Below are 109,408 nucleotides of genomic sequence, written 5' to 3'. Positions count from 1 at the left end.
TGCCCGCGCCCGCGGCTGGAGCCTGCGCGAGCGCGCCGCGCTGTTGGCGCGCGCCGCACGCTGGCGCCTGGCGGGCTTTCAGTGCGCGCCGGGCGCCAGCGTGGCGGATCTGTGCGCGGGCCTGCCGCAGCGGCTGGTGGATGAGTTCATCGCGCCGCTGTGCGTGTCGGCGCTGAACACGCCCGTGGACCAGTCCTGCGGCCAGGTGTTTTTGCGCGTACTGCACGACGGCCTGTTTGCCGGGCGCGGCGGCTCCCACCTGCTGCTGCCGCGCATCAGCATGGGCGCGCTGTTCCCCGAGCCCGCCGCGCGCTGGCTGCAAGAGCGCGGCCACGCCGTGCACACCGGCCGGCGTGTGCAATCGCTGGAGCAAGACGCCCACGGCTGGCGCGTGGACGGCATTGCGTTCGACGCCGTGCTGCTGGCCACCAGCAGCACCGAGGCCGCCCGCCTGGTGGCCGATGCCGCAGCCCCCGCCACCCAGCGCCCCGCACTGCAGGCCTGGGCTGACGGTGCGCAGGTGCTGCGCTTTGGCGCCATCGCCACGGTGTATGCCGAACTGCCGGGAGCGCCGGGCCCGCTGCTGCCCCGCCCCATGCTGGCGCTGCGCACGCGGGCCGGCCGGCCGGCGCAGTTCGTGTTTGACCGCGCGCGGCTGGACGGCAACGCGGGACTGCTGGCGTTTGTGGTCAGCGCCTTCGAGGGCGAGCGCGCCGCGCTGGAACGTGACGTGCTGGCCCAGGCCGCTGAAGATTTAGCCCTGCCCGGCCTGCGCGTGGTGAAAACGGTGGTGGAAAAGCGCGCCACCTTTGCCTGCACGCCCGCCCTGGCACGCCCGCCGCGCATGATCGCCCCCGGCCTGCAGGCCTGCGGCGACTATGTGGCCGGACCCTACCCGGCCACGCTGGAGGGAGCAGTTCTGCAGGGTGCGGCGGCCGTGCATGATTTGGGTCAAATCAGGCCCTAGCGCTTATAGATCAAGCGCTGGAAGCTACTCTTTCAATAGCATTTCAGCTGGCCGCGGCGGCGATTCGCGCGCCAGCACGTCGGCCAGGGTCAGCACCTCCAGCCCCGCGTGGGCCCACAGTCGCTCCAGCGGCGGCGTGCGGGCCAGCAACAGGCGCTGCACCAGCGGCTCCATGTGCGTGGTGGCGGGGTCGGCCAGCAGCAGGTAGCGCGCGTCGGCCCCGTCGGTGGGGTTGGCCAGGTCGGCGGTTTCATCTACCCGCGCCACCCAGCCCAGCGCCGCCAGGGTCTGCAGCACGGCCCCGGCCTGCAGCACATCCACGCGCAGCTGCTGCGCCAGTTGCAGCGCGCTCAGGCCGTGGGGTGGCTGCGGGCGGGCGCGGTGCAGCTGCTGCAGCACCTCGATGGCCAGCGTGAAAACCCAGCCCTGTCCGCCCGCGCCCCGTGCCACGCCGGTCAGCAGGCTGGGCAGGTAGGCCGCCACCACCGCGCCCAGCAGCACGATGACCCAGGCCACATAGACCCACAGCAGCAAAATGGGCAGCGTGGCAAACGTGCCGTACAGCACCGAGTACGTGGGCACCGAGGCCAGATACAGCGCCAGCGCCTTCTTGGCCAGCTCCATGCCCACGGCGACAAACAGGCCGCCCGCCCAGGCGTGGCGCCAGTGCACCGGGGTGTTGGGCACGTAGCGGTACAGCGCCGCCATGCCGACGGCCAGCACAAAGAACTCGATGGCATCGAACAGCAGGCGCGCGCCGCCCGGCAGCGCGCTGCCAAGGCCGCGCGACGCCGCGCTGGCCGCCGAGGTGGTCAGCGCCAGGCTGGCCGCCAGCACCAGCGGCCCCAGCGTCAGCACCGCCCAGTAGATCAGCACGCGCTGGCCCAGCGGGCGCAGCCGCGGCACGCGCCAGATGTTGTTGAGCGTGCGGTCGATGGTGAGGATCAGCGCCAGCGCCGTCACCAGCAGACTGGAGAAACCAACCACCCCCAGCCCGCGCGCCTTGTCGGCAAACTGCGTGAGGTAGCCCAGCACCGGGCGCGAGATGCTGTCGGGCACCAGGCTGTCGATCAGCCAGCGCTGCAGCACCAGTTGCATCTCGGCAAAGATGGGAAACACGGTGAACATGGCCAGCGCCACCACCGCAAACGGCACCAGCGCCAGCAGCGTGGTGAAGGTGAGGCTGCCGGCTGTCAGACCCAGGCGTTCCTCGCGAAAACGCGCGCGCAGGGTGTGCGCAGTGGTGCGCCAGGGAAAGCGCGAGAGCTGAACCAGCCAACTTTCCAGTCGCTGCGCGAGGCTTGGGGGCAAGGGCAGGGGCATGGCCGATATGATGCCAGCCCCATGCAAACCGAAACCACCCCGCCCGCCGCGACGGCGGCAACCGCCATCGCCCCCGACGTGGCTGCCACGCGCTGGCTGGCCGTGGGCAGTCTGCTGGGGCTGATTGCGCTGTGCCTGGCATGGGAGCTGTGGCTGGCGCCGCTGCGCCCAGGCGGCTCGTGGCTGGCGCTCAAGGCGCTGCCGCTGGCCGTGCCGCTGGCGGGGCTGCTCAAGCGGCGCATGTACACCTATCGCTGGGTCAGCCTGATGGTGTGGCTGTACTTCACCGAAGGCGTGGTGCGCGCCTGGAGCGATGCCCCCCCCGGCAACTGGCTGGCGGGCGCCGAGATCGCGCTGTGCCTGCTGCTGTTCACCGCCTGCGCGCTGCATGTGCGGCTGCGCCTGCGTGGTGCCAGGGCCGCGCGCGCCGCCGTATCCGCCTGAAAGACTAAGCCCATGACCGACTTGCTCGACACTCTGCGCCAGATCGTCGGCGCCGCCCATGTGCTTGCCGATGGCGACCTTGCCGCCTACGAGCAGGATTGGCGCAAGCGCGCGCGCGGCAAGGCCCTGGCCGTGGTGCGGCCCGGCTCCACGCCCGAGGTGGCCGCGGTGGTGCGCGCCTGCGCCGCGGCGGGCACCGCGATCGTGCCGCAGGGCGGCAACACCAGCCTGTCGGTGGGCAGCACGCCCGACGCCAGCGGCACCCAGATCGTGCTGAGCCTGACACGGATGAACGCCGTGCGCGGCATCGACCCCGGCAACCTGACCATGACCGTGGAGGCCGGCTGCATCCTGCAGAACGTGCAGGAGACAGCGGACAAGGCCGGCCTGCTGTTTGCGCTGTCGCTCGCGGCCGAGGGCAGCTGCACCATCGGCGGCAACCTGGGCACCAACGCCGGCGGCACGCAGGTGGTGCGCTACGGCAACACGCGCGAGCTGTGCCTGGGCCTGGAGGTGGTCACCGCACAGGGCGAGGTGTGGGACGGCCTGAGCGGCCTGCGCAAGGACAACACCGGCTATGACCTGCGCGACCTGTACATCGGCAGCGAAGGCACGCTGGGCGTGATCACGGCGGCCACGCTGAAGCTGTTTCCGCGTCCGGCCGCGCAGCTCACGGCATGGGCGGCCGTGCCGTCGATGGCCGCTGCGGTGCGCCTGCTGGGCCTGTCGCACCAGTTTCTGGGCGCGGGGCTGACGGGCTTTGAGGTGATGGGCCGCTTTGCGCTGCAGCTCGTCAACAGGCACATGCCGCAGCTGCGCGTGCCCTTCATCGACCGGCAAGAATTGCCCTGGTGCGTGCTGCTGGAAAACAGCGACAGCGAATCCGAGAACCACGCCCGCGCGCGATTCGAGGCGCTGCTGGAGGCCGCGCTTGAAGACGGCTGCGTGCAGGACGCCGTGGTGGCCGAAAGCCTGTCGCAAGCGCACGCGCTGTGGCACATCCGCGAGAGCATTCCGCTGGCGCAGGCCGAGGAAGGCCTGAACATCAAGCACGACATATCGGTGCCGATCTCGCGCATCCCTGACTTTGTGGACCATGCCGATGCCTTGCTGCAGCGCGAAATCCCCGGGGTGCGACTGGTCAACTTCGGCCACCTGGGCGACGGCAACCTGCACTACAACGTGCAGGCGCCCGCCGGTGGCGACGCGCGCGAGTTCCTGCGCACGCAGGAGGCCCGCGTCAACACGCTGGTCTATGACGCGGTGGCGCGGTTTGGCGGTTCGTTTTCGGCCGAGCATGGCGTGGGCCAGCTCAAGACGGACAAGCTGGCGCAGTACAAGTCGCCCGTGGCCCTGGGGCTGATGCGCGCCATCAAGCGGGCATTGGACCCGCAGGGCATCATGAACCCGGGCAGCATCTTTCAAAAACAATAGCTGCCAGCGCTTGACTGATAAGCGCTGGAGCCACTTTCAATACAAACAATGACCACACGCCCCATCCGCAGCCAATACGAAGACCTGATGCGCCATGTGTTCGAGCACGGCGCGGCCAAAGGCGACCGCACCGGCACCGGCACGCGCAGCGTGTTCGGCCACCAGATGCGCTTTGACCTGGCCGAGGGCTTTCCGCTGGTGACCACCAAAAAAGTGCACCTGAAGTCCATCATCCTCGAGCTGCTGTGGTTTTTGCGCGGCGACAGCAATGTGCGCTGGCTGCAAGAGCGCGGCTGCACCATCTGGGACGAATGGGCGCGCGATGACGGCAGCCTGGGCCCGGTGTACGGCGTGCAGTGGCGCAGCTGGCCCCAACCGGACGGTGGCCACATCGACCAGATCAGCCAGGTGATCGACACCCTCAAGACCAACCCCGACAGCCGCCGCATCATCGTGAGCGCCTGGAACGTGGCCGATCTGGACAAAATGGCGCTGATGCCCTGCCACGCGTTCTTTCAGTTCTACGTGGCGCCGCCGCAGGCGCCGGGCCAGCGCGGCAAGCTGAGCTGCCAGCTGTACCAGCGCAGCGCCGACATCTTTTTGGGCGTGCCCTTCAACATTGCCAGCTACGCGCTGCTGACCCACATGGTGGCCCAGCAGTGCGACCTGGAGGTGGGCGACTTCATCTGGACCGGCGGCGACTGCCACATCTACAGCAACCACTTTGAGCAGGTACGCACGCAACTGGCGCGCCAACCCAACGCCTATCCCACCCTGCGCATCAAGCGCCGGCCGGATTCGATCTTCGAGTACGAGTACGAGGATTTCGAGGTCCTCGACTACCAGTGCCACCCGGCCATCAAGGCGCCCGTGGCGGTGTGAGCACTACTATCAATTAAATAGCTTCCAGCGCTTTTATCGCAAGGGCTGGAGCCACTTTTCAATAGAACATATCGTGGAAATCGCCCTCATCTACGCACGCGCCGCCAACGGCGTGATCGGCAAGGACGGCGCCATGCCCTGGCACCTGCCCGAGGATCTGGCGCACTTCAAGCAGCTGACGCAGGGCCATCCGGTGATCATGGGCCGCAAGACCTGGGACTCGCTGCCCCCACGCTTTAGGCCGCTGCCGGGGCGCGCCAACATCGTTGTGACGCGGCAAAAAGGCTGGAGCGATCGCGGCGCCCAGCCCGCTCACAGCCTGCATGATGCGCTACAGATAGCAGAGCAATCTGGCGCCCCGGCGGCCTGGATCATCGGCGGCGCGCAAATCTACGCCCAGGCACTGCCCCTTGCCACTCGCGTGGAGGTGACCGAGATCGCCCGCAACTACGAGGGCGACGCCCACGCGCCCGCGCTGGGGCCCGAGTGGACGGCGACCGCGCGCAGCAGCCATGTGAGCGCGGGCGGGCTGCCATTTGAGTTTGTCACCTTCCATCGCCGCGCGTGAAAGCGCGTGAAACACAGCTCAAGCGGCCACCCGGGAGGCGCGACAGCGCGCGCGCCAGCAGGAGTTGCTCACTTTTTCTTACGCAGGTCGCACGGCATCGAAATACGATACGAACTTTTGCGCACTGGCTTCCAATAACAGCGCCGGGCAGTGCTCACGGCTGCACGACGCACAATCGGAGCAATCTATACACGTCCAATACGATCGGCGATGATAGGTATGCTTCCGTTTCTTCCATAAGAATCCACAGGTTACATGGCTGCCGCAGACACCACACAGAAAGTCGCTCAACCAATTGCCCTGCCCGGTCTGGCGCGGGCATTGATGTCTGTAGGAAAACTCAGCCAGGATGCCGCAGAAGAGATTTACAAAAAATCACAACAGGCGCGTACCCACTTCATCGATGAGCTGACGGCCTCCAACGCAATAACGCCCGGTGACCTGGCCCATACGGTGTCCACCATCTTCGGTGCGCCGCTGGTGGATCTGGATGCGATCGACCGTCAGCGCCTGTCGCAGGATTTGCTGGACATCAAGCTGTGCCAGGCCTTGCGGGTCGTGGCACTGGGCAAGCGCAATAACCGCCTGATCGTGGCCACCGCCGACCCCACCAATCAGGAAGCGGCCGAGAAGATCAAGTTCACCACCCAGATGGGGGTGGACTGGATCATTGGGGAATACGACAAGCTGATGAAGCTGATCGCCGCCTTGGCCAAAACCAACAACGAGGCCCTGGAGAGCATTGTCAGTAACAGTGACTTCGAATTTGGCGACGTTGCCATCGAAGAAACTCAGGAAGAGAGCGCCGACAACAACGACGTTGAAGACGCACCCATCGTCAAGTTTTTGCACAAGATGCTGCTGGACGCGTTCAACATGCGGGCGTCCGACCTGCACTTTGAACCCTATGAGCACCATTACCGGGTGCGCTTTCGCATTGACGGCGAATTGCGCGAAGTCGCCTCGCCGCCCATCGCCATCAAGGACAAACTCGCTTCGCGCATCAAGGTGATCTCGCGCATGGACATCTCCGAAAAGCGCGTGCCCCAGGACGGCCGCATGAAGCTCAAGGTGGGGCCGGATCGCGTCATCGACTTTCGCGTGAGCACCCTGCCCACGCTGTTTGGCGAAAAGATAGTGATCCGTATCCTGGACCCCAGCAGCGCCAAACTGGGCATCGATGCGCTGGGCTACGAGCCCGAAGAAAAAGAACGGCTGCTGCATGCCATCGGGCGGCCCTACGGAATGATTCTGGTGACCGGGCCCACGGGTTCGGGCAAGACCGTGTCGCTGTACACCTGCCTGAACCTGCTCAACAAGCCCGGGGTCAACATTGCCACGGCTGAAGACCCCTCCGAAATCAACCTGCCCGGTGTCAACCAGGTCAATGTGAACGAGAAGGCCGGGCTGACCTTTGCCACCGCGCTCAAGGCCTTTTTGCGCCAGGACCCGGACATCATCATGGTGGGCGAAATCCGCGACCTGGAAACCGCCGACATCTCGATCAAGGCGGCCCAGACGGGCCACCTGGTGCTGTCCACCCTGCACACCAATGACGCACCCACCACGCTGACACGCATGCGCAACATGGGCATTGCGCCGTTCAACATTGCTTCCAGCGTGATTCTGATCTCGGCACAGCGGCTGGCGCGGCGCCTGTGCCCCAATTGCAAGGTGCCGGCTGACATTCCGCACGAAACCTTGCTGGAGGCAGGCTACAAGGACGAGGAAATCGACGGCACCTGGGTCACCTACCGCCCCGTGGGCTGCTCGGCCTGCAACAACGGATACAAAGGCCGCGTGGGCATCTACCAAGTCATGCCAGTGTCGGAAGAAATCCAGAGAATCATCTTGCGCGACGGCAGCGCGCTGGAGATCGCGGAGCAAGCCCGCCTGGAGGGCGTGCGCTCGCTGCGCGAGGCCGGGCTGTACAAGGCCAAAATGGGACTGACCTCTCTTGAAGAGGTTCTGGCCGTCACGAACGAGTAAACCCTTTTCAACGAGAGAACACAATGGCGACCGCTGCATCGAGGGACATCAAGGACTTTGTCTTTGAATGGGAGGGCAAGGACCGCCACGGCAAGATCGTGCGTGGCGAGGTTCGCGCCGTGGGTGAAAACCAGGTCAAGGCCACCTTGCGCCGCCAGGGGGTGCTGCCCACCAAAATCAAAAAGCGCCGCACGAGCGCCGGCAAGAAGATCAAGCCCAAGGACATTGCGCTGTTCACGCGCCAGATGGCCACCATGATGAAAGCTGGCGTGCCGCTGCTGCAATCGTTTGACATCGTGGGCCGCGGCAACACCAACCCGGCTGTGACACGGCTGCTCAACGACATCCGGGCAGACGTGGAAACCGGCACGTCGCTCAACGCGGCCTTCCGCAAGTACCCCATGTACTTCGACAGCCTTTACTGCAACCTCGTAGAGGCCGGCGAAGCGGCCGGTATCCTGGAGGCGCTGCTCGATCGCCTGGCCACGTACATGGAAAAAACGGAGGCCATCAAGTCCAAGATCCGCTCTGCGCTGATGTACCCGATCTCGGTGATCATCGTTGCCTTCGTGGTGGTGACCATCATCATGATCTTCGTGATTCCGGCATTCAAGGAGGTCTTCACCTCGTTCGGCGCCGACCTGCCCGCCCCCACGCTGTTCGTGATGGGGATCAGCGAGTTTTTTGTCGCCTACTGGTGGCTGATCTTCGGCGTGATCGGTGGCGGGTTCTACTTCTTCATGCAAGCCTGGAAACGCAGCGAGAAAATGCAGCGCGTGATGGATCGCGTGCTGCTCAAACTGCCCATCTTCGGGGCGCTGATCGACAAGTCCTGCGTGGCGCGCTGGACGCGCACGCTGTCCACCATGTTCGCAGCCGGCGTTCCGCTGGTCGAGGCCCTCGACTCGGTGGGCGGCGCGTCCGGCAACTCGGTCTATGCCATAGCCACCGAAAAAATCCAGCAGGAAGTCTCCACGGGTTCCAGCCTCACCGCCGCGATGGGCAATGCCAACGTGTTCCCGTCCATGGTGCTGCAGATGTGCGCGATTGGCGAAGAGTCCGGCTCCATCGACCACATGCTGGGCAAGGCAGCCGATTTTTACGAAGCCGAGGTCGATGAAATGGTAGCGGGCCTGTCCAGCCTGATGGAGCCCATCATCATCGTGTTTCTGGGCTCGCTCATCGGCGGCATCGTGGTGTCCATGTACCTGCCCATCTTCAAGCTGGGGCAAGTGGTCTGATGACGGGTATTGCAATGGCAGACGCCGCGCTCGTCGGCGTTCTGGGCCTGCTCATCGGCAGCTTTCTCAATGTGGTGATCCATCGCCTGCCGCGCATGATGGAGCGGCAATGGGCTGACGAATGCGCGCAATACGCCCACGACACCGGCCTGATCCTGCAGGCGGACAACGCACCGGCTGCGCCACCGCAGCCCTTCAACCTCTTGACACCGCGCTCGCACTGCCCCGCCTGCGGGCATGAAGTGCGCTGGTACGAGAACATCCCAGTGCTCAGCTACATCGCCCTGCGCGGGCGCTGTTCAGGTTGCCAGGTGCGCATCAGCCCCCGCTACCCGCTGGTCGAACTGGTCACCGCCGCCCTGTTCTATGCCTGCGCCATGCGCTGGGGCTGGAGCCTGGCCACCGCCGCCTGGTGCGGCTTTTGCGCCGCGCTGGTGACGCTGGCCTTCATCGACTGGGACACCACGCTGCTGCCCGACAGCATCACCCAGCCCCTGCTGTGGGCTGGTCTGCTGGCCGCAATACCGGGCTGGACGGGCGTGCCGCTGACCGACGCCTTGATCGGCGCGGCCGCGGGCTACCTGTCCCTGTGGACGGTGTACTGGGGCTTCAAGCTCGCCACGGGCAAGGAGGGCATGGGCTTTGGCGACTTCAAACTGTTTGCCGCCCTGGGTGCCTGGTTTGGCTGGCAGGCGCTGGTGCCCATCATCTTGCTGGCATCGGTCATCGGCGCCCTCGTGGGCATCGCCATGAAGCTGGCCAGCAACCTGCGCGAAGGCAAATACGTGCCCTTCGGCCCGTTTCTGGTGGGCGGCGGACTGGCTGCCCTGTTGTGGGGGCCGACACAGATCATGCAGGCCATTTTTTCTGTGTTTTGAATGGATGACGACACCACTTCTCCCCCGCCGCCGCGCCCCTTCCAGCTGGGCGTGACGGGCGGCATCGGCAGCGGCAAAAGCACCTTTGCCGCCATGCTGCATGCCTGCGGCGCGGCGCTGGTGGACGCAGATGGCATTGCACGCAGCGTGACGCAGCCCGGCGGCGCAGCCATTCCGGCAATACGCGCCGAGTTTGGTGCAGACTATGTTGACGGCTCTGGCGCGCTGGATCGCGCCCGCATGCGCTCGCTGGTGTTCGCCGACCCGGGCGCCAAACAGCGGCTGGAAGCCATCATCCACCCGCTGGTGGGCAAAGCCATCGCACAGGCAGTGACCCACGCAGCCCGGGCGGGCCTGCGTCTTATCGTGCTGGACATTCCGCTGCTGACCGAGTCGCCGCGCTGGGCGCGCCAACTGGATGCCGTGCTGGTGGTGGACTGCCGCGAGAACACACAAATCAGCCGCGTGCAGGCCCGTAGCGCTCTGGCCGAGGACGCTATCCGCGCCATCATGGCCACGCAAAGCAGCCGCGCGGCGCGCCGCGCCGCAGCCGATATCGTGGTCTATAACGACGGGCTGACGCTGGCTGATTTGCAGGCAAATGCACGCCGTATCGCCGGTTTGTTCGGGCTATGATGCGCTCGCGCCGGCGCCCCACCCCACACTGTGCGCATCCAGGAACCCCGTAGCGTGATTCTTTACGAATACCCCTTCAACGAACGTCTGAGAACCTATCTGCGGCTTGAACAACTGTTTCGCCGCCTGGACGAGCTCATTGCGCGCAGCCATCCGCTGGACCACCACTATGCGCTGGTGACGATGTTCGAGGTCATGGACGTAGCGGCACGCGCCGACCTGAAAACCGACGTGCTCAAGGACCTGGAAAAGCACAAGCACCAGTTCGATGCCTACCGAGGCAACCCATCCATCTCCGAAGACGTGCTGGACGGCGTGATCGCCCAGCTCGACCATTGCTTTGCCGCACTCAGCGCCCAAAGCGGCAAAGCCGGACAGGCACTGAGCGAGAACGACTGGCTCATGAGCATTCGCAGCCGCGTAGGCATTCCGGGCGGCACCTGCGGCTTTGACCTGCCCGCCTACTACGCCTGGCAGCACCATGCGCCGGTGCAGCGCCAGCACGACCTTCAGCAATGGGCAACCTCGCTGGGCCCGCTGGCCAACTCCGTGTATCTGCTGCTGCGCCTGATGCGCGAATCGGGCCTGCCCCAGAAGGTCGCGGCCGAGCGTGGCCAGTTTCAGCAAAATCTGCCCCAGGGCCGCACCTTCCAGCTGCTGCGCCTGGCAATCGATCCCGCGCTGCAGCTGATACCGGAAATCAGCGGCAACCGCCTCATCGTTTCTGTGCGGCTGATGCGCCAGGAAGAAGGCGGCCGTCTGGTCGCCAGCGCCGAGGCCGCAGCCTTTGAGCTGACGCTGTGCGCCTGAGGGACTGAGAGGCAGCCCACCAATGTCCTCGGATCCTCGCCAGCCCGGCCACATGCCGTCACCCGCCGCGCGCCAGGTGCCCTGCCCCACCTGCGGCGGGCCCAGCCTCTTCAGTGCGGACAACCGGTTTCGCCCGTTCTGCAGTCAGCGCTGCAAGCAGATCGACCTGGGCGCGTGGGCAGCCGAGGACTTCCGCATGCCTGCGGAAGCGCCGCCCGAAGATGCGGAGTTTGGTGACCCCAAGCGCCAGCCCTGACGCAGGCCACCAGCCAGGTCAAATCAGCCTCTACCCCTTGTACAACAAGCGCCAGCAGCTATTTATTTAATAGCAAAACATTACCCCAGCACCGAGGCATCGAACACCTCGCCGCGCTCCTCGGCCAACCATTGCAGCACCGGATAAGCGCCTGGCAGCACGGGGCGCACCTGCAACGGCCAGTGCTGCCAGGCCATGGTCTGGCCCTCGCGCATTTCGAATTCGCCGCTCCACTGGCGCACCTTGCACCAGTGCAGGCGCACCAGCGCGTGCGGGTAGTCGTGCTCGGTCACCTTCCAGGCCTCGGCAGGCCCGATGGTTACGCCCAGCTCTTCGATCAGTTCGCGGCGCAGCGCCTGCTCGACCGTCTCGCCGGCTTCGATCTTGCCGCCCGGAAACTCCCAGTAGCCCGCATAGGGCTTGCCCTCGGGGCGGGTGGACAGCAGCATGGCGCCGTCGTCGCGCAGCAAAATGCCCACGGCGACTTCGGTGTGCTTGCGCTGCGCTGTGGCGACAGCCCCGCTCATGCGGCCTCGCCCTGGCGGCCCGCAAAGTCCCGGGCGAACTGGTAGGCCACCCGGCCGCTGCGCGAGCCGCGCTCCAGCGCCCACACCAGCGCCTGCGGGCGCGCGGCCTCGATCGCCTGCGCGGGCACGCCCAGTGCGGACAGCCACTGCGCGACGATGGTCAGGTATTCGTCCTGGCTGAAGGGGTAAAAGCTCACCCACAGGCCAAAGCGCTCGGACAGCGAGACTTTTTCTTCCACCGCCTCGCCCGGGTGCACCTCGCCGTCATCGGTATGGGTGTAGCCCAGGTTGTCCTTCATGTACTCAGGCAGCAGGTGGCGGCGGTTGCTGGTGGCATAGACCAGCACGTTGGGCGTGCTGGCGGCCACCGAGCCGTCCAGGACGGATTTAAGCGCCTTGTAGCCGCCCTCGCCGTCCTCAAAGCTCAGGTCGTCGCAATAGACGATGAACTTCTCTGGCCGGCCCGAGACCACGTCCACGATGTCGGGCAGGTCGGTCAGGTCAGCCTTGTCCACCTCGATCAGGCGCAGGCCCTGCGGCGCGTAGCTGTTCAGGCAGGCCTTGATGAGCGAGGACTTGCCCGTGCCGCGCGCGCCGGTCAGCAGCACGTTGTTGGCGGGCTTGCCCTGCACAAATTGCCGGGTGTTGCGCTCTATCTTGTCTTTTTGCGCGTCGATTTCTTTCAGGTCGTGCAATGCAATGCTGCCGACGTGGCGCACCGGCTCCAGCACGCCATGGCCGCTGCTGCGCTTGCGGTAGCGCCAGGCGATGGCCGCAGCCCAGTCAGGCGCGCCCAGTGGCTGGGGCAGCACGGATTCGATGCGGGCGATGAGCTGTTCGGCACGTGCGATCAGCCGGTCAAATTTATCAGTCATTTTGGTCTCTAGCGCTTGTTCAGCAAGCGCTGACAGCTATGAAATCAGAAGCAACTGGCAGTGACCTGCAGCCATCACAATGGTCAGGCCACGTCAGGATCGGTAGTCCGCGTTGATGGTCACGTAGTCGTGGCTCAGGTCGCAGGTCCATACCGTGTCAGCGGCCTCGCCACGGCCGAGCACCACGCGCACGGTGATCTCGCTTTGCTTCATCACGCGCTGGCCGTCTTCCTCGCGGTATTGCGGGTTGCGCCCGCCCTGCACGGCAACGTGCACGTCGTCCAGATACAGATCGATCTTCGTCTGATCCAAATCGGCGATGCCCGCATAACCCACAGCCGCCAGGATGCGGCCCAGGTTGGGGTCGCTGGCAAAGAAGGCTGTCTTGACCAGCGGCGAGTGGGCGATGGCGTAGGCCACCTGGCGGCATTCCTCAGCCGTCTTGCCGCTTTCCACGCGCACGGTGATGAACTTGGTGGCGCCTTCGCCGTCACGCACGATGGCCTGCGCCAGCTTTTGCGCCACCTCCAGCAGCGCCGCCTTGAGCGCGCGGCCCTCGTCGCTGTCCAGCGAGGTGATGGGCGCGTGCTGTGCCTTGTGCGTGGCCATCAGCACGAACGAATCGTTGGTGCTGGTGTCGCCGTCGATGGTGACGCGGTTGAAGGACTGATCTGCCAGCTCTCGCACCAGCTGGCGCAGCAGTTCAGGGGCGATGCAGGCATCGGTGGCCATGAAGCCCAGCATGGTCGCCATGTTGGGGCGGATCATGCCTGCACCCTTGGAGATACCGGTGACCGACACCGTGGCGCCGCCGATCCGCAACTGGGCGCTGAAGGCCTTGGGCAGCGTGTCGGTCGTCATGATGCCCTCGGCGGCGCGCGCCCAGTGGGCGGGCTGCGCATCGGCGATGGCGGCGGACAGCCCTGCCTGGATGCGGTCCACCGGCAACGGCTCCATGATGACGCCAGTGGAAAACGGCAGCACCTGGCGCGCGGCCAGCCCCAGATGACCTGCCAGCGCATCGCAGGTGGCGCGCGCGCGCGCCAGGCCGTCGGCGCCGGTGCCGGCATTGGCGTTGCCGGTGTTGACCACCAGCGCGCGGATGGGCTGGCCGCCGTCCAGATGCTCGCGGCACACCTGCACCGGCGCGGCGCAGAAGCGGTTTTGCGTGAACACGCCGGCCACCGTTGCGCCCTCATCCAGCAGAAAGACCGTCAGATCCTTGCGGTTGGCCTTGCGCACGCCGGCCTCGGCGACACCGATGCGCACACCGGCGATGGCATGCAGGTCCTGGGCATTGGGGGCAGTCAGATTGACGGGCATGGGTTGCTCCTGAGGCAAAGGTCAAAAAAGCAAAAGGGCGAAGGACAAATAAAGGTGCGCGTGAACGCAAACACGGGCCGCAGCCCGTGTCCGTTGAGCTTTACATCACGAGAGTTTGCCGTGGCACTGCTTGTACTTTTTGCCGCTGCCACACGGGCAGGGGTCGTTGCGGCCCACGCGCACGCCTGCGGCGGGCATCTGTCCGGCAGTACTCGCATCGGCCACGGTCTGGACCTCGCCGGTTTCCGTGGGCGAGGTGTAGGTCACGTTGCTGATGCCCTCGCCGCGGCTTTCCATGGCCTGCGCTGCTTCGTCCAGCTGGGCGCTGGACTGCACCTGCACGGTCATCATCAGGCGGGTGACCTCGTTCTTGACCTGGTCCAGCAGCTGGCGGAACAGCTCGAAGGCTTCGCGCTTGTATTCCTGCTTGGGCTGCTTTTGCGCATAGCCGCGCAAGTGGATGCCCTGGCGCAAATAGTCGAGCGCGGAGAGGTGGTCGCGCCAGTTGGTGTCAACACTCTGCAGCAGCACCATGCGCTCGAACTGCGTGAAGTTCTCGGCGCCCACCTGGGTCACCTTCGCCTGGAAGGCGTCGCGGGCGGCCTGCAGCACTTTTTCGAGAATTTCCTCGTCGGTAATGGCGTCGGAGCCTTCCACCTCGTGCTGCAACGCCAGGCTCACCTGCCAGTCGTTGGCCAGGGCAGCTTCCAGTCCCGCCAAGTCCCATTGCTCCTCGACGGATTCAGCGGGCACGTATTGGCGCACGACATCCGTCAGGCAGTCGTCGCGCATGGCGTCGATCAGGGCGGACAGGTCAGCGGCGTCCAGGATCTCGTTGCGCTGCTGGTAGATCACCTTGCGCTGGTCGTTGGCCACGTCGTCGTATTCAAGCAGCTGCTTGCGGATGTCGAAGTTGCGCGCCTCGACCTTGCGCTGTGCCGACTCGATGCTGCGTGTGACGATGCCGGCTTCGATGGCCTCGCCGTCGGGCATCTTGAGCCGGTCCATGATGGCCTTGACGCGGTCGCCCGCGAAGATGCGCATCAGCGAGTCGTCCAGGCTCAGGTAAAAGCGCGAAGAGCCCGGGTCGCCCTGGCGGCCCGAGCGCCCACGCAGCTGGTTGTCGATGCGGCGGGACTCATGGCGCTCGGTGGCGATGATGCGCAGCCCGCCCAGTGCGGTCACTTTCTCGTGGTCAATCTTCCACTGGGCGCGCAGCTGCTCGGCGCGGGCCAGGCGATCGGCCTCGGACAGGGATTCGTCCGCCTCCAGCGCCGCCACTGCTTTTTCGACATTGCCGCCCAGCACGATGTCGGTGCCACGTCCGGCCATGTTGGTGGCAATGGTGATCATGCCGGGGCGCCCCGCCTGGGCCACGATGTCGGCCTCGCGGGCATGCTGCTTGGCATTGAGCACCTGGTGGGGCAGGTTTGCCTGGGTCAGCAGCTGGGCGATGAGCTCGGAGTTTTCGATGGACGTGGTTCCCACCAGCACAGGCTGCCCGCGCTCATGGCATTCGCGGATGTCGGCAATCGCGGCTTCGTACTTTTCACGTGTGGTTTTGTAAACGCGGTCGAGCTGGTCGTCGCGCTTGCTAGGCCGGTTGGGGGGGATCACCACGGTTTCCAGACCGTAGATTTCCTGGAACTCGTAGGCCTCGGTATCGGCCGTGCCCGTCATGCCTGCGAGCTTGTTGTACAGGCGGAAGTAGTTCTGGAAAGTGATCGAGGCCATCGTCTGGTTCTCGGCCTGGATCTGCACGCCTTCCTTGGCCTCGACGGCCTGGTGCAGGCCTTCGCTCCAGCGGCGTCCGGACATCAGGCGGCCGGTGAACTCGTCCACGATGACGATCTCGCCGTTTTGCACCACGTAGTGCTGGTCACGGTGATAGAGATGATTGGCCCGCAGCGCCGCATACAGGTGGTGCACCAGGGTGATGTTGGCCGGGTCGTAGAGCGACGCGCCCTCGGCTATCAGGCCGTGGCTGAGCAACACTCGCTCGGCAGTCTCGTGGCCCTGCTCGGTCAGGAACACCTGGTGGGTCTTTTCATCAATCGTGAAATCACCCGGCTTGGTCACCCCCTCGCCTGTGCGCGGGTCGGCCTCGCCCTCCTGGCGCACCAGCAGGGGTACGACCTTGTTCATGGCCACGTACATGTGCGTGTGGTCTTCGGCCTGCCCGCTGATGATGAGCGGCGTGCGCGCCTCGTCGATGAGGATGGAGTCCACCTCGTCCACGATGGCGTAGTTCAGCCGGCGCTGAACACGTTCGCGCGCGTCGTACACCATGTTGTCGCGCAGGTAGTCAAAACCGTATTCGTTGTTGGTGCCGTAGGTGATATCGGACTGGTAGGCGGCCTGCTTTTCTTCGCGCGGCATCTGAGGCAGGTTGATGCCTACCGACAGACCCAGGAAGTTGTAAAGGCGGCCCATCCACTGCGCATCGCGCCCGGCCAGGTAGTCGTTCACCGTGACCACATGCACGCCCTGGCCCGACAGGGCATTCAGGTAAACCGGCAGCGTAGCCGTCAGCGTCTTGCCCTCACCCGTGCGCATTTCGGCAATCTTGCCGTAGTGCAGCGCCATGCCGCCCATCAGCTGCACGTCGAAGTGGCGCATCTTCATGACGCGCTTGGAACCTTCGCGCACCACGGCAAAAGCCTCGGGCAGCAGCGCATCCAGCGACTCCCCCTGGGCAACACGGTTCTTGAACTCCTGCGTCTTGCCGCGCAATGCCTCGTCACTCAGCTTTTCATACTCGGGTTCCATCGCATTGATGCGGGCAACCGTCTTGCGATATTGCTTGAGCAGCCGATCATTGCGACTGCCGAAAAGTTTGGTGAGGAAGTTGGTGGCCATGCGAGCAGGACCGCGCTGCGCGCCACAGGGGCTGCAGAGCGACCGGAATCCCTAAATGAAGTAAGTCCCGATGAAAGACCTGCCCCGCAATTGCATGCGCTTGCAAGCAGCTCGGCCAGGCCCGAACGCAAGATTCTACCTTTGCACCATGACATCAAGCGCATCCGATGCAGTCACCGCCTGGCGGTTCGAACGTTGCGACAATCCAGGATCTAGGAGCGAACGTCCACCCACAAGTGGCCCCAAATGCCAGGCAAGTGTCGCCACCAGCCTTTGGCGATTGTTGGCCCAGTATTGCACCAATGCTGCGTCCGCAATAATGGCTTGTCGGGCACGCCCGCGATGCCAACAAGAATCCAAACCATGAACCGCCGCCACCACGCCATCTCCCTACAGCAGGCAACACAAGAGTCACCGACTCTGCACCGGTTGATGGAGCTGACGCGCGAATCCAGCGCGCGATTGCAGGCGATCGAGCCGCTGATTCCGCCGATGCTTCGTCCCGCACTACAGGCCGGTCCCATTGAGGGCTCTTGCTGGTGTCTGCTGGTTCGCAGCACTGCCGCAGCTGCCAAGATCCGGCAGTTACTGCCCGCCTTTCAGGCGCACCTGCGCAGCAAAGGCTGGGAAGTCCATTCGATACGCTTGAAAGTTCAGGGCCGAGGTTAGGCTGGCATACCCTGCGCTGCGCACTTCAACGCCCCCGCAGCACTGCGGCCAGATGCGCTTTGACAGCCGCAGTCGGCAAAGCCTCAGGGCGAAAAAAAGCCGCACTGTTTTGCACAGTGCGGCTTGTGTTCTGGTGCCGGTTGTCGGATTCGAACTGACGACCTACCGCTTACAAGGCGGGTGCTCTACCAACTGAGCTAAACCGGCGAAGTCGCTATTGTATCCACCAAAAATGTGCCTCTGCCCGCTACAAGGCACCCTCTTGAATCACGCTCCCTGAGCCAGATCACTTGATGCGCTTGAGTTGAGGGCGCCCCGCACCACCCGCTGCGGGTGGTGGATTGGGCGGCTCGTGGTCTGGAGCGCCACCCCCAGTGCTGTCCACGGACTGCAACTGCACAGTAGCGCGCTCAGTTTCGGCGACAGGCGTGCCCGCCTGCGTTGGCGCAGGGATGTGCAAGTCGTCCTCTTCCATCGGGAAGGCCATGCCTTGCCCATTTTCTCGCGCATAGATGGCTGCAACCCGACCCACAGGAACGATGATGTCGAAGGGTTTGCCACCAAAGCGCGCCTTGAATTCGATGAAATCGTTGCCAATTTGCAACGAACTCGTGGCGTCGTAACTGACGTTCAGGACGATTTCTCCGTTGGTGATGTACTCACGAGGAACCCTGACGGATTCGTTCACGCGCACGACCACGTAAGGCGTGAACCCATTGTCCGAACACCATTCGTACAGCGCCCGAATCAGATAGGGACGGGTTGAGGGAAAGTCCTGTGCGTTCATCATGCGCGATAAATGTGGGAGCCCGATTGCAGTGCTTACTTGCGCATGACCTTCTCAGAAGGCGTCAGCGCCTCGATGTAGGCGGGGCGAGAAAAAATCCGCTCGGCGTACTTGAGCAGCGGCGCGGCATTCTTGCTCAGCTCAATGCCATAGTAATCAAGGCGCCAGAGCAAGGGCGCAATCGCCACATCGAGCATAGAGAACCCTTCGCCCAGCATGTACTTGTTCTTGAGGAAAACAGGGGCCAGTTGCGTCAGGCGGTCACGAATGTGAGCACGAGCCTTCTCCAGCGCCTTTTCGTTACCCTTGGTCGCGCGTGACTCCAGGATGTTCACATGAACGAACAATTCCTTCTCGAAGTTCAGCAGAAACAGACGAACACGGGCACGGTCAACCGGGTCACCTGGCATCAATTGAGGGTGTGGAAAACGCTCGTCGATGTACTCGTTGATGATGTTCGACTCGTACAGGATCAGATCACGCTCAACCAGAATGGGCACCTGCCCATAAGGATTCATCACGTTGATGTCTTCGGGCTTGTTGTACAGATCCACATCGCGGATCTCGAAGTCCATTCCCTTTTCAAAAAGGACAAAACGGCAACGATGGGAAAAGGGACAGGTCGTACCCGAATAAAGCACCATCATGGTGAGCAGCTCCTAAAAATCAAAAGAGTGGGAACCGAAGCACCCACTCTGCACAAGCTCGGCTGCGCAAAAATCGCGCGGCAAAGACCTCAGCGTTTACTTGATGTCTTTCCAGAAAGCGGCGTTCAGCCTCCACGCAATGAAGGTGAATACGCCCAGGAAAATCAATACCCATACACCAACGCGAACCCGCGTATTTTGCGCTGGCTCGCCCATCCACTGCATGTAGTTCACGAGATCACCTACAGCCTGGTCGTATTGCAGCGCGGTCATGCTACCAGCAGACACCTGCTCCCAGCCTTTCAGCACTTGCGTGACCTGGCCGTGGCTTTCGACATTTTCGAAGATCGGGCGACGCTCACCCTGCAGCTGCCACAGTGCATGGGGCATGCCCACGTTGGGAAACGCAAGATTGTTCCAACCGGTTGCCTTGGTATCGTCCCGATAGAAAGTGCGCAGGAAAGTGTAGAGGTAGTCGGCACCCGTTCCGCCTGCTCCGGCACGCGAGCGCGCAATCACCGTCAGGTCTGGCGGATTGGCGCCAAACCAGGCTTTGGCCTGCTTGGGATCGATCGCAGACTTCATGGTTTCACCCACCTTGTCGGTGGTGAACAGCAGGTTGTCCTTGATCTGCTGGTCGGTAAGACCGATGTCTTTCAGCCGATTGAAGCGCATGAACGCAGCCGAGTGGCAATTCAAGCAGTAGTTGACAAAGATCTTGGCGCCGTTTTGCAAAGACGCCGTGTCACTTGTGTTGACCGGCGCTTTGTCCCAGGCCATGCCGCCACCCGCAGCATGTGCCCCGACAGCCAGGCCCAGGGTTGCGACCAAGGTGAGAATGAATTTTTTCATTGTTGTCATCTCCAGCTCAGTGCGGGGCAAAGGTCACGCGGTCAGGCACGGGCTTGGGCTCACCCAAGCGGCTCCACCAAGGCATGAGCAGGAAGAAGCCGAAATAGAACAAGGTTCCCACCTGCGACACACGCTCGCCGACCGGCGAAGGTGGTTGCACGCCCAGGTAAGCGAGAACCACGAATACGATCACAAACACGCCGTACATGTACTTGTGCCAGTTCGGGCGATAGCGAATCGAACGCGCCGGACTGTGATCCAGCCAAGGCAGGAAAAACAGGATGATCACCGCGCCCCCCATCACCACCACGCCCCAGAACTTGGCGTCAATGGCCAGCATCAGTGCGACGGCAACAGCCGCCGCAACCACGACACCGCCCTTGATGACGCCTGGCAAGCGCCCCTTGAAAATCGCCAGACCGGCGCCCAGCACCACGCATGCAATGAGCACATACATCATTTCAGAGGTGATGGCACGCAACATGGAATAGAAAGGCGTGAAGTACCAAACCGGCGCAATGTGCGCTGGCGTCTGCAGCGGGTCGGCAGGAATGAAGTTGTTGTACTCGAGAAAGTAGCCACCCAGTTCTGGAGCAAAGAACACGACCGCCGAGAAAATGAACAGGAACACGCCCACACCAAGGATATCGTGCACCGTGTAGTAGGGATGGAAGGGCACTCCGTCCAAAGGGTGGCCGCGCTCGTCCACCGGCTTGCCGGGGCCTTTGATCTCAATGCCGTCAGGGTTGTTGGAGCCCACATCGTGCAGCGCCAGCAAATGCGCCACTACCAGGCCCAGCAGCACCAAAGGAACGGCGATCACGTGGAAGCTGAAAAATCGATTCAGAGTTGCGTCGCCCACCACATAATCACCGCGAATCAACAGGGCCAGATCGGGGCCGATGAAGGGAATAGCGGAAAACAGGTTCACGATCACCTGTGCGCCCCAGTACGACATCTGCCCCCAAGGCAGCAGATAGCCCATGAATGCTTCGGCCATCAGCACCAGGAAGATGGCACAACCAAACACCCAAACCAGTTCGCGCGGCTTGCGGTAGGAGCCATAGAGCAAACCACGAAACATGTGCAGATAGACCACTACAAAGAACGCCGAGGCTCCGGTGGAGTGCATGTAGCGGATCAGCCACCCCCAGGGCACGTCGCGCATGATGTACTCGACCGACTCAAACGCCTTGGCAGCATCGGGCTTGTAGTGCATCACAAGGAAAATGCCGGTGACGATCTGAATCACCAGCACCAAAAGTGCTAGCGAACCAAAGATGTACCAGAAGTTGAAGTTTTTCGGAGCGTAATACTCCGACATATGCACCTTGTAGGCATCGAACGCCGTCGGAAAACGGTTTTCAAGCCAGTTGGTGAGCTTCGCACCCGCCGACGCGTTGGGCGAAACTTCCTTGAATTCGCGGTAAGCAGCCATTTGTCAGTGCCTCCCTCAGGCTTTTTTATCTTCACCAATCAGGAGCTTGGTCTCCGACAGGTACATGTGCGGTGGAACCTCGAGGTTGTCCGGGGCGGGTTTATTCTTGAAAACACGCCCCGCCATATCGAAGGTGGAACCGTGACAAGGACACAAAAAACCACCCTTCCAGTCGTCTGGCAACGAGGGCTGTGCGCCTTGAACAAACTTGTCAACCGGAGAGCAGCCAAGGTGCGTACAAATACCAACGGCAACCAGTATCTCGGGCTTGATGGAGCGCCATTCATTGCGCGCGTACTCGGGAGTGAACTCAGCAGGGTTGCGCAGCGACTTCGGGTCTGCCAGTTGATCGTCCAGCGCTGAGAGCTCGGCCAGCTGTTCCGGGGTGCGCTTGACAATCCACACCGGCTTACCCCGCCACTCCACGACAACTTTCTCGCCCGGATTGAGCGTCGAGACATCAACCTCGACGGCGGCTCCCGCTGCCTTTGCCTTCTCTGAGGGTTGGAAGGTACTCACAAAAGGAACGACGGCTGCCGCACCGCCTACCGCACCGGCACAACCTGACGCAATCAGCCACGTCCGTTTGCTGGAGTCGATCGGAGTTTCACTCATAGGAATCCTCGGTATGCTTCGCTGTGGAATCAAACGCAAATTGTAGCGGAGTGCAAATGGTTATTCCAAGGCGGCACTAGCCATTAAGCTAGCCAACCGTTCAGTGTTTTTACCCACGTCAAAGGATTCGAAAAATGAGCATTGCTAAAGAATTCCGGGAGTTTGCGGTCAAGGGAAATGTCATCGACCTGGCTGTGGGCGTGATCATCGGGGGCGCATTTGGCAAAATCGTGGATTCGGTGGTCAGCGACCTCATCATGCCGGTCGTCGGTCTGGTGTTCGGCAAACTCGATTTTTCCAACCTGTTCCTCGTCCTCGGCTCCATGCCGCCCGACACGCCTCAGACGCTGGATGCGCTGCGCAAGGCCGGCGTGCCGGTGCTTGCCTATGGCAGTTTCATCACCGTGGCGGTGAACTTCATCATCTTGGCGTTCATCATTTTCGTGATGGTCAAGCAGATCAACCGCCTCAAGCGCCAGGCTCCGACGGAGCCGGAAGCGCCGCCCGCCACGCCAGAAGACATCCAGCTGCTGCGCGAGATTCGCGACAGCCTCAAGCGCTGATCTCGCGCCCGAGCCGCCGGCGGCCCCACCCGGGCGCTGGGTGGCTTGTTTGGCTACGAATCAGCCCGGCGCCAGCCTGCGGGCGATGCGCACGGCTTCGATCAGGCTGGCCGCATCGGCCACCCCGCGGCCCGCGATGTCAAAGGCCGTGCCGTGATCCGGGCTGGTGCGCACCAGCGGCAGTCCCAGCGTGACATTCACACCCTTATCCACCCCCAGATACTTCACGGGGATCAGCCCCTGGTCGTGGTACATGGCCACCACCACATCGAACTCGCCGGCGCGCTGAGGCGTGTTGCGCGCACGCATGAAGATGGTGTCGGGCGCGTAGGGGCCGTGGGCATCGATACCCTGCGCGCGCGCCTGGGCGATGGCCGGCGCAATGGCCTCGATCTCCTCGCGCCCGAAAAGGCCGCCCTCGCCCGCGTGCGGATTGAGACCCGCCACGGCAATACGCGGCGGTCGCCCCAGGCTTCGAGAAAGCGCCACCTGCGTAATGTGCAGCGTCTGCAGTACGTTGTCCTGCGTCACCGCGGCGATGGCGTCGCGTAGCGCAACGTGGATGCTGACCAGCACCGTGCGCAGCTCGTCGCTGGCCAGCATCATGCGCACTGGCATCTGCGCCAAGGGCACGCCGGCATGGTGCGCTGCCTCGGCCTGCAGCAGCTCGGTGTGTCCCGGGAAGGCAACGCCCGCAGCAGCCAGTGCCTCTTTGTGCAAGGGCGCGGTCACCAGCCCCGCGACTTTGCCGCGCAGCGCAGCACGCGCCGCCCAGACCACGCAAGCCGCCGCCGCGCGACCCGCCTCGGCGCTGACCCGCCCCCAGGGCACGGGCTCGCCCGCCAGCTCGGGCAACTGCCACACGGGCAGGCAACGCAGCGGCACATGCGCCAGATCGGCCAGGGAATCCAGCCGCGCCACCGGCAAACTGGGCTGGCCCGGCCGCTCCACGCAGGACGCGGCGCGGCGCAGCGTGGCCACGTCGCCCACAACGAAGCAGCCGCGCATGTCATGCGGGGCATCCCGAAACGCCTTGGCGACGATCTCGGGACCGATGCCGGCCGGGTCGCCCTGGGTGATGGCCAGTGCCAGTGGTGTGCTCATGAAAATTTGAGTCGAATTGACCTAAAACCCATGCAGATCAAGCGCTAACAGCTACATTAATGATAGCATTATCAGACATCAGGCCGGGTTGTCAATGTCGATGAATTGATGCTCCAGCCCCAACTGCTGCGCCACATGCGCTGCGACGGCCTGCGCGCCGTAGCGCTCGGTGGCGTGGTGACCCGCGGCAATGAATGCCACGCCCGTCTCGCGCACCAGATGAGCCTGGGGCTCGGAGATTTCGCCGGTGACGAAGGCATCGGCCCCTGCTGCGATGGCCGATTCAAAAAAACCCTGAGCGCCGCCCGTGCACCATGCCACGCGGCGGATGGGACGCGCCTGCGCGGGCACAACCAGCGTGGCGGTGCGGCCCAGCACGGTCTGCACGTGCGCGGCCAGGTCGGCTGCGCCGGCGTAGGCGGCGGGCGCGGCAAAGCCCAGGCTCTGATCGCCAAAACGCTGATCCACATGCCAGCCCAGCACGCGGCCCAGCTGTGCGTTGTTGCCCAGTTCGGCATGCGCATCCAGTGGCAAATGGTAGGCAAACAGGTTGATGTCGTGCGCCAGCAGGCGCTGCAGCCGCTGCTTCATCCAGCCGGTGATGCGAGCGTCCATGCCGCGCCAAAACAGGCCGTGATGTACAAAAATGGCGTCTGCCTGCACCTCGATGGCCGCGTCGATCAGTGCGCGACTGGCCGTGACGCCGCTGACGATGCGTGCAACCTCAGGGCGCCCTTCCACCTGCAGGCCGTTGGGGCCATAGTCTTTGAAGCCCTCGGGCTGCAGCAGGGCGTCAAACCGTGCCAGAAGTTCTTGTCGCTGAATGCTCATGTCCGCGATTGTGCCCAAGCCAAGCCTGCGGATCACCGTCCCGGCATCATCACCCCACAGCCACACTGCGCCCTCGCCGCTTCGGCCATGGCCGCGCCAGACACATGCAGATGCGCAAAAACGCGACAATCGCGCCTTCTCCGCACCATCTTCACCTGTCACTGCATCCCATCATGAAGCGCTACTGGTTGTTGTTTTCCCAAGCCGTGACCGTACTTGCCGCGGCGTATTTCGTCGTCGCCACTTTGCAACCCGACTGGCTGCGCCGCGGAGCCACGCGAAGCAGCGCCGGTATCGCGCTCATCGAGGCGCCGCCCTCTCCTTCGGCGCAGCCTGCCGCAGGCAGCTTCAGCGCAGCAGCGCGCAAGGCAGCACCAGCCGTGGTGAGCATCAATACCAGCAAGGCGGTGCGCCACCCGCGCAGCAATGATCCGTGGTTCCAGTTCTTTTTCGGCGACCAGGGCACGCAGGCGCAGACGGGCCTGGGCAGCGGTGTGATCATCAGCCCCGACGGCTACATCCTCACCAACAACCACGTCGTGGAGGGCGCCGATGAGATTGAGATCACGCTCACCGACAGCCGGCGCGCCAGCGCCACCATCATCGGCACCGACCCCGAGACCGACCTGGCCGTGCTGAAGGTGCAGTTGGACAAGCTGCCCGTCATCGTGCTGGGCGACTCCGACCAGCTGGCCGTGGGCGACCAGGTGCTGGCCATCGGCAACCCCTTCGGCGTGGGTCAGACGGTGACCAGCGGCATCGTCTCGGCGCTGGGGCGCAACCAGCTGGGCATCAACACGTTTGAAAACTTCATTCAGACCGACGCCGCCATCAACCCCGGCAACTCGGGCGGCGCGCTGGTGGACGTGAACGGCAACCTGATGGGCATCAACACGGCCATTTATTCGCGCTCGGGCGGCAGCATGGGCATCGGCTTTGCCATTCCGGTGTCCACTGCCAAGCTGGTGCTCGATGGCATCGTGCGCGACGGCCAGGTCACGCGCGGCTGGATCGGCGTGGAGCCCAGCGAACTGTCACCCGAGCTGGCCCTGACTTTTGGCGTGCGCGCCACGCAAGGCGTAATCATTACCGGCGTGCTACAGGGCGGCCCCGCTGCGCAGGCTGGCGTGCGCCCGGGCGACGTGGTGGTCAGCGTGGCGGGCAAGCCCACCAACAATGTGTCGCAACTGCTCACCGCGGTGGCCAGCCTCCGGCCAGGCGAGGCTGCCAGCTTTGAGCTGCAGCGCGCAGATACGCGGCTGGAGGTATCGGTGGTTGCCGGCACCCGCCCGCGCATGGCGCAGCGCCGTTGATCAAAATTGCTATGAACAACGTAGCTGCCGGCGCTTGATTCACCTGGGCTGGCAGCTTTTTTCTTGCAGTATCGTCAGGTCGTGGTTTCCTGCGTGTCTTCGGGCGCCCTGGTATGGCGAATGAAGATCTGCGCGGCCCAGATGCCGACCTCGTACAGCAGGCACATGGGAATGGCCAGCGCCAACTGCGAGACCACATCCGGCGGCGTGACGATGGCGGCAATCACGAAAGCCGCCACGATGAAGTAGCCGCGGAAATTCTTGAGTTTTTCGACGCTCACCACTCCCAGACGCGCCAGCACCACCACGGCGATAGGCACCTCGAAGGCCAGGCCAAAGGCCAGGAACATGGTCATCACGAAGCTGAGATAAGCCTCGATGTCAGGCGCAGCAGTGATGCTCTTGGGCGCAAAACCCTGGATGAAGCTGAACACCTGGCCAAACACGAAAAAGTAGCAAAAGGCCACGCCGATGAAGAACAGCACAGTGCTGGAGACAACCAGCGGCAGCACCAGGCGCTTTTCATGCGAGTACAGCCCTGGCGCGATGAAGGCCCACACCTGCCACAAAACCACGGGCAGCGCGATCATGAAGGCTGCCATCAGCAAGATCTTCAGAGGCACCATGAAGGGCGAGATCACTGAAGTGGCGATCATGGTTGCGCCCTGCGGCAAATGGGTGACCAGCGGGGCCGCCAGCAGGTCATACAGTTGGCCCGGCCCGGGGTACAGGAACAGCAAGCCGGCCACGACGCCCACCGCCAGCATGGCCTTGACCAGGCGGTCGCGCAGCTCCATGAGGTGCTGCACGAAAGGCTGCTCAGTACCGGCGAGCTCGTCTTCTTTGTTGGGAGTGTCGGACATGGCGGAAGTCTGGCGGATGTAGCACCCGCGCGGGCAGCACACGGGGTGCTGCCCTTGTCATGGGATCAATGGAATTTTCTGGGTCGAAACCGCGCTACGCGCGCCGCGCCCGATTGCGCCCTGGTGCGCACACCGGCACGCGCCTTGTACCACTGCGGCACCGCTGCACGCTTGAGACGCCAGTTCTTGCCGGGGTGGCGGTACGCCGGCACCACGCCGGTCAAACCGCCCGAGACGCCGGAGTCAAACGCCGGGCTGTCGCTTGAGGCGCCCAGGCTCTGCTCCATGTCCTTTTGGAAGTCGCTGGCGCTGGTCTGTATGCCCTGCTCCACCTCGCGCGCGGCGTTCTCCACCGTGTCCTTCATCTTGCGCAGCTCATCGAGCTCCATGGAACGGTTGACCTCGGCCTTGACGTCCGCCACGTAGCGCTGCGCTTTGCCCAGCAGGGCGCCCACGGTGCGCGCCACGCGGGGCAGCTTCTCGGGGCCGATGACGATGAGTGCCACGACGCCGATCAGCGCCATTTTGGACAAACCAATGTCGATCATGACAAACGCTCAGGCCAGGACTGGTGCCGCATCAGCTTTTTTGCTTGGCTTCGACGTCGATGGTGGTCTTGTCGGCCGTGGCGCTGGTGTTGGTCACCTGGCCAGCGGGGGCGTTGGGGGCGGCAGTGTCATCGCTGCTGGCGCCGTCCTTCATGCCGTCCTTGAAGCCTTTGACGGCGCCGCCCAGGTCGGAGCCGATGTTCTTGAGCTTCTTGGTGCCGAACACCATGACGACGATCAGCAGCACGATCAGCCAGTGCCAAATGGAAAACGAACCCATGAATATCTCCTAACGAATGCGACCCATTTTAGACGCCGGATATGTCGGGCCTGTCATATCCCTTGCAACTGCACTGTGGCGCAGCAGGCCTTGCGGTTCAACCTTTGCGCCAGGGACGCGGACCCCCAATCACATGCATGTGCAGGTGGTGGACTTCCTGGCCGCCCTCGGTGCCGGTGTTTACCATGACGCGGAAACCTCCATCCGGATAGGGGTTGCAGCCCTGCTCCATCGCCAGCCGGGGGGCCAGGGTCATCATGTGGCCCATCAAGCCTGCGTGCTCGGGCAGCACCGCGGCCATCGAGTGCAGATGCAGCTTGGGCACCAGCAAAAAGTGCACGGGAGCCCAGGGATGGATGTCATGGAAGGCGAAGACATGTTCGTCCTCGTACACCTTGCGGGACGGAATCTGGCCGTCAATGATCTTGCAGAAAAGACAGTTCGGATCGTGGCGCATAAAAAGGCATCAACGGGGGTTGGCGCGATAACTGCCCGCCTGTGGCGGGCGCGGCTCTGTGAGCTCAAGCATTGTCGGCGATGTTCATGGTGCTGCGCACGCCCACATCGGCGCCATGCGTCTTCAGCCAGCCCTGGCCGGTCTCGCGCCCCAGCTCGAAAAGCCGGCGCACAAAGGCCAGGTCGGCGCGCATCTTGCTGGATGCGCCCAGCGTCTCCAGCACAGTGCCGCCGTCGATGCGGTGCATGCGCACGCTCTTGTAGCGGCGCCCGTCCAGCTTGCCCTCGGCCAGCAGTCGGCGCACGAACTCGATGGCGCGCAACTCGGACAGCAGAGCCGCGTTGAACGTGATCTCGTTCATGCGCTCCATGATTTCGTTGGCGCTGTCGGGCACCCCCTGGTGCTCAATGGGGTTGATCTGCACCAGCAGCACGTCCACACATTCGGTCTTGTAGATCAGCGGGTGCAGGGCCGGGTTGCCGGAGTAGCCCCCGTCCCAGTACGGCTCGCCATTGATCTCCACGGCCTTGAACAGCAGCGGCAGGCAGGCCGAGGCCATCACTGCGTCTGCACTGAGCCGCTTGCCGGTAAAGATCTCGCCGCGTCCGGTGCGCACGTTGGTGGCGCACACAAACACCTGGGGCACGCTGCCAGACTGCGGGCTGCGCGCGGTGGCGGCGATGACCTCAAAGTCCACCTCGCGCTCGAGCAGATCGCGCAGCGGGTTGATGTTCAGTGGATTGGTCTGATAGGGCGACAGCCACTGCGCCATCATGCCCATCAGCGGCGCCGCCCCGGGCAGCGGAATGCCCCAGCTCAGGCCACCCAGGTGGCCCACGCCTTCCCACAGGCGGGTGAGCGTGACGCGCGCCAGCTCGCAGCCGGCCCGATGCGCATCCTGCGGGTCTTTGTGTTCGCGTGCGGCCTGGGCAAAGCCGTGGGCCAGGGCCACGGCGTTCATGGCGCCGGCGCTGGTGCCGCTGACCCCTTCGAAGGCAAACCTGCCGTCTTCGAGCAGTGCATCCAGCACGCCCCAGGTCAGCGCCCCATGCGAGCCCCCGCCCTGCAGCGCAAGGTTGAGTCGGGCCGGCAAGGATGCTTTTTCAGACATCGACAGCCTGCCCCTTGTTCATGGACACCATGCCGCGAACGATGCGGTAGAGAAACCAGATGGAGATCAGGCCCCAGGCAATCCAGCCAGGCACCAAAAACGCCAGCCACAGCGGCGCCGTCACCAGGTACAGCACACCCGCCCAGATCACGGTGCGGATGCGCCAGGAGAAATGGCTGGCCTGCCAGGTGCCTTGGGCGTCGCTTTTCTTCACCAGGTCGATGACCAGCGCAATGACGAGCAGGCCCGCGCTGGGCTGCGCGCCCGGCAGCACCGCCGCCACGGCCACCACCAGGTGCAAGATGTAACTGATCCAGCCGACGGTCTTGAGCGACTCGGCGCGCTCGTCAGGTTCGATGTCGATGATGTCGTTACTCATCCGGTCGCTCCTTCTTCACGGGCACGGTTTTCAGACTTGCGCAGGGCTTTTTCCTCGATGCCGCTAGTGCCCGCGCGGCGCTCCAGTTCGGCGATGACGTCGGCAGGCGCCAGTCCGTAGTGGGCCAGCGCGATCATGGAATGGAACCACAGGTCGGCTACCTCATAGACCAGTTTGGCGCGGTCGGCGCCATGATCCACATCCTTGGCGGCCATGACGACCTCGGTGGCTTCTTCGCCGATTTTCTTGAGGAAAGCGTCGGGCCCCTTGTGCAGCAGGCGCGCGACGTAGCTGGCATCCGGGTTGCCGCCGCTGGCTGGCTTGCGGCTTTCGATGACGGCCGCCAGGCGTGCCAGGGAGTCTGAACTGGTCATGATGGGCTGGTCTGTCATGCGGTTATCGGTAAATGGACGTGGGGTCTTTCAAGACCGGATCAACGGCCTGCCAGACGCCATCTTTCAAGACACTGAAGAAACAGCTGTGGCGACCCGTATGGCAGGCGATGCCCGGCTCGTGGCCGAGTTGTGTCACTTTCAGCAGCACCACGTCGCTGTCGCAGTCCAGGCGCATTTCGTGCACCTGCTGCACATGACCCGATTCTTCGCCCTTGAACCACAGCTTGCCGCGCGAGCGGCTGTAGTACACGGCGCGGCCCAATTCTGCCGTCTTGGCCAGCGCCTCGCAGTTCATCCACGCGAACATCAGCACGTCGCCCGTGGCGGCCTCTTGCGCAATCACCGGCACCAGGCCTTGCGCATCCCATTTCACTTGATCAAGCCAGTTCATGCTATTGAATATGTAGCTTCTAACGCAGTTTGGACAAGCGCCCAAGGCCAATTCGACCTATAGCCGCACAGGAATGCCGCGCTCGCGCATGCGCTCTTTGGCCTGCTGCACGGTGAATTCGCCATAGTGAAAGATGCTGGCGGCCAGCACCGCATCTGCCCCACCCAGCGTCACGCCGTCGGCCAGGTGCTCCAGATTGCCGACGCCGCCCGATGCGATCACCGGAACGCTGACTGCGTCGCTCACCGCGCGCGTCAGTTGCAGGTCAAAGCCGCTTTTGGTGCCGTCGCGATCCATGCTGGTCAGCAAAATCTCGCCAGCGCCGCGCCGGGCCATCTCGGCGGCCCATTGCAGGGCGTCCAGCCCCGTGTTGGTGCGCCCGCCGTGGCTGTAAACGTCCCAGCCCTCGCCGCGCTCGGCCACCTCGGCGCCCTGGCGGCGCTTGGCGTCAATGGCTACGACGATGCACTGCGCGCCGTACTTGGCCGACGCCTGGCTGATGACATCCGGGTTGGCGATGGCGGCTGAGTTGAAGCTGACCTTGTCCCCGCCCGCGTTGAGCAGGCGGCGCACATCGTCCACGGTGCGCACGCCGCCGCCCACGGTAAGCGGAATGAACACCTGGCTGGCCACGGCTTCGATGATGGGCAGGATCAGGTCGCGCCCGTCGCTGGTGGCGGTGATGTCCAGAAAGGTGAGCTCGTCGGCGCCCTGGGCGTTGTAGCGCGCCGCGATCTCCACCGGGTCGCCGGCGTCGCGCAGTTCGACGAAATTGACGCCCTTGACGACGCGGCCGCCGGTCACGTCAAGGCAAGGAATGATGCGTTTGGCAAGCATGTGTTTGACAAATAGGCCGCCCCCGGCGGCAAGGGGGCCCAGCGTACCACGCCCGCTGCGGGTTTCTGCCGATGCGCTCAGGCGCCCATTTGCAGACTGAGGGCCTGGTCGCTTTGCCAGCGCCAGGCATCCTGGCACATGGCCTGCACATCGCGCCGCGCGCGCCAGCCCAGCAGCCGCTCGGCCAGTGTGGGGTCGGCCCAGCAGGCCGCAACGTCGCCGGGGCGGCGCGCCACCACCTTGCAGGGCACGGTGCGGCCGCTGGCCTGCTCGAAGCCGCGCACCATCTCGCGCACCGACACCGGCCGGCCGGTGCCCAGGTTCACCGTAAGCAGGCCCGGGTGCTGGCGCAGATAGCGCAGCGCCGCCACATGGCCATCGGCCAGGTCGCACACGTGGATGTAGTCGCGCACGCCGGTGCCGTCGGGCGTGGGGTAGTCGTCGCCGTAGATGCTCAGGGCCTCGCGCTGGCCGGCCGCCACCTGGGCCACGTAGGGCATGAGGTTGTTGGGCACGTCCTGCGGGTCTTCGCCGATCAGGCCGCTTTCGTGTGCGCCCACGGGGTTGAAGTAGCGCAGGCGCGCTATGCGCCACTGGCCGGGCTCGGCGTGATCCACGTCGGCCAGCACCTGCTCCATCATCAGCTTGCTGCGGCCATAGGGGTTGGTGGCCGACAGCGGAAAGTCTTCGCGAATGGGCAGGCTGGCCGGCTCGCCATACACCGTGGCCGATGACGAGAACACCAGCGTGCGCACGCCGGCCGACTGCATGGCGCGCAGCAGCGTCACCGTGCCGGCCACGTTGTTGTCGTAATAGCGCAGGGGCTCTCGCACCGACTCGCCCACGGCCTTGAGCGCCGCGAAGTGGATCACGCCTGTGATGGGGCGCGATGCGAACAGCCCGCGCAGCATTGCCTCATCGCGCACATCGCCCTCGATGCAATCCACCAGCTTGCCGGTGATGCGCGCCAGCCGCTGCGGCACGCTGCGGCGGCTGTTGCTGAAATTGTCAAGAATGAAAAAGGGAATGCCCGCCTCGGCCAGGGCCACGCAGGTGTGAGAGCCGATGAAGCCAGCACCGCCGGTTACAAGAATCACTGACGAACCTTTCAGAAAAGGCGCCGGGGCGCGAAAACCTGGGCCATTTATCACGGTACACCGGCACTGCGGGGCATGGGAATAGCCATCTTCCCCAACCAACGCGCATCGAGGCTTGTGTGCAGCCGGCCATTGTCACGCAGCGCGGGCGGCAGATGCGCGCGCCACCGCACGGCCTGCTCCGGGCTAGCCGTTCGGCCCCACCCGCAGCTCCTGCCAGCCCTGCCACTGCTGGCCCGGGGCCAGGGCCACCGGCTGGTCGATCTGCGCAGCTTCCACGCACAGCATGGAGCGGTAGCCGTCAGGCGGCAAGTCGGCGAGCCGGGCGGACAGCCCGGCACCGGGGTTCCAGACCACGGTGTTGCACAGGCTGGCGCTCTGGGTGATCTGCAGGTGGTGGGCGCCGTCGTGCAGATGCAGGGGCGCCGCAGGGGCGCTGAACACGCTGTCGTATTCGCCGGCAAAGCGCACGGGGCCCTGCTGAACGCCGCGCGCGTCGGTCAGGGCGTCCCAGCGCGCGCAGCCGTCAAGCCCGTCCAGCAGCGTGCGCTCGACGTCGTCCACCCGCAGATAAGTGTGCAAAGCGGTAGTGAAATTCCAGGGCCTGTCGTCCGCTTTGCCCGTGTGGCGCACCGCCAGCTGCACCCGCAGGCTGCCATCGCCCAGCGATACCGCCAGATGCGCGGCAAAGCGCTCGGGCCACCAGGCGCGCGTGGCCGGGTTGTCGGTCAGCTCAAGACACACGCAGGCCAGCGCATCGCTGCCACCCGCGGGCATGTGCAGCCAGGGCAGAGTGCGCGCAAAACCATGCTTGGGCAAGGGCCCGCGCTGGTTGAACTGGGGAAAACACAGGGGAATGCCGCCGCGGATGGCCGCATGACCATCCAGCACGGCATCTGGGCTCAGGTACAGGCGCTCGCGGCCCTGGGCGACCCAGGACAGCACCTGCGCGCCATGCAACGACAGCAGCGCCGTGTCGCCATTGCGGGCGCTCAATCGAATGCAGGGCTGGCCGCGAAAGGTCTCGCGCTGAACCAGACCCGGCACCGGGTCAGACATTGGCGAGTTCGTCAGCCCGCGCCTGGGCCGCGGCAAAGTCCAGGTCGCCCGAATAAATGGCGCGGCCGCAGATCACGCCTTCGACACCTTCACTCTCCACCGCGCACAGCTGCTCGATGTCGGCCATGTTCGACAGGCCGCCCGATGCGATCACGGGGATGGAGAGCGCCTGCGCCAGCTTGACGGTGGCTTCGATGTTGATGCCCGACAGCATTCCGTCGCGGCCGATGTCGGTGTAGATGATGGACTCGACGCCCCAGTCTTCAAACTTTTTCGCCAGGTCCACCACCTCGTGGCCGGTGAGCTTGCTCCAGCCGTCGGTGGCCACCTTGCCGTCCTTGGCGTCCAGTCCGACGATGATGTGGCCACCAAAGGCAGTGCAGGCGTCTTTCAGAAATCCGGGGTTCTTCACCGCCGCCGTGCCGATGATGACGTAGCGCAGGCCGGCGTCGATGTAGCGCTCGATGGTGTCCAGGTCGCGGATGCCGCCACCCAACTGCACCGGAATGTCGGCGCCCACCTCGGCCAGGATGGCCTTGATGGCCGTCTTGTTCTTGGGCTGGCCGGCAAAGGCTCCATTCAGATCCACCAGATGCAGGCGGCGCGCGCCGGCATCCGCCCACTTGCGGGCCATGGCGGCGGGGTCTTCGCCGAAGGTGGTCGATTGGTCCATGTCACCCTGCTTGAGTCGTACGCAGTGGCCGTCCTTGAGGTCGATGGCGGGAATGAGCAGCATGTTGAGAGGCTAGGAGTGGGGCGAGAGGCAAAAAAGCCCGGCCCTGCCGGGTTGAAGAATCAGGGCTTCCAGTGCAAGAAGTTGCGGTACAGCGCCAGACCGTGCTCGGCACTTTTTTCGGGGTGGAACTGGGTGGCAAAAATATTATCGCGTGCGACTGCCGCTGCAAATGGCCCGCCGTAGTCGGCCTCGCCCACGCAGTGCAGCGGGTTGGCCGGTCGCGCATAAAAGCTGTGCACAAAGTAGAAATAGCTGTCGTCGGGCACGCCCGCCCACACCGGGTGTGCGCTGCCTGCATGGCGCGCCTGGCGCACGCGGTTCCAGCCCATCTGGGGCACCTTGTACCGGCTGCCGTCAGGCTGGGTGCGGCCGGCCAGGTCAAACTTGAGCACTTCCCCGGGGATCAACCCCAGGCCAGGCGTGTCGCCCTCGGCGCTGTGGTCCAGCAGCATCTGCATGCCCACGCACACGCCAAACAGCGGCTTGCTGGCTGCGGCGTCCAGAACGGATTCGAGCAGGCCGGACTCACGCAGCTCGCGCATGCAGTCGGGCATGGCGCCCTGGCCGGGCAGCACCACGCGGTCGGCGGCGCGCACCGCATCGGGCTGCGCGGTGACGATCACCTGAAAGCCGCTGCCCTGCGCCGCCACTTGCACCGCCTGCGACACGGAGCGCAGATTGCCCATGCCGTAGTCCACGACCGCGACGGTTTTTGCTTCACTATTCATAGCTGCCTGCGCTTGCTGTATAAGCGTTAAAGGCCATTTTGGCTTGAACTCACAAAGAACCCTTGGTGGACGGAATCACGCCTGCGGCACGCGGGTCGCGCTCCAGCGCGGCGCGCAGCGCGCGCGCAAAGGCCTTGAACACCGTCTCGCACTGGTGGTGCGCGTTGATGCCCTTCAGGTTGTCGATGTGCAGCGTCACGCCCGCGTGATTGACGAAGCCCTGAAAAAATTCGTAGGTCAGCTGGGTATCGAAGCCGCCGATGCTGGCCGCCGTGAACGGAATGTGCAGGTGCAGCCCCGGGCGGCCCGAGAAATCCACCACCACGCGCGACAGCGCCTCGTCCAGCGGCACGTAGGCGTGGCCATAGCGGCGAATGCCCTTTTTGTCGCCCACGGCGCGGGCGAAGGCCTGGCCCAGGGTGATGCCAACGTCTTCCACGGTGTGGTGACCGTCAATGTGCAGGTCGCCGTCGCAGTCCACCTGCAGGTCGATCAGGCCGTGGCGCGCAATCTGGTCGAGCATGTGGTCAAAAAAGCCGATGCCCGTGTGCAGGCTGGCCTGGCCCGTGCCGTCCAGGTTGACGCGCACGGTGATGCGCGTCTCGGCAGTGGTGCGGCTGACCTCGGCGGTGCGGTCGCTGCAGGATTCGGCGGAAGATGGAACGAGTGCAGAAGATGTCATAAGGAAGCCTGGAGCGCCGCCAGCATCTGGGCGTTGTCGGCACTGCTGCCCACCGTCAGACGCAGGCAGCCTGCCAGCAAGGGGTGCATTGTAGAAACGTTCTTTACAAGAACCTTGCGGGTTTTCATGCCCTCATGGGCGCGCGCGGCGTCGCGCACGCGCACCAGCACCATGTTGGCTTCGCTGTCCCAGACACGGTCGATGCCGGGCATGGCGCGCAAGGCTGCTATCAGGTGCGTGCGCTGGGCGCGCAGCTCCGTGGCCTGGGCGGCAAAAACGCCGGCATGCTCCAGCGCAAACAGGGCGGCCTCGCAGTTAAGCACGCTGACGTTGTAGGGCGGGCGCACCTTGTCAACTTCGCCCACCAGCGCGGCCGGGCCGATGAGGTAGCCCAGGCGCACCCCGGCCAGGCCAAACTTGCTGAGCGTGCGCATCAGCAGCACATGGCTGTTGCGCGCGGGCTCGGCACGCATGCAATCGAGCCAGGTGCGGCTGGCAAAGGGCTGGTAGGCCTCGTCGATGACGGCAATACCGCCCACTGCAGCCACGGCATCCAGCACACGCTGCACCACGGCTGCATCCCACAGCGTGGCCGTGGGGTTGTTGGGGTATGCGATGTAGGTGATGGACGGGCGGTGCTGTGCGATGGCGGCCAGCATGGCGGATTCATCCAGCGCAAAGTCTGGCGTGAGCGGTACGCCCACAAAGTCCAGCCCCTGCAGCTGCGCGCTCATGGCGTACATCACGAAACCCGGCACCGGCGCCAGCGCCACCGGACGCCGACCGTCGGCGGTAGGCGGCAACGCGCACGCCAGCGAGATCAGGCTGATGAGCTCATCCGAGCCATTGCCCAGAATCAGCGCGCAGCCCTCGGGCATGCCGGCATGGCGCGCCAGCGCGGCGCGCAGGTCGTCATTGCGGGGGCCGGGGTAGCGGTTGAGCGCAAGCTGGCCCAGGCGCTGGCCCAGCGCGGCCTGCAGTTCGGCCGGCAGACCGAAGGGGTTTTCCATGGCATCCATCTTGAGCAGGCCGTCGGCCGGCTGGACGGTGTAGGCGTGCATGGCGCGCACGTCGGGGCGAATGCGATCCAGGGGGGAAGTCATACGGGCAACTGGTCCGGGGTGGACGCAAAGGGATCAAGGATGGTGAGCGAATCCACGCGCTGACCGTTCGGCTGGTCTTCGGTCAGCAGGTAGGCGCAGCCCGCCTGCAGGGCTGCGGCGGCGACCAGGGAATCCCAAAAGGAAAACCCATACCGTGCTTCCACGCCCCAGGCAGCTTCCACCGTCTGGTGGTCAATCTGCCAGGGCTGCCACAGCTGAAAACGCCGCACCTTGGCACGCGCATCGCCCTGCGTCATGCCCAGCTTGCGCACGGCATTGACGTAATACTCGTTGAGCACCTGCGTACTCAGCCGTCCGCGGTGCCCGGCCCAGAGCCAGTCCAGCCACAGGCGCGCGCGCAGGCGCTTGGCATCGTCGGCGCCGTCGTCTGCGTACAGCAGGACGTTGGTGTCAACGAAAACCGTCAAGTCGCCCGGCATAGATTGCGTCGCGTGAGGGGTAAGGCGCACCCGATGACGTCCAGGTGCGCTGGTCGGCCTGCCATTCGCGGTAGGCCCGCTCGTAGGCATCGTCATGGCGCATCTTCTCGGCCAACATCTCGCCCACCAGCCGCGAAACGCTGGTGTTGCGCTTGGCGGCCTCGATACGAACCCATTCCAGGGCCGTGTCGTCCACGGTGATGGTGACGTTTTTCATGCAATCGATATTACACGAATCTCGTGCAACACGAAGTTCGTGTTTTTAGGACTCAGGCAGTGATGACCATTTCGGCCTCGACGGCGTCGGCGTCCACCTCTGCGTCAACACCCTCCTCTTGCGCGTCGCCGGTGTAGGCAGTTTTGCCCATGGCTTTCTCGATCAGTGCCAGCAGGCGTTTTTGGCGGTCTGCCATGAAAGCATCGAAGGCATCGTGGTGCAGCAGATCGGGGTCGATGAGGTGCGAGCGCAGGTAGGCCTGCAAATGGGCAGGCGCCAGGGGCGGCGTTTCCTTGTCGCCAGCCACCAATTTGGCCAGGTACTCCGAAGGCGCCACACCGCCAATGATGCGATTGGTGCGGAACGACAGCGGCGTTTTGTTGATGATGGAATCAAACACCGCTGGCTTGAGTCCGTTTTTCTTGCACCAGTCCTGCGGAAAGATGTGGTGGATGTCCACGTTTTCGCCAAAGAAAACCGTGTGGTCAAACTTTTGCCCGCTGCGCCAGTCTTGCGCGCCTTCCTTCATCAAGAGCGCGTTCATGCCTTTGTAGGCCGCCGACAGGCGCATGCGCATGGTCTTGAGCCGGTCGGCACGGAACAGCACTTCGCTCACGGTGGCAGGCTCGGGGCCACCGCGCAGCCAGGCTGGAACTTCCAGAAAGTCTTTGGCGCTGCGCGACTCGACAGCAGAGCCGTAGAGCTCGCCAAACACCCCGCTCCAATACCAGCGCTGCAGCCGGATGCGGTGGGTGTCATGTTCCCAGGCATCACCCAGGTCAGCCAGGATGGCCGCCAGCGGCACGATCTGGGTCTGGTAGGGCAAATCGGCAATGCGGTAGATGTGTAGCAGGTGCAAGAACTTGGCAGCGCGCACCAGTCCATCCTCGGCCTGCTTTTCATACTGCTTGTAGGCCGCCAGCGGCAGGTTCAACAATGCTTGCCGGTTGCCGGAGACGGCCGGCAGCTCTTTGCCCTGCCTGCCCGCCTGCTGTGCCGCGCGGCGGCGATCGCGGGTATGGAACAGCGACACGATGTGCAAAAAGTCGGTGTTGCTGACGTTGGCCAGGATGCCGGAATCAGCCCCCGCCGGGCGCAAGGTTTCCTGCAGACGACCGTGGCGGCCCTTGTGCGATTCGCTGCCGTACCAGTCTTTGCGCAACTCGTGGCCGTCGGCCGCATACATGGCAGTCACCAGCTCAAAAGCATCCAGCGGCTTGCCGCCGGTGTTGACTTTTTCAAACACCACGCAAACGGCCTCTTTGGAAGTGGACTGGTCCAGGGCGATGACCGGCACCTGGTAGTAGCGAAAGTTTTCCAGCACCTCGCGTTTGAAGGTACGGAACAACTCGCGCAGCGGCTTGTTTGCCTCGCCTTCCCAATGGGCATCAAAGCCGTCCTGCCAGCGGTCCCAATCGAACACCTGTGCCACCGGGTACATCAGCGCCGCGTATTCTTTTTCCGGGGACGACAGATCCAGCACCACTTCGCGCCCGAAGTCTGTGCGGATGATTCTGTCCGGCGGCACGCCCACCACGGCATCATCGCGCTCCACCGCCGGGTCCAGGGCTTTGCGGATGTCCAGGTAAAACCAGCGCTGCACTTTTTTGTTTTTTGGCGTCACCGTCTGCACCACCTGGCCGCGCAGCGCCACCTGGTAGAGCGATGTCATGCGCTGCTGGCCATCGAGCAAAAGAGCGCGCGGCGACTCTTTTTGGGCAGCTTCCGGCGCACCCTCCACGGGCCGGGGCTTGAAGTTGACACCGCCGCCGGTGTGCAGCGTCATCAGCGCCCCCACCGGAAAGGCCCGCGACACCGACGCAATCAGGCTTTTGATCCGGTCTTCGTCCCATACCCAACTGCGCTGAAAGTCGGGCAGTTGCAGCGTGCCGCTGTGACAATCCTCCAGCAATTTGTGCAGGTAATGCGGGTTGGTTTGGAAGGAGGAGACGGCCATGCAGCAAGCTCTTGGTCAATGAAAGGCAACGGTGGTTGGCAAGCATGATACCCACGCCAAATGGCGACAAAACCACTGTGCGGGTGGGCAGACGGTCGATGGGCCAAGCGCTTGGATCGCCTTATTTCAGCCGCATTTCCGCCGCCCGCGCATGCGCCTGCAGGCCCTCGCCATGGGCCAGCACGCTGGCGATCCGGCCCAGGGCCTGGGCGCCTTGCGCGCTCACTTCAATGATGCTGCTGCGCTTTTGAAAGTCGTACACGCCCAGCGGGCTGGAAAAGCGCGCCGTGCCGCTGGTGGGCAGCACGTGGTTGGGGCCGGCGCAATAGTCGCCCAGCGACTCGCTGGTGTAGGCGCCCAGGAAGATGGCGCCGGCGTGCTTGAGCAGCGGCTCCCAGCGGTGCGGCTCCTGGCTGGAGACCTCCAGGTGCTCGGGCGCGATGCGGTTGCTGATGGCGCAGGCCTCTTGCATGCTGCGCGTGTGGATCAGCGCGCCCCGGCCCGTAAGGCTTTTGGCAATGATGTCGGCACGCGGCATGGTGGGCAGCAGGCGGTCGATCTCGCGCTGCACGGCGTCGATGTAGGCGGCGTCAGGGCACAAAAGAATGGACTGCGCCAGCTCGTCGTGCTCGGCCTGGCTGAACAGGTCCATGGCCACCCAGTCGGGCGGCGTGCTGCCGTCGGCGATCACCAGAATTTCAGAGGGGCCGGCAATCATGTCGATGCCCACGGCGCCAAACACGTGCTTTTTGGCGCTGGCCACGTAGGCGTTGCCGGGGCCGGTGATTTTGTCCACCTTGGGCACCGTCTGCGTGCCATAGGCCAGCGCCGCGACGGCCTGCGCGCCACCGATGGTAAAGGCGCGCGTCACACCCGCCACGTAAGCGGCGGCCAGCACCAACGGGTTTTTCTCACCCCGCGGCGTGGGCACCACCATGATGATCTCGCCCACCCCGGCCACATGCGCGGGAATGGCGTTCATCAGAACGCTGCTGGGGTAGGCGGCCTTGCCGCCGGGCACGTAGATGCCCACGCGGTCCAGCGGCGTGACTTTTTGGCCCAGCAGGCTGCCGTCTTCGTCGCGGTAGCTCCAGCTCTCGCCACAGGCCTTCTTTTGCGCCTCGTGGTAACTGCGCACACGGGCGGCAGCCGCTTGCAGGGCGCTGCGCTGGGCTTCGGGGATGGCGTCAAAGGCCGCCTTCAGTTCGGCCTGCGTCAGCTCCAGCGCGGTCAGCGCAGGCGCCTGCAGGCCGTCAAAGCGGGCGGTGTAGTCCAGCACGGCGGCGTCGCCCTGCTTTCGCACATCATCCAGGATGTCGGCCACGCGCTGCTCGATGGCCGCATCGGTGTCGGCCGACCAGTGCAGGCGGGCGGCAAATTCAGCCTCAAAAGTGGTTGCAGCCGTTGACAGACGGACGGGAGCAGCTACGAATTGCATAGTAAGCCTTATCAGTTCTGCGGCACGGCCGATGCAAACGCATCGATGATGCGGCGCAGCGGCGCCTGCTTGAGCTTGAGCGCGGCCTGGTTGACCACCAGGTGCGAGCTGATGTCCATGATGCGCTCCACCTCGACCAGGTGATTGGCCCGCAAGGTGTTGCCGGTGGACACCAGATCCACGATGGCATCGGCCAGCCCGGTGAGGGGCGCCAGCTCCATGCTGCCGTACAGCTTGATCATGTCCACATGCACGCCCTTGGCGGCAAAGAACTCGCGCGCGATGGCGGTGTATTTGGTGGCCACCTTCAGGCGCCCGCCCTGGCGCACCGCCTGGGCGTAATCAAAATCTGCGCGCACGGCCACGCTGACGCGGCATTTGGCGATCTGCAGATCCAGCGGCCTGAACAGCCCCTGGCCGCCATGCTCGATGAGCGAGTCCTTGCCGGCCACGCCGATGTCGGCGCCGCCGTATTGCACGTAGGTGGGCACGTCGGTGGCGCGCACCAGCACCACGCGCACCTCGGGGCGGTTGGTGGGCAAGATGAGCTTGCGCGATTTCTCGGGGTCTTCCAGTACTTCGATGCCGGCGGCGGCCAGCAGGGGCAGGGTTTCGTCAAAGATGCGGCCCTTGGACAGGGCCAAAGTAATCATTGCCATTTCATTTGCTCCGCTGTTCAAGGCCAGACCTGCGACCCACGCGACTGGCACCCGGCAGGCGCGGGCCGCCGTGCAAGGGCCGCCCCGCCGCACGGGCGGCGTCCCCCTTCCCACGCGCAGCGTGAGAGAAGGGGGAAGCGGCGCAGCCGCTCAGGGGGATGGTCTTTCATTTCAATCTTTCGATGTCGGCGCCCAGGCCGCGCAGTTTGGCTTCCATGCAGTCGTAGCCGCGGTCCAGGTGGTAGATGCGATCCACCAGCGTTTCGCCGTCGGCCACCAGGCCGGCAATCACCAGGCTGGCCGACGCGCGCAGGTCGGTGGCCATGACGGTGGCGCCCGACAGCCGCGCGGGCGCAGGCGATGCGCTGGCCAGCCCCTCGATCACCGCCACCCGGCCGTCGGTGGTCTGGATTTTCGCGCCCAGGCGCAGCAGTTCGTTGACGTGCATGAAACGGTTTTCAAAGATCGTCTCGGTCACGGTGGCGGCGCCCTGGGCCACCACGTTCAGCGCCATGAACTGCGCCTGCATGTCGGTGGGAAAGCCCGGGTATTCGGTGGTGCGAAAGCTTTGCGCCTTCAACTGGGCAGCGCCGGCACTGCGCACGCGAATGCCGCCTGCTTCAGCCTGCACCTGCACGCCGGCGTCGCGCAGCTTGTCGATCACCGCGTCCAGGTGGTCGGCGCGGCCGTGGCGCAAAAGCGCATCGCCGCCCGTGGCCGCCACGGCACACAAAAAGGTGCCGGCTTCGATGCGGTCGGCCACCACGGCATGCTCGCAGCCATGCAGGCGATCGACGCCCTGGATGCGGATGCGACTGGTGCCGTGGCCCTCGATGCGCGCGCCCATCTTGATGAGCATTTCGGCCAGGTCGGTCACCTCGGGCTCTTGGGCGGCGTTTTCCAGCACGGTCTCGCCCTCGGCCAGGGTGGCGGCCATGAGCAGGTTTTCGGTACCCGTCACCGTGACCATGTCGGTGGTGATGCGCGCGCCTCGCAGGCGCGTGCGCCCCGGCGGCAGCTTGGCCAGCATGTAGCCGTGCTCCACCACGATGTCGGCGCCCATGGCCTGCAGGCCCTTGATGTGCTGGTCCACCGGACGCGAGCCAATCGCACACCCGCCGGGCAGCGACACCGTGGCTTCGCCAAAGCGCGCCAGCAGCGGCCCCAGCGCCAGCACCGACGCACGCATGGTCTTGACCAGGTCGTAGGGTGCCTCGGGGGTGGTCAGGCTGCTGGCGTCCAGGTACACCGCGCCCACCGCGTCGGTCACGGTGCAGTCGGGGTCGGCAATGCGGTCCACCTGCACGCCCATGTTGCGGATCAGCCGCAGCATGGTGGCCACGTCCTGCAGGCGCGGCACGTTGCGCAGGATGACCGGCTCGGCGGTGAGCAGCGCGGCGCACAGCTCGGGCAGTGCGGCGTTTTTGGCGCCGGAGATCGGCACTTCGCCCACCAGGGGACGGCCGCCGCGAATCAAAAGTTTGTCCATGGCAAAAACGGTTGCTGCCTTCAGGTGCCAAATGTGGCTCTAGCGCTTATCTATCAAGCGGTGGCAGCTATGAAATGAATAGTTTGCGACTGCGCGCCTGCCGGTGCGCCCCCGATACCGGAACGCGTCAGGCCGCGCCCTGGGCCTGCACCCATTCGGCAGGGGTGAAGGTTTTCATGGACAGGGCGTGCACCTCGTCGGTGTGCATCTTGCTGCCCAGCGTGGCGTACACGCGCTGGTGGCGCTGGATGGCGCGCTTGCCCTCGAACTCGGGCGACACGATGGTGGCATACCAGTGGCGACCGTCGCCCTCCAGCGTGATGTGGTCGCAGGCCAGGCCTGCGCTGATGATGTGCTTGAGTTGGTCTGCAGTCATGTCAGTTCCTGATTTTGTAGCCGGTGCGCAGCAGGTGCAACGCAAACAGGCTGACCAGTCCCCAGGCCAGGCCCACCACGCCCAGGCTGACCCAGGGCGAGACATCGCTCACGCCAAAAAAGCCGTAGCGGAAGCCGTCGATCATGTAGAAGAACGGGTTCAGGTGGCTGGCGCCCTGCCAGAAGGGGGGCAGCGACTGGATCGAGTAGAACACGCCCGACAAAAAGGTCATCGGCACGATGATGAAGTTCTGAAAGGCCGCCATCTGGTCGAACTTGTCGGCCCACAGCCCGGCAATCAGCCCCAGCGTGGCCAGCAGCGCGGCGCCCAGCAGCGCAAACACCACGATCCACAGCGGCGCCGCGAACTGCGGCGTGGCAAAGGCCAGGGTGACGATGAACACGCCCAGCCCCACCACCAGCCCGCGCACCATGGACGAGCCCACATAGGCCGCAAACCACGCGCGGTGCGACAGCGGCGTGAGCAGCACAAACACCAGGCTGCCCATGATCTTGCTCTGGATCAGGCTGGACGAGCTGTTGGCAAAGGCGTTTTGCAGCACGCTCATCATCACCAGGCCGGGCACCAGAAACGCGGTGTAGCTGATGCGGTCATAGACCTTCACATGGTCTTCCAGCACATGGCCGAAGATCAGCAGGTACAGCACGGCCGTGAGCACGGGTGCCGCCACGGTCTGGAAGCTCACCTTCCAAAAACGCAGCACCTCTTTGTAGAACAGGGTCTGCCAGCCGGTCATGCGCGCTCCTCTTGCTCTGCCGCCATGACGCCCAGGAACACGTCTTCCAGGTCGGCCTTGCGGATCTCGATGTCTTCCACGCGCACGCCCGCGGCGCGCAGCGTGGCCAGGTGGCGCTCGACCTCCTGCGCGTCCTGCGCGGGCAGCTGTGCCACGCGGCCCGTCACGCGCGCCAGCGGCGCAAGCTGCGCGGGCAGCGGGTCGTCGGTCTTGAAGCGCAGCACATTGGTGGATGCGGCCTGCAGCAGCTCGGACGTGCGCGCCAGCGCCACCACGCGCCCGCGCTTGAGCATGGCCAGGCGCGTGCACAGCGCCTCGGCCTCTTCCAGGTAGTGGGTGGTCAGCAGCACGGTGTGACCCTGCTTGTTGAGGCGCGCGACGAACTGCCACAGCGTCTGGCGCAGCTCCACATCCACCCCGGCCGTGGGCTCGTCCAGCACGATGATGGGCGGCTTGTGCACCAGCGCCTGCGCTACCAGCACGCGGCGCTTCATGCCGCCGGACAGCTGGCGCATGTTGGCGCTGGCCTTGTCGGCCAGGCCCAGGTTTTCGAGCAGCTCGTCGATCCAGGCGTCGTTGTTCTTCACGCCAAAGTAGCCCGACTGCAGGCGCAGCGTCTCGCGCACATTGAAGAACGGGTCGAACACCAGCTCCTGCGGCACCACGCCCAGGCACTGGCGGGCCTTGGCAAAGTCGGCCTGCACGTCGTGCCCCAGCACCGAGACACGGCCCTGCGTGGCGCGCGCCAGGCCCGCCAGAATGCTGATCAAGGTGGTTTTGCCGGCCCCGTTGGGCCCCAGAAGGCCGAAAAACTCGCCCTCTTCGATGTCAAGACTGACATTGTCCAGCGCCTGAAACGGCCCACGGGGCGTGGCGAATGTCTTGGAGACGGATTGAAAGGATATGGCGTTCATGTGAGCCGGGCATTCTAAGACGCAGCAGCCATTGCGGCGTCTGCGGGGGTATCAGGCCGGTCGATCCGTGATGGGCCCGGGCGCAAACGCCCGGCGCTCAAGGGGTCGAGGGCAACAACTCCTGCACGCCATACAGTCCAGCCAGGCTGGCCAGGGCCGGCGGCAGGGCCTTGACCATGAAACCCCGGCCTTCAAAGACGGCCACGCGCCGGCACTCCAGCAGCACGGCCAGGGCCGACGAATCAAAGTTGGCCAGCGCCCCGGCGTCCACCACGACCAGCGACTCGCCCTGCGCCTTCAGGGCCTGCACCAGCATGCGCAGGGTGGCGCCGGCCTGGCGGTGGGTCAGTTCAGCGGGCAGAACCAGCATGCGGACTTCCTGGGCCGTTACCGGGCGCTGGTGACATTGGCGGCAGCGGCATTGGCCTTGTTGCGCTCTACCAGAGCCTCGATCAGGCCGTCCACGCCCTTGGCGTTGATTTGCTGGGCAAACTGCGTGCGGTAGGTTTCCACCAGCCACACGCCCAGGACGTTCAGGTTGTAAATCCGCCAGCCCGCGCCCTCGCCAGGCGTTTTCTCCAGGCGATAGTCCAATTGGATCGGGTCGCCACGGCCGTGGATCTCGGTGCGCACCAGCACATCCTTGTCCTCGGGCGCGGCGCGCAGGGGCTTGACGGAGATGGTCTGGTCCGTCACCTGGCTCAGCGCACCCGAGTAGGTGCGCACCAGCAAAATCTTGAATTCGTCTTGCAGGCGCTGCTGCTGTTCGGGCGTGGCGCGGCGCCAGGCCGGGCCGACGGCAGCGGCAGTCATGCGGCGAAAGTTGACGTGCGGCAGGATGGTCTTGTCCACCAGCGCCACGATCTTGTTCATGTCGCCCGCCTTGATGGATTTGTCCGCGCGCAGCGTCTCCAGCACGTCCACCGACAGGCGCTTGACGAGCGCGTCGGGCGCCTCGTCGGCCGCCAGCGCGGTCTGCGGCAGGCCCATCCAGGCGGTAGCCGCAGCACAGGCAGCAGTCTGGATCAGGTTACGGCGGTTCATCATGGTGTGTTCCTCTGGCATGGGCGCGGCGCTCGCCGCGCGATTGGGCATGGGTTCAGTGATGGCAATGGCTAAATTGTGGCGCCGCTGTGCGCCGCCCGTGCATCGCCTTCGTGTGGGGTTGCAAGCAGCGGCAACCGGGCTTGCGGTAACGGCAGTCACCCGGGCGGGGCGCCCCGGCAAGCGCGGCACGCATCGTCAATAGTCCTCGGGCAGTTTGCCGCCCTCCTGGTCGTCGCCTTCGTCGGCCTGACCGCCTCCTGCGCCGCGGCGCACTTGCAGGTACACATCGCGGGTGAAGCTGTAAGGGTCCAGCGCCGCAGCATCCAGCACCGAGCCCGCGCCCAGCAAGGAGGCGCGCGTGTCCACCAGCCGCAGGCCCAGCAGCGAGTTGCGCAGCGGGATGTCACCTATCCGGTCCACTCCGTCGCCCAGGTAAAAGTCCACCGGCAGTGCGGCCGTGTCGCGCACCGTGGAAGAGCCCAGAAAAGGCAGCACCAGGTAGGGCCCCGTGGGCACGCCCCAGCGCCCCAGCGTGAGGCCGAAGTCCTGTTTGTGACGCTCTATGCCGGCCTCGCTGGCAATGTCCAGCACGCCGCCCAGACCGAAGACGGTGTTGGTGCTGAAGCGCACCAGGCTTTCGTAAGCCTCCAGGCCACGCCACTGCAACAGGTTGTTGACAAACGACCAGGCATCGCCCAGGTTGGCAAAAAAGTTGCCCACGCCCGTGCGCACGGGCTGCGGCGTGGCGTCGCGGTAGGCCGTGGCCACGGGCTTGAGAACGGCCTTGTCCAGGCTGTCGTTGAACTGGTACATGCCGCGGTTGAACGGCTCGAAGGGGTCTGCGGGATGGGACTGGGGGCCGGAGGCGCAGCCGCCCGCAAGCGCCGCGCCAAGCAGCAGCGCCGCGCAGCGCACGCTTCGGGCAACGATGCCCCTGATACTGGTTGGACTTGTCATTTCTTAGGCCCTCCGGCGTTGGACGAAGCACCCTCTTCGGCCTTGCCATACAAAAACTGGCCAATGAGGTTTTCCAGAACCACGGCAGATTGTGTGGCAGTCACCATGTCACCTTCGGCCAGATTGGTTTCGTCGGCGCCGGGCTCGATGCCGATGTACTGGTCGCCCAGAAGACCGCTGGTCAAAATCTTGAGGGAGCTGTCTTTGGGGAAAGCAAATTGCTTTTCCAGCTCCAGCGTGACGCGCGCCTGGTAGGTGGTGTCGTCAAAGTCAATGGCCTGCACGCGCCCCACCACGACGCCAGCGCTGCGCACCGCCGCCTTGGGCTTGAGGCCACCGATGTTGTCAAACCGGGCCGTGACTGTGTAGCCCGTGCGAAAGTTGAGCTGCAGCAGGTTGGCCGACTGCAAGGCCAGAAAGACCAGCGCCGCCCCGCCCAGCAAGACGAACAGACCGACCCAGATATCGTTTTTGGAATGCTGCATGTTGAAACTCTCCAGAGACCGCAGGCGCAGCCCCTCAAATACTGAACATCAGCGCCGTCAGGACAAAGTCCAGCGCCAGCACGGTGAGAGACGCCATTACCACCGTGCGGGTAGTGGCACGCGACACGCCCTCCGGCGTGGGCTTGGCCACGAAGCCCTGAAGCACCGCAACGAAGGTGACGGCCACGCCGAACACCAGACTCTTGACGATGCCATTGCCCACGTCCTTCCAGACATCGACGCCGCTTTGCATCTGGCCCCAGAAGGCCCCGCCGTCCACGCCAATCATCACCACGCCTACCAGCCAGCCGCCGATCACGCCTACCGCGTTGAAGACCAGCGCCAGCACCGGCATGGCGATCACGCCGCCCCAAAAGCGCGGCGCCAAGATGCGGCGCACCGGGTCCACCGCCATCATCTCCATGGCCGACAGCTGCTCGCCCGCGCGCATCAGGCCGATTTCGGCCGTCAGCGACGTGCCCGCGCGGCCGGCGAACAGCAGCGCCGTGATCACCGGCCCCAGCTCGCGCACCAGGCTCAGCGTGACCACCAGGCCCAGCGAATTGGACGAGCCGTACAGCTGCAGCACGTTGTAGCCCTGCAGCGCCAGCACAAAACCCACGAACAAGCCCGACACGGCGATGATGGACAGTGAATAGTTGCCCAAAAAATGCACCTGGTCGCGCACCAGCGCCGGGCGGCGCAGCATGTCCCCGACCAGCCCCAGCAGGCGCGCAAACAGGCGCGCGCCCATGCCCACGTGCACCAGCTTGCGGCGCACAGCGTAACCCACATGCGACGGTCGCCACCAACTCATCGCGCCCCTCCGCCCTGGCTGACCTGGGCTGCTGTCGAGCGCAGCGGGCCAAAGTCATCGGCCACGCTGGGCCCAGGGTAGTGAAACGGCACCGGCCCCGTGGGCAGCGCATGCACAAACTGGTGCACCAGCGGATCGGCGCTGGCGCGCACTTCTTCAGGCGTGCCCTGCGCCGCCACCGTGCCCGGGCCCAGGATGATGACGTGATCCGCCAGGCGGAAGGTTTCTTCCAGATCGTGCGAGACGATGATGGTGGTCAGCCCCATGGTGTCATTGAGCTGGCGAATCAGCTGCGCCGCCGTACCCAGCGAGATCGGGTCCAGGCCGGCAAAGGGCTCGTCGTACATGACCAACTCCGGGTCCAGCGCAATGGCGCGCGCCAGCGCCACGCGCCGCGCCATGCCACCCGAAATCTGGCTGGGCATCAGGTCGCGCGCGCCGCGCAAGCCCACCGCGTGCAGTTTCATGAGCACAATGTCGCGGATCAAATCCTCGGGCAGGTCGGTGTGCTCGCGCAGCGGAAAGGCCACGTTGTCCAGCACGCTCATGTCGGTGAACAGCGCGCCAAACTGAAACAGCATGCCCATGCGCCGGCGCGCCGCATACAGCTGCGCGGCATCCATGCGGCCCACGTCCTGCCCGCCAAGCAGCACCTCGCCCTGCTGGGCGCGTTGCTGGCCGCCAATGAGGCGCAGCACCGTGGTCTTGCCGCCGCCCGACGCTCCCATCAGCGCCGTGACCTTGCCGCGCGGAATCGACAGCGACAGGTCGCGCAAGACCGTGCGCTCGCCATACCCGAAGGTGACGTTGCGCAGCTCCACAAGGGCACCAGCAGCAGATGGCGGGTTGGATGACATGTTGAATGGCAGGGGGCCGCCGATGACCGGCTGAAAGCTGGGAATCATAGGGGGAAAGCCGAGTGCCCCACTGCGTCAGACATGAAAACCTTCGGTTTGCATATGACGTCTGGCTATAGTTGACAGTTCTGAGAGAAGTCACGCTCGGCCCTGCCGGGCGGATTGCAGTCAGCGTTGCACGGGCGCCACGGCGCGCGACGGAACGAGGGCGCGGCAATGGCCAGCGGCATTTCCCTTTGCTTTTGTTGTGCGTTGGCGCCGGTGCAGAGTGCCGGCCATGGCGCCGGCGTGGCCCCCACCCGCACAACCAGAAAAGGCTTCAGACCCATGAAAAATCTCCAGCCCGTCGTCCCCATTCAGGCCCACACCCCTCAGCGTCAGGCCACCGGCCTGCACCTGATAGGCGACCTGTATGGCTGTCTATGTGACAGCCGACTGATGCTGGACGCCGCGTATCTGGAATCGTTTTGCAAGGATCGGGTGGCCGCGGCCGGCCTGAGCACCGTGGGCGCTCTGTTTCACAGCTTTGGCGAAGGCGGCGGCGTGACCGGCGTGGTGGTGCTGGCCGAATCGCACCTGTCCATCCACACCTGGCCCGAGGCGGGTTACGTGACGCTGGACGTGTACGTGTGCAATTACACCGAAAACAACCGGCCCAAAGCGCAAAAACTCTTTGACGCCCTGCTGGCCGCCTTCAACCCGGCCGACCCCCACCTGCACCGCGTGGATCGCGCCTGATGCGCGGCGCCCCCCCCACGCAGGCCACGCGCTACGTGGCCGAGCGCCTGAATGCCGACTTCGGTTTTTACCTGCGCGACACGCGCCTGCTAGCGCGGCGCCAGTCGGCCTGGCAGGCCATTGAGGTGTTCGAGAACCCGCAGTTCGGCCGCGTGATGCGCATCGACGGCTGCTTCATGACCAGCGAGCGCGATGAATTTTTCTACCACGAGCCCATGGTGCACCTGCCCGCCATCACCCACCCGGATGTGCGCAGCGCGCTGGTGGTGGGCGGCGGCGACGGCGGCGCGGCCGAAGAACTGCTCAAACTGCCGGGCATGGAGCGCGTGGTGCTGGCCGAACTGGACAGTGAGGTCATCGCCATGGCCCGCGAATGGCTCGGTGCCATTCACCACGGCGCGTTTGACGACCCCCGGCTGGAGCTGCGCCTGGGCGACGCGCGCGCCTTCATCGGCCAGACCGGGGAGCGCTTCGACCAGATCATCCTGGACCTGACCGATCCCTTCGGCCCGGCGGTGGAGCTGTACACCGTGGAGTTCTACGCCGCCTGCCGCCGCGCGCTCCACCCCGGCGGCGTGCTGTCGCTGCACCTGGGCTCGCCCGTGCACCTGCCGCACAGCCTGGGCCGCATCGCCGCATCGGTGCGCGCGGTGTTCCCCATCTTCCGTCCCTATCTGCAGTACGTGCCGCTGTACGGCACGCTGTGGTGCATGGGCATGGCCTCCGACACCACCGACCCTGCCCTGCTGACAGCCACCGAGGTGGACACGCGCATCGCCGCACGGGGCTTGACCGGCCTGCAGCTGTACAACGGCGCCATGCACCACGCGCTGCTGGCGCAGCCGAACTTTATGCGCGATCTACTGGCACGACCTGCACTGGCGCTGCACAGCGGGGATGTGCTGGACGAGGTGCGCGATCCGGCGCAGTTGCCAGAGGTGATGGTGTCTGCGGCCGGTTGACCCCCGGGGAAAAAGATAAATGGGGGTCAGATTCCAATTAAATTGGGGTTGATCGGTCAAAGCATGTGCTGCAGGAACGCCCGTGCCCGCTCGTGCCCCGGATCGGCAAAAAAATCGGCCGCAGGCCGCGCAGCGATCAACTCGCCCTGATCCATGAAGGCCACGGTGTTCGCCACCTCGCGCGCAAAACCCATCTCATGCGTGACCACCAGCATGGTCATGCGCTCGTCGGCCAATTCGCGCATGGTGCGCAGCACTTCGCCGGTCAGTTCGGGATCCAGCGCCGATGTGGGTTCGTCGAACAGCATGATGTCCGGCTGCATGCACAGCGCGCGTGCAATCGCCACGCGCTGCTTTTGACCGCCAGACAGGCGCGAGGGGTAGTTGTCTCGCTTTTGCGACAGGCCGACCTTGGCCAGCAACGTCTCGGCGCGGGCGATGGCGGCATCGCGCGCCAGGCCCTGCACCACCATGGGCGCCTCGATCAGGTTTTGCAGCACTGTCAGGTGCGGAAACAGGTTGAAGTGCTGGAACACCATACCGGTCTTGGCGCAGATGCGGCGCAGCTGGGCGTCGGGCACGTAGGCGCAGCGGCCCTGGGCGTCGGTGGTGGCCAGCGTTTCGCCCTCGATGGCGATGTGGCCGCTGTCGATGGTCTCCAGGTGGTTCAGGCAGCGCAAAAAGGTGCTCTTGCCCGAGCCCGACGGGCCGATCACTGCCACCACCTCGCCTTTGCGCATCTGCAGCGACACGCCGCGCAGCACCTCGTGGCGGCCAAAGCGCTTGCGCACGTCGCGTGCATCGATCATGGGGATGTCACTGATCAAATTTGGCATAGCGTTTTTCCAGGCGCTGGAAGCCCCAGGTGAGCAGCAACGTCATGGCCAGGTAGAAGGCCGCCGCCACGATGAAGGGCGTGGTGGTGAAGTCGCGCTGCACGATGCCGCGCGCGGCGCGCAGCAGATCGTTGAGCGCCAGCACGTAGATGAGGGACGTGTCCTTGACCAGCGTGATGGTCTCGTTGCTCATGGGCGGCAGGATGCTGCGCACCATCTGCGGCAGCACGATGCGGCGCATGGTCTGGCCGTAGCTCATGCCCAGCACCTTGGCGGCCTCGTACTGGCCGCGGTCCACCGACTGGATGCCGGCGCGAAAAATCTCGGCAAAGTAGGCGGCGTAGTTCAGCGCAAACGCTGCCACGGCGGCAGGAAAATCCGGCAAGCGCACGCCGATCACCGGCACGAAGGGCAGCGCAAAGTAGATGAACAGCATCTGCAGCATGAGCGGCGTGCCGCGCATGAGCCAGATGTAGCCGTTGACGAAGCCCGACAGCGGCGCAAAGCGCGACAGCCGCGCCAGGGCCAGCGCCAGGCCCAGGGGCACGGCCAGCACCAGCGTGATGACAAACAGCTTCAGGGTGACGGCGGCGCCCTGCGCCAGCGGGCCCAGAAGGGAATAAACGTAGTCCATGGAGGTCGTGCCAGTTCAGTGTTTTGCCCAGCCCACAACCGTTGCAACTGGCGCTGCCCCATCCCAGGGCAGCCGCGCAAGGGCCGCCCCGCCGCGCTGGCTGCGTCCCCCTTCCCGCAACGCGCTGCGTTGCGAGAGAAGGGGGAAGGCGCGCAGCGCCTCAGGGGGTTGTACTTTATTTGATGATGTTCTTGCCGAACCACTGCTCGGCAATCTTGGCGGCGCTGCCATCCTGCTTCATGTCGGCCAGGGCCTTGTCCAGCTTGCCGTGCAACTCGGTGTCGTCCTTGCGCAGGCCCACGCCGTATTCCTCCGTGCCGAAGTTGTCGTCCAGCACGGCGTAGGCATCGGGCTTCTTGGCCACGTAATAGCGGCCCACCACTTCATCGACCACCACGGCTTCCAGGCGGCCGGTGCTCAAGTCCATCAGGGCGGTCACGTTGTCACCAAAGGTCTTGAGCTCTTTGAGCGACTTGAAGACGGCGTCTTCTTTCTTGATGGCATCGACCGCGCTGGAGCCTTCCTGGGCGCCGACCACCTTGCCGGCCAGGTCGGCCTTGGTCTTGATGGCCGAGCCGGCGGGCACCACGATGATCTGGTGGTTTTCCATGTAGGGCGCGGTGAACAGAATGTTCTGCTTGCGCTCTTCGGTGATGGTCAGGCCGTTCCACAGCGCATCCACGCGCTTGCCGGACAGCTCGGCCTCTTTGGCGCTCCAGTCGATGGGCTTGAACTGCACCTCAAGACCCAGGCGCTTGGCGGCCTCGCGGGCCATGTCGATGTCAAAGCCGACGAGCTCGTTTTTTTCATCGCGAAAACCCATGGGCGGGAAGTTGTCGTCCAGGCCAATGACGATCTGGGTGACTGCCGCAGGGGCAGGCGCAGGCGCGGCGGCAGGGGCAGCAGGCTCTTGCTTGGAGCAACCCGCCAGCACGGCGCCCAGGGCAAACAGGGCAACAGCGGCAATCTTCTTCATGGTGTAACGACTCTCGAAAAAAAGAACGGTGAACGGCCCGGGACACACCGCAGCAGCGCTGCGGCAGTCCCATGGCCGGGCGAGCGGGCGATTGTCCCACCAATGGAGCCCACCGAATCAGCGCATACGCCTGCCGCGCAGCGCCGGGGCATTGCCTGCAGATAATAGCCAAAATGGCCGCCAGCCCTTTTAATACAAGCGCTGGCAGCTATTATTTTTATAGTGTTCCGTAGCTGTGCAACCCGCTCAGGAACATGTTCACCCCCAGAAAGGCGAAGGTGGTGACGGCCAGCCCCACCAGCGCCCACCAGGCGGACAGGGTGCCGCGCAACCCTTTCATCAGGCGCATGTGCAGCCAGGCGGCGTAGTTGAGCCAGACGATCAGCGCCCAGGTTTCCTTGGGATCCCAGCTCCAGTAGCCACCCCAGGCCTCGGCGGCCCACAGCGCGCCCAGCACGGTGGCGATGGTGAAGAACGCAAAGCCCACGGCGATGGACTTGTACATCACGTCGTCCAGGATTTCAAAGGACGGCAGGCGCTCGGCAATGCGCCTGCGCGCCAGCAAGATGCCCGCCACGATCAGCGCGGAGATGCCGAAATAGACCATCCAGTAACTGCTGCCACCCTCGGTGCCGCCCTGGCGGAACACGATGGGCTCAAAGCACAGCACCACGCCCAGCAGCCACAGCGGCGCCAACTTATACCAGCGCGTCTCGGTAGCCTGCTGCTTGATCAGGTAGGCAAAAGCCACCATGGCCGCCAGCGCAAAGGTGCCGTAGCCGATGAAGTTGGCGGGCACGTGCAGCTTCATCCACCAGCTTTTCAGGGCGGGCACCAGCGGCTGGATCTCGTGCGCCTCGCGCACCACCGTGTACCACAGCAAAAAGCCCACCGCCGCGCTCACCACCAGCATCACAAAACCGCCCAGCGCACGGGTCTGGTATTGCTCTTCGTAGTACAGGTAGAACAGCGCCGTCATCCAGCAGAACATGATGAACACCTCGTAGAGGTTGCTCACCGGGATGTGGCCCACGTCCGGGCCGATCAGGTAGCTCTCGTACCAGCGCACCATGGTCCCGATGAGCGCCAGCGCCACCGCCACCCACGCAATGTGCGAGCCGATGCGCATCAGCGCCTGGCCCTGGCCGCGCGATAACGTGCCGACCCAGTAAAACGCGGTGCTCATGAAGAACAGCATGCTCATCCACAGGATGGCCGACTGGCTCGACAGGAAATATTTGAGGCCAAACACCGTATCGGCCCGCGCCAGGCTGCCCGCGCCGTCCACCTGGTACAGCGCGATGGCCAGCAGCGACAAGCCCGCCACCGCCAGCATCAGCACGCGCAGCGGCCGCCAGAACCAGCCCAGCCAGATGGCGCAGGGGATGGAGCCCAGCAAGATGGCCTTTTCATACACATCCATGTACGGCGCGTAGCGCTGCAGCGCAAACACGCCGCCGGCCGCCACCAGCAGCGCGAACAGCCAGTCAAACCAGTTGCGGCGCGCAAAGTAGCCCTCGTTGAGCGTCAGCGTGGTCGTGGCGTTGGTCGTGGCCGTGTTCATCATGTACCTCCGTGGGGGGGTGTTGTTCCGATCAGTTTGCTGCCCAGCTGCACAAACTCGCGGTCTGCATCCAGCGTCTTGCGGTTGGTGGACAAAGCCATCGTCGCCTGCGTGCCGCTGTCGCCAGGGGCCAGCCAGACCCACAGGCGGCGTTCGCGCACGTAAAGCATGGCGAAGATGCCGACGATCAGCAAGGCGCAGCCCAGATAAACCACGCCCTTGCCGGGTGCTCTTGCGACCTGGAACACGCTGGCCTGCACCTGCGTGAAGTCGCGCAGCTCGAAGGCCAGGGGTGCGGGGTAGGCCTGCGCGTCGCTCAGACTGAGCACTGCCTGCGTCATGAAGGCCTGCGTGGCGGCATCTTGCGGCAGCGGCGCCAGGCCCGCGCGCTCACGCGTGAGCTGCGCCAGCTCGAACAGCGCGCCGTTGAGGATGCGCACCAGCACGTCCGCCGCGCGGGCGCGCTCGGGCTCGGGCACGTTGCCCTCGATGAAGTCCGAGATCGCCTGCAGGCCGCTGCGTGGGCGCGTGTCCGATGGAGTGCCGGCGTCGTCCAGCGCTCCGGCAAACAGCGCCAGGGCGCGCTCGGCGGATAGCGCCAGCTGCTCGGCCAGCTCGGGGCGCGATGCATCTACCGCTGTGGCGGCGTAGCGGCGCACCGCCTGCGCGCGCAACGCGGGGTCGGCCAGCGCCAGCCGCATGCGCAAAAAGCCGTCCATGCCGCCTTCGCTGTCCACCGGCACGCGCAGATAGCGGAAAGGCTCGGCCGGTGTGTCGCGCACCCCCAGCAGGTACACGGGCTGGCCGTCGCCTGTGTCCACCGGCAGCATGAAGTTGTGAAACTCGCGCGCCTGGCCTGCTGCATCACGCAGCTTGTAGGTGATGCTGGGGCCGACGTTGCGCAGCTCGCGCTTGGTGACGGTCTTGTTGCCCGCGCCCAGGCGCGACTCGATCGACTCGCGCAAATCCACCTTGCGCACGTCCGCGCCCGAGCCGCTGGCACCGGTGCCGCTGAAGTTTTCGACGTTGAGCACCCGCAGTCCTGTGAACTCCAGCGTGGCGCCCTCGCCCGAGCCCATGTTGGTCAGCTGGGTGGAGCCGCCGATCACGCCCTGCACATCGAAGGGCTGGGTGCCCGGCACCATGGGGCGCGCGCGCAGCACGACCTTCGAGCCGCCGTCGTCAAAACTGGACTGGTAGATCTCCACGCCCTTATAGCTCACCGGATGGTTCACCTCCACCCGCGCCGGCGTGGCCTGGCCGGTGGCGCGGTCGTGGATCACGATTTCGCTGGCGAACAGCTTGGGCATGCCGGTGGAGTAATGCTCGACGATGAACTTCTTGAGCTCCACGGCGAAGGGCAGTTCTTGCAGCAGCACGCCGTCGGACTGGCTCAGGATGGCGGTGCTCGACTGCGTGCCCTCGGCTACCACCAGGTTGCCGCGGTAGGTGGGGTTGCGCTCTGAGAGGCGGTGCTCGGGCTTGACGTCGGCAATCAGCCCGCCGCCGGCGTAGGGCGTCTTGCCGCCAAACCAGGTTTGCGCACGCACCATCAGGTCGCCATCCAGCAGCCCCCCCAGGCACACCAGCACGATGGCGCTGTGCGCGGCGATGTAGCCCAGCTTGTTGGCCGCGCCGGCCTTGGCCGCCACCATCCAGCCGTCGCCCGCGGCCGTCTGGCGCTGCTGCAGCCGCACCTTCCAGCCACCCGACACCAGCAGCTGGCCGATGCGCTGCGCTGCCGCCTGTGGCGGCTCGCCGGTCAACGTGGCGCTGGCCTTGTGGTGAAAGGCCTGCAGGCTTTTTTCGCGGATGTTTTCCTTGTAGGTGCGCAAATCGGCCAGGTACTTGGGGGCATGCCGGGTGATGCACAGCGAGGTGCTGAGCACCAGGAAGGCCAGGATCAGCACAAACCACCAGGCGCTGTACACGGCGTTGAGCTTGAGCGCCAGGAACAGCTCGGCCCAGAACGGCCCGAACTGGTTGACGTAATTGACCGCCGGCTCATGCTGCTTGAGCACCGTGCCGATGACTGAGGCAATGCAGATCACCGTCAGCAGCGCGATGGCGAAGCGCATGGACGCCAGCAGCTCGGTCAGCGGCCGCAGGGCAAGTGTGCGCGGCGCGGGGCCGTGGGCGGTAGAAGTGTCAGGCATGAAGACGTAGCGGCACGAAGGAGTCACGGCCTGCGCAAGACAACACAGCCGATCTCCAGGCGGTTCCATCGTTGCATGGCCGCGTGTCGCCGTCTTGCTTGCATCAGCACCCAGAAAAAAAGGCAGGCCATCAATTCAGATGGGCCTGCCCGTCTTGGGCGCGATTATCGGCGCTTGGTTCCCCTGGCGCCCAGGAGCACCCCTGGCAATTTGACGTGAATCAGCGCAGGCCGGCGATGTAGTCGGACACCGCCTTGATTTCGCGGTCGTTGAGCTTGGCCGCCACATCACGCATCTGCGCATTGTTGCCGCGCTTGCCATCGCGAAAGTCCACGAGCTGCTTGACCGTGTATTCGGCGTGCTGGCCAGACAGGCGCGGGTACTGCGACGGGATGCCGGCACCGTTGGGGCTGTGACAGCCCGCGCAGGCTGCGATGTTGCGCTCCTGGATGCCACCGCGGTAGATGCGCTCGCCAAGGGCCACAAGATCCTTGTCCTTGGCAAAGCCTTCCTTGGCGGGCTGGGAAGCCAGCCACCAGGCCACGTTGCGCATGTCGTCGTCGGTCAGCAGCGCGGCCATGCCCTGCATCACCGGGTCGGCGCGCTTGCCCGACTTGAACTCTTGCAGCTGCTTGAGCAGGTATTCGGGGTGCTGCTGGGCCAGTTTGGCGTTGGCGGGGATGGTGGAATTGCCATCCGCCGCATGACAGGCCACGCACACCGCTGCAAAACTGGCCTGACCCTTGACCAGATCGGGTTTGGCAACTTTCTGCTGCGCCGGGGTTTCGCCCGCTGCAAGGGCCGGAAAAGCGGGAGCTGCCAGCGCGGCAGCCATCAGCACAGAGGCAAGCAACTTCATAGGGTGGAGTCTTGTAGGGTGGCCCAAAAACCGGGCGATTCTACAATGCGCCCCTGCTTTGCCAAATCCCGGGAAAACCGATATATGACGACCACATCACATGCGCCAGTTGCTGGCTCCTTGCCGCCGGCACCTGACGCCAAGGTCGCCATGGGATGGATGCACACCGCACGCTTTCTGACCACCGCCGCGCAGCTGCACCACCTGCCGGCGATCGACGTGCCGGAGATCGCCTTCGTGGGCCGCTCCAATGCCGGCAAGTCCACCTGCATCAACACCCTCACGCAGCAGCGCCAGCTGGCCTTTGCCTCCAAGAAGCCAGGGCGCACGCAGCACATCAACCTGTTTGCGCTGGGCAAGCAGGGCGTGACCGATGCGGTGCTGGCCGACCTGCCGGGCTATGGCTACGCGGCGGTGTCGCGCACTGACAAGCAACGCTGGCAGCGCGTGATGCTCAACTACCTGATCGAGCGCCCCAGCCTCAGCGCCATCGTGCTGCTGTGCGACCCGCGCCTGGGCCTGACGGAGCTCGACGACGCGCTGCTGAACGCGGTGCGCCCGCGCGTGGAGGCGGGCTTGAAGTTTCTGGTGCTGCTGACCAAGGCCGACAAGCTGACCCGTGCCGAGCAGGCCAGGGCGCTGTCGATCATGCGGCTGCAGGCTGGCGGCGGCGAAGTGCGCATGTTCTCTGCCCTGAAAAAGCAAGGCGTGGACGAAGTGGCGCAGCTGCTGTGGCAGTGGGCGCATCCCGACACTCCACCGCAGGAATCCGACGATGCACAGGAAGCAGAGGTAGCGCAAGACATGCAGGACGAGCCGCCGCAAGACGGCGCAGCAGCGCCACAATAAGAGTCAAATCCGGCTCCAGCCCTTAATTATCAAGCGCCAAAAGCTATTAAATAGATAGCAAAATATCTGGGCAATGCAACACCCGAACCTGCGCCCAGCCTCTTAGTAGACGGACGCCTGCCCCTCGGGGCGCGTCTTGAAGCGCTTGTGCACCCAGTAGTACTGCGCGGGCATGGTGCGAATGGCGGCTTCCAGCTCGCGGTTCATGCGCGCGGTGTCGGCCACATGGTCATCGGTGGGGAAGTTGTCCCAGGCAGGGGTCAGCTCGGCCACGTAGCCTTCGGCAGTCATGCGGCTGTACAGAGCCACCACCTTGGCGCGGCCCAGGCGCGCAAAACGCGACAACGACGGGATGGTGGCCGCATCGGGCACCGCAAAAAAGGGCACGAACACCGAGTCGTTCCTGCCGTAGTCCATGTCGGGCAACAGGTACAGCAGCCCTCCTTTTCGCAGGCAAGAGATGATGGGCTTGACGCCATCGGCGCGGTTGAGCATGCGCACCCTGCCAAAGCGCTGGCGGCCGGCCATGAACCAGGCGTCCAGCGCGGGATCAGGGTTGGTGGCGAAGATGGAGGTGAACTCGCGTTGCGTGTTCAGCGGCAAGGCCAGGCCGCCCGCGTCCATGCTGTAGAAGTGCGGCGCAAAGACGATGGTGGGCGTGTCGCCTTCCAGCTCGTGCAGCGCGCCTACCAGCTTGATGCGGCTGCGCACCAGCGCCTGCGGAGCGGACCACAGCCAGCCGCGGTCCAGAAAGGTCTGGCAGAACACCTCGAAGGACTCGCGCGCCCAGGCGCGGCGCTGCGGCTCGGGCACATCCGGAAAGCACAGCGCCAGGTTGCGCAGAGCTACCCGCCGCCGTGGCACGGCCAGCACAAACAGCACCCTGCCGATGAGCCGCCCCAACGCCCGCAGCACCGGCAACGGCAGGCGCCCCAACAAGTTGAGCAGCGCGATGCCCGCACGCGCCATCATGCGCGCCCCTCGGCGGCCGTGCCGGTGTCGCCAGTGGTATGCATCTCTGCGCGGGGCTGCTTGTAGCGGGCGTAACCCCACAGGTACTGCTGCGGGCTTTGGCGAATGAGTTGTTCCATGGCTTGATTGATCTGCAGCACGGCTGCATCGATGGTGGACGCCAGCGGCTCGGCCAGCGGCTGCAGGTGCAGCACATAGCCGCGCCCGCGTGGCAGACGCTCGCAGCGCGCCAGCACCACCGCGGCGCCGGTCTGCTGTACCAGCCGCGCGGCCAGCGTCATGGTGTAGGCAGGGCGGCCGAAAAACGGCGCCCACAGCCCCATGCCCTGCGGCGGCACCTGGTCGGGCAACAGGCCCACGGCGCGCCCGGCGCGCAACGCCTTGAGCATCTGGCGCACGCCCTGCAGCGTGGTCGGCACGGCGGCAATGCCGGGGCGGTTGCGCGCCGTCTGCATCACCTGCGCCAGCCAGCGCTGGCGCGCGGGGCGGTACAGGATGGTGATGGACCCGTACTGCGCCGACCAGCGACGCGCGGCCGCCTGCACCGACAACTCGAAGCAGCCGATGTGCGGCGTGAGGAACACGATGCCGCGCCCCCGCGCCCAGGCCTGCTGCACGCATTCGGCGCCGCGCACCTCGCAGGCGGGAGGCTCGCTGGCCAGCCACAGCCGCGGCGCCTCGGCCACCATGCGGCCCGCGTGGCCAATGGCCGCACGCACCTGGCGCAGCCCGTAGCCCGCCAGACGGGCGTTATCCAGAAAGCGGCGACGGTAGGTGGGCGAGGCCAGAAACACCACCCAGCCCAGCAGCGCACCCACGGCATGCAGCCACCGCAATGGCAGCGCGGAAACAAGGCGAAAAAGGGATGACATTACAATGACGGCCGTCGCCGAGTTAAATGAGCAACTTGCAGGGCGACGTTAAACACTACTGCTAAAGCGTTCGCCAAAGCCCCGTGAGGCGCTGGGCAACGCCCAAATGCTGAAAACAACGGAGTTTATTCAAATGGCGAACGATTTCCTCTTTACGTCCGAATCGGTCTCTGAAGGCCACCCCGACAAGGTGGCGGACCAGATTTCCGACGCCATCCTGGACGCGATCCTCAAGGTCGATCCACTTGCGCGGGTTGCCGCAGAAACCCTGACCAACACCGGACTTGTGGTTCTTGCGGGCGAAATCAGCATCCGATCCGATGCCCCGACGCCCGACTACATTCAAATTGCGCGCGACACCATCAAGCGCATCGGCTACGACAACACCGACTACGGCATCGACTACAAAGGCTGCGCGGTGCTGGTGGCCTACGACAAGCAAAGCAACGACATCGCCCAAGGCGTGGATCATGCCAGCGACGACCACCTGAACACCGGCGCCGGCGACCAGGGCCTGATGTTCGGCTACGCCTGCGACGAAACGCCCGAGCTGATGCCCGCGCCCATCTACTACGCGCACCGCCTGGTCGAGCGCCAGGCCCAGCTGCGTAAAGATGGCCGCCTGCCGTTTTTGCGCCCGGACGCCAAGAGCCAGGTGACCATGCGCTACGTGGACGGCAAGCCCCACAGCATCGACACGGTGGTGCTCTCCACCCAGCATCACCCCGACCAGAGCGAGTCGCAGACCAAGATGAAGTCCAGCTTCGTCGAGGCGGTGATCGAGGAAATCATCAAGCCCGTGCTGCCCAAAGAGTGGCTGCAGGACACCAAATACCTGATCAACCCCACCGGCCGCTTCGTCATTGGCGGGCCGCAGGGCGACTGCGGCCTGACGGGGCGCAAGATCATCGTGGACACCTATGGCGGCGCCTGCCCGCACGGCGGCGGCGCCTTCAGCGGCAAAGACCCGACCAAGGTGGACCGCAGCGCCGCCTACGCCGCCCGCTACGTGGCCAAGAACATCGTGGCCGCTGGCCTGGCGCGCCAGTGCCAGATCCAGGTGGCCTACGCGATTGGCGTGGCGCACCCGATGAACATCACCGTGTACACCGAAGGCACGGGCGTGATCCCCGACGAGAAAATTGCCGAACTGGTGAAGGCCCACTTTGACCTGCGCCCCAAGGGCATCATCCAGATGCTTGATCTGCTGCGCCCGATCTACGAAAAAACCGCTGCCTACGGCCACTTCGGCCGCGAAGAACCCGAGTTCTCCTGGGAGCGCACCGACAAAGCCCAGGCGTTGCGCGTAGCGGCAGGTCTTCGCTGAAAACCCGTTCACGCGCAGCGCGACCCCGGGCATTGAGGCCCCCGCTATCGCGCTGCGATGTGATGGCGCACCGTACCGCACAGCAGCAGCGCAGCGCACGCCGGGCCCGCCGCTGGCACGCCGGGCACTACGAGGCTACGATAGGGCGCAATGCCGCGATGGCCCCTGCGCGCGCAGACTAATGGGGGGGTGAACGAGCCATGTTGATTCAGCCAGTGGTGTTGTCGGGTGGTTCGGGCACGCGCCTGTGGCCGCTGTCGCGCGAAAAATATCCCAAGCAGTTGCTTGCCCTCACCGGCGGTGACTCGCTGCTGCAGTCAACGCTGCGCCGCCTTGATGGAATGTCCGGCGCCCACTGCGCACCGCCGCTGGTGGTATGCAACGATGAATACCGCTTCGTGGTGGCAGAGCAGTTGCGCACCATCGGCAAGAGCGGCCGCATCATCCTGGAGCCCGTCGGCCGCAACACTGCGCCGGCGCTGACGCTGGCGGCCTTGGCCACACGAGCCGCTCAATCCGATCCAACCAGTCCAACCGGTCAAGACCAGGATCCGGTGCTGCTGGTCATGCCGGCCGATCACGTCGTGACCCAGCCCGCGGTCTTTCAGAAGGCGGTCTGTCAGGCCGCTCGCCTGGCGCAAGAAAACGTCATCGTCACCTTCGGCATCACCCCTGACCGGCCCGAGACGGGCTACGGCTACATCCAGGCGGGCGCCACGTTGAACAGTGACGGCGCAAACGCCATCACCCGTTTTGTCGAAAAACCCGACCACGCCACGGCACAAGCCTATGTGCAGTCGGGCGACTATCTGTGGAACAGCGGGCTATTTGTGCTGCGCGCCTCGGTCTGGCTGAAGGCGCTGCAACTGTGCCGGCCAGACATCCTGCAGGCGTGCGAGGCAGCCTGGGACAGCGGCGTGTCCGACTTGTGGTTTTTTCGCGCCGGCAGCGAAGCCTTTGCCGCCTGCCCCATCGACTCCATCGACTATGCCGTGATGGAGCGCCTGACCGGGGCGCAGGGCGCACCCGACCCGCAGGGTATGCCGACGGGCGCCGTGATTGCGCTGGATGCAGGCTGGTCCGACGTGGGCTCGTGGGAGGCGCTGTGGCAGGTGCTACCCAAAGACCCGCACGGCAATGTCGTGCAGGGGCGCACCCTGATGCATGACAGCAGCAACACCCTGGCGCTGTCGTCGGGGCGCCTGCTGGCTTGCGTGGGCGTGCAAGGGCTGATCGTGGTGGAAACCCCCGATGCCGTGCTGGTGGCCGACCAGCGCCACACCCAGGATGTGAAGAAGATCGTGGATCAGCTCAAGCGCGAAGGTCACTCCGAGGGACTGGTGCACCGCAAGGTGTATCGCCCCTGGGGCTGGTACGACGGGGTGGACACGGGCGCGCGCTTTCAGGTCAAGCGCATCATGGTCAAGCCGGGCTGCAAGCTGTCACTGCAGATGCACCACCACCGCGCCGAGCACTGGATCGTGGTGCGCGGAACGGCCCGCGTGCACAGAGGCGATGAAGACTTTCTGCTGACCGAAAACCAGTCCACGTACATCCCGCTGGGCGTCAGGCACAGGCTGGAAAACCCCGGCCAGATCGACCTGGAGATGATCGAGGTGCAATCCGGCTCTTACCTGGGCGAGGACGACATCGTGCGGTTTGAGGATGCATATGGCCGCTGACCAGAATGCCCGCTTGCACCAGGTGTGCGCAGGAACGAGCATATCGCGGCAGCGCTAAACACCATCGCAGCCCGGCGATTGACCGAACAAACGCCACCCCCCCGCGGGAACTCCGGCTTTGGCACTCCATCCAAGAGAGTGCTAACATGATTCGCTATGGAAGAAAGGACTACCGACATGGCCCTCCAGACTGCTACCTCCGTGACGACACTGGCGTCTGTCAACCCTTGGGCGCTGGTTCCACCGCTGGGCAACCTGGACGCCTACATTTCCGCCGTCAACCGCCTGCCGCTGCTCACGCTGGAAGAAGAACAGCGCTATGCGCGCCAGCTCAAGGATGACAACAACGTCGAGGCCGCCGGCCGGCTGGTGCTGTCGCACCTGCGTTTGGTGGTGTCCATCTCGCGCCAGTACCTGGGCTACGGCCTGCCGCACGGCGATCTGATCCAGGAAGGCAACGTGGGGCTGATGAAGGCCGTCAAGCGCTTCGACCCGGACCAGGGCGTGCGTCTGGTCAGCTACGCCATGCACTGGATCAAGGCCGAGATCCACGAATACATCCTGAAGAACTGGCGCATGGTCAAGGTGGCCACCACCAAGGGGCAGCGCAAGCTGTTTTTCAACCTGCGCTCAATGAAGCAGGGCTTCAAGGCCGATGCGCTGGATGCCAACACGCACCGCGAGACGCTATCCGACCACGAGATCGACCTGGTGGCCGAGCAGCTCAACGTCAAGCGCGAAGAAGTCATCGAGATGGAAACACGCATGTCCGGCGGTGACGTGCTGCTGGACCCCGCGCCCAGCGACGACGGCGAGCAGGCCTTCGGCCCCATCGCTTACCTGGCCGACGCCGCCCATGAGCCCACGGCCATGATCGAGACGCGCCAGCGCGATATGCTGGCCACCGACGGCATCGCCACCGCCCTGGACAGCCTGGACGCGCGCAGCCGCCGCATCGTCGAGCAGCGCTGGCTGCAGGTGAACGACGACGGCTCGGGCGGCATGACGCTGCACGAGCTGGCTGCTGAATACGGCGTGAGCGCGGAGCGCATCCGCCAGATCGAGGTGGCCGCCATGAAGAAAATGAAAAAGGCGCTGGTCGAATACGCCTGAGCCCCTGAAGCCCGCCTGTACCGTGCGCGTCCCGGCTGGAACTGCGGCCGGCAGCGCGGGCAGATAATCCAGGCGCGCAGTCCACCCGGGCTGCGCGCCTTTTTGCTTTGCGCGCAGCACCTGTGGGATCGGCCCTTGCTGCCCGCGCCCGACCAGGAGATCTCCCCCATGTCCCGCCACCCCCTCGCCCGCCGCGGCCTGCTTGCGCTGGCCCTGGCATCGGTCTGCGGCGCCGCTGCGGCCCAGAAGAATGCCGTGCCCGCCACCCCCGGCTGGCCCTCCAGGCCGCTGCGCATCATTGTGGGCTTTCCGCCCGGCTCCTCGCCCGACCTGACGGCGCGCACTTTCTCCGAGCCTCTGGCGCAGGCGCTGGGTCAGCCGGTGGTGGTGGAAAACAAGGTGGGCGCTGGCGGCAACATCGGCGCCGATGCCGTGGCCAAGGCGCGCGACGGCCACACCATCGGCCTGTTCATCAACGGGAACCTGACCATCGCCAAGCTGCTCAACCCACAGGTGCCCTACGACCCCGTGCGGGATCTGGCGCCGCTGTCGCTGATCGGCGTGTCGCCCCTGATCCTCACCGCCCCGGTGAGCCACCCCGACGTGCCCGCCGGTGCCGACGCCCGCGTCTTCCTGCAGGCCGCGCGCAAGGCCGGCGACCGCTGGAGCTACGGCACGCCCGGCGTGGGCACGGTGGGCCACCTGGGCACCGAACTGCTCAAGGCGCGCACCGGCATCGCCCCGGTGCACGTGCCCTACCCCGGCTACCCGCAGGTGGCCACCGCCATGCTGGGCGATCAGCTGCAAATGGCACTGCTGCCGCCCGCGCTGGCCCAGGCCCAGGCGCGCGCGGGCAAGCTGCGACTGATCGGTGTGACATCCGCCGGCCGCAGCACACTGGCACCCGAGGTTCCCAGCTTGGCCGAGGCCGGCGTGCGCGACTTCCAGTTGGAAATCTGGAACGCGTTTGCCGCGCCCGCCTCCATGCCGGCGCCGGTGCGGGAGCGGCTGTCCATCCTGACCGGCGAGATTGCCCGCAGCCCCGAAGTGCGTGCCAAGCTGTTCCAACAGGGCTGGCAGGCCGTGGGCTCGTCGGCCCAGGGGTTGGCCAACCGCATGCGCGCCGACACGGCCGCCATGGGCCGTGTGATTCACGAACAGAAGATACAAGCACAGTGATGCGACGGTTGGTGGGCCTGCGGTTCAGCCACCGTGCCCGCCACCGGTGCCACATCACTATTGACACAAATCACGTTGCAAAAGGTAACGGCGATGCATACTGCAGCATCTGCCCTGCCGTCCCCTGCGATTCAGGGCGTTTTTCACCCCCTCACCCCATGACGAGCCCCTGGCGTTGGTTATCAACAGGCCGGAGGTACTTTCACTCAAGGAAGAGATGCCCGACGTGACGGCGACTACCGGCAACACCTGCAGCGACTGCGCCTGCCGCCCGCAATGCCTGCTGGGCCGCGTGGATGCCAGCTTCCCCACTGCCTGGCGCGCCCACTTGAGCGAGCGGCGCTTTCGCAAAGGCGAGCTGCTGCAGCGTCAGGGCGAGCGCATGCACTGCGTGCGGGTGATCAAAATCGGCGCCCTGCTGGTGCAGCGCCGCAGCGACGATGGCGTGAACCGCTCCGTGGGCATGGCGGGCTGCTGCGCGTCGCTGGCCACGCCCGCCGTGCTTCAGCAGCCGGCCGGCCTGTCGTACGTGGCGCTGACGCCCGGGCGCGTGTGTGAGCTGCCACTGACCGCGCTTAAAGAGCTGGGCCCCGCCGTGGACAGCTTTGCGCTGGAGCTGGCCCGCGAGCAGCTACTGGAGGCCGAGCGGCTGGCCGACTGGGGGCGCATTGCGCGCATCCGCGGCGTGGTTGGCCAGATGGCTGGAGCACTGGTGCAACTGGCCGATCTGCAGCGCAGCACACTGGTGCGCCTGCCCAGCCACACGGTGTTGGCCGCGCTACTTGCGACCACGCGCGAATCCGTGGCGCGTGCGCTGGCGCATCTGGCGCACGAAGGCGGTTTGCTGCGGCGTGACCGCTGGCACTGCGAAATACGGCGCGAAGCCTTGCTGGAGCTGGCCTGCGGCGGGCGCCGTTCAGCCGCCAGCCTGCAAAGGACACGCCGCGGCACAGGCCCGGCAGACACGGCAGGCGCGACACACCACGCGGCCGCGTCGCCTGCAATCGCGCTGCAGCCTCGTTCATCCGCAGCCCGGTCAGTCCGGCACGTGAATGTGTCCACGCCCGTTCAGACAGGGCGACTTCAAGAGTCTTGATACCCCATCAAGCCGGTTTGCACCATATCCTGCAAATACAGCGCTGCAATGGCCTCTGGCAACAGGGCCTTGGCAAACAGCCAGCCCTGGTAGTGCGCGCATTGCAGTCCCTGCAGAAACTGCAGCTGGCAGGGTGTCTCCACGCCCTCGGCCACCACCTGCAGCCCCATGGTGTGCGCCAGCGCCAGCACGGCACGCACCAGCGTGCTCTCGCTGTCGCAGGCAGGCACATGGCGCATGAAGCTGCGATCCACCTTGATACGCGACACCGGCAGTTGCCTGAGATAAGCCAGCGACGAATGGCCTGTGCCAAAGTCGTCCAGCGCCACGCAGATGCCCAGCGCGCGCAACGCACTCAGCACCTTGCAGGCCAGTTCGGGGTCGGCCAGGGCCTCGGACTCGGTCACCTCCAGCTCGAGCAGATGCGGCGGCACACCATGGGCCTGCAGGTTGCAGGCCACCTGATCCACCAGATCGACCTGGCGCAGTTGCTGCGCCGACAGGTTCACGGCCACGCGCAGCGCGATGCCCTGGCGCAGCCATTCGGAAATCTGGCGGCAGGCGGCGGCGATCACCCAAGCGCCCATCTCCAGGATCAGGCCAGTGGCCTCGGCCACTGGCACGAAGCGCCCGGGCGACACCTCGCCCAGTTGCGGGTCGGTCCAGCGCAACAGGGCCTCGACGGCCACCATGCGGCCGCTGGCCACGTCCACTTGAGGCTGGTAGTGCAGCGCAAGGCTGCCCTGGGCGAGCGCGATCTTGAGCCGGTCGTGCAGCAGGTTTTTTTCGGCCATCTTTTGCCCCATGGAGGGTGCGTAGAAGGCGAAGTTGGCCCGCCCGCGCTCTTTGGCGTGGTACATGGCCATGTCGGCGTAGCGCAGTAGGGTGATGCCGTCGGCCGCGTGCTGCGGGCACAGCGCGACGCCCATGCTGGCGCCAAAGTTCAGCTCGAAGCCTTGCACATGGCAAGGCACGCACAAGGCCCTGAGCAGTCGTTCAGCCACGAGCTGGGCGTCGGCCTCGCTGCCCACGCCAGGCAGCAGCACCGTGAACTCATCGCCGCCCAGACGCGCCAGGGTGTCGCTTGCGCCCAGCGCGCTCCGAAGGCGGCGCGCCACCTCCAGCAGCACCTGATCGCCCGCGGCATGGCCATAGCCATCGTTGATGGCCTTGAAGTCGTCCAGATCCAGCAGCAGCAGGGCAAACGGCCGCGCCTGCGGCCCGGCCTGCTCTGCAATCGCCTGGTCTATCTGATGGCCGAACTGCCAGCGGTTGAGCAGGCCAGTCAGCGTGTCGTGCGTGGCCTGGTAGTGCATGTCGGCCTGCAGCTGACGCAGCTCGGAGACGTCGCGCACAAAAGCCACCACCGTGCCACCGTGGGCGCTGGAGTGCCCCAGGGACACGTCCACCGACACCCGGCTGCCGTCGCGCCGCTGCAGCCACAAATCGCGCCCCATGCCCATGGGCCTGCGGCTGGGAGCCTGAAGGTAGCGGCGCATGTGCTCGCCATGCCCGACGCGCGCGCGCAGGCACCAGCATGTCGATGGACTGGCCGCACAGCTGCTCGCTGGTGTAGCCGCTGATGTTCTCCATCTGCGCATTGACCATAAGGATGCGACCACTGAGGTCGGTCAGCACGATGCCGTCGGGCGCGGCATCCATGGCAGCGCGCTCCAACGTGACGCCCCGGGCGTCTTCATCCAGGTGGGCGATGCGCCGCACGAAGGCTGTTGCCGGATCGGCGGGCATGGCAGACACCTCGTCGCCCGGCTGGACTGCTGACGAAGGGCGCATCAACCACCTCCCCGGCCGGGAGCGAGCGACGCCATGCAGACAGTAGAAATTGAAACCATGTTGCTTCGGTGGGCGAAGGAGGGGCCGGCCGATGCACGCCTGCCTGCTTCATCAAATAAGAGCGTGTCCTGGGAAAATAGGCTCAAAAAACAGAGGCACTCTAGGCAAACTGGGCGTTGGGCAGGCAGTTATCAAACTGCAATGTGATGCGAACGTCACTTTGCACCCGGTGTAGCCGCCAACGGGGCCGCCCGCAGCGCGCGAACCCCGCCATCCGTGCCGCCCGCCCTGGCGCGCGCGTGGGTCAGCGCGGCTCGTCCAGCAGCACCCGCACGTCGGCCGCCAGGCTTTGCGCGCCGCTGCCGTAGCGGTGGTACACGCGCAGCCGGCCGGCGGGGTCATAGACATAGCTGCCGGCGGAATGGTCCATGGTGTAGCTGGTGGGGGTTTGGCCTTCCACGCGCTTGTAATAGATCTTGAAGTCCTTGGCCACGGCGGCCAGTTGCTCGGGCGTGCCGCGCAGCGCCAGGAAGCTGGGGTCGAAGTTGGTCATGTAGGCCTTGAGCATCTCGGGCGTGTCGCGCTCGGGGTCCACGCTGACGAAGAGGCCCTGCAGCCGGTCGCCGTCCGCCCCCAGGGCGCGTTTGACCTCGGCCAGCTCGGACATGGACGTGGGACACACGTCGGGACACTGCGTGTAGCCGAAGAACACCACCACCACCTTGCCCGCGAAGTCCTTGAGGCTGCGCGGCTGGCCGTTGTGGTCGGGCAGCAGCAGGTCGCGCGCGTATTCGGCGCCGGTGAGGTCAATTCCCTGGAACTTGGGCCCCTTGGGAGAGCAAGCAGAAAAAATGCCTGCAGCGCTTATCCACAGAGCGCTGGCAGCTATCGTTTTAAGAGCGTCACGTTTGTACATGGGCAGGTGTCACAACAGGTAATGGTCCACCAGCAGCGCCGCGAACAGCAGGCTCAGGTGGATCAATGAGAAACGGAAGGTCTTGCGCGCCAGCGCGTCTGAATAGTCACGCCAGAGCCAGAAACCATACAGGCAAAAGCCGGTGCCCAGCACCACGGCGGCGGCCAGGTAGATCCACGAGCTCATGCCATAGACGAACGGCATCAGGCATCCGGCAAACAGGATCAGCGTGTACAAAAACACGTGCAGCCGCGTGAACTCGTTGCCGTGCGTGACGGGCAGCATGGGCAGGCCGGACTTGCGGTAGTCCTCCACGCGGTACAGCGCCAGCGCCCAGAAGTGCGGCGGCGTCCACAAAAAGATGATGAGGAACAGGATCAGCGCCTCGGGCCCCACGTCGCCCGTCATCGCGGCCCAGCCCAGCACCGGCGGCATGGCGCCGCTGGCACCGCCGATCACGATGTTCTGCGGCGTGAGGGGCTTGAGGATCACGGTGTAGATCACCGCGTAGCCGACGAACGTGGCAAAGGTGAGCCACATGGTCAGCGGGTTGACCCACCAGTACAGCAGCGCCGAACCCGCCGCGCACAGCAGCGCCGAGAACAGCAGCGTCTGCGCGTTGGACAGCTCGCCCTTGGCCGTGGGGCGCCAGGCGGTGCGCTTCATCTTGGCGTCGATGCCCTGCTCCACGATGCAGTTGAAGGCCGCGGCGGCGCCAGCCACGAGCCAGATGCCCACGCTGGCCAGCGCCATCAGCGCCCACTGCGCGCCGCTGGGCATGCCGGGCACGGCCAGCACCATGCCGATGAAGGCGCAGAACACAATGAGCTGCACCACGCGCGGCTTGGTCAGCGCGTAAAACTGGGACAGCCGCGACGGCGGCGTGTGCGGCAAGGCGGGCGCCTGCGTGGGCGCGGGAGCGGTACTCATGCGGAAACTCTCTTGGCAGCAGGGCGGGCCTGCGGCGGCAGAGCCCGCGCCTCAGGGGCGACGGCGCTGCGGCTGGCGGTGAGCGCCCAGGTCAGCACCACCACCAGCGCGGCAGCCCCGCCGGTGTGCAGCACGGCGGCCACCAGGGGCCAATCCAGCACCACGTTGGACAGGCCAGTGACGAACTGCAGCAGCGCCAGGCCCGCCAGCCAGCGCGCCTGATCGCGCAGCACGCCCGCGCGGCGCAGGCGCCAGGCCAGCAGCGCCAGCGCCGCCAGCACCCCATAGGCCGCAAGCCGGTGCACATAGTGGATGGCCGTGAGGCCGGCAAAGCTGATGTGGCTGCCGTCCTGCAGCACCCCCAGCGCGCGCCAGACCTGGAAGCCCTCGGCAAAGGCCATGTCGGGCCACCAGCTGCCCTGGCACTGCGGGAAGGTGGTGCAGGCCAGCACCGCGTAGTTGGTACTGACCCAGCCGCCCAGCACCACCTGCAGCGCCACCAGCGCCGCCGTCACGACCAGCAGCCAGCGCAGGCCGCGCGGCAGCGCCACGGGCGCCACGCCCTGGTTGATCTGCGTGTGGCGCACGGCCTGCACGCACAGCAGCGCCAGCAGCACCAGCCCGCCGATCAGGTGCAGCGTGACGATGGCCGGAAACAGCTTCATGGTCACGGTGAGCGCGCCAAACGCGCCCTGCAGGCACACCCACACCAGCGTGGCCGTGGGCCACCAGGGGCTGAGCGGCGGTGGCGACGCGCCGGTGCGCAATGCCTGCTGCCGCTGGCGCCACGCGCCCACCGTCAGCGCAATGATGAGCACGCCCACGCCGGTGGCCAGGTAGCGGTGGATCATCTCCACCCAGGCCTTGCCGTGGGTGACGGGGCCCGTGGGCATGGCTTGCTGCGCGGCGGAAATCTCGGCGCGCGCACCCACCGGGCTGGCGCTGCCGTAGCAGCCCGGCCAGTCGGGACAGCCCAGGCCCGAGTCCGTCAGGCGCGTGAAGGCGCCGAACAGCACCAGATCGAAGGTGATGAACAAGGTGAGCACGGTGAGCGCCTGCAGGCGCCGCACGGGCGTGCTGCCGCGCCCGCGCCACCACACCCAGGCCAGCGGGCCCAGCGCAATCACGATGCCCAGGGCCATCAGCTCGAGGGCGGGCGCCAGGTCGTACAGGGGCTGCATGTCCTGCATGCCGGTCATGGCGCCTCCTGCGGGCGGCCGGGCTGGTCCCACGACGATGAGGCGCGCAGCAGCCGGTCCAGGTCGCGCTTGGCCTTGGCCGCGCCGGCGCGATCCAGCCGCGCGGGGAAGCGCATCATCCAGTGGCCCTGCGGATCCACGACGTACAGGTGGTCTTGCAGCACCTGGCCGGGCGCGGGCTGCAGCCAATCGGCCAGGGTGGCAGCATCCACACGGCGCACGGTGGCGCCTTGCAGGCCGGGGGTGATTTCCGCCGGGGGCGCGGCGCCATCGGGCACCAGCCAGACCCAGTCCAGGCGGTCTTTCTCGCGGCCCAGGCTTTCGCGCAGCTGGCGCTGCAGGTACAGGTGGTTGCGGCAGACCTCGTCGCAGGCGCCGGGCGCCACGCTGACCAGCAGCCACTGGCCGCGCAGCTCGCCCAGCCGGTGCGCCGTGCCGTCCAGCGCGGTGGCTGCTGCCTGCGCGGGCAGGGCACGCTGGGGCTCGATAAGCTCGCCAAAGTTGCGCCGTCCCTCGGGGCGGATCACGTAATAGGTGAAGTACGAGGCGATCACCGGCGCCGCGCACACCAGCAGCAGGCCCAGCATTTGCCAGCGGCCGCTGCGCGAGCGCTGCAGCGCGGCGACTGCATCTTGCGCCTGGGGCAGGCTGTGCACAGTAAGGCCCAGCGGCTGCTGGCCGCCGGTTTCAAGCATCGCGCGGGCAGTCTGTGGGAGGTGAACGTCGGACGAATTGGAACCAGACATAGAGGATTGCCACCAGGCCGCAAAGCCCGAACCATTGAAATGCGTAGCCGTAATGCTTGTCCACGCCGCTGTCGATGGGCGCCCAGTCGCGCTGCAGCCCCTCGCTGGCGACCCCCGTCTGCATGACGGTCAGGGGCGCAAGTGCCAGGCCGGTCTGGGCCGCATAGGAGGCCAGATCCAGATTCTGCCGGATGCGCGAAGACCCCTCGCCCGGGGCGGTAGGGGCAAATTCGTACAGCCGTGCGGGCGGCCCGGCCAGGCGGCCCTGCAGCTGCACCGTGCCGGCGGGCGTGGTGACGTCGGGCAGCTGGGTGCGGTCCAGAAAGTTGCGCGGCGCCCAGCCGCGCTGCACCAGCACCACGCGGTTGCCGTTCGCCAGTCGCAGGGGTGTGAACACGAAGAAGCCGGGGCGCCCATTCATCTGCCGGTTGTCCAGAAACACCGTGGCGCCGGCCAGCCACTGGCCCTGCAGCAGCACGCGGCGGTGCAGCAGCTGGCCCGCATCGGGCGCCTGATCCAGCGCCTGCTGCAGCTCTGCGCCCTGCAGCGGCGCACGGGCCTGGCGCTCGTCCATGGTGGCCTGCAGCGCCGTCTTGTGCGCCGCACGCTGCAGCTGCCAGCGGCCCAGCGACGCGGTGGCGGCCATGACCAGCAGCGCGGCCAGCGTGACCAGCCAGAAGCGCAAACCCCAGGCTTGCCTGGCGGAGCTCATCGGGATAATGGAGCGCATGAAAATTCTGGTGGCATTGGCGTTTCTCGCCATCATCGCAAGTCTGGGCTCGGCGCTGTTTTTCATGATGCGCGGCCCGGGTGATGACCCGCAACAAGGCAGGCGCATGGCCCGCGCGCTGGCGCTGCGCATGGGGCTGTCGATCGTGCTGTTTGCGTGCCTGCTGCTGGCCTGGAAGCTGGGGTACATCCAGCCGACCGGGCTGCCCACCACCACGCGCTAATCCGCCACGGCACCAAACACATCAAAAATGTGAGCGCATGGCGCTTGCTGCGCAATGGCTAGAGGTCTTTTTCATCAAAACCACCCATCAGCCAGCGCAAGACTGGCGGGCGGCAGCTGCGCCGCCAAAAACGCCATTCACAACCAATACACCAGGACGTACAGCCCCAGCCAGACCACGTCCACAAAGTGCCAGTACCAGGCCGCGCCTTCAAAGCCAAAGTGGCGCTCTGGCGTGAAGTGGCCGTTTTGCAGGCGCAGCGTGATGAACAGCAGCATCAGCATGCCCACGAAGACGTGAAAGCCGTGAAAGCCCGTGAGCATGAAGAAGGTGGAACCGAACACGCCCGAGGTGAGCTTGAGATTCAGGTCGGTGTAGAGGTGAAAGTACTCGTAGCCCTGCACGCACAAAAAGACAAAGCCCAGCAGCACCGTGGCCCACATGAAGGCTATGGTCTTGGCGCGCTGGCCCTCGCGCAGCGCATGGTGGGCAATGGTGAGCGTGACGCCGGACGTCAGCAGCAGCGCGGTGTTGATGGTGGGCAGCCAGAACGGGCCCACGGTCTGGAACGGCTCCACGATGCCCGCCGGCGAGGCGGTCACCCCAGGCGCCATGCTGGGCCAGACGGCCTTGAAGTCAGGCCACAGCAGCGAATTGTCCAGGCTGCCCAGGGCCGGCACCGAATGCGCGCGCGCCCACCACAGCGCGGTGAAGAAGGCGCCGAAGAACATCACTTCGGAGAAGATGAACCAGCTCATGCTCCAGCGGTAGGAGATGTCGATCTTGCGGCCGTACAGACCGCCCTCGCTCTCGCGCGCGGCGTCACGAAACCACTGGTACAGCACGAACAGCCACCACGCCAGACCAAAGGCCAGCGCGTATTTGCCCCAGTCGTGGCCGTTGATCCACTGGCTGGCGCCCAGCATGACAAAGAACAGCCCCACCGCCGCCAGCACGGGGTGGCGCGACTCGGCAGGGACGTAGTAGTAAGGCGTGGTGCCCGGGGTGGGTGCGGTCATGTCAGCTCCTCGTTCTCAAAGTTCTCGGTTGTCTCGTCGTTGTTCTTGCAGGTCGCTTAGGACACTCTTTCAGACGACCCAATTGACCAGCGCCATCAGCGCCAGCACCAGCACAAAAATGGCCACCACCCCCACAAACAGGATGTGCACCAATTGCACCTTTTCCTGGTCTTGCTGGTACTGCGCCCCCTGGCGGACACCAAACATGGACCACGCCACGGCCAGCAGACTGCGCAGCAGCGAGCCCTTGCGCCGGGCCGGTGGCGGGCGGTTGTGCGGCGCGGGTGCGCTCATGATCCCGCCTGCGCCGGATGGGCGATGGCCGCTGCGGGCACCGCGGCCGTGGACTGGGGCGCAGCAGGCGTCTTGCCGCCGACCTCGAAGAAGGTATAGGACAGCGTGATGGTGGTGACGTCCCTGGACAGGCGCGGGTCGATCACGAAGGCCACGGGCCATTGTTTCTTCTCGCCGGGCTCCAGCTGGTACTGGTTGAAGCAAAAGCACTCCAGCTTGGTGAAGTGCGCCGCAGCCTGGCGCGGCGCGTAGCTGGGGATGGCCTGCGCGGCCATGCGGCGATCCTGCACGTTCTGAAACTCGTACATCACCGTAGCCAGCTCGCCCGGATGCACCTGCACCGAGCGCTGCGCGGGCTTGAACTGCCAGGGGCCGCGCGCGTTGGCGTCAAACTCGACGGTGATCAGGCGGGTTTTGTCCACCTGGCTGTTGGCGGGCACTTGTGCGTTGGGGCCGGCCGTGCCGTTGCCGGGCACCTGGCGCTCGGACAGCGACAGGATGTTGATGCCCGTCATCTCGCAGATGTGCTGGTAAATCGGGATCAGCACATAGCCGAAGGCGAACATGCCCACCGCCACCACGGCCAGCTTGCCCAGCATCTTCAGGTTGTCGCGGTGCGCGCTCATGGTTCGGTCTTTACGGTCAATGCAGCCAGGTGATCTTCACCATGAAGCCGATGAAGAACGCCGCTGCCACCGACGCAAGAATCAGCGCCATACGCAGGTTGGACTTTTTTTGCTCGGGCGTGGTCATGGCAACCTTTGTTTGCCGGCCCGGTCAGCCGATCACCCGCGTGGCGCTGGCGTCCAGCTTGGGTGGCACCTCGAAGGTGTGGAACGGCGCGGGCGACGGCACTTCCCACTCCAGGCCCTCGGCGGCTTCCCAGGGTTTTTGCGGCGCCTTGGCACCTTGGCCGCGCATGGCCGGCAGCACGACGAACACGAAGAAGTACACCTGCATCAGGCCAAAGCCCAGCGCGCCGATGGAGGCCACCGCGTTGAAGTCGGCAAACTGCATGGGGTAGTCGGCATAGCGACGCGGCATGCCCGCCAGGCCGAGGAAGTGCATGGGGAAAAAGGTGATGTTGAAGGTGATGAGCGAGCCCCAGAAATGGATGCGCCCGCGCGTCTCGGAATACATCACTCCGGTCCACTTCGGGCTCCAGTAGTAGTAGGCCGCGAACATCGAAAACAGCGAACCCGCCACCAGCACGTAGTGAAAGTGCGCCACCACGTAATACGTGTCTTGCAGCTGGATGTCGATGGGCGCCATGGCCAGGATGAGGCCGGTGAAGCCGCCCATGGTGAATACGAAGATGAAGCCCACCGCGAACAGCATGGGCGTCTCGAAGGTCATGGAGCCGCGCCACATGGTGGCCACCCAGTTGAAGATCTTCACCGCTGTGGGCACCGAGATCAGCATGGTGGCGTACATGAAGAACAGCTGGCCCGTCACCGGCATGCCGGTGGTGAACATGTGGTGCGCCCAGACAATGAAGCTCAGGATGGCAATCGACGAGGTGGCATACACCATCGACGCGTAGCCGAACAGCTTTTTGCGGCTGAACGCCGGCACCACCTGGCTGACGATGCCAAAGGCCGGCAGGATCATGATGTACACCTCGGGGTGGCCGAAGAACCAGAAGATGTGCTGGTACATCACCGGGTCGCCGCCGCCGGCGGGGTTGAAGAAGCTGGTGCCGAAGTGGCGGTCGGTCAGCGTCATGGTGATGGCGCCGGCCAGCACGGGCATGACGGCAATCAGCAGGTAGGCGGTGATCAGCCAGGTCCAGGCGAACATGGGCATCTTCATCAGCGTCATGCCCGGCGCGCGCATGTTCAGAATGGTGACGATGATGTTGATGGCGCCCATGATGGAGCTGGCGCCCATGATGTGCATGGCAAAAATGCCGGCGTCCATCGACGGGCCCATCTGCAGCGTCAGCGGCGCATACAACGTCCAGCCCGCGGCCGGCGCGCCGCCGGGCATGAAGAACGAGCCCACCAGCAGCAGCGCCGCGGGGATCAGCAGCCAGAAGCTGAAGTTGTTCATGCGCGCGAACGCCATGTCGGACGCGCCAATCTGCAGCGGGATCATCCAGTTGGCGAAGCCCACGAAGGCCGGCATGATGGCCCCGAACACCATGATCAGCCCGTGCATGGTGGTGAGCTGGTTGAACAGCTCAGGGTTGACCAGCTGCAGCCCGGGCTGGAACAGCTCGGCGCGGATCAGCAGCGCCAGCACGCCGCCCACCATCAGCATGGTGAAGCTGAACAGCAGATACAGCGTGCCGATGTCCTTGTGGTTGGTGGCATAGACCCAGCGCCGCCAGCCGGTGGGGGCGTGGTGGTGCCCGCCGTGGCCGTGCGCGTGGCCGCCGGCTTGCCCGTGATTGTCCAGAACTGCGCTCATGGTTCGATTCCTCAATGCGTTGGGCGGTGCGGCTTACTTGCCGCGCTGGGCCACGACTTCTGCGGGCTGCACCAGCTGGCCGGTCTTGTTGGACCAGGCGTTCTTGGTGTAGGTGGCCACGGCGGCCAGGTCGGTGTCGCTGAGCTGCGCCCAGGAGGGCATGGCGCCATTGGCCGCGCCCTTGAGCAGGATTTGCAGCTGCCTGGCGTGGTCGGCGTCGGTGACGATGGCCGAGCCGTCCAGCGGCTTGATGGGCCCCGCCCCCTTGCCGCTGGCCTGGTGGCAGGCCGCGCAGTTGGCGGCATACACCTTTTCGCCGCGCGGCAGCAGCGCTTCCAGCGTCCAGACCTTGTTCGGGTCGTCCAGCAGGGCGGCGGCCTTCTTCTTTTCGGCGCCCACCCAGCGGGTGTATTCCTCGGCCGACACCACCTTGACGTGGATAGGCATGTAGGCGTGCTCCTTGCCGCACAGCTCGGCGCACTGGCCGTAGTAGTCGCCCTCTTTTTCGGCGCGGAACCATGTGTCGCGCACAAAGCCGGGGATGGCGTCCTGCTTGATGCCGAAGGCCGGCACCATGAACGAGTGGATCACGTCGTTGGCCGTGGTGATCACGCGCACCTTCTTGCCCACGGGCACGACCAGGGGGTTGTCCACCTTCAGCAGGTAGTCGGCCGGCGCATTGGCCACGTTGCCGCTGTCGGACATGCGCCGGTGGCTGCTGTCCAGCGTGGAGATGTAGGCCAGCCCCTCGCCCTCGCCCGCCAGGTAGTCGTAGCCCCACTTCCACTGGTAGCCCGTCACCTTCACCGTCAGGTCTGCATTGGTGGTGTCTTTCTGCGCCACCAGCACCTTGGTGGCCGGCAGAGCCATGAGGATCACGATGATGAACGGAATCACCGTCCACACCACTTCGACGGTGACGGATTCATGGAAGTTGGCCGCCTGGGCGCCGCGCGACTTGCGGTGCTTCCAGATCGAATAGAACATCACCGCGAACACGCCGACGAAGATCACCGTGCAGATGATGAGCATCATCCAGTGCAAAAAGTGCTGCTCCTGGGCAATCCTGGTGACGGGCGGGTGCAGGTTCAGCTGATTGACCGCGGGGCCGCCAGGCAGGTCTTGCACGGCATGGGCCGCCGCGCCCACCCAGGCGCTGGCTGCCAACAGCAAAGAAGCCGGCTTGTTGCAAATGCTCTTCATGTTTCTCACTTGGTTCTCAGCTCCAGTTGACCAATCCCCGGCATGCGCCCGCAGCGGGACGGGCAGCGCGCAAGGCCCCGCGGGTTGCACCAACCCGTGCTCTGCCATCAGTCCAGACCGCTTTGGCGCAGCCCGTTGTCTCCAACGATCCAGGGCCGTGCCACACGCGCATGCCCCCTCTCGACTTGTTTGAGCATGCCCAGCCCGCAACCGGGCCGCAATACGCGTTAGCCCCGAGTAACAAAAGGCGGGAGTGACTTCAGCAAGATGCCCGGCAGCTACGCAGGCGCGAAAGGCCGCGGCCCATTGGCGCACGCCCGGCAGGCGCACAACGCCCTGCGCAACGCTGCGCAGACCAGGCAACCGGGGGGCAGCCATACAAAATTCTAGCCCGCATTGATCAACATCATTGATGCCGCAAATGGCGCCATCATTGGCCCAGCGCCTTGTTCAGCGCCCTGTCGGGCGGCCCGCATGCAGCATGGCGCGCATGTCCTGCAGCGACACCGCGCTGGCCCCTTCCACGCGCACGCGCGGCACGGGCTTGAAGGCGTGGCCGTAAATGATCTCGAAGGTCAGCGCCAGCTGGCCGCCCTGGTTGGCGTCGGCCAGGCGCTGCGCCAGCGCCTGCTCCAGCTGCCCGTACCAGTTGCGCCCGCGCAACGCCGCAAAGCGCTGCGGATGCAAATTGCGCCCCAGCTCGCGCAGCTCCTGCAGCAAACGCCGGGGCGTGGCGAAGGTGAGCGTGATGCGCTCCATGTCCATCACCGGCTCGGCAAACCCGGCGTGCACCAGCATGTCGCCCCAGTCGTGCATGTCGGTCATGGCATGGCCGGGCACGGGCCAGCCCAGGTCGGCATACAGCGTGTGCAGCTCGCGCAGCGTGTCCGGGCCCAGGCAGGAAAACATCAGGTAACCATCGACGGCCAGCGCGCGGTGCCACTGCGCGATCAGCGCTTGCGGGTCGGCGGCCATGTGCAGCGCCATGTTGGACCACAGCATCTGCACGCTGGCGTCTGCCGGCAGGCCAAAGCGCGGCGCCGCGCCCGACCAGCGCGCCGGGCTCCACCAGGGCCTGGCCAACCGCGCGCGCGCAGCCGCCTCGCCAGCGGGCGACGAGGTCTCGGCGACATGACTGGCGGCCTGCGCAAAGCGCTCACGCACCATCGCGTGGCCCTGCAGCCCGCCGCGCAGCGGATCCCAGTCGCACCAGGACGCAGGCGCCCGGACGATCCACTGCAGCCGCTCCTGCATGCGCCGCGCCACCTCCTCGTGCAGCCAGGGGGAGGCATCGGGCACCCGGGCGTGCCAGCGTGCGGCGGCAACCGGGTCAATAGTGGGCGGAAGGTGATCGGACATGGCGTGCCGTAAGAGCGTGCTTGCGACGTAAACACGCTCGAAAAGGCCGCGAGTATATTGAGCCCATGCCTTTCACGCGCCCCGCAGGGATTTCGCAGCACTGGCGCCAGCGCCTGCGCGCGCTGGCGGGCCTGGCAGACCTGGCCGGGCGCCTGCCCAGCCAGTGCGCGGTCTGCCATGCCTGGCCCGCCAGCCGCCTGTGCAGCGCCTGCTGCGCCCGCTTTGCCCAGCCGCTGGCGCGCTGCGCCACCTGCGCCTGCGTCGTGCCGGACGGCGTAGCGCAATGCGGCGATTGCCTGCTGCACCCGCCGCCGTTGGACGCCTGCCTGGCCGCCGTCTGCTACGGCTACCCCTGGGACGGCATCGTCGGGCGGTTCAAGTTCCAGGCCGACCCGGGCTGGGCCGGCGCGCTGGCTGCGCTCATGCGCCAGGCGCCCGGCGCGCAGGCCTTGCTGGCGCACTCCGATCTGGTGCTGCCCATCCCTCTGTCAGACCAGCGGCTGCGCCAGCGCGGCTACAACCAGGCGCTGCTGCTGGCGCGCCGGCTGGGCCACCCGTGCGTGCCGGCCCAGGTGCTGCTGCGCACCCGCGATGCCCAGGCGCAAAGCCACCTGGGGCGCGCGCAGCGCCTGCGCAACCTGCGCGGCGCTTTCATGGTGGATCCGCTGCGGGTGGCGCTGGTGGCAGGCCGGCGGGTGCTGCTGGTGGACGACGTGATGACCACCGGCGCCACGCTGCACGCCGCCGCGGCCGCCCTGCGCGAGGCGGGTGCGCGGCACATCGGGGCGCTGGTGCTGGCCCGCACACCATGACGGACGCCGCGCTGGTGTGCGCCAATGACAGACAGCGCCCTGCGCCCGCGGTGCGCAAGATACGATTCATTACCAACCGCCGCCGCTGCGGCCTGACCACACAGCCCGCCTGCCGCAGACAATCGCGCCATGTTTCACATCGTTCTTGTCGAACCCGAGATTCCGCCCAACACCGGCAACGTGATCCGGCTGGCGGCCAATACCGGCTGCATGCTGCATCTGGTGGAACCGCTGGGTTTTTCGATGGAAGACCGGCTCATGCGCCGCGCGGGGCTGGATTACCACGAGTACGCCGATGTGCGCCGCCATGCCGGCTGGACGGCGCTGCTGCGCAGCATGCAGCCTGACCCCGCGCGCATGTTCGCCCTGACCACGCACGGCACGCAGACGGTTTTTGACACCGGCTTTCAGCCCGGCGACTGGTTTGTGTTCGGCTCCGAGTCGCGCGGCCTGCCGGTGGAGCTGCGCGAGAGCTTCCCGCCCGCGCAGCGCCTGCGCCTGCCCATGCTGCCCGGGCAGCGCAGCCTGAACCTGTCCAACGCCGTGGCAGTGACGGTCTATGAAGCCTGGCGGCAAAACAGTTTTCTGACCCGTGCGCTGAGGGCCTGAGAAAGTGTGAGCCTCTCAAGCCTCATGCAGCCAGGCGCAGATGCCCTTCCACTGCTCCAGGTCACGCGCCACACGCGTGGGCGTCAGGTCGAACAGCGTCAGCCCGTGCGCCGCCAGGTGCACATAGTTTTGTGTGTTGCGCAGGTAGCCCAGCACCGGCAGGCCCAGGTTGTCCACGAATTCATGCAGCTTGTCGGCAGAGATGGTGCGCTGATCCACACGCATGCCCACGATGCCGATGGGCACGCCCGCGCTGCGGCGGTGCGTGGCCAAGTCGTCCAGAAACTGGCGCGTGGCAAAGATGTCGAACATGCTGGGCTGCAGCGGCACGATGATGCGGTCGGCCAGCTTGAGCGTGTCTTTCAGGCGCCAGCCGTGCAGGCCCGCGGGGGTGTCCAGCACGGCGTGGCTGGCGCTGCGGGGGGGTTTTTCAAGGCGGTCGGCCTCGGGCGCCATCACGTCCCATGCGCCAATGGGCCGCGCCGCTTCGGGGCGCTGCTGCAGCCACAGCCGCGCAGACTGCTGGCGGTCCACATCGCCCAGCGCCACGGCGTGGCCGCGGCTGGCGTAGTAGCCCGCGATATTGGTCGCCAGCGTGGACTTGCCCACGCCGCCCTTGGGATTTGCAACGGCAACCACGGTCATGCGTATCTCCTGTGCACCCGGCCCGTGCGGGCGCAGTGTCCGGCCGGGCAAGAGTGTTTGTCAAAAATGGCTCCAGCGCTTGCGCAAGAACCGCCAGTTGCTACTGTTTTTGTAGTTCTCAAGTGCCTAACCCTGCTGCCCGCCGCGCTTGACGAAGAACAGCCCCGCGCCCACCAGCATCAGCAGCCCGCCAAACACCCGGTTTTGCGTGCGCATGGCGCGGCCGCTGCGCATCAGGGCGCGCAAGGCGCTGGCGCCTGCGGCGTAACCGTTCATCACCACCAGGTCCACACAGACCATGGTCAAGGCCATGACCAGCAACTGGCTCCACAGCGGGCGGGTGTCGGTCATGAACTGCGGCAGCACGGCCACCATGAAGATGATGCCCTTGGGGTTGGTGACATTGGTCAGCAAGCCCGTCAACATGCGCCGGCGCCAGCTGGCGGGTTGCGCCTGCAAATCGCCCTGCAGCGTGCCGGCAGCGCCCGCGCGCCACTGGCAAAAGCCCAGGTAAATCAGGTAACAGGCGCCCAGCACCTTGACGATGCTGAAGGCCAGCTCAGACGCCACCAGCACCGAGCCCAGGCCCGCGCCCGCCACCACCAGGATCAGCAGCAGGCCCAGCTCCAGCCCCACGATGGTGGCACCTGCCTTGCGCACACCGTACGACAGCCCGTGGCTCATGCACAGCACGGCGCCCGAACCCGGGGAGATGGCGATCACCCACGACGCCGCAAAAAAAGCCAACCAGGTGTGCCAGTCCATGTTGCGATCCGATGGGAGATGGGGCGGGTGTTGCGAAGGCGGCGATTGTAGGAGGCCACCCGATAACCCCATGACGCCCTGCAAGCCACAGCATGCAAAAAGAGCCTGCAGCGCCCGTCAATCAAGCGCTACAAGCTCCTATAACGATAGCAAAATGAATCAGTCGGCAGTAGCGCCGGACTCCTTCACCACCTTGCCCCACTTGACGCTCTCGGCCTTGATGAAGGCGGCGAACTGGTCGGGCGTTTCGGCCACCACTTCACCGCCCTGCTCGGCGATTTTCTTCTTCACGTCAGCCTGGTTCAGCACCTTGGTCAGAGCGGCTTGCAGCTTGCTCAGCACCGGCTTGGGCGTAGCGGCGGGCGCGAACATGCCAAACCAGGACGTGGCCTCGTAGCCGGGCACCCCGGCTTCGGCGATGGTGGGCACGTCGGGCAGTTCGGGCGAGCGCTTGGCCGTGGTCACGGCGATGGGGCGCAGCTTGCCCGAGCGCACATGCTGGATGGCCGAGGGCATGTTGTCGAACATGACGGACGTCTGGCCGCCCAGCAGGTCGGTCATGGCCGGGGCGCTGCCCTTGTAGGGCACGTGCAGCATGTCGGTGCCGGTCATGCTCTTGAACAGCTCGCCCGACACGTGGGGCGACGCGCCGCTGCCCGGCGAGCCGAAAGTGATCTTGCCGGGGTTGGCCTTGGCGTAGGCGATCATTTCCTTGACGGTCTTGAACGGCTGGCTGGGGTGGGCCACCAGCAGGTTGGGCACCGTGGCCACGCGCGACAGCGGGGCAAAGTCCTTCACCGGGTCAAAAGGCAGCTTCTTGTACAGCGACTGGTTGATGGCGTGCGTGCCCACCGTGCCCATGAACAGGGTGTAGCCGTCGGCCGCGGCCTTGGCGGCCAGCGATGCGCCGATGTTGCCGCCCGCGCCGGGCTTGTTGTCCACCACGACCGACTGGCCCAGCTCGGTCGTGAGGCCCTGGCCCACGATGCGCGCCAGGATGTCGGTGGTGCCACCGGCCGAGAACGGCACGACGATGGTGATGGGCTTGGAGGGGAAGTTCTGCGCGGCGGCGCCCAGGGGCAACGCGCCAGCGGCGGCCACAGCCAGGGATGCCAGCAAGGTGCGGCGTGCGATGTGGCGGGTGGTGGTGGTCATGCGGGAGTCCTTGTTCTCGTTGAAGTGCGGCAATGGATGACGCAGTGCGCCTTGTGAGCGCGGGTTGGTTGACACAAAAAAAAGGGTGACGTGAGGTGAATGAGGCAGTGGCGGCAGTGGCGGCAGTGGCGGCATTCGCCGCACTCGCCGTCACCGCCACGCCGTTACACGCGCTCGAGCACCACGGCGATGCCCTGGCCCACGCCGATGCACATGGTGCACAGCGCGTAGCGGCCGCCCAGCGTGTGCAGCTGGCTGACGGCGGTGGTGGCCAGGCGCGCGCCCGAGGCGCCCAGCGGGTGGCCCAGGGCAATGGCGCCGCCCCACTGGTTGACGCGCTTGTCGTCATCGGCAATACCCAGGTCGCGCAGCACGGCCAGGCCCTGCGCGGCAAAGGCTTCGTTGAGCTCGATCACGTCCATGTCGGCCAGCGTCAGGCCGGTCTGGGCCAGTACCTTGCGCACGGCGGGCGCGGGGCCAAAGCCCATGATGCGCGGCGCCACGCCGGCCACGGCCATGCCCACCACGCGGGCGCGGGGCACCAGGTTGTATTGCCTGGCGGCCTCTTCATTGGCCAGCAGCAGCGCGCAGGCGCCGTCGTTCACGCCGCTGGCGTTGCCGGCGGTGACGCTGCCATCAGGGCGCACCACGCCCTTGAGCTTGGCCAGCGCCTCCAGCGTGGTGGCGCGAGGGTGCTCGTCCTGACTGACCACGAGGGCATCGCCCTTCTTCTGGGGAATGACGACGTTGACGATTTCCTTGGCCAGGTAGCCGGCGGCCATCGCGGCGGCGGCCTTTTGCTGGCTGGCCAGGGCCATGCGGTCTTGCGCTTCGCGCTCGATCTTGAAGTCATCGGCCACGTTTTCGGCCGTCTCGGGCATCGAATCGACACCGTACTGCGCCTTCATCAGCTTGTTGACGAAGCGCCAGCCGATGGTGGTGTCGTACACGGCGTTGTTGCGGCTGAAGGCGCTTTCGGCCTTGGGCATCACGAAGGGGGCGCGGCTCATGGATTCCACGCCGCCGGCGATCATCAGGCGCGTTTCGCCGGACTTGATGGCGCGCGCGGCGGAGCCCACGGCATCCAGGCCCGAGCCGCACAGGCGGTTGATGGTGGCGCCCGGCACGTCGATCGGCAGACCGGCCAGCAGGCTGGACATGCGCGCCACGTTGCGGTTGTCCTCGCCGGCCTGGTTGGCGTTGCCGTACAGAACATCGTCCACCGCGGCCCAGTCCACGCCGGGGTTGCGCTCCATCAGCGCCCTGATGGGGATGGCGCCCAGGTCGTCGGTGCGCACGCTGGAGAGGGCGCCGCCGTAGCGGCCGAAGGGGGTGCGAATCGCGTCGCAGATGAAAGCCTGGGGGGCGTTGCTCATGGTGTCTCCGGGGGGAATATCAAAAAAGTGAGCTGCCAGCGCTCGTCCATCAAGCGCTGGAGGCCGTTTTGGTACTTATTGCTGGGCGGGCTGGATCGGCAGGCCGACGATGCGCTCCAGCTCCTCATGCGAGAGGCCGGGCACGGTGTCGATCAGGCGCAGGCCCTGGGGCGTGCATTCCAGCGTGCACAGGTCGGTGTAGATGCGCTTGACGCAGGCCAGGCCCGTCAGGGGGTAGCTGCAGGCCTGCACCACCTTGCATTCGCCGGTCTTGCTGACCAGATCCATCATCACCCAGGTGGACTTGGCGCCCACGGCCAGGTCCATGGCGCCGCCCACGGCAGGAATGGCGCCGGGCTCGCCGGTGCTCCAGTTGGCCAGGTCGCCCGTGGCAGATACCTGGAACGCGCCCAGCACGCAGATGTCCAGGTGGCCGCCGCGCATCATTGCGAAGCTGTCGGCATGGTGGAAGTAGCAGCCGCCGGGCAGCAGCGTGACGGGCTGCTTGCCGGCGTTGGTCAGGTCGTAGTCTTCCTGGCCCTTGGCGGGCGCGGGGCCCATGCCCAGGATGCCGTTCTCGGAATGCAGCACCACCTCGCGGCCTGCGGGGATGTGGTTGGCCACCAGGGTCGGCTGGCCGATGCCCAGGTTGACGTAGGCACCGTCGAAGATGTCCTGGGCCACTCGGGCGGCCAGTTCGTCCTTGGTTCGTTTTTGATAGCTGCTCACGCTGTATCTCCTTGGGCTGAACGGGCTTTACTGCTTGAATCCACCGGCCTGGGTGGCCACGCGCGGCACCTTGACGACCTTGCTCACGTAGATGCCGGGGGTGACCACGGCTTCGGGGTCCATCTCGCCCAGCTCCACCAGCTCATGCACGGTGGCCACGGTGTACTTGGCCGCCATGGCGCACACGGGGCCGAAGTTGCGCGCCGACATGCGGCAGGTCAGGTTGCCCCAGCGGTCGCCCTTCTCGGCCTTGACCAGCGCCACGTCGCCGTAGATGGGGTACTCCAGCACGTAGTGCTTGCCGTTGATCTCGCGGGTTTCCTTGCCCTCGGCCAGCTGCGTGCCGTAGGCCGTGGGGCAGAAGAAGGCGCCGATGCCGGCGCCCGCGGCGCGCATGCGCTCGGCCAGATTGCCCTGGGGCACCAGTTCCAGCTCGATCTTGCCGCTGCGGTACAGCTCGTCGAACACATAGCTGTCCACCTGGCGCGGGAAGCTGCAGATGATCTTGCGCACCTGCCCGCTCTTGAGCAGCGCGGCCAGGCCGGCATCGCCATTGCCTGCGTTGTTGTTGACCACGGTGAGCTCACGCGCGCCGTGGGCGATCAGTCCGTCGATCAGCTCGATGGGGTTACCCGATGTGCCAAAGCCGCCAATCAGCACGGTGGCGCCGTCCTGGACGCCCGACAGCGCCTGGGCGACAGAATCCGCAATCTTGTTGATCATGTGTTGCTGGTTCAGAGAGGTGGAGGGAAGCTGGCCGGGGCCGGCTGTCGTGATCGCGTCATTTTGTTCGCTTATAGAACAAATGTTCGTACAATGAATTCTAGGACGAACTGCCGTGAATGACACTCCTTTTCCCATAAGTAATACCCACAAGCCAGGGGATAACTACGTACAGTCGTTCGCCCGGGGGCTGGAGGTGATCCGCTCATTCAGTGCGGCGGCGCCGCAGCAGACGCTCAGCGAAGTGGCCGCCCGCACGGGCCTGACGCGCGCGGGCGCGCGGCGCATCCTGCTCACGCTGCAAACGCTGGGCTACATGGAAAGCGACGGCCGGCTGTTTCGGCTCACGCCGCGCATCCTGGATCTGGGCTTCGCCTACCTCAGCTCCATGCCCATCTGGGATCTGGCCGAGCCGCTGATGGATGCGCTGACCGACCGCGTGCATGAGTCATGCTCGGCTGCGGTGCTCGACGGGCTGGACATCGTCTATGTGCTGCGCGTGCACACCCACAAGATCATGAGTACCAACCTGACCGCGGGCTCGCGCCTGCCGGCGTTCTGGACGTCGATGGGGCGCGTGCTGCTGGCCGAGCTGCCACCGCAGGATCTGCACGCGCGCCTGGCCGCGTTGCCGCGCCAGCAGTTCACGCGGCACACGGCGCTGGACGACGAGACGCTGCTGACGCGCATCGCCCAGGCGCGCGAGCAAGGCTGGAGCCTGGTGGATCAGGAGCTGGAGGAAGGCCTGATCTCGGTGGCAGCGCCGCTCAAGAACCGCACGGGCCAGGTGGTGGCGGCGCTGAACATCAGCGGCCAGGCCAACCGCACCAGCACCGAGGTGCTGCGCCAGCAGTTGCTGCCCGAGCTGCTGCAGACCGCGCAGGGCATATCACGCCTGCTGGGCGCGCGCGGCGCATAAACGCGGCATGGGCCCCACATCCGCCCTGCAAGCCCGTGCTACCCTGAAGACCATGTTCAACCCCACACAAGCCGACGTACGCCGTTTTTTCTGCGCCGCGCATGCCAAGCAGCAGACCGGCCAGGCCATGGAGGCCATCGAGACACTCGCCGGCCTGTGGATTGCCGAGCACCCCGAATACCATGCCGAGCTGCAGGACGTGAACGCCGCCCTGGCGCGCAACTACGACGAAACGCCCAGCCGCACCAACCCGTTTTTGCACCTGTCCATGCATCTGTCGATCAGCGAGCAGTGCAGCATTGACCAGCCACGCGGCATCCGCCAGGCGGTGGAATTGCTGGCTGCGCGCCTGGGATCGCTGCACGATGCGCACCATGCCGCCATGGACTGCCTGGGCACCATGCTGTGGGAAGCGCAACGCGCCGGGCGCCCGCCTGACGGCGAAGCCTATGTCGCCTGCGTCCAGCGGCGCGCCACACGCGGCTGAACCACCGTGGTGCAGGCCGCTGCTGCCCTGTAGTCCCGCGGGTACACCAGCAGGTCGCAGGCCAGTCCACCCAGCAGGCTCCGTGCCATGCTGCCCAGCAGGAAATCCAGCAGCCGGCTGCGGCGACGCTGCGCCAGCGCCACCAGGTCTGCCCCCGAGCGCTGCTGGTACGCCGCCACCTCCTGCACCACATCGCCGCCCGTGCCCACGGTCATCAGCACCCGGTTGCGCTGCGTGCCGCATGCCTGCGACAGGCGCACCAGCCAGTCCTGGGAGCAGCGGCGCACCTCTTCGCGGTAGTCGCGCACGGCCTGCACTGAAGCCTGCGCGCGCGTATCCACCGTGTGCAAAAGCTCCACGGCGGCCCCTCCGTCCAGCGCTAGCGCGTAGCACGCCAGCGCGCGGGAAGCAGCCGAAAAATCCACCGCTACCAGCAGATGGTCATAGGCAGCCCGCGCTGGCTGCTGCACCACCAGCACCGGGCAGGGGCTGCGCCGCAGGAGCTGCGCCAGCGTGCCGCCCAGACACAGACCAGCCAGGCCGGTGCTTGCGCGCCTGTCCAGCACCAGCAAGTCGGCCCCGGCCGCGGCACGCAGGGTTTCGCGCACTACGCCGTCGCCTCGATAGGTCAGCGCCTTGACCTGCAGATCGTGGCGCTGGGCCAGTTGCCGGGCACGCTGATCGAGGCGATCCTGCGGGTCGGAAAACTTCGGGTCGGGCTCTTCGGCACCAAACAGGATGTGCAGGCGCGCCTTGTGCCCGGCCGCCAGCAGCGCAGCGCGATCCAACGCGTGCTCTGCTGCGGTCGAAAAATCGGTGAGGGCCACAATGGTCTGAAAGCGCATGGTGCAAAAACTCCGGTAGCCGTGAACAAATGCGACGGCATGCGCCTGGCCGACGGTGGCTGCGCATCAGCCACCACGTTAGTGCGTCAAGATGACAGCGCATACGGGCTGCCAGGCTCGCGCGCTGTAAATAAGCGAAACCGCTGCAACCGCAGGGCCTGGCCGCCGCGATCAGCACTGCGCGGCGGTGGCTGGCGCATAGGCCGCGATCAGCGAAAACGCGGCTGCGGCACGACCTGCAGATCGCCTTGCAGCGCGCTCACGTAGCCCGCCAGCGCCTTCAGTTCGGCATTGGAAAACTGCCTGGCGATGCCCGCCATCACAGCGTTGCTGCGCCCCACGTAGGCGCCGTTGTCCACCTTGTACGACTTGAGCGCCACGAACAGGTAGTCCCCATGCTGGCCCGCGATCTTGGGGTAGGACGGGTCAATGGGCTTGGCGAAGTTTTCGCCGTGGCAGGACACGCAGGCGCCTTTTTGCAGCAGCTGCGCCACCTGGGCGCTGGGCTCGCGGCCGGGCCTGTCCGGTGGCGTGGCGCCCTGCTTGCCGTGCGCGGCGTAGTAGGCGGCCATGTCGGCAATGTCCTGGTCTGACAACGACTGGGCGATGCCGCGCATGGTGGGATGCCTGCGTTCGCCCTTCTTGTAGGCCTGCAGCGCCGCTGCGATGTAGCCGGCGCCCTGCCCCGAGATCATGGGCACCTTGTGGACTTCAGGAAAGCTGGACTGGTAGCCAGGAATGCCGTGGCAGCCAATGCACATGGCGATCTTGCCCGCCCCGGCCTGTGCGTCGCCCTGGGTCTGCTGGGCATGCAGCGCACCGGTCGCGCATGCAACCGCCAGGCCGAATATCGTGGTCAGTGTCTTGTTCATTTTGCGCGCACAATCTGGCGATTGGCTGTCTCCGCGTTATGGTTTGCAACAATTATAGGCAGCACCTGTCAAGTGCTTTCATCAACGATTTCCCTATTCCCCGGCCCATGAAATTCCAAGGATCTCAGAACTACGTTGCCACCCAGGACTTGATGCTGGCAGTTAACGCGGCCATCAAACTGCAGCGCCCGCTGCTGGTCAAGGGCGAGCCCGGCACGGGCAAGACCATGCTGGCCGAGGAAGTTGCGCAGGCGCTGGGCATGCCGCTCTTGCAGTGGCACATCAAGTCCACCACCAAGGCGCAGCAGGGCCTGTACGAATACGACGCGGTGAGCCGCCTGCGCGACTCGCAACTGGGCGACGAAAAGGTCAAGGACATCCACAACTACATCGTCAAGGGCGTGCTGTGGCAAGCCTTCACGGCGGACCAGCCGGTGGCGCTGCTGATCGACGAGATCGACAAGGCCGACATCGAATTCCCCAACGACCTGCTGCGCGAGCTCGACCGCATGGAGTTCTACTGCTACGAGACGCGCGAGATGATCCGCGCCCGCCACCGCCCGCTGGTGTTCATCACCTCCAACAACGAAAAAGAGCTGCCAGACGCCTTCCTGCGCCGGTGCTTCTTCCACTACATCAAGTTCCCCGAGGCCGAGACGATGCAAAAGATCGTCGATGTGCACTTCCCCACGCTCAAGAGCGAGCTGCTGACCGTGGCCATGAAGACGTTTTACGACGTGCGCAACCTGCCGGGCCTGAAGAAGAAGCCATCCACCAGCGAGCTGATCGACTGGCTCAAGCTGCTGGTGGCCGAAGAAATCCCGCTCGAAGCCCTGCAAAGCGCCGACAACAAGGTGGCCGTGCCGCCGCTGGTGGGCGCGCTGCTCAAGAACGAACAGGACGTGAGCCTGTTCGAAAAGCTGGTCTTCATGAACCAGCGCAACCGCTGAGCCAGGGCCTGCCATGAGCACCGCACAACGGCTTTTGCTCCAAGGCGCGTCCGACGCGGTGGGCTTTATGGGCGGCGCGCTCGCAGGCTATGGCGTGGGGCTGCTGCTGGGGCTGGACATCTTCAGCGAAGGCTATGGCGCTGCCAGTATCGCCGGCATTGCGCTGGTGGGCATCGGGGGCGGGCTGGGCCTGCACCTGGCGCGGCGCTGGCGCGCATCACGCAGCATCAAGGATTAGCCACGATGGCCTTTGTCGAACCCGTCACCCTGCGCCTGAACGGCGTGCGGCTGGAGCCGCTGGCGCTCGACCATGAAGCCGGGCTGGCCGCTGCTGCGGCCGACGGCCGGCTGTGGACGCTGCGCGTGACCTCGGTGCCGGAACCACAGGACACGCGTGCGTACATCGAGACGGCGCTGCGCATGCGCGACGACGGCAACCGTTTCGCGTTTGCCGTGCTCGACGATGCCACTGGCACGGTGCTGGGCACCACCAGCTACCACGACATCCTGCCCGCCGTGAAGCGGGTGGAGATCGGCCACACCTGGTACCGCCAGAGCGTGCAGCGCACGCATGTGAACACCACTGCCAAGCTGCTGATGATGGGCCATGCCTTCGACACGCTGGCCTGCCACGTGGTGGGCTGGCGCACCGACAACTTCAACTTTGCATCGCAGCGCGCCATTGAGCGTCTGGGCGCCAAGAAGGACGGCGTGATCCGCGGCCATGCGCTGCGCCGCGACGGCACCATCCGCGACACCGTGATGTACAGCATGCGCAGCGGCGAATGGCCTGAGGCCCGCGCGCAGCTGCTCTACCTTTTGCAGCGCCATGCGCCCGCTGGATAAGCGCTGGAGGCCTTTTTCATGCTGATCGACTTTTTCTACACCCTGCGCGCTGGCAAGCTGCCGGTGTCCGTGAAGGAATTCCTCACGCTGCTGGAAGCGCTGCAGGCCGGCGTGGTGGGCCCCCAATCCGACGATGCCTGGAGCCTGGACGACTTCTACTACCTGGCGCGCACCGCGCTGGTCAAGGACGAGAAGCACTTCGACAAGTTCGACCGCGCCTTTGCCGCCTACTTCAAGGGCGTGGAAATGCTGGCCGACTTCACCAAGGAAGTGCCTGCCGACTGGCTGCGCAAGATGCTCGAGCGCGAGTTGTCTCCCGAAGAAAAAGCCGCCATTGAAAAAATGGGCTGGGACGAGCTGATGGAGACGCTCAAAAAGCGCCTGCAAGAGCAGCAAGGCCGCCACGAAGGCGGCAACAAGTGGATCGGCACCGGCGGCACCAGCCCGTTTGGCCACGGCGGCTACAACCCGCAGGGCGTGCGCATCGGCGGTGCGGGCAAGAACCGCAGCGCCGTGAAAGTGTGGGAGCAGCGCGCCTACCGCGACTACGACGACCAGCAGGAGCTGGGCACGCGCAACATCAAGGTAGCGCTGCGCCGCCTGCGCAAGTTTGCGCGCGAAGGCCACGAGCTGGAGCTGGACCTGCAAGGCACCATCCGCGCCACCGCCGCCAACGCAGGCTGGCTGGACATCAAGATGGTGCCCGAGCGCCACAACAACGTGAAGGTGCTGCTGCTGATGGACGTGGGCGGCACCATGGACGACCACATCCAGCGCGTCGAAGAACTCTTCAGCGCCGTGAAAGGCGAGTTCAAGCACCTGGAGTTTTATTACTTCCACAACTGCGTCTATGACTTCATGTGGAAGAACAACAAGCGCCGCTTTGCCGAGAAATTCGCCACCTGGGACATCATCCGCAAGTACAACAAGGACTACAAACTGATCTTCGTGGGCGACGCGACCATGAGCCCTTACGAGATCCTGCAACCCGGCGGCAGCGTGGAATACAACAACGAGGAGCCCGGCGCCGAATGGCTGCAGCGCCTCACGCACGCCTTCCCCAAGTTTGCGTGGATCAACCCCGAGCCCCAGGGCGTATGGCAGTACCGCCAGAGCATCAGCATCATCCAGCAGCTGATGGGCCAGCGCATGTACCCGCTGTCACTCAAGGGCCTCGAAGAAGCCATGCGCCTTTTGTCAAAATAGTCCGCATGACCTTGCACAACCGGGCGTTGGCCCGGCGGCTTGCGCTACTTTTTTTGACGACCTGCCTGGCTCTGCTGGCGGGCTGCAGCCTGATTGCGAAAAACGCCGCAGACACGTCCGGCACCGACGACGCCACAGCGCAGACCACTGCTGACGCAGGCGCCGACGCCCTGGCGCTGGAGGTACAGGTGGGCGACGACGCGATCCGCGACTACCTCACGCGCCACCTGCAGCTGCAGCGCTTTCGCCACCTGCCCGACCTGCAGGCGCACGAACTCACACGGCTGCTGGGCCTGGCCGACGACAACGCCCGCGACCTGCTGGCCACGCTGGGCTACTTCAGCCCCGACATCACCATCGAACTGCGCGAGCCGCGCGCAACCGCCGCCGCAGATGCCGCAGATGCCGCAGATGCCGCAGATGCCGCAGATGCCGCAGATGCCGCAGACGCAGCCAAGACCGACGCGCCCACGCGCACCGTGCTGGTCAGCGTGTCGCCCGGCCCGCGCACGCACATCGCCAGTGCCGACATCACCGTCACCGGTGACGAGCGCAGCGACGGCACCGATGACAACGACGGCGCCGGCAATGGCAACCGCAGCGCCCTGGCACGCCGCCAGGCCCAGCTGCAGCGCGGCTGGGGCCTGCCGCCCGGCGAGCCCTTCACGCAAGGGGGCTGGGACGCCGCCAAGGCCCAGGGCCTGCGCCAGTTGCAGTCGCGCCGCTACCCCACGGCGCGCATCGCCAGCAGCCGCGCCGACGTGGACGCCGACAGCGCCCAGGCCCATCTGCAAGTGCGCTACGACAGCGGGCCCGCCTACCGATTCGGCCCACTGCAAATCCAGGGCGGCGAGCGCTACGACACCGAGGGCATGCGCCGCATCGCCCGCCTGCCCACGGGCGAGGACTACACCGAGACCCGCCTGCTCGACACCCAGCAGCGCCTGGCCGCCAGCGGCTACTACGACGCGGTATTCCTCACGCTGGACACCGACCACCCTGACCCGCAGGCCGCCCCCGTCATCGCCCAGGTGCGCGATGCGCCGCTGCAAAAGGCGGTGTTTGGCGTGGGCCTCTCCACCGACAGCGGCGCACGCCTGAGCCTGGACCATATCCACAACCGCCTGCCCGGCCTGGGCTGGCGCGCCGTGAGCCACGCGCAGACGGACAACACGCGCCGGCGGCTGGCCACCGACTGGACCGCCCTGCCCGGCGAGGACGGCTGGCGCTGGTTCACCGGCGTGCAACTGCAGCGCGAGGCCACGGGCAGCTTTGACGTGGACAGCACCCGCGTGCGCGCCGGGCGCACCGAAAGCGGCGACCACATCGACCGCAGCTACTTCGTGCAGCACGACACCGCCAAAAGCCGCGGCGACGGCGCGCCACCATCCAGCGGCGCCCTCAGCGCCAACTTCGGCTGGACGGGGCGCTACTTCAACAACAACACCAACCCCACGCGCGGCTGGGGCCTGGCGGCCGAGCTGGGCGCAGGCACCACGCTGCGGGCGGGGCGCGACCCATTCCTGCGCGCGCTGCTGCGCTGGCAGTCCTTCATTGGGCTGGGCCGGATCGAGCTGGGCGGCAACGTGCGCCGCAACAGCCGCCTGTCGCTGCGCCTGGAAGGCGGCGCCGTGCTGGCGCAGGATGGCGCAGACATCCCCGTCACCCAGCTGTTTCTGACCGGCGGCGACACCACCGTGCGCGGCTACAGCTACCGCGGCATTGGCGCGCGCGACGACGCGGGCAAACTCTTCGGCGGGCGCTACATGGCCGTGGGCAGCATGGAGTGGCAGCGCCCCGTCACCGTGCGCGGCAACCGCACCGACTTTGAAAGTGCCCTGTTCATCGACGCCGGTGCCGTCGCCGACAAGGCACGCGAGCTGAACGCACGCGTGGGCGTAGGCGCCGGCCTGCGCTGGCGCAGCCCCGTGGGGCCGCTGCAGGCCGACCTGGCCTACGGCCTGCAGTCCCGCCAGCTGCGCCTGCACCTGCGCCTGGGTTACACCTTTTGATGGACATGAAAATGCCTCCAGCCCCTTATTAAAAAGCGCTGGCTGCTATTGTTTTTGAATCAACGTGCCGCATCCCGCCAACCCCCATCCCTACGCCGCAGCCGCCACGCCCCGCCCGCAGCCGCCGGGCAAAGGCCGCGCCCGCCGCGCCCTGGGCGTGCTGGCGCGCCTGGCCGCCACCCTGATGCTGGCGGCGCTGGCGCTGCTGGGCGGACTGTGGTGGTGGGCAGGCACCGGCACCTCGCTGGCCACGGCGCTGCAGCAGGCGGCGCGCTATATGCCCGAAGGTCAACAGCTTGAAAGCCGCGACGTGACCGGCTCGCTGCGCGCGGGCGGGCGCATCGGCTGGCTGCGCTGGAGCAGCCCCACGCTGGCCGTGCAGGTGCAGGACGCCCGCATCGCCTGGAGCCTGGCGCCGCTGCTGCAGCGCCAGCTGCGCCTGGGCGAGGTGCATGCCGCGCAGGTGCTGATCACCCCGCAGGCCGGGCCGGCGCCACAACCCGACGCGCCTGCGCAGCCCCTGCAGTCACTGGTGCTGCCGCTGCGCATTGATCTGCCGTTTCGCGTGGACCGCCTCACCTGGGCCGCGGCCAGCCTGGTCACCATCGACGGCCTGGCCGGCAGCTACCGCTACGACGGCGACCGGCACCACTTGGCCGTGGACCAGGTCTCGCTGGCCCAGGGGCGCTACGCCCTGCAGGCCACGCTGCAGGGCGCGGCGCCCATGGCACTGTCGGCCACGCTGGACGGCACGCTGCACACACCCGTGCCCGGCAACGCGCAGCCGCTGCAGGCCCGCGCGCAGGCCCGCGTTCAGGGCACCCTGGCCACGGCAGACGCGCGCCTGCAGCTGACGGGCAGCATCGCCCGCCAGCTCACGGGCCAAGACAAGGGAGCCCAAGAGCAGCCGCTGCCCGACCACCTGCCCCCGCAAGCACGCCCAGAGGCCCACCCACAAGCCGACCCGCAAACCGACCCGCGCAACGACCTGCATGTAGATCTGCAGGCCCACATCGCCCCCTGGGCCAGCCAGCCCCTGCTGCAGGCTGCGGCCGATCTGCGAGGGCTTGACCTGGCAACGCTGTGGCCGCAGGCGCCCGCCACGCGGCTGAGCGGCCACGCCAGCCTGGAGCCCGCACCCGACGGCGAAACCGGCAGCGAAACCGGTAGCGAAACCGGCAGCACGTCTGGCACCTTGCGCGGCTGGCGCATGCAGGCGGCACTGACCAACGCCCTGCCCGGCCCCTGGGATAGGCAGCGCCTGCCCATCGCCGCTGTGCAGGCGCAGGCCCGCTTCGACGGCCGGCAATGGACGCTGCCCCAGGCCACGCTGCAGGCCGGCGGCGGCAGCATCACGCTGCAGGGTGCCTACACGCCCGCCACGCAGGCGCTGCAAGGGCAGGCCGCAGTGCGCGCAATCAACCCCGCGGCGCTGCACAGCCAGCTGGCGGCCGCACCCGTCAGCGGCACCGCCAGCGCCGAAAGCCGCGGCGGCCCAGGCGCCAGCGCCGTGCACTTTGCCGCCGATTTGCGCGCAGCCGCCCGCGCGCCCGCCCCCACAGCCCAAGCCGGCACGCCGCTGCGCCTGGATCAACTGGCCGTGCAGGGCCAGTGGCAGGGCGAGCGCATCGACATCACCCGCCTGCAGATCGACGCGCTGCAGGCCCGCGTCAGTGCGCAGGCGCTGCGCATCGACACCGCAGGGCCGGCGCTGCAGGGCCGGCTGCAGGCCGCGCTGCCCGGCGCCACGGCACAACTGGATGGCCAGGTGGCGACTGCCAGCGGCCAGGGCACGCTGAGCCTGCGCCTGGCCGACGCGCAGCGCACCCAGCGCTGGCTGCAAGGCCTGGCCCGCCTGCCCGGCCTGGCGGGTCTGGACACCGCGCTGGCCCGCTGGAGCCTGGACGGCAACGCCGCTCTGGACGCCCGGTGGAGCGGTGGCTGGCAAGACCTGCAGCGCCAGCTGCAGTCAGCAGGCCTGGCCGCAGGCACCGCCAGCGCGGCGCGGGGCGCGGGCCGCTTCGAGCTGCAGGCGCAGCTGAGCGCCCCGCGGCTGCAGATCAACCAGGGCGCGCAGACGGGCAGGCAGACGGGCGCCCGAAAAAACGATGCAACGCCCCCCGCAAAAGCCCTGCCCACGACCGCAGGCCCGTTCACGCTGACGCTGCAAGGCACCACGGCGCAACTGCGCGGATCGCTGACGCAGGCCACGCTGGAGTGGGACGGCGCCCTGCGCTACGGCGCCGCGCCCGCCCACCAGGCGCGGCTGCAGCTGCGGGCCCGCGCTGGCAGCCAGGGCGCGGGCCGGTGGCAGGCGCAGGTGGATACGCTGCAGGTGCAAGCCCAGCCCGCCGGCCAGCCCGGCCCGTGGACGCTGCGCCTGGCACAGCCGCTGGACCTGCGCCTGCAACAGGCGCCGCAGTCGCAGCAAACGGTGCTGGAAGCCGAAGCCGGCCAGATCACCGTCAGCGGCCCCCAGCCTGGCGACGTGCGGCTGCGCTGGCAAGCGCTGCGCTACGCACAAAGCCCGCAAGGCGCCGCGCAGCTGCGCAGCCAGGGCGAGCTGCTGGGCCTGCCGCTGGACTGGGCCAACGCCTGGCAGATGGACGGCCAGGGCGCCCTGGCCCGCCTGGGCCTGGCCGGCAACCTGGTGATGGACGGCCATTGGGACATCGACACCGGCGAGCGCCTGCGCGTGCGCGCCGGCCTGCGGCGCAGCAGCGGCGATCTGCGTATGCTGATCGGCAATGCCGCGCCCGCCACCACGGTGCACAGCAGCAGCGGCCAGGGTGTGCGGGCGGGGGCAAAGGTGGGTGCGCAGGTGCCAGCGGCCGGCGCGGACTCTGCCGCCGGCCTGCGCGGGGCTGAACTCACACTCACCGCCGACGGCGACAGCCTGCGCGCCCGGCTGGACTGGGACAGCGAGCGCGCTGGCCGCGTGCAGGCCGAGGGCAGCACCAGCCTGGCCCGCACGGGTGGCACGGGCAGCGCCTGGGCCTGGCCCGACGACGCGCCGCTGGCCGCCACGGTGCGCGCCAGACTGCCGGACGTGGGCGTATGGTCTGCCCTGGCGCCGCCGGGCTGGCGCGTGCGCGGCACCTTGGACGCCGACGTGCGCCTGTCCGGCACCCGCGCCGCGCCGCTGTGGAGCGGCCAGCTGGCGGCGGACCAATTCGCCGTGCGCTCGGTGCTGGACGGCGTGGACCTGCAAGACGGCCGCCTGCGCGCCACGCTGCAGGGCGAGCAACTCACGATCACCGAGCTGCGCGTGCACGGCGGCCCGGGCAGCCGCGCGCGCATCGCAGGCTTGAGCGGCAACCGCACGGCCGCGCCGCAGGACGGCGGCCTGCTGACCGGCAGCGGCACCGTCACCTGGGGCGCTGCGGCCGGCGCTGGCGGGTCTGGCGGGTCGGGCATCGCGATGGACCTGCGCGCCAAAGCGCAGGCACTACAGGTGCTGGCGCGCGCCGACCGGCAGCTGAGCGTGTCGGGCGACCTGACGGCGCGGCTGCAAGGCGGGCAATTGACGCTGCGCGGCCAGCTGACCACCGACCGCGCCACCATCATCCTGCCCGAGGCCGGCGCGCCCACGCTGGGCAGCGACGTGGTCGTGCGATCGGCCGCACTGGACCGGCAAGCCGCCGCCCAGGCCGCGCGCGACGCCCAGAAAACCCGTCAAACCCAGGCAGTCGGCCAGGTGCGGGCAGCCCGCCCGCCCGACATCGCCATCACCCTGGACCTGGGCGACGACTTCGCACTGCAGGGCCACGGCATCACCACCCGCCTGGCCGGGCAGCTGGACATTCGCAGCAACGCCGCCACCGGCGCCGCGCCGCGCGTGACCGGTGAGGTGCGCACCGTGCAGGGCCGCTACCGCGCCTGGGGCCAGGCGCTGGACGTCGAAAGCGGCCTGCTGCGCTTCAACGGCCCCTACGACAACCCGGCGCTGGACGTGCTGGCCATCCGCCCCAACATCAGCGTGCGTGCCGGCGTGCAGGTCACCGGCACGGCCCAGCGCCCGCGCGTGCGCCTGTGGGCCGACCCCGACCTGCCCGATGCCGAAAAACTGTCGTGGGTGGTGCTGGGCCGCAGCGGCGCCGGCGGCGGCGCCGAGGCCGCGCTGCTGCAGCAAGCCGCCCTGACCCTGCTGGGCCGCAGCACGGGCGGCGGCGCAGAGGGCATCACCAGCGGCATCGCCCGCGGCCTGGGTCTGGATGAAATCGGCTTCAAAGGCCCGGGCGCCGGCGAAGACGCCAGCGCCGCCGCCCTCACCCTGGGCAAGCGCCTGTCCAAAGACCTGTACGTGAGCTATGAACGCAGCCTGGCCGGGGTGCTCGGCACGCTGTACATCTTCTACGACCTGTCGCGCAACCTCACGCTGCGCGGCCAGACCGGCATGCAAAGCGCGGTGGACCTGATCTACACGGTGCGCTACGACTGACCAATGGTCAAAATGCCCTGCAGCGCTTGCGCATCAAGCGCCAGAAGCTATCACAACAGTAGCAAGAAATAGCTCAGACCGCGCCCTTACAATCGTGTGCTCTCCTCCCCGTAGTTCAATGGATAGAACGAGCGCCTCCTAAGCGCTAGATACAGGTTCGATTCCTGTCGGGGGGACCATCTGGCTATCCGCAAAGCCGCACGCTGGCAGCACCGTGCGGTTTTTTTTTTTTGCGCCCGGGCTACAGCTGAAAGCCCACGGCCCGCACTACCCCTTCCAGGATGTCGCGCCCCCACGACGGGCGGCGCGCGGCATACGGGTGGGCGGCGGCAATCAGCTGGGCGCTCCACTCTGACATCCAGTGCAGCTGCTGCGGGTCGTAGAACGCGGTCATGGCCTCGTAGTTCAGGAACAGGCTGCGCGCGTCCAGGTTGAGCGACCCGGCCAGGGCCAGGTCGTCATCAATCAACACGGCCTTGGCGTGCACCATGGCGGGCGACAGCCAGACCTGCGCGCCCGCGGCGGTCAGCTCGCGCAACGCACGTTCGCGCGCGGTGTCGGCCAGCCAGTGGTTGGAGCACGCAGGCACCAGCAGGCTGACCTGCACGCCGCGGCGGCAGGCCAGGCACCAGGCGTCCAGCAGCGCGTCATCGGGCACAAAGTACGGCGTGACGGCCACGATGCGCCGCTGCGCGTGGTAGGCCGCAGCCAGCAGCAGCGCGTGCACGGTGTCGTCGGCATGGTCGGGGCCGCTGGGCAGCCACTGCGCCAGCGGGCCAGTGGCTGGCGGGGCGGGCTGGGCATGCGGGGCGCGCAGCCGCTGGCCTTTGCGCAGCCGAATGCCGCTGGCCACGCGCCAGTCGGTGGCAAAGCGGGCCTGCGCCTGCGCGGCCAGCGATCCGTGGATTTCGTAGCTCAAGTCCACCCAGGCAGGCTGGCCTGGGCGGCCCTCAAAATATTCGCTGGCCAGGTTGCGCCCGCCGCTCCAAAGGCGCTGGCCGTCGGCCACGGCCAGCTTGCGGTGGTTGCGCAGGTTGGTGCGCCCGTGCAGCGGGTTGTGCAGCAGCGGCATGAAGCGGCGCACCTGCACGCCCTGGCGGCGCAGCGCGCGCAGCATGCGCGGGGGCGTGCGCAGGCTGCCTATGGCGTCCACCAGCAGGCGCACCGTCACACCGCGGCGCACGCATTGCAGCATTGCCTGGGCCACCTGGTCGCCGACTTCGTCGTGCGCCAGGATGTAGGTGCAAACGTCCAGCCGCTGGCGTGCCGACGCGATGGTGGCCAGCAAGCCCTGCAGCGCCTGGCCGCCATCGGCATGCATCACGATGCTGTGGTTGCGCACAGCGGGCGCCAGCTCCATGCTGGCCAGCAGCCGCGTGGCCCAGGGCGGGCCCTCGCCGGGCCATGCCTGCGCCGGGGCACTGGCATGGCGCACGGGCCTCGCCAGCTTGCGCGTGCCAAACAGCAAGAACAGCGGCACAAACAGATACGGAAAAGCCACGATGCCCAGCACCCAGCCCACCGCGGCCGACGGGTGGCGGCGCTGGTGCCCGATGCGCGTGGTCATCACATAGACCAGCAGGCCCACGGCCACAAAAACCGCATGGCCCAGGCCCGAGAGCACGGTAGCGCGGATCATGCAGAGACTCCCACGCCACTGCCAGAAGGGAATGGATTGCAATGCTTACGCGGGCGACGCGGCATGGCGTAAAGCATAACGGCAACCACCACTTGCAAAAACTGGTGGTTGCCTGCACAGCCGCTTTCAGCGCTTACAGAGTGTGCACTGGGGCCAATGTGTCGCCAAAAGAGTCAAAACGCGGATTCCAGCGTGGGCAGGGCGAGACGCGCTTTGGTCAGGGCCATGCCCAGATTGGCGGTTTTACGGCATACGAAAACAGCTACGTAATCGGGATTGATTTTGCCGCGCAAGAACACGTGGATCAGGTTCTCGCTATTGACGATGACTTCCTGGAAATAGTGAAAGCCGTCATCCTGCAGCCCGCGCGCCTTCTTGAACAGACGCTCAATCATGCTCACGTTGGGGCCGGCAAACATGTCGGCTGTGGCTGCGGCCAACAGATCAATGACTTGCTGAGGGTGCGAATCCACGGTCTTGAGCGCCAGCAGCATGCCGGACGATATGTCCACATAGCCTGCGGCCACGCACTCGGGCACCGTGCTGGCTGCCTGGTTCAATGCATTGTCGAAACTCATCGGGCAATTCCTCCATTTTGGGTCGTGGGGATCACACAATCTTCTGCAAGATCATGTTTTCATAGCTCTGCAGGAAGGCTTCCTGCTCGGCGTTCTGCACATAGCGCGGGTCGATCAAGCGCACCCGGCGCAGTGCCTCTGGCGCGGTCAGCCCTGCCCGTACCCACCACGCAGCCAGGACGACGCCGGTGCGCCCCCGCCCTGCCAGGCAATGCACCGCCAGCACTTCTCCGCGTTGGATCAGCCCCTCCATGCGCTTGAGCAGCATCGAGATTTGCGCAAGGGTGGGCACTTCATGGTCGTAGATGGGTAGATGCAGGTTGGCCAAGCCGTGCTGGCGCAGCACGTCGCCGGGCAAGTCCCGCTCCGTCAGGGTGATGAGCTGGGTAATACCCATGCGCTTGAGCGCCACGAGGTCATGGTGGATGTCGTTCACCGCGCCCGGCAGCGGAGCGCCTGCAATGCGGCCAGGCTCCAGCCAGGCAAAGCCCAGAGGGGCGTTCACGGGCTGCTCGGAGGGCGGCAGCATGGCGCTGGAAACAGCCGCGGATGCGGTCTTGGCCTCGGCCACGGCCTGCAGCACGCTGGCGGGCACATGCCGCGGGGCGGGCGGCGGGGCCACGTCGTCGGCCAGGCAGTCGGGGTCGGCATCGAGCGAAGGCACCGAGCAGCTGCCGGTGCGCACGAACTGCATGCCCGCCGCGGACTGCGGCGCACTCAGGAAGTCCTCCATGGCCCGAGCCTCCTGGATGCGCCCTCCGGCCAGCAGCACCATGCGATCCGCCAGTTGCGCAGCTTGACGCTGGTTGTGCAGCACCACCAGCAGGGTGCTGGTGCGGGCCACCTCGCGCAGCAGCTCCAGCAGCACATGGGCGTCGTAGTCCGGCAAATTGGAGGTGGGCTCGTCCACCATCAGCAAGGCAGGCTCGCAAGCTGCCTCGCGCAAGATAGCCACGGCCCGCTGCAGCAGTGGAGGCTGGTCGAACACCATGCCATCCAGTGCCAGCGCCAGCTCGGGTACGCCCATGCGGCGCACAAGGCTGGCGCACCACTCGCGCAGCTCCAGGGGCGACAGTCGCAGCGACTCACGCACCGGCCCGGCGAGCGCATCAAGCACAGTGGAGCTCATGACATGCGCGCCCTGCTGCACCAGCCCCGGACGAGACCCTTGGCCGAACGGGCGACCGTCGTAGGTCACGGTTCCCCATCTGCTAAAGCGCGGATGTCCCTCGTGCAGCCCGGCCAACGTGCGCAGCAACGCCGACTTGCCCGAGCCCGACGGCCCCAGCAACGCGGTGACGCTGCCGCGAGGCAGTGAAAAATCCAGATCCGCCAACACCATCCTGGCGCCGAATGCCACGCCAAATCCCGCAACCTCAAGGCACTGCTGCGTGCTATCCATTCGTCCGTCCTTCGATTCCAGCCCACGAGCCGCCAAGGCAGCGGCACCTAGCAAATACCCTAGATTCTAGGGAGGCACTCATTTGCGGCAAGTCAAAGAGAACGGGCGCACTTGTGATAGCGCATAAACCGACACAAGAGAAACAGTATGTGTCTTGCCTTGACGAATATGACCAAAATGTGTCTTTACGTACAAAATACTCGCCAATTGCTACTTCTTTAATAGCTATTAGCGCTTTTATTCAAAGGCTTTAGTTCATTTTCATCCAACCGCCTGTATCAGCTCCAGCACACGCTCGGGCGGGCGGCACAGCAGCGCGCCGCGCGGCGTGGTGACGATGGGGCGGTTGAGCAGCACCGGGTGCGCGGCGATGGCGGCGATCAGCTCGGCGTCGGTGCGCGCCGGGTCGGCCAGGCCCAGCTGGGTGTAGGCGGCTTCTTTGGTGCGCATCAGCTCACGCACGGGCACGCCCAGGCGTGCAACCAGGGCGGCAAGCTGCGCCGCGTCCAGCGGCTGGGCAATGTAGTCCACGATGGCAGGCTCGATGCCGCGTTCGCGCAGCAGCGCCAGGGCGCCGCGCGAGTTGCTGCAGCGGGCGTTGTGGTAGATGGTGATGTCGGCTTTGGCTGTCATGCGCCGCAGTGTAGGCCGCGCAAACAACGGGCGCGCCACGCCCGGCAGCGCAAGGGTCAGCGCGAGGAGGCGCGCAGCGTGCGGCTGAGCAAAATTACCGGCACCAGCCCTACGGCCACCAGCGCCAGCGAGGGCAATGCAGCCTCGCCCAGGCGCTCGTCGCGCGCCAGTTGGTAGGCCACCACGGCCAGGGTGTCGCTGTTGAAGGGGCGCAGCACCATGGTGGCGGGCAGTTCCTTCATCACATCGACAAACACCAGCAGCGCCGCTGCGGCGGTGGATCGTTTGAGCAGCGGCCAGTGCACGCGCGCCATCAGCCCGAAGCTGCCCACGCCCAGCATGCGCGCCGAATCGTCCAGGCTGGGCGCAATGCGCGCATAGCCGCTTTGCACCGACTGCAGCGCCACGGCGCAAAACCGCACCAGGTAGGCCCAGACGATGCCCACGGCCGTAGCCATGATGATGGCCGGCAACCCCCAGCCGGGCGCCGCCGCCTGCAGCCAGCCCACGGGCAGCAGCAGCCCCACCACGATCACCGCGCCGGGCACGGCATAGCCCAGGCTGACCAGCTGCACCACGCCGCGCGTGAGCGCGTCGCGCCGCCGGCGCACGGCAAACGCCAGCACCAGCGCAATAGCCACCGCCAGCACCGCGGTGATGCCGCCCAGCCGCACACTGTTGATCGCCCATTCCACAAAGCGCGACCAGGGCAGCACCTGCCAGTCGGCCACCAGTGGGCGCAGCATGAACAGCACCGGCGCCACGAAGCCCATCAGCACCGGCAGCGCGCACACCAGCCACGCCGCCACGGCGCCAGCGCCCTGCAGCCGCGTGGGCTGCGCGTCGGCAGACCCGGCGCGGCCCACGCCGCCCGTGGCAAAGCGCATGCGGCGCTGCGCGCGCAGCTCCAGTTGCAGCAGCACCAGCACCAGTGCCAGCAAGAAGGTGGCCAGCTGGGCCGCGGCCAAGCGGTTGTCCATGGACAGCCAGGCCTTGTAGATCCCGGTGGTGAAGGTCTGGATGCCGAAGTACGCCGCCACGCCGAAGTCGGCCAGCGTCTCCATCAGCACCAGCGCTACGCCCGCCGCCACGGCAGGGCGCGCCAGCGGCAACGCCACGCTGCGGATGCGCCGCGCAGGCGATGCGCCCAGCAGGCGCGCCGCCTCCATCAGGTGCGCGGCGCGCTCGCCCAGCGCCGTGCGCGCCAGCAGATACACGTAGGGATAGAGCGAAAAGATGAACACCCACACCGCGCCGCCCAGACTGCGCACCTCGGGCAGCAGGCGGCCTTCCAGCCCGAAGGTGGCGCGCAGCCACATCTGCAGCGGGCCGCTGAACTGCAAAAAGTCGGTATAGGCGTAGGCCGTCACGTAGGCTGGCATGGCCAGGGGCAGCAGCAGCAGCCATTCCAGATGGCGCCGGCCCGCAAAATCAAACAGCGTGACCGCCGCCGCGCAGGCCGTGCCCACCAGGGCCGCGCCCACTGCCACGGCCACGCTCAGCCACAGCGTGGTCCACAGATAGTCCGGCAGCACGGTGGCGGCCATCTCGCGCAGGATGGCCGCCGACTGCGCGCCCCCCTCGCCCCACGGCAGCCACGCGCCCAGCACCGCCAGCACGGGCAGGGCCAGCAGCAGTGCCAGCACGATCAAAGGAACGGAACGCAGCGCGCGGTGAATATGGTGCAAGGGATGGCCCCGGGCGAAAGATGGCAAGGCGATAAAAAAAAGCATCCGCCACGTGCGCCGCCGGATGTTGGCGGCTGGGATGCAAATGCGAATGATTTTAGTGCTCCTAGAATAGCGTCATGTTTTTGGAAGTCTCCCAATTGAATGTGCGGTACGCCAACCGCGCGCAGGCCGCCGTGCACGGCGTCACGCTGGGCCTGGCGGCCGGCGAGATTGGCGTGCTGATCGGCCCGTCGGGCTGCGGCAAGACCACATTGCTGCGGGCCGTGGCCGGGCTGGAGCCTCTGACGGGCGGCACCATCCGCCTGGGCGGCGAGGTGGTGGGCACGCCCGGGCACAGCGTGCCGCCCGAGCAGCGGCGCATCGGCATGGTGTTTCAGGACTACGCGCTGTTTCCGCACCTGAACGTGGGGCGCAACGTGGCCTTTGGCATCCACACCCTGCCCCGCCCCGAGCAAGACCAGCGCGTGCGCGAGGCGCTGGCCCTGGTGGGGCTGGAGGGCAGCGAGTCGCGCTTTCCGCACGAGCTGTCGGGCGGCCAGCAGCAGCGCGTGGCGCTGGCGCGGGCGCTGGCGCCACGCCCGCGGCTGATGCTGCTGGACGAGCCGTTTTCCAATCTGGACGTGGACTTGCGCGAGCGCCTGGCGCACGAGGTGCGCACCATCCTCAAGGCCGCAGGCGCCACGGCGCTGTTCGTCACGCACGATCAGCTGGAGGCTTTTGCCATCGGCGACCGCATCGGCGTGCTGGACGGCGGCCACCTGCACCAGTGGGACGACGCCTATGCGCTCTACCACCGCCCGGCCACGCGCTTCGTGGCCGACTTCATCGGGCATGGCGTGTTTGCACCCGCCACGCTGGTGCGCCAGGGCGATCAGGTGGTGGCGCGCACCGCCCTGGGCGACCTGATGGACGCGGACGGCTGCCTGCTGCCGTCCAGCTACCCCGGCGGCGAATGCGACGTGCTGCTGCGCGCCGACGACGTGGTGCACGACGACTCCGCGCCGGTGCGCGCGCGCATCGTGCGCAAGGCGTTTCGCGGGTCTGAATTTCTGTACACGCTGGAGCTGGCGGGCGGCCTGCAGGTGATGGCCCATGTACCCAGCCACCACGACCACGCCATGGGCGACTGGATCGGCATCCGCCCGCAGGTGGACCATGTGGTCACCTTTGCGCGCGAGTGACTGCGCGCAGGCAATACACACTCTTTTTGCCTCCAGCCCTTTACTTATAAGCGCTGGCAGCTATTTTTTTGATAGTAATGATTGCCAGCAATCACCGCTGCCGCAAGGCATCGACCGCGCCGTGCAGGTGCTCGCTCCAGGTGTGACGGTCACGGCCCTGGGCGTGCTCGGGGGTGCCAAAGTGCACGACGGCCGTGATGGGCGGCGCCGTGAGGGTGCGCCAGATCGAGCCCACCAGGGTTTCGTCTCCGATGAAACTGGCCGCGTGGGTGGTGGCGCCGCTGGCGCGATCCACAAAGCGCAGCCCCATGGGCTGCACGGGGGCATCGGCCGTCAGTGCTGCCTGCAACAAATTGGCGTGGAAGGGCAGCAGCGTGCGCCCGTCGCCCGTGGTGCCCTCGGGGAACACGGCCAGCACCTCGCCGCGCTTGAGGGCGTCGCTCATGTTGCCCACCATGCGCAGCGCGTCGCGGCGATTTGAGCGCTCGATGTACAGCGTGCCGGCAGCCGTGGCCAGCGTGCCCACCAGGGGCCAGTCGCGCACATCGGATTTGGACACAAAGCGGCAGTAGCGCGCCGCATGCAGCACCGGAATGTCCAGCCACGACAGGTGGTTGGACACCAGCAGCGTGGGCCCCTGGCGCGGGGGCGTGCCGCGCACTTCCAGATGAACGCCCGCGCAGGCCAGCAAGCCCAGCGCCCAGGCCTGCACCCGGGCCTGCTGCTGGTCTGCAGACAGGCGCGGAAAGCGTACCGCCACCACCACCAGGCCCTGGATCACATGGGCCACCAGGCGCAGCACGCGCCAGCTTGCTCGCATCGGACGCAGCATGGGTTTGCAGCCTTTGCGCGTTGGTATCAGACGCGCTCGAAGGCGACTTGCCCGCCCACCAGCGTGCAGCGCACGCGGCCAGGCAGCTCGTAGGACGAGAACGGCGTGTGCTTGCCCTGGCTGGTCAGCGCGTCGGCCTGCACCGTCCAGTGCCCGGCCGGGTCAAGCACGCACAGATCCGCCACGCCGCCCACGGCAAGGCGGCCCACGCTGGCCTGCAGCGTGCCCAGCGCCGCGCCCAGCACGCGCGCGGGTTCCGACGTCACGCAGGCCAGCGCGCGTGGCAAAGGCGCGCCGCCTTCCTGCGACCACTTCAGGGCCACGGACAGGAGCAGCTCCAGCCCGGTCGCGCCGGGCTCGGCCTCGGCAAACGGCAGGGCCTTGGCGTCTTCATCCACCGGTGTGTGGTCGGAGACCAGCGCATCGATGGTGCCGTCGAGCAGCGCCGCGGCCAGCGCATCGCGGTCGCGCTGCTGGCGCAGCGGCGGCATGAGGCGGGCGCGGCTGTCGAAGTAGCCGATGTCCACCTCGGTGAGCATCAGCGAGTTGATGCTCACGTCGCAGGTCACGGGCAGGCCGTCGGCCTTGGCGCGCCGCACCAGATCCACCCCTGCGCTGCTGGACAGGCGGCACAGGTGCACGCGCGCGCCGGTGGTCTTGAGCAGCTCGAAGATGGTGTGCAGCGCAATCGTCTCGGCCGCCACGGGGATGCCGGGCAGGCCCATGCGCGTGGCCAGCGCGCCACTGGCGGCCACGCCGCGGCCCAGGTGCAGCTCTTGCGGGCGCAGCCAGACGGTGTAGCCGTAGGTGGCGGCGTATTGCAGCGCACGCTGCAGCACCTGGGTGCTGGCCAGCGGCACATCCGCCTGGCCAAAGCCCACGCAGCCGGATTCGGTCAGCTCGGCCATCTCGGTCAGCACCTCGCCCGCCAGACTGCGCGTGAGCGCGCCCAGCGGAAAGAGCCGCGCCTGGTGCAGCTTTTCAGCACGGAACTTCAGCATCTGCACCAGACCGGGCTCGTCGAGCACCGGGTCGGTGTCGGGCGGGCACACCAGGCTGGTAATGCCCCCGGCGACCGCCGCCGCCATCTCGGATTCGAGCATGCCTTCGTGCTCGTGCCCGGGCTCGCGCAGGCGCGCCGCCAGGTCCACCAGACCCGGCAGCACGATGCAGCCGCTGGCGTCGATCACGCGGCCGGGCGCGAAGTCTTTGGGCTCGCTGCCCACCGCGATGATGCGGCCCGCCGCCACCGCCACGTTGCACACCTGGTCGAGGCCGCTGGCGGGGTCGATGACGCGGCCGTTCTGGATGAGGATTTTCATGGTTTCAAGCCAAATTGGCCGTCAGCGCCCGTCCCATAAGCGCTAACAGCTATCGATACAATAGCAAAAAAGTCATCTGAGTGACGCGGCACATGCTTGGGCACGCCCCACGCCAGCGGCCACCGTGGAGCCGGCTTTGCCGGGCTACTGGCGGCGTCCCCCTGGGGGGAAGGCGCGAAGCGACTCAGGGGGGTCATGCTTCATTCCCGGCCACGATGGACATGACCGCCATGCGCACGGCAATGCCAAACGTCACCTGCGGCAGGATCACCGCCTGCGGGCCGTCCACCACGGCCGAGTCGATTTCCACGCCGCGGTTGATGGGGCCGGGGTGCATGACGATGGCGTCGGGCTTGGCCCAGCGCAGGCGCTCGGGCGTCAGGCCGAAGCTTTTGAAATATTCCTGGCTGGACGGCAGCAGCGCGCCGCTCATGCGCTCGTTTTGCAGGCGCAGCGTGATGACCACGTCGCAGTCGCGGATGCCTTCTTCCAGGTTGTGGAACACGCGCACGCCCATCTGCGCCATGTCGGACGGCACCAGCGTGCGCGGGCCCACCACGCGCACCTCGGCCGCGCCCAGGGTGGTGAGGGCGTGGATGTCCGAGCGCGCCACGCGCGAGTGCAGCACGTCGCCCACGATGGCCACCGTGAGGTTGGAGAAATCCTTCTTGTAGTGCCGGATGGTGTACATGTCCAGCAGCCCCTGCGTGGGGTGCGCATGGCGGCCGTCGCCGGCGTTGATCACGTGCACATGCGGCGCCACATGCCCCGCGATGAGGTAGGGCGCGCCCGATTCGCTGTGGCGCACGACGAAGACGTCGGCGGCCATGGCGCTCAGGTTGTCGATGGTGTCCAGCAGGGTCTCGCCCTTGGCGGTGGAGCTGCGGGCGATGTCCAGGTTGAACACGTCGGCGGACAGCCGCTTGGCGGCAATCTCGAAGGTGGTGCGCGTGCGCGTGCTGTTTTCGAAGAACAGGTTGAACACGCTCTTGCCGCGCAGCAGCGGCACCTTCTTGACCTCGCGGTCATTGACACTGGTGAAGTTGGCGGCGGTGTCCAGAATGTGCGTGACGATGTCGCGGGGCAGGCCCTCGATCGACAGCAGGTGGATCAGCTCGCCGTTCTGGTTGAGTTGGGGGTTGCGCTTGTACAGCACCGTCAGACCTCTTTGACGTCGAAATGGAATGCGCC

General features: G+C 66.1%; 113 protein-coding genes, 2 tRNA genes and 1 pseudogene (1 of these 116 running past the window's edge). 35 read left to right on the top strand and 81 right to left on the bottom strand.

From position 1 onward, the window contains the following. Positions 1 to 967: the 3' portion of a hydroxysqualene dehydroxylase HpnE gene (gene hpnE / locus AB7E35_RS00700; protein WP_428161826.1), read on the top strand. It extends 338 nt beyond the left edge of the window; the window shows 967 of its 1,305 coding nt (coding positions 339-1,305); the start codon falls outside the window, past its left edge; its stop codon occupies positions 965 to 967. 24 nt (positions 968 to 991) lie between these two features. Here the strand turns inward: hpnE and AB7E35_RS00695 are convergent, their stop codons facing one another. Next, positions 992 to 2,290 carry a YihY family inner membrane protein gene (locus tag AB7E35_RS00695; protein WP_428161827.1) on the bottom strand — a complete coding sequence of 433 codons (1,299 nt, stop codon included), beginning with the start codon at positions 2,288 to 2,290 and terminating at the stop codon, positions 992 to 994. 21 nt (positions 2,291 to 2,311) lie between these two features. On the opposite strand from AB7E35_RS00695, the gene AB7E35_RS00690 reads away from it, so the two are divergent. The 10 genes from AB7E35_RS00690 (at position 2,312) to AB7E35_RS00645 (ending at position 11,428) form a co-directional block, all read left to right on the top strand. Then, positions 2,312 to 2,734, top strand: a complete 423-nt coding sequence (locus AB7E35_RS00690) for a DUF2069 domain-containing protein (protein ID WP_428161828.1) — start codon at positions 2,312 to 2,314, stop codon at positions 2,732 to 2,734. Positions 2,735 to 2,746: 12 nt separating this feature from the next. Beyond that, positions 2,747 to 4,168 carry an FAD-binding oxidoreductase gene (locus AB7E35_RS00685; RefSeq protein ID WP_428166890.1) on the top strand — a complete coding sequence of 474 codons (1,422 nt, stop codon included), beginning with the start codon at positions 2,747 to 2,749 and terminating at the stop codon, positions 4,166 to 4,168. Between the two features lie 48 nt (positions 4,169 to 4,216). Beyond that, a complete protein-coding gene (locus tag AB7E35_RS00680; protein ID WP_428161830.1) occupies positions 4,217 to 5,050 on the top strand; it encodes a thymidylate synthase in 834 nt (277 codons plus the stop codon). Positions 5,051 to 5,123: 73 nt separating this feature from the next. Next, positions 5,124 to 5,618: a dihydrofolate reductase gene (locus tag AB7E35_RS00675; RefSeq protein WP_428161831.1), complete on the top strand. Its 495-nt coding sequence runs from the start codon at positions 5,124 to 5,126 to the stop codon at positions 5,616 to 5,618. 255 nt (positions 5,619 to 5,873) lie between these two features. After that, positions 5,874 to 7,607, top strand: coding sequence for a type IV-A pilus assembly ATPase PilB (pilB, locus tag AB7E35_RS00670; protein ID WP_428161832.1), 1,734 nt, complete (start codon positions 5,874 to 5,876; stop codon positions 7,605 to 7,607). Positions 7,608 to 7,630: 23 nt separating this feature from the next. Continuing rightward, positions 7,631 to 8,848 (top strand): type II secretion system F family protein, encoded by a 1,218-nt coding sequence (locus AB7E35_RS00665; RefSeq protein WP_428161833.1) that lies wholly within the window; start codon positions 7,631 to 7,633, stop codon positions 8,846 to 8,848. Then, on the top strand, positions 8,848 to 9,726 hold the full coding sequence (locus tag AB7E35_RS00660) for a prepilin peptidase (RefSeq protein WP_428161834.1): 879 nt from the start codon (positions 8,848 to 8,850) through the stop codon (positions 9,724 to 9,726). The genes AB7E35_RS00665 and AB7E35_RS00660 overlap by 1 nt, the downstream gene beginning before the upstream one ends. After that, positions 9,727 to 10,362 (top strand): dephospho-CoA kinase, encoded by a 636-nt coding sequence (gene coaE, locus AB7E35_RS00655; protein WP_428166889.1) that lies wholly within the window; start codon positions 9,727 to 9,729, stop codon positions 10,360 to 10,362. A 54-nt stretch (positions 10,363 to 10,416) separates the two neighbouring features. Further along, a complete protein-coding gene (gene zapD / locus AB7E35_RS00650; protein ID WP_428166888.1) occupies positions 10,417 to 11,172 on the top strand; it encodes a cell division protein ZapD in 756 nt (251 codons plus the stop codon). A 22-nt stretch (positions 11,173 to 11,194) separates the two neighbouring features. Next, the gene (locus tag AB7E35_RS00645; RefSeq protein WP_428166887.1) at positions 11,195 to 11,428 is read left to right on the top strand and encodes a DNA gyrase inhibitor YacG; all 234 of its coding nucleotides are present in this window, start codon (positions 11,195 to 11,197) and stop codon (positions 11,426 to 11,428) included. Positions 11,429 to 11,508: 80 nt separating this feature from the next. Here the strand turns inward: AB7E35_RS00645 and AB7E35_RS00640 are convergent, their stop codons facing one another. The 4 genes from AB7E35_RS00640 to secA all read right to left on the bottom strand — a co-directional run bounded on the left by AB7E35_RS00640 (position 11,509) and on the right by secA (position 17,012). Then, a complete protein-coding gene (locus AB7E35_RS00640) occupies positions 11,509 to 11,955 on the bottom strand; it encodes an NUDIX domain-containing protein (RefSeq protein ID WP_428166886.1) in 447 nt (148 codons plus the stop codon). Next, positions 11,952 to 12,830 carry an ATP-binding protein gene (locus tag AB7E35_RS00635; RefSeq protein WP_428161839.1) on the bottom strand — a complete coding sequence of 293 codons (879 nt, stop codon included), beginning with the start codon at positions 12,828 to 12,830 and terminating at the stop codon, positions 11,952 to 11,954. Before AB7E35_RS00635 ends, AB7E35_RS00640 begins: the two co-directional genes overlap by 4 nt. A 93-nt stretch (positions 12,831 to 12,923) precedes the next feature. After that, entirely contained in the window at positions 12,924 to 14,153 is a 1,230-nt protein-coding gene (argJ, locus tag AB7E35_RS00630) for a bifunctional glutamate N-acetyltransferase/amino-acid acetyltransferase ArgJ (RefSeq protein WP_428161840.1), read from the bottom strand. 105 nt (positions 14,154 to 14,258) lie between these two features. Further along, positions 14,259 to 17,012 carry a preprotein translocase subunit SecA gene (secA, locus tag AB7E35_RS00625; RefSeq protein ID WP_428161841.1) on the bottom strand — a complete coding sequence of 918 codons (2,754 nt, stop codon included), beginning with the start codon at positions 17,010 to 17,012 and terminating at the stop codon, positions 14,259 to 14,261. Between the two features lie 363 nt (positions 17,013 to 17,375). Between secA and AB7E35_RS00620 the strand changes: the two genes are divergently transcribed. Next, the gene (locus AB7E35_RS00620) at positions 17,376 to 17,681 is read left to right on the top strand and encodes a hypothetical protein (protein ID WP_428161842.1); all 306 of its coding nucleotides are present in this window, start codon (positions 17,376 to 17,378) and stop codon (positions 17,679 to 17,681) included. Between the two features lie 131 nt (positions 17,682 to 17,812). Here AB7E35_RS00620 and AB7E35_RS00615 read toward each other — a convergent pair. The 6 genes from AB7E35_RS00615 to petA all read right to left on the bottom strand — a co-directional run bounded on the left by AB7E35_RS00615 (position 17,813) and on the right by petA (position 22,020). Then, positions 17,813 to 17,888 (bottom strand) — tRNA-Thr (locus tag AB7E35_RS00615). A 79-nt stretch (positions 17,889 to 17,967) separates the two neighbouring features. Then, on the bottom strand, positions 17,968 to 18,468 hold the full coding sequence (locus AB7E35_RS00610; protein WP_428161843.1) for a ClpXP protease specificity-enhancing factor: 501 nt from the start codon (positions 18,466 to 18,468) through the stop codon (positions 17,968 to 17,970). A gap of 35 nt (positions 18,469 to 18,503) precedes the next feature. Further along, complete coding sequence (locus AB7E35_RS00605) at positions 18,504 to 19,115, bottom strand: glutathione S-transferase N-terminal domain-containing protein (RefSeq protein WP_428161844.1); 612 nt, start codon at positions 19,113 to 19,115, stop codon at positions 18,504 to 18,506. 96 nt (positions 19,116 to 19,211) lie between these two features. Further along, positions 19,212 to 19,967, bottom strand: coding sequence for a cytochrome c1 (locus tag AB7E35_RS00600; protein WP_428161845.1), 756 nt, complete (start codon positions 19,965 to 19,967; stop codon positions 19,212 to 19,214). A gap of 16 nt (positions 19,968 to 19,983) precedes the next feature. Then, entirely contained in the window at positions 19,984 to 21,405 is a 1,422-nt protein-coding gene (locus AB7E35_RS00595) for a cytochrome b (RefSeq protein ID WP_428161846.1), read from the bottom strand. Between the two features lie 15 nt (positions 21,406 to 21,420). After that, complete coding sequence (gene petA / locus AB7E35_RS00590; protein ID WP_428161847.1) at positions 21,421 to 22,020, bottom strand: ubiquinol-cytochrome c reductase iron-sulfur subunit; 600 nt, start codon at positions 22,018 to 22,020, stop codon at positions 21,421 to 21,423. Between the two features lie 134 nt (positions 22,021 to 22,154). Between petA and mscL the strand changes: the two genes are divergently transcribed. Continuing rightward, a complete protein-coding gene (mscL, locus tag AB7E35_RS00585) occupies positions 22,155 to 22,583 on the top strand; it encodes a large conductance mechanosensitive channel protein MscL (RefSeq protein ID WP_428161848.1) in 429 nt (142 codons plus the stop codon). Positions 22,584 to 22,643: 60 nt separating this feature from the next. Here the strand turns inward: mscL and pdxA are convergent, their stop codons facing one another. Together pdxA and AB7E35_RS00575 are read right to left on the bottom strand one after the other, a co-directional pair. Continuing rightward, complete coding sequence (gene pdxA, locus AB7E35_RS00580; RefSeq protein WP_428161849.1) at positions 22,644 to 23,687, bottom strand: 4-hydroxythreonine-4-phosphate dehydrogenase PdxA; 1,044 nt, start codon at positions 23,685 to 23,687, stop codon at positions 22,644 to 22,646. Between the two features lie 78 nt (positions 23,688 to 23,765). Beyond that, positions 23,766 to 24,518, bottom strand: a complete 753-nt coding sequence (locus AB7E35_RS00575) for a Nif3-like dinuclear metal center hexameric protein (protein ID WP_428161850.1) — start codon at positions 24,516 to 24,518, stop codon at positions 23,766 to 23,768. A 173-nt stretch (positions 24,519 to 24,691) separates the two neighbouring features. Here AB7E35_RS00575 and AB7E35_RS00570 point away from each other — a divergent pair, with 173 nt between their 5' ends. Beyond that, positions 24,692 to 25,831, top strand: a complete 1,140-nt coding sequence (locus AB7E35_RS00570) for a S1C family serine protease (RefSeq protein ID WP_428161851.1) — start codon at positions 24,692 to 24,694, stop codon at positions 25,829 to 25,831. Between the two features lie 74 nt (positions 25,832 to 25,905). Here the strand turns inward: AB7E35_RS00570 and tatC are convergent, their stop codons facing one another. From tatC to AB7E35_RS00420, 30 genes are all read right to left on the bottom strand, one after another. After that, the gene (gene tatC, locus AB7E35_RS00565) at positions 25,906 to 26,694 is read right to left on the bottom strand and encodes a twin-arginine translocase subunit TatC (RefSeq protein ID WP_428161852.1); all 789 of its coding nucleotides are present in this window, start codon (positions 26,692 to 26,694) and stop codon (positions 25,906 to 25,908) included. Positions 26,695 to 26,759: 65 nt separating this feature from the next. Further along, positions 26,760 to 27,242, bottom strand: a complete 483-nt coding sequence (gene tatB / locus AB7E35_RS00560) for a Sec-independent protein translocase protein TatB (RefSeq protein WP_428166885.1) — start codon at positions 27,240 to 27,242, stop codon at positions 26,760 to 26,762. A 31-nt stretch (positions 27,243 to 27,273) separates the two neighbouring features. Continuing rightward, a complete protein-coding gene (gene tatA / locus AB7E35_RS00555; protein WP_428161854.1) occupies positions 27,274 to 27,522 on the bottom strand; it encodes a Sec-independent protein translocase subunit TatA in 249 nt (82 codons plus the stop codon). Positions 27,523 to 27,619: 97 nt separating this feature from the next. Continuing rightward, complete coding sequence (locus AB7E35_RS00550) at positions 27,620 to 27,979, bottom strand: histidine triad nucleotide-binding protein (RefSeq protein WP_428161855.1); 360 nt, start codon at positions 27,977 to 27,979, stop codon at positions 27,620 to 27,622. A 64-nt stretch (positions 27,980 to 28,043) separates the two neighbouring features. Beyond that, on the bottom strand, positions 28,044 to 29,090 hold the full coding sequence (locus AB7E35_RS00545) for a patatin-like phospholipase family protein (protein WP_428161856.1): 1,047 nt from the start codon (positions 29,088 to 29,090) through the stop codon (positions 28,044 to 28,046). Further along, positions 29,083 to 29,469: a DUF4870 family protein gene (locus tag AB7E35_RS00540; protein ID WP_428161857.1), complete on the bottom strand. Its 387-nt coding sequence runs from the start codon at positions 29,467 to 29,469 to the stop codon at positions 29,083 to 29,085. The genes AB7E35_RS00545 and AB7E35_RS00540 overlap by 8 nt, the downstream gene beginning before the upstream one ends. After that, entirely contained in the window at positions 29,466 to 29,861 is a 396-nt protein-coding gene (locus tag AB7E35_RS00535) for a phosphoribosyl-ATP diphosphatase (RefSeq protein WP_428161858.1), read from the bottom strand. Before AB7E35_RS00535 ends, AB7E35_RS00540 begins: the two co-directional genes overlap by 4 nt. A 4-nt stretch (positions 29,862 to 29,865) precedes the next feature. Continuing rightward, complete coding sequence (gene hisI, locus AB7E35_RS00530; protein ID WP_428161859.1) at positions 29,866 to 30,255, bottom strand: phosphoribosyl-AMP cyclohydrolase; 390 nt, start codon at positions 30,253 to 30,255, stop codon at positions 29,866 to 29,868. Positions 30,256 to 30,312: 57 nt separating this feature from the next. Then, complete coding sequence (gene hisF / locus AB7E35_RS00525; protein ID WP_428161860.1) at positions 30,313 to 31,092, bottom strand: imidazole glycerol phosphate synthase subunit HisF; 780 nt, start codon at positions 31,090 to 31,092, stop codon at positions 30,313 to 30,315. Positions 31,093 to 31,169: 77 nt separating this feature from the next. Continuing rightward, a complete protein-coding gene (gene galE / locus AB7E35_RS00520; RefSeq protein ID WP_428161861.1) occupies positions 31,170 to 32,189 on the bottom strand; it encodes a UDP-glucose 4-epimerase GalE in 1,020 nt (339 codons plus the stop codon). A 186-nt stretch (positions 32,190 to 32,375) separates the two neighbouring features. Continuing rightward, on the bottom strand, positions 32,376 to 33,248 hold the full coding sequence (locus AB7E35_RS00515; RefSeq protein ID WP_428161862.1) for a D-hexose-6-phosphate mutarotase: 873 nt from the start codon (positions 33,246 to 33,248) through the stop codon (positions 32,376 to 32,378). Beyond that, positions 33,241 to 33,984 carry a 1-(5-phosphoribosyl)-5-[(5-phosphoribosylamino)methylideneamino]imidazole-4-carboxamide isomerase gene (gene hisA / locus AB7E35_RS00510; RefSeq protein WP_428161863.1) on the bottom strand — a complete coding sequence of 248 codons (744 nt, stop codon included), beginning with the start codon at positions 33,982 to 33,984 and terminating at the stop codon, positions 33,241 to 33,243. Before hisA ends, AB7E35_RS00515 begins: the two co-directional genes overlap by 8 nt. Before the next feature lie 59 nt (positions 33,985 to 34,043). Next, positions 34,044 to 34,712: an imidazole glycerol phosphate synthase subunit HisH gene (gene hisH / locus AB7E35_RS00505; RefSeq protein WP_428166884.1), complete on the bottom strand. Its 669-nt coding sequence runs from the start codon at positions 34,710 to 34,712 to the stop codon at positions 34,044 to 34,046. A 49-nt stretch (positions 34,713 to 34,761) separates the two neighbouring features. Next, on the bottom strand, positions 34,762 to 35,394 hold the full coding sequence (gene hisB / locus AB7E35_RS00500) for an imidazoleglycerol-phosphate dehydratase HisB (RefSeq protein ID WP_428161865.1): 633 nt from the start codon (positions 35,392 to 35,394) through the stop codon (positions 34,762 to 34,764). Then, positions 35,391 to 36,497: a pyridoxal phosphate-dependent aminotransferase gene (locus tag AB7E35_RS00495; RefSeq protein ID WP_428161866.1), complete on the bottom strand. Its 1,107-nt coding sequence runs from the start codon at positions 36,495 to 36,497 to the stop codon at positions 35,391 to 35,393. Before AB7E35_RS00495 ends, hisB begins: the two co-directional genes overlap by 4 nt. Further along, a complete protein-coding gene (locus AB7E35_RS00490; protein WP_428161867.1) occupies positions 36,494 to 36,925 on the bottom strand; it encodes a PIN domain-containing protein in 432 nt (143 codons plus the stop codon). The genes AB7E35_RS00495 and AB7E35_RS00490 overlap by 4 nt, the downstream gene beginning before the upstream one ends. Beyond that, positions 36,909 to 37,154, bottom strand: a complete 246-nt coding sequence (locus AB7E35_RS00485) for a CopG family transcriptional regulator (RefSeq protein ID WP_428161868.1) — start codon at positions 37,152 to 37,154, stop codon at positions 36,909 to 36,911. The genes AB7E35_RS00490 and AB7E35_RS00485 overlap by 17 nt, the downstream gene beginning before the upstream one ends. A 52-nt stretch (positions 37,155 to 37,206) precedes the next feature. After that, the gene (locus AB7E35_RS00480; RefSeq protein ID WP_428161869.1) at positions 37,207 to 39,111 is read right to left on the bottom strand and encodes a GmrSD restriction endonuclease domain-containing protein; all 1,905 of its coding nucleotides are present in this window, start codon (positions 39,109 to 39,111) and stop codon (positions 37,207 to 37,209) included. Between the two features lie 121 nt (positions 39,112 to 39,232). Next, positions 39,233 to 40,549, bottom strand: a complete 1,317-nt coding sequence (gene hisD / locus AB7E35_RS00475; RefSeq protein ID WP_428161870.1) for a histidinol dehydrogenase — start codon at positions 40,547 to 40,549, stop codon at positions 39,233 to 39,235. 11 nt (positions 40,550 to 40,560) lie between these two features. Continuing rightward, positions 40,561 to 41,208 carry an ATP phosphoribosyltransferase gene (gene hisG / locus AB7E35_RS00470; protein ID WP_428161871.1) on the bottom strand — a complete coding sequence of 216 codons (648 nt, stop codon included), beginning with the start codon at positions 41,206 to 41,208 and terminating at the stop codon, positions 40,561 to 40,563. 166 nt (positions 41,209 to 41,374) lie between these two features. After that, complete coding sequence (gene murA, locus AB7E35_RS00465) at positions 41,375 to 42,697, bottom strand: UDP-N-acetylglucosamine 1-carboxyvinyltransferase (RefSeq protein ID WP_428166883.1); 1,323 nt, start codon at positions 42,695 to 42,697, stop codon at positions 41,375 to 41,377. Positions 42,698 to 42,824: 127 nt separating this feature from the next. Further along, on the bottom strand, positions 42,825 to 43,073 hold the full coding sequence (locus AB7E35_RS00460) for a BolA family protein (RefSeq protein ID WP_428161873.1): 249 nt from the start codon (positions 43,071 to 43,073) through the stop codon (positions 42,825 to 42,827). Between the two features lies 1 nt (position 43,074). Further along, a complete protein-coding gene (locus AB7E35_RS00455) occupies positions 43,075 to 43,830 on the bottom strand; it encodes an ABC transporter permease (RefSeq protein ID WP_428161874.1) in 756 nt (251 codons plus the stop codon). Further along, positions 43,827 to 44,744 (bottom strand): ABC transporter ATP-binding protein, encoded by a 918-nt coding sequence (locus AB7E35_RS00450; protein WP_428161875.1) that lies wholly within the window; start codon positions 44,742 to 44,744, stop codon positions 43,827 to 43,829. Before AB7E35_RS00450 ends, AB7E35_RS00455 begins: the two co-directional genes overlap by 4 nt. Positions 44,745 to 44,841: 97 nt before the next feature. After that, positions 44,842 to 45,114: an STAS domain-containing protein gene (locus AB7E35_RS00445; RefSeq protein ID WP_428161876.1), complete on the bottom strand. Its 273-nt coding sequence runs from the start codon at positions 45,112 to 45,114 to the stop codon at positions 44,842 to 44,844. Between the two features lie 17 nt (positions 45,115 to 45,131). Next, a complete protein-coding gene (locus AB7E35_RS00440) occupies positions 45,132 to 45,791 on the bottom strand; it encodes an MlaC/ttg2D family ABC transporter substrate-binding protein (protein WP_428166882.1) in 660 nt (219 codons plus the stop codon). A 195-nt stretch (positions 45,792 to 45,986) separates the two neighbouring features. Next, entirely contained in the window at positions 45,987 to 46,748 is a 762-nt protein-coding gene (locus AB7E35_RS00435; protein ID WP_428166881.1) for an MlaA family lipoprotein, read from the bottom strand. Continuing rightward, positions 46,745 to 47,233: an outer membrane lipid asymmetry maintenance protein MlaD gene (gene mlaD / locus AB7E35_RS00430; RefSeq protein ID WP_428161879.1), complete on the bottom strand. Its 489-nt coding sequence runs from the start codon at positions 47,231 to 47,233 to the stop codon at positions 46,745 to 46,747. Before mlaD ends, AB7E35_RS00435 begins: the two co-directional genes overlap by 4 nt. A gap of 34 nt (positions 47,234 to 47,267) precedes the next feature. Beyond that, positions 47,268 to 48,050 (bottom strand): lipid asymmetry maintenance ABC transporter permease subunit MlaE, encoded by a 783-nt coding sequence (mlaE, locus tag AB7E35_RS00425; protein ID WP_428161880.1) that lies wholly within the window; start codon positions 48,048 to 48,050, stop codon positions 47,268 to 47,270. Beyond that, positions 48,047 to 48,907, bottom strand: a complete 861-nt coding sequence (locus tag AB7E35_RS00420; RefSeq protein ID WP_428161975.1) for an ABC transporter ATP-binding protein — start codon at positions 48,905 to 48,907, stop codon at positions 48,047 to 48,049. The genes mlaE and AB7E35_RS00420 overlap by 4 nt, the downstream gene beginning before the upstream one ends. Before the next feature lie 327 nt (positions 48,908 to 49,234). Here AB7E35_RS00420 and speD point away from each other — a divergent pair, with 327 nt between their 5' ends. Beyond that, positions 49,235 to 49,645: an adenosylmethionine decarboxylase gene (gene speD / locus AB7E35_RS00415; protein WP_428161881.1), complete on the top strand. Its 411-nt coding sequence runs from the start codon at positions 49,235 to 49,237 to the stop codon at positions 49,643 to 49,645. Continuing rightward, entirely contained in the window at positions 49,645 to 50,607 is a 963-nt protein-coding gene (gene speE, locus AB7E35_RS00410; protein WP_428161882.1) for a polyamine aminopropyltransferase, read from the top strand. The genes speD and speE overlap by 1 nt, the downstream gene beginning before the upstream one ends. Before the next feature lie 56 nt (positions 50,608 to 50,663). Here the strand turns inward: speE and AB7E35_RS00405 are convergent, their stop codons facing one another. From AB7E35_RS00405 to AB7E35_RS00380, 6 genes are all read right to left on the bottom strand, one after another. Further along, positions 50,664 to 51,443 carry an amino acid ABC transporter ATP-binding protein gene (locus AB7E35_RS00405; RefSeq protein WP_428161883.1) on the bottom strand — a complete coding sequence of 260 codons (780 nt, stop codon included), beginning with the start codon at positions 51,441 to 51,443 and terminating at the stop codon, positions 50,664 to 50,666. Continuing rightward, on the bottom strand, positions 51,424 to 52,077 hold the full coding sequence (locus AB7E35_RS00400) for an amino acid ABC transporter permease (RefSeq protein WP_428161884.1): 654 nt from the start codon (positions 52,075 to 52,077) through the stop codon (positions 51,424 to 51,426). The genes AB7E35_RS00405 and AB7E35_RS00400 overlap by 20 nt, the downstream gene beginning before the upstream one ends. A gap of 175 nt (positions 52,078 to 52,252) precedes the next feature. Beyond that, on the bottom strand, positions 52,253 to 53,053 hold the full coding sequence (locus AB7E35_RS00395) for an amino acid ABC transporter substrate-binding protein (protein WP_428161885.1): 801 nt from the start codon (positions 53,051 to 53,053) through the stop codon (positions 52,253 to 52,255). A gap of 217 nt (positions 53,054 to 53,270) precedes the next feature. Then, on the bottom strand, positions 53,271 to 54,617 hold the full coding sequence (ccsB, locus tag AB7E35_RS00390; RefSeq protein WP_428161886.1) for a c-type cytochrome biogenesis protein CcsB: 1,347 nt from the start codon (positions 54,615 to 54,617) through the stop codon (positions 53,271 to 53,273). After that, positions 54,617 to 56,773 (bottom strand): cytochrome c biogenesis protein ResB, encoded by a 2,157-nt coding sequence (locus tag AB7E35_RS00385; protein WP_428166880.1) that lies wholly within the window; start codon positions 56,771 to 56,773, stop codon positions 54,617 to 54,619. Before AB7E35_RS00385 ends, ccsB begins: the two co-directional genes overlap by 1 nt. 220 nt (positions 56,774 to 56,993) lie before the next feature. Continuing rightward, complete coding sequence (locus tag AB7E35_RS00380; protein WP_428161888.1) at positions 56,994 to 57,632, bottom strand: c-type cytochrome; 639 nt, start codon at positions 57,630 to 57,632, stop codon at positions 56,994 to 56,996. 84 nt (positions 57,633 to 57,716) lie between these two features. Between AB7E35_RS00380 and yihA the strand changes: the two genes are divergently transcribed. Further along, positions 57,717 to 58,481 carry a ribosome biogenesis GTP-binding protein YihA/YsxC gene (gene yihA, locus AB7E35_RS00375; RefSeq protein ID WP_428161889.1) on the top strand — a complete coding sequence of 255 codons (765 nt, stop codon included), beginning with the start codon at positions 57,717 to 57,719 and terminating at the stop codon, positions 58,479 to 58,481. A 102-nt stretch (positions 58,482 to 58,583) separates the two neighbouring features. On the opposite strand, the gene AB7E35_RS00370 is transcribed toward yihA, so the two are convergent. Both AB7E35_RS00370 and AB7E35_RS00365 read right to left on the bottom strand, forming a co-directional pair. Further along, positions 58,584 to 59,453, bottom strand: coding sequence for a lysophospholipid acyltransferase family protein (locus AB7E35_RS00370; protein ID WP_428161890.1), 870 nt, complete (start codon positions 59,451 to 59,453; stop codon positions 58,584 to 58,586). Then, complete coding sequence (locus AB7E35_RS00365) at positions 59,450 to 60,325, bottom strand: lysophospholipid acyltransferase family protein (protein ID WP_428161891.1); 876 nt, start codon at positions 60,323 to 60,325, stop codon at positions 59,450 to 59,452. Before AB7E35_RS00365 ends, AB7E35_RS00370 begins: the two co-directional genes overlap by 4 nt. A gap of 133 nt (positions 60,326 to 60,458) precedes the next feature. On the opposite strand from AB7E35_RS00365, the gene metK reads away from it, so the two are divergent. The 5 genes from metK (at position 60,459) to AB7E35_RS00340 (ending at position 66,722) form a co-directional block, all read left to right on the top strand. Next, positions 60,459 to 61,652 carry a methionine adenosyltransferase gene (gene metK / locus AB7E35_RS00360; protein WP_428166879.1) on the top strand — a complete coding sequence of 398 codons (1,194 nt, stop codon included), beginning with the start codon at positions 60,459 to 60,461 and terminating at the stop codon, positions 61,650 to 61,652. A gap of 200 nt (positions 61,653 to 61,852) precedes the next feature. Next, positions 61,853 to 63,334: a mannose-1-phosphate guanylyltransferase/mannose-6-phosphate isomerase gene (locus AB7E35_RS00355; RefSeq protein ID WP_428161893.1), complete on the top strand. Its 1,482-nt coding sequence runs from the start codon at positions 61,853 to 61,855 to the stop codon at positions 63,332 to 63,334. A gap of 177 nt (positions 63,335 to 63,511) precedes the next feature. Further along, complete coding sequence (gene rpoH / locus AB7E35_RS00350; protein WP_428161894.1) at positions 63,512 to 64,447, top strand: RNA polymerase sigma factor RpoH; 936 nt, start codon at positions 63,512 to 63,514, stop codon at positions 64,445 to 64,447. A 168-nt stretch (positions 64,448 to 64,615) separates the two neighbouring features. Continuing rightward, entirely contained in the window at positions 64,616 to 65,626 is a 1,011-nt protein-coding gene (locus AB7E35_RS00345; protein WP_428161895.1) for a Bug family tripartite tricarboxylate transporter substrate binding protein, read from the top strand. Between the two features lie 217 nt (positions 65,627 to 65,843). Beyond that, positions 65,844 to 66,722, top strand: a complete 879-nt coding sequence (locus AB7E35_RS00340) for a Crp/Fnr family transcriptional regulator (RefSeq protein ID WP_428161896.1) — start codon at positions 65,844 to 65,846, stop codon at positions 66,720 to 66,722. On the opposite strand, the gene AB7E35_RS00335 is transcribed toward AB7E35_RS00340, so the two are convergent. The 7 genes and pseudogenes from AB7E35_RS00335 to AB7E35_RS00305 all read right to left on the bottom strand — a co-directional run bounded on the left by AB7E35_RS00335 (position 66,710) and on the right by AB7E35_RS00305 (position 73,019). Continuing rightward, the gene (locus AB7E35_RS00335) at positions 66,710 to 68,221 is read right to left on the bottom strand and encodes a putative bifunctional diguanylate cyclase/phosphodiesterase (RefSeq protein ID WP_428166878.1); all 1,512 of its coding nucleotides are present in this window, start codon (positions 68,219 to 68,221) and stop codon (positions 66,710 to 66,712) included. The genes AB7E35_RS00340 and AB7E35_RS00335 overlap by 13 nt on opposite strands. A gap of 73 nt (positions 68,222 to 68,294) precedes the next feature. Beyond that, positions 68,295 to 68,384, bottom strand: a pseudogene (locus AB7E35_RS00330) (PAS domain-containing protein); the annotation flags it as partial. Positions 68,385 to 68,820: 436 nt separating this feature from the next. Further along, a complete protein-coding gene (locus tag AB7E35_RS00325; protein WP_428161898.1) occupies positions 68,821 to 69,432 on the bottom strand; it encodes an SCO family protein in 612 nt (203 codons plus the stop codon). 9 nt (positions 69,433 to 69,441) lie between these two features. After that, complete coding sequence (gene cyoE, locus AB7E35_RS00320) at positions 69,442 to 70,362, bottom strand: heme o synthase (RefSeq protein WP_428161899.1); 921 nt, start codon at positions 70,360 to 70,362, stop codon at positions 69,442 to 69,444. After that, positions 70,359 to 71,552 (bottom strand): COX15/CtaA family protein, encoded by a 1,194-nt coding sequence (locus tag AB7E35_RS00315; RefSeq protein WP_428161976.1) that lies wholly within the window; start codon positions 71,550 to 71,552, stop codon positions 70,359 to 70,361. Before AB7E35_RS00315 ends, cyoE begins: the two co-directional genes overlap by 4 nt. Positions 71,553 to 71,557: 5 nt before the next feature. Continuing rightward, on the bottom strand, positions 71,558 to 72,307 hold the full coding sequence (locus AB7E35_RS00310; protein WP_428161900.1) for a hypothetical protein: 750 nt from the start codon (positions 72,305 to 72,307) through the stop codon (positions 71,558 to 71,560). Beyond that, on the bottom strand, positions 72,249 to 73,019 hold the full coding sequence (locus AB7E35_RS00305; protein ID WP_428166901.1) for an SURF1 family protein: 771 nt from the start codon (positions 73,017 to 73,019) through the stop codon (positions 72,249 to 72,251). Before AB7E35_RS00305 ends, AB7E35_RS00310 begins: the two co-directional genes overlap by 59 nt. Positions 73,020 to 73,035: 16 nt before the next feature. Between AB7E35_RS00305 and AB7E35_RS00300 the strand changes: the two genes are divergently transcribed. Then, positions 73,036 to 73,260, top strand: a complete 225-nt coding sequence (locus AB7E35_RS00300) for a twin transmembrane helix small protein (RefSeq protein WP_428161901.1) — start codon at positions 73,036 to 73,038, stop codon at positions 73,258 to 73,260. Positions 73,261 to 73,397: 137 nt separating this feature from the next. On the opposite strand, the gene AB7E35_RS00295 is transcribed toward AB7E35_RS00300, so the two are convergent. The 7 genes from AB7E35_RS00295 to AB7E35_RS00265 all read right to left on the bottom strand — a co-directional run bounded on the left by AB7E35_RS00295 (position 73,398) and on the right by AB7E35_RS00265 (position 79,547). Next, positions 73,398 to 74,279 (bottom strand): cytochrome c oxidase subunit 3, encoded by an 882-nt coding sequence (locus AB7E35_RS00295; protein ID WP_428161902.1) that lies wholly within the window; start codon positions 74,277 to 74,279, stop codon positions 73,398 to 73,400. A gap of 69 nt (positions 74,280 to 74,348) precedes the next feature. Continuing rightward, on the bottom strand, positions 74,349 to 74,573 hold the full coding sequence (locus AB7E35_RS00290; RefSeq protein WP_428161903.1) for a DUF2970 domain-containing protein: 225 nt from the start codon (positions 74,571 to 74,573) through the stop codon (positions 74,349 to 74,351). Beyond that, positions 74,570 to 75,199 carry a cytochrome c oxidase assembly protein gene (locus AB7E35_RS00285; RefSeq protein ID WP_428161904.1) on the bottom strand — a complete coding sequence of 210 codons (630 nt, stop codon included), beginning with the start codon at positions 75,197 to 75,199 and terminating at the stop codon, positions 74,570 to 74,572. The genes AB7E35_RS00290 and AB7E35_RS00285 overlap by 4 nt, the downstream gene beginning before the upstream one ends. A 16-nt stretch (positions 75,200 to 75,215) precedes the next feature. Further along, entirely contained in the window at positions 75,216 to 75,326 is a 111-nt protein-coding gene (locus AB7E35_RS00280; protein ID WP_428161905.1) for a cytochrome oxidase small assembly protein, read from the bottom strand. 24 nt (positions 75,327 to 75,350) lie between these two features. After that, the gene (gene ctaD, locus AB7E35_RS00275; RefSeq protein ID WP_428161906.1) at positions 75,351 to 76,985 is read right to left on the bottom strand and encodes a cytochrome c oxidase subunit I; all 1,635 of its coding nucleotides are present in this window, start codon (positions 76,983 to 76,985) and stop codon (positions 75,351 to 75,353) included. Between the two features lie 33 nt (positions 76,986 to 77,018). Further along, a complete protein-coding gene (gene coxB / locus AB7E35_RS00270; RefSeq protein WP_428161907.1) occupies positions 77,019 to 78,188 on the bottom strand; it encodes a cytochrome c oxidase subunit II in 1,170 nt (389 codons plus the stop codon). Positions 78,189 to 78,638: 450 nt separating this feature from the next. Then, positions 78,639 to 79,547 (bottom strand): class I SAM-dependent methyltransferase, encoded by a 909-nt coding sequence (locus tag AB7E35_RS00265; protein WP_428161908.1) that lies wholly within the window; start codon positions 79,545 to 79,547, stop codon positions 78,639 to 78,641. Positions 79,548 to 79,612: 65 nt separating this feature from the next. Between AB7E35_RS00265 and AB7E35_RS00260 the strand changes: the two genes are divergently transcribed. Further along, positions 79,613 to 80,359, top strand: a complete 747-nt coding sequence (locus tag AB7E35_RS00260) for a ComF family protein (protein ID WP_428161909.1) — start codon at positions 79,613 to 79,615, stop codon at positions 80,357 to 80,359. A 129-nt stretch (positions 80,360 to 80,488) separates the two neighbouring features. Next, complete coding sequence (locus AB7E35_RS00255; protein ID WP_428161910.1) at positions 80,489 to 80,968, top strand: tRNA (cytidine(34)-2'-O)-methyltransferase; 480 nt, start codon at positions 80,489 to 80,491, stop codon at positions 80,966 to 80,968. A 15-nt stretch (positions 80,969 to 80,983) separates the two neighbouring features. Here AB7E35_RS00255 and AB7E35_RS00250 read toward each other — a convergent pair whose 3' ends face one another. From AB7E35_RS00250 to AB7E35_RS00225, 6 genes are all read right to left on the bottom strand, one after another. After that, positions 80,984 to 81,613 (bottom strand): AAA family ATPase, encoded by a 630-nt coding sequence (locus AB7E35_RS00250; RefSeq protein ID WP_428161911.1) that lies wholly within the window; start codon positions 81,611 to 81,613, stop codon positions 80,984 to 80,986. 126 nt (positions 81,614 to 81,739) lie between these two features. After that, on the bottom strand, positions 81,740 to 82,378 hold the full coding sequence (locus AB7E35_RS00245; RefSeq protein WP_428161912.1) for a LysE family transporter: 639 nt from the start codon (positions 82,376 to 82,378) through the stop codon (positions 81,740 to 81,742). Between the two features lie 159 nt (positions 82,379 to 82,537). Further along, positions 82,538 to 83,533, bottom strand: a complete 996-nt coding sequence (locus AB7E35_RS00240) for a Bug family tripartite tricarboxylate transporter substrate binding protein (RefSeq protein ID WP_428161913.1) — start codon at positions 83,531 to 83,533, stop codon at positions 82,538 to 82,540. 164 nt (positions 83,534 to 83,697) lie between these two features. Continuing rightward, on the bottom strand, positions 83,698 to 84,909 hold the full coding sequence (gene pcaF, locus AB7E35_RS00235) for a 3-oxoadipyl-CoA thiolase (protein ID WP_428161914.1): 1,212 nt from the start codon (positions 84,907 to 84,909) through the stop codon (positions 83,698 to 83,700). A 75-nt stretch (positions 84,910 to 84,984) separates the two neighbouring features. Then, on the bottom strand, positions 84,985 to 85,638 hold the full coding sequence (locus AB7E35_RS00230) for a 3-oxoacid CoA-transferase subunit B (protein WP_088888401.1): 654 nt from the start codon (positions 85,636 to 85,638) through the stop codon (positions 84,985 to 84,987). 27 nt (positions 85,639 to 85,665) lie between these two features. After that, on the bottom strand, positions 85,666 to 86,361 hold the full coding sequence (locus AB7E35_RS00225) for a 3-oxoacid CoA-transferase subunit A (protein ID WP_428161915.1): 696 nt from the start codon (positions 86,359 to 86,361) through the stop codon (positions 85,666 to 85,668). A 115-nt stretch (positions 86,362 to 86,476) separates the two neighbouring features. On the opposite strand from AB7E35_RS00225, the gene AB7E35_RS00220 reads away from it, so the two are divergent. Both AB7E35_RS00220 and AB7E35_RS00215 read left to right on the top strand, forming a co-directional pair. Then, the gene (locus AB7E35_RS00220; protein WP_428161916.1) at positions 86,477 to 87,280 is read left to right on the top strand and encodes an IclR family transcriptional regulator domain-containing protein; all 804 of its coding nucleotides are present in this window, start codon (positions 86,477 to 86,479) and stop codon (positions 87,278 to 87,280) included. 52 nt (positions 87,281 to 87,332) lie between these two features. Beyond that, positions 87,333 to 87,767 carry a DUF1841 family protein gene (locus tag AB7E35_RS00215; protein ID WP_428161978.1) on the top strand — a complete coding sequence of 145 codons (435 nt, stop codon included), beginning with the start codon at positions 87,333 to 87,335 and terminating at the stop codon, positions 87,765 to 87,767. Here the strand turns inward: AB7E35_RS00215 and AB7E35_RS00210 are convergent. Further along, entirely contained in the window at positions 87,728 to 88,612 is an 885-nt protein-coding gene (locus AB7E35_RS00210; protein WP_428161917.1) for a universal stress protein, read from the bottom strand. The genes AB7E35_RS00215 and AB7E35_RS00210 overlap by 40 nt on opposite strands. A 209-nt stretch (positions 88,613 to 88,821) precedes the next feature. Continuing rightward, complete coding sequence (locus tag AB7E35_RS00205; protein ID WP_428161918.1) at positions 88,822 to 89,484, bottom strand: c-type cytochrome; 663 nt, start codon at positions 89,482 to 89,484, stop codon at positions 88,822 to 88,824. Positions 89,485 to 89,591: 107 nt separating this feature from the next. Here AB7E35_RS00205 and AB7E35_RS00200 point away from each other — a divergent pair, with 107 nt between their 5' ends. From AB7E35_RS00200 to AB7E35_RS00170, 7 genes are all read left to right on the top strand, one after another. Then, complete coding sequence (locus AB7E35_RS00200) at positions 89,592 to 90,434, top strand: AAA family ATPase (protein ID WP_428161919.1); 843 nt, start codon at positions 89,592 to 89,594, stop codon at positions 90,432 to 90,434. 13 nt (positions 90,435 to 90,447) lie between these two features. After that, positions 90,448 to 90,672, top strand: coding sequence for a hypothetical protein (locus AB7E35_RS00195; protein WP_428161920.1), 225 nt, complete (start codon positions 90,448 to 90,450; stop codon positions 90,670 to 90,672). A 5-nt stretch (positions 90,673 to 90,677) separates the two neighbouring features. Beyond that, positions 90,678 to 91,280, top strand: a complete 603-nt coding sequence (locus tag AB7E35_RS00190; RefSeq protein ID WP_428161921.1) for a GNAT family N-acetyltransferase — start codon at positions 90,678 to 90,680, stop codon at positions 91,278 to 91,280. 18 nt (positions 91,281 to 91,298) lie between these two features. Next, positions 91,299 to 92,486 carry a vWA domain-containing protein gene (locus AB7E35_RS00185; RefSeq protein WP_428161922.1) on the top strand — a complete coding sequence of 396 codons (1,188 nt, stop codon included), beginning with the start codon at positions 91,299 to 91,301 and terminating at the stop codon, positions 92,484 to 92,486. A gap of 5 nt (positions 92,487 to 92,491) precedes the next feature. Continuing rightward, entirely contained in the window at positions 92,492 to 94,498 is a 2,007-nt protein-coding gene (locus AB7E35_RS00180) for an autotransporter assembly complex protein TamA (protein WP_428161923.1), read from the top strand. Positions 94,499 to 94,562: 64 nt separating this feature from the next. Further along, the gene (locus tag AB7E35_RS00175) at positions 94,563 to 98,939 is read left to right on the top strand and encodes a translocation/assembly module TamB domain-containing protein (protein WP_428166877.1); all 4,377 of its coding nucleotides are present in this window, start codon (positions 94,563 to 94,565) and stop codon (positions 98,937 to 98,939) included. 104 nt (positions 98,940 to 99,043) lie between these two features. Continuing rightward, positions 99,044 to 99,118, top strand: a tRNA-Arg gene (locus AB7E35_RS00170). A 62-nt stretch (positions 99,119 to 99,180) separates the two neighbouring features. Here the strand turns inward: AB7E35_RS00170 and AB7E35_RS00165 are convergent. The 5 genes from AB7E35_RS00165 to AB7E35_RS00145 all read right to left on the bottom strand — a co-directional run bounded on the left by AB7E35_RS00165 (position 99,181) and on the right by AB7E35_RS00145 (position 104,924). Then, the gene (locus AB7E35_RS00165) at positions 99,181 to 100,578 is read right to left on the bottom strand and encodes a phospholipase D-like domain-containing protein (protein ID WP_428161925.1); all 1,398 of its coding nucleotides are present in this window, start codon (positions 100,576 to 100,578) and stop codon (positions 99,181 to 99,183) included. A 173-nt stretch (positions 100,579 to 100,751) separates the two neighbouring features. Further along, positions 100,752 to 101,156 (bottom strand): hypothetical protein, encoded by a 405-nt coding sequence (locus AB7E35_RS00160; protein WP_428161926.1) that lies wholly within the window; start codon positions 101,154 to 101,156, stop codon positions 100,752 to 100,754. Between the two features lie 31 nt (positions 101,157 to 101,187). Next, positions 101,188 to 102,558, bottom strand: a complete 1,371-nt coding sequence (locus AB7E35_RS00155; protein WP_428161927.1) for an ATP-binding cassette domain-containing protein — start codon at positions 102,556 to 102,558, stop codon at positions 101,188 to 101,190. 261 nt (positions 102,559 to 102,819) lie between these two features. Then, positions 102,820 to 103,191: an arsenate reductase (glutaredoxin) gene (gene arsC / locus AB7E35_RS00150; RefSeq protein ID WP_428161928.1), complete on the bottom strand. Its 372-nt coding sequence runs from the start codon at positions 103,189 to 103,191 to the stop codon at positions 102,820 to 102,822. 56 nt (positions 103,192 to 103,247) lie between these two features. Beyond that, a complete protein-coding gene (locus AB7E35_RS00145) occupies positions 103,248 to 104,924 on the bottom strand; it encodes an ABC transporter permease (RefSeq protein WP_428161929.1) in 1,677 nt (558 codons plus the stop codon). Between the two features lie 74 nt (positions 104,925 to 104,998). On the opposite strand from AB7E35_RS00145, the gene AB7E35_RS00140 reads away from it, so the two are divergent. Next, a complete protein-coding gene (locus tag AB7E35_RS00140) occupies positions 104,999 to 106,063 on the top strand; it encodes an ABC transporter ATP-binding protein (RefSeq protein ID WP_428161930.1) in 1,065 nt (354 codons plus the stop codon). A gap of 91 nt (positions 106,064 to 106,154) precedes the next feature. On the opposite strand, the gene AB7E35_RS00135 is transcribed toward AB7E35_RS00140, so the two are convergent. From AB7E35_RS00135 to AB7E35_RS00125, 3 genes are all read right to left on the bottom strand, one after another. Beyond that, positions 106,155 to 106,895 (bottom strand): lysophospholipid acyltransferase family protein, encoded by a 741-nt coding sequence (locus AB7E35_RS00135; RefSeq protein WP_428161931.1) that lies wholly within the window; start codon positions 106,893 to 106,895, stop codon positions 106,155 to 106,157. Between the two features lie 26 nt (positions 106,896 to 106,921). Next, positions 106,922 to 108,217 carry a dihydroorotase gene (locus AB7E35_RS00130; RefSeq protein ID WP_428166876.1) on the bottom strand — a complete coding sequence of 432 codons (1,296 nt, stop codon included), beginning with the start codon at positions 108,215 to 108,217 and terminating at the stop codon, positions 106,922 to 106,924. Positions 108,218 to 108,410: 193 nt separating this feature from the next. Beyond that, positions 108,411 to 109,373 (bottom strand): aspartate carbamoyltransferase catalytic subunit, encoded by a 963-nt coding sequence (locus AB7E35_RS00125; RefSeq protein ID WP_428161933.1) that lies wholly within the window; start codon positions 109,371 to 109,373, stop codon positions 108,411 to 108,413. Positions 109,374 to 109,408: the final 35 nt, after the last annotated feature.

Origin of the sequence: Diaphorobacter sp., assembly GCF_050251835.1 — a bacterium.
GTDB lineage: Bacteria > Pseudomonadota > Gammaproteobacteria > Burkholderiales > Burkholderiaceae_C > JBFXIE01.
Note: the sequence above shows the minus strand (reverse complement) of the source record. Positions and strands in the feature narration are given on the sequence as shown.

What these genes read in the sequence shown, in the direction of transcription:
- AB7E35_RS00695 (WP_428161827.1), bottom strand. Translation starts at nt 2,290, where the DNA reads ATGCCCCTGCCCTTGCCCCCAAGCCTCGCGCAGCGACTGGAAAGTTGG.
- AB7E35_RS00690 (WP_428161828.1), top strand. Translation starts at nt 2,312, where the DNA reads ATGCAAACCGAAACCACCCCGCCCGCCGCGACGGCGGCAACCGCCATC.
- AB7E35_RS00685 (WP_428166890.1), top strand. Translation starts at nt 2,747, where the DNA reads ATGACCGACTTGCTCGACACTCTGCGCCAGATCGTCGGCGCCGCCCAT.
- AB7E35_RS00680 (WP_428161830.1), top strand. Translation starts at nt 4,217, where the DNA reads ATGACCACACGCCCCATCCGCAGCCAATACGAAGACCTGATGCGCCAT.
- pilB (WP_428161832.1), top strand. Translation starts at nt 5,874, where the DNA reads ATGGCTGCCGCAGACACCACACAGAAAGTCGCTCAACCAATTGCCCTG.
- AB7E35_RS00665 (WP_428161833.1), top strand. Translation starts at nt 7,631, where the DNA reads ATGGCGACCGCTGCATCGAGGGACATCAAGGACTTTGTCTTTGAATGG.
- AB7E35_RS00660 (WP_428161834.1), top strand. Translation starts at nt 8,848, where the DNA reads ATGACGGGTATTGCAATGGCAGACGCCGCGCTCGTCGGCGTTCTGGGC.
- coaE (WP_428166889.1), top strand. Translation starts at nt 9,727, where the DNA reads ATGGATGACGACACCACTTCTCCCCCGCCGCCGCGCCCCTTCCAGCTG.
- AB7E35_RS00645 (WP_428166887.1), top strand. Translation starts at nt 11,195, where the DNA reads ATGTCCTCGGATCCTCGCCAGCCCGGCCACATGCCGTCACCCGCCGCG.
- AB7E35_RS00640 (WP_428166886.1), bottom strand. Translation starts at nt 11,955, where the DNA reads ATGAGCGGGGCTGTCGCCACAGCGCAGCGCAAGCACACCGAAGTCGCC.
- AB7E35_RS00635 (WP_428161839.1), bottom strand. Translation starts at nt 12,830, where the DNA reads ATGACTGATAAATTTGACCGGCTGATCGCACGTGCCGAACAGCTCATC.
- argJ (WP_428161840.1), bottom strand. Translation starts at nt 14,153, where the DNA reads ATGCCCGTCAATCTGACTGCCCCCAATGCCCAGGACCTGCATGCCATC.
- secA (WP_428161841.1), bottom strand. Translation starts at nt 17,012, where the DNA reads ATGGCCACCAACTTCCTCACCAAACTTTTCGGCAGTCGCAATGATCGG.
- AB7E35_RS00620 (WP_428161842.1), top strand. Translation starts at nt 17,376, where the DNA reads ATGAACCGCCGCCACCACGCCATCTCCCTACAGCAGGCAACACAAGAG.
- AB7E35_RS00610 (WP_428161843.1), bottom strand. Translation starts at nt 18,468, where the DNA reads ATGAACGCACAGGACTTTCCCTCAACCCGTCCCTATCTGATTCGGGCG.
- AB7E35_RS00605 (WP_428161844.1), bottom strand. Translation starts at nt 19,115, where the DNA reads ATGATGGTGCTTTATTCGGGTACGACCTGTCCCTTTTCCCATCGTTGC.
- AB7E35_RS00600 (WP_428161845.1), bottom strand. Translation starts at nt 19,967, where the DNA reads ATGAAAAAATTCATTCTCACCTTGGTCGCAACCCTGGGCCTGGCTGTC.
- AB7E35_RS00595 (WP_428161846.1), bottom strand. Translation starts at nt 21,405, where the DNA reads ATGGCTGCTTACCGCGAATTCAAGGAAGTTTCGCCCAACGCGTCGGCG.
- petA (WP_428161847.1), bottom strand. Translation starts at nt 22,020, where the DNA reads ATGAGTGAAACTCCGATCGACTCCAGCAAACGGACGTGGCTGATTGCG.
- mscL (WP_428161848.1), top strand. Translation starts at nt 22,155, where the DNA reads ATGAGCATTGCTAAAGAATTCCGGGAGTTTGCGGTCAAGGGAAATGTC.
- pdxA (WP_428161849.1), bottom strand. Translation starts at nt 23,687, where the DNA reads ATGAGCACACCACTGGCACTGGCCATCACCCAGGGCGACCCGGCCGGC.
- AB7E35_RS00575 (WP_428161850.1), bottom strand. Translation starts at nt 24,518, where the DNA reads ATGAGCATTCAGCGACAAGAACTTCTGGCACGGTTTGACGCCCTGCTG.
- AB7E35_RS00570 (WP_428161851.1), top strand. Translation starts at nt 24,692, where the DNA reads ATGAAGCGCTACTGGTTGTTGTTTTCCCAAGCCGTGACCGTACTTGCC.
- tatC (WP_428161852.1), bottom strand. Translation starts at nt 26,694, where the DNA reads ATGTCCGACACTCCCAACAAAGAAGACGAGCTCGCCGGTACTGAGCAG.
- tatB (WP_428166885.1), bottom strand. Translation starts at nt 27,242, where the DNA reads ATGATCGACATTGGTTTGTCCAAAATGGCGCTGATCGGCGTCGTGGCA.
- tatA (WP_428161854.1), bottom strand. Translation starts at nt 27,522, where the DNA reads ATGGGTTCGTTTTCCATTTGGCACTGGCTGATCGTGCTGCTGATCGTC.
- AB7E35_RS00550 (WP_428161855.1), bottom strand. Translation starts at nt 27,979, where the DNA reads ATGCGCCACGATCCGAACTGTCTTTTCTGCAAGATCATTGACGGCCAG.
- AB7E35_RS00545 (WP_428161856.1), bottom strand. Translation starts at nt 29,090, where the DNA reads ATGTCTGAAAAAGCATCCTTGCCGGCCCGACTCAACCTTGCGCTGCAG.
- AB7E35_RS00540 (WP_428161857.1), bottom strand. Translation starts at nt 29,469, where the DNA reads ATGAGTAACGACATCATCGACATCGAACCTGACGAGCGCGCCGAGTCG.
- AB7E35_RS00535 (WP_428161858.1), bottom strand. Translation starts at nt 29,861, where the DNA reads ATGACAGACCAGCCCATCATGACCAGTTCAGACTCCCTGGCACGCCTG.
- hisI (WP_428161859.1), bottom strand. Translation starts at nt 30,255, where the DNA reads ATGAACTGGCTTGATCAAGTGAAATGGGATGCGCAAGGCCTGGTGCCG.
- hisF (WP_428161860.1), bottom strand. Translation starts at nt 31,092, where the DNA reads ATGCTTGCCAAACGCATCATTCCTTGCCTTGACGTGACCGGCGGCCGC.
- AB7E35_RS00515 (WP_428161862.1), bottom strand. Translation starts at nt 33,248, where the DNA reads ATGTCTGACCCGGTGCCGGGTCTGGTTCAGCGCGAGACCTTTCGCGGC.
- hisA (WP_428161863.1), bottom strand. Translation starts at nt 33,984, where the DNA reads ATGCTGCTCATTCCCGCCATCGACCTCAAGGACGGCCACTGCGTACGA.
- hisH (WP_428166884.1), bottom strand. Translation starts at nt 34,712, where the DNA reads ATGAATAGTGAAGCAAAAACCGTCGCGGTCGTGGACTACGGCATGGGC.
- hisB (WP_428161865.1), bottom strand. Translation starts at nt 35,394, where the DNA reads ATGACATCTTCTGCACTCGTTCCATCTTCCGCCGAATCCTGCAGCGAC.
- AB7E35_RS00495 (WP_428161866.1), bottom strand. Translation starts at nt 36,497, where the DNA reads ATGACTTCCCCCCTGGATCGCATTCGCCCCGACGTGCGCGCCATGCAC.
- AB7E35_RS00485 (WP_428161868.1), bottom strand. Translation starts at nt 37,154, where the DNA reads ATGAAAAACGTCACCATCACCGTGGACGACACGGCCCTGGAATGGGTT.
- AB7E35_RS00480 (WP_428161869.1), bottom strand. Translation starts at nt 39,111, where the DNA reads ATGGCCGTCTCCTCCTTCCAAACCAACCCGCATTACCTGCACAAATTG.
- hisD (WP_428161870.1), bottom strand. Translation starts at nt 40,549, where the DNA reads ATGCAATTCGTAGCTGCTCCCGTCCGTCTGTCAACGGCTGCAACCACT.
- hisG (WP_428161871.1), bottom strand. Translation starts at nt 41,208, where the DNA reads ATGGCAATGATTACTTTGGCCCTGTCCAAGGGCCGCATCTTTGACGAA.
- murA (WP_428166883.1), bottom strand. Translation starts at nt 42,697, where the DNA reads ATGGACAAACTTTTGATTCGCGGCGGCCGTCCCCTGGTGGGCGAAGTG.
- AB7E35_RS00460 (WP_428161873.1), bottom strand. Translation starts at nt 43,073, where the DNA reads ATGACTGCAGACCAACTCAAGCACATCATCAGCGCAGGCCTGGCCTGC.
- AB7E35_RS00455 (WP_428161874.1), bottom strand. Translation starts at nt 43,830, where the DNA reads ATGACCGGCTGGCAGACCCTGTTCTACAAAGAGGTGCTGCGTTTTTGG.
- AB7E35_RS00450 (WP_428161875.1), bottom strand. Translation starts at nt 44,744, where the DNA reads ATGAACGCCATATCCTTTCAATCCGTCTCCAAGACATTCGCCACGCCC.
- AB7E35_RS00445 (WP_428161876.1), bottom strand. Translation starts at nt 45,114, where the DNA reads ATGCTGGTTCTGCCCGCTGAACTGACCCACCGCCAGGCCGGCGCCACC.
- AB7E35_RS00440 (WP_428166882.1), bottom strand. Translation starts at nt 45,791, where the DNA reads ATGATGAACCGCCGTAACCTGATCCAGACTGCTGCCTGTGCTGCGGCT.
- AB7E35_RS00435 (WP_428166881.1), bottom strand. Translation starts at nt 46,748, where the DNA reads ATGACAAGTCCAACCAGTATCAGGGGCATCGTTGCCCGAAGCGTGCGC.
- mlaD (WP_428161879.1), bottom strand. Translation starts at nt 47,233, where the DNA reads ATGCAGCATTCCAAAAACGATATCTGGGTCGGTCTGTTCGTCTTGCTG.
- mlaE (WP_428161880.1), bottom strand. Translation starts at nt 48,050, where the DNA reads ATGAGTTGGTGGCGACCGTCGCATGTGGGTTACGCTGTGCGCCGCAAG.
- AB7E35_RS00420 (WP_428161975.1), bottom strand. Translation starts at nt 48,907, where the DNA reads ATGTCATCCAACCCGCCATCTGCTGCTGGTGCCCTTGTGGAGCTGCGC.
- speD (WP_428161881.1), top strand. Translation starts at nt 49,235, where the DNA reads ATGAAAAATCTCCAGCCCGTCGTCCCCATTCAGGCCCACACCCCTCAG.
- speE (WP_428161882.1), top strand. Translation starts at nt 49,645, where the DNA reads ATGCGCGGCGCCCCCCCCACGCAGGCCACGCGCTACGTGGCCGAGCGC.
- AB7E35_RS00405 (WP_428161883.1), bottom strand. Translation starts at nt 51,443, where the DNA reads ATGCCAAATTTGATCAGTGACATCCCCATGATCGATGCACGCGACGTG.
- AB7E35_RS00400 (WP_428161884.1), bottom strand. Translation starts at nt 52,077, where the DNA reads ATGGACTACGTTTATTCCCTTCTGGGCCCGCTGGCGCAGGGCGCCGCC.
- AB7E35_RS00395 (WP_428161885.1), bottom strand. Translation starts at nt 53,053, where the DNA reads ATGAAGAAGATTGCCGCTGTTGCCCTGTTTGCCCTGGGCGCCGTGCTG.
- ccsB (WP_428161886.1), bottom strand. Translation starts at nt 54,617, where the DNA reads ATGAACACGGCCACGACCAACGCCACGACCACGCTGACGCTCAACGAG.
- AB7E35_RS00385 (WP_428166880.1), bottom strand. Translation starts at nt 56,773, where the DNA reads ATGCCTGACACTTCTACCGCCCACGGCCCCGCGCCGCGCACACTTGCC.
- AB7E35_RS00380 (WP_428161888.1), bottom strand. Translation starts at nt 57,632, where the DNA reads ATGAAGTTGCTTGCCTCTGTGCTGATGGCTGCCGCGCTGGCAGCTCCC.
- yihA (WP_428161889.1), top strand. Translation starts at nt 57,717, where the DNA reads ATGACGACCACATCACATGCGCCAGTTGCTGGCTCCTTGCCGCCGGCA.
- AB7E35_RS00370 (WP_428161890.1), bottom strand. Translation starts at nt 59,453, where the DNA reads ATGATGGCGCGTGCGGGCATCGCGCTGCTCAACTTGTTGGGGCGCCTG.
- AB7E35_RS00365 (WP_428161891.1), bottom strand. Translation starts at nt 60,325, where the DNA reads ATGTCATCCCTTTTTCGCCTTGTTTCCGCGCTGCCATTGCGGTGGCTG.
- metK (WP_428166879.1), top strand. Translation starts at nt 60,459, where the DNA reads ATGGCGAACGATTTCCTCTTTACGTCCGAATCGGTCTCTGAAGGCCAC.
- AB7E35_RS00355 (WP_428161893.1), top strand. Translation starts at nt 61,853, where the DNA reads ATGTTGATTCAGCCAGTGGTGTTGTCGGGTGGTTCGGGCACGCGCCTG.
- rpoH (WP_428161894.1), top strand. Translation starts at nt 63,512, where the DNA reads ATGGCCCTCCAGACTGCTACCTCCGTGACGACACTGGCGTCTGTCAAC.
- AB7E35_RS00345 (WP_428161895.1), top strand. Translation starts at nt 64,616, where the DNA reads ATGTCCCGCCACCCCCTCGCCCGCCGCGGCCTGCTTGCGCTGGCCCTG.
- AB7E35_RS00340 (WP_428161896.1), top strand. Translation starts at nt 65,844, where the DNA reads ATGCCCGACGTGACGGCGACTACCGGCAACACCTGCAGCGACTGCGCC.
- AB7E35_RS00335 (WP_428166878.1), bottom strand. Translation starts at nt 68,221, where the DNA reads ATGCGCCGCTACCTTCAGGCTCCCAGCCGCAGGCCCATGGGCATGGGG.
- AB7E35_RS00325 (WP_428161898.1), bottom strand. Translation starts at nt 69,432, where the DNA reads ATGTACAAACGTGACGCTCTTAAAACGATAGCTGCCAGCGCTCTGTGG.
- cyoE (WP_428161899.1), bottom strand. Translation starts at nt 70,362, where the DNA reads ATGAGTACCGCTCCCGCGCCCACGCAGGCGCCCGCCTTGCCGCACACG.
- AB7E35_RS00315 (WP_428161976.1), bottom strand. Translation starts at nt 71,552, where the DNA reads ATGCAGGACATGCAGCCCCTGTACGACCTGGCGCCCGCCCTCGAGCTG.
- AB7E35_RS00310 (WP_428161900.1), bottom strand. Translation starts at nt 72,307, where the DNA reads ATGTCTGGTTCCAATTCGTCCGACGTTCACCTCCCACAGACTGCCCGC.
- AB7E35_RS00305 (WP_428166901.1), bottom strand. Translation starts at nt 73,019, where the DNA reads ATGAGCTCCGCCAGGCAAGCCTGGGGTTTGCGCTTCTGGCTGGTCACG.
- AB7E35_RS00300 (WP_428161901.1), top strand. Translation starts at nt 73,036, where the DNA reads ATGAAAATTCTGGTGGCATTGGCGTTTCTCGCCATCATCGCAAGTCTG.
- AB7E35_RS00295 (WP_428161902.1), bottom strand. Translation starts at nt 74,279, where the DNA reads ATGACCGCACCCACCCCGGGCACCACGCCTTACTACTACGTCCCTGCC.
- AB7E35_RS00290 (WP_428161903.1), bottom strand. Translation starts at nt 74,573, where the DNA reads ATGAGCGCACCCGCGCCGCACAACCGCCCGCCACCGGCCCGGCGCAAG.
- AB7E35_RS00285 (WP_428161904.1), bottom strand. Translation starts at nt 75,199, where the DNA reads ATGAGCGCGCACCGCGACAACCTGAAGATGCTGGGCAAGCTGGCCGTG.
- AB7E35_RS00280 (WP_428161905.1), bottom strand. Translation starts at nt 75,326, where the DNA reads ATGACCACGCCCGAGCAAAAAAAGTCCAACCTGCGTATGGCGCTGATT.
- ctaD (WP_428161906.1), bottom strand. Translation starts at nt 76,985, where the DNA reads ATGAGCGCAGTTCTGGACAATCACGGGCAAGCCGGCGGCCACGCGCAC.
- coxB (WP_428161907.1), bottom strand. Translation starts at nt 78,188, where the DNA reads ATGAAGAGCATTTGCAACAAGCCGGCTTCTTTGCTGTTGGCAGCCAGC.
- AB7E35_RS00265 (WP_428161908.1), bottom strand. Translation starts at nt 79,547, where the DNA reads ATGTCCGATCACCTTCCGCCCACTATTGACCCGGTTGCCGCCGCACGC.
- AB7E35_RS00260 (WP_428161909.1), top strand. Translation starts at nt 79,613, where the DNA reads ATGCCTTTCACGCGCCCCGCAGGGATTTCGCAGCACTGGCGCCAGCGC.
- AB7E35_RS00255 (WP_428161910.1), top strand. Translation starts at nt 80,489, where the DNA reads ATGTTTCACATCGTTCTTGTCGAACCCGAGATTCCGCCCAACACCGGC.
- AB7E35_RS00250 (WP_428161911.1), bottom strand. Translation starts at nt 81,613, where the DNA reads ATGACCGTGGTTGCCGTTGCAAATCCCAAGGGCGGCGTGGGCAAGTCC.
- AB7E35_RS00245 (WP_428161912.1), bottom strand. Translation starts at nt 82,378, where the DNA reads ATGGACTGGCACACCTGGTTGGCTTTTTTTGCGGCGTCGTGGGTGATC.
- AB7E35_RS00240 (WP_428161913.1), bottom strand. Translation starts at nt 83,533, where the DNA reads ATGACCACCACCACCCGCCACATCGCACGCCGCACCTTGCTGGCATCC.
- pcaF (WP_428161914.1), bottom strand. Translation starts at nt 84,909, where the DNA reads ATGAGCAACGCCCCCCAGGCTTTCATCTGCGACGCGATTCGCACCCCC.
- AB7E35_RS00225 (WP_428161915.1), bottom strand. Translation starts at nt 86,361, where the DNA reads ATGATCAACAAGATTGCGGATTCTGTCGCCCAGGCGCTGTCGGGCGTC.
- AB7E35_RS00215 (WP_428161978.1), top strand. Translation starts at nt 87,333, where the DNA reads ATGTTCAACCCCACACAAGCCGACGTACGCCGTTTTTTCTGCGCCGCG.
- AB7E35_RS00210 (WP_428161917.1), bottom strand. Translation starts at nt 88,612, where the DNA reads ATGCGCTTTCAGACCATTGTGGCCCTCACCGATTTTTCGACCGCAGCA.
- AB7E35_RS00205 (WP_428161918.1), bottom strand. Translation starts at nt 89,484, where the DNA reads ATGAACAAGACACTGACCACGATATTCGGCCTGGCGGTTGCATGCGCG.
- AB7E35_RS00200 (WP_428161919.1), top strand. Translation starts at nt 89,592, where the DNA reads ATGAAATTCCAAGGATCTCAGAACTACGTTGCCACCCAGGACTTGATG.
- AB7E35_RS00195 (WP_428161920.1), top strand. Translation starts at nt 90,448, where the DNA reads ATGAGCACCGCACAACGGCTTTTGCTCCAAGGCGCGTCCGACGCGGTG.
- AB7E35_RS00190 (WP_428161921.1), top strand. Translation starts at nt 90,678, where the DNA reads ATGGCCTTTGTCGAACCCGTCACCCTGCGCCTGAACGGCGTGCGGCTG.
- AB7E35_RS00185 (WP_428161922.1), top strand. Translation starts at nt 91,299, where the DNA reads ATGCTGATCGACTTTTTCTACACCCTGCGCGCTGGCAAGCTGCCGGTG.
- AB7E35_RS00180 (WP_428161923.1), top strand. Translation starts at nt 92,492, where the DNA reads ATGACCTTGCACAACCGGGCGTTGGCCCGGCGGCTTGCGCTACTTTTT.
- AB7E35_RS00165 (WP_428161925.1), bottom strand. Translation starts at nt 100,578, where the DNA reads ATGATCCGCGCTACCGTGCTCTCGGGCCTGGGCCATGCGGTTTTTGTG.
- AB7E35_RS00160 (WP_428161926.1), bottom strand. Translation starts at nt 101,156, where the DNA reads ATGAGTTTCGACAATGCATTGAACCAGGCAGCCAGCACGGTGCCCGAG.
- AB7E35_RS00155 (WP_428161927.1), bottom strand. Translation starts at nt 102,558, where the DNA reads ATGGATAGCACGCAGCAGTGCCTTGAGGTTGCGGGATTTGGCGTGGCA.
- arsC (WP_428161928.1), bottom strand. Translation starts at nt 103,191, where the DNA reads ATGACAGCCAAAGCCGACATCACCATCTACCACAACGCCCGCTGCAGC.
- AB7E35_RS00145 (WP_428161929.1), bottom strand. Translation starts at nt 104,924, where the DNA reads ATGCTTTTTTTTATCGCCTTGCCATCTTTCGCCCGGGGCCATCCCTTG.
- AB7E35_RS00140 (WP_428161930.1), top strand. Translation starts at nt 104,999, where the DNA reads ATGTTTTTGGAAGTCTCCCAATTGAATGTGCGGTACGCCAACCGCGCG.
- AB7E35_RS00135 (WP_428161931.1), bottom strand. Translation starts at nt 106,895, where the DNA reads ATGCTGCGTCCGATGCGAGCAAGCTGGCGCGTGCTGCGCCTGGTGGCC.
- AB7E35_RS00130 (WP_428166876.1), bottom strand. Translation starts at nt 108,217, where the DNA reads ATGAAAATCCTCATCCAGAACGGCCGCGTCATCGACCCCGCCAGCGGC.